Here is a 115,343-nt window from a genome sequence, read left to right on the forward strand (position 1 = left end):
TACAAATACCGCGGCGAGACGATCGAGCACTACCCGGCAAGCCTGAAAGTATTGGGCGAGTGCGAAGCGGTATATGAGGAGCTTCCGGGCTGGTCTGAAGACATTACGGGAGCGAAGACGCTGGAAGATTTGCCGGTTAATACGCGCAACTACTTGAACCGCGTATCCGAGCTGACAGGTATTCCAATCGCGATCTTCTCCGTAGGCCGCAACCGCGAGCAGACGAATCCAGTCGTATCGATCTACGGCGAATAATAGCATATAGCTTTCAACTATAGGATGGTCCCTGCGGGGGCCATCCTATTTGGTTTGCTCTGCCTGCTGCGTTTGAGGAGAGGCTGACGCGTTGCTGGTCTTATGCTGAGAAGCCGGGGTCATTCCTTTGCGCACCCAGGCGGCTACAAGCAACAGGAAGGGCAGGCCAATTCCGCATAAGGCATAGAAGGCAGGAAAGACGAGACTGTCGAACTGGGCAAACTGTGTCGTCTTAATATCCCATACGCTCATGAGCAGCAGCAGCATCCCCACGGGCCATATGAGCGGACGGTAATCAGGCAGCTTGAGCCATTGGGCTAATCCGACTGCGGCGCAATAGTAGCCATACATAATCCGTAAAGCGAAAGCGACGACCCATATCATCATGACAATGGACTCTAGATGCTCAAAAAATTCACTGAAGCTGACAAAGCGGGTAATGACCAAAAACGGATAATGATACATGGAAGCCGCGTCCCCCAGAATGGAGGTGATGCTCCAATTGGTAGCCGCTAGCAGCAGACATAGCAGAATGGGCGAGAGCATGCTCCAGCGCATCAATTTGTCCTGATTATGGACATTTGGAATATAGAAGGTGGCGAAGCAAAAGACGGCGTACCAGAGCTGAAGGGCGCAGCCGCCCCAGAAGGATGGCAGAATGCCATGCTCGAAGATGGGAAGAACCGGCTTCAGGTCAGGAAACAGCGGAACAAAGATGACCACCATCATCAAGATCGGGAACGGGAAGAACAGGACGGGAAGCCGGCATATGACCTCGATTCCGCTATTCACCGCTGCTGCGCAGACGAACACGATGCATACCCCAAGAAAGAGGGGAGGCGTCCGAGGAAAAAAGGAATTGCTCAGAAAATCCGTCATCTGCCGGATTACATAGCCGGTAGTAAATAGAACAAAAAACAGAAAGAGAAAGGAAATGGCCTTGCCGGCTATGCGGCCCAAAATCGCTTCGGCATATTGAATGAGGTTCTGCCCGGGATAAAGGCGGTGCAGTTGGATCATGATCCATAGACAGGCGATGCCGCCAATGAGGCCCCAAAAGGGGGCGATCCACATATCGAGGCCGGCAAAAGAAGCTGCGACGCTTGGCGACGACATGAGGCCGGTACCGCTGGAGGCCAGATACATGAGCAAGCAAAGCTGTGCGGCAGATATGCGGCTTTTCTTTTCCACGGGCAAACACCTCCGGTTTATTGATGGGGGACATTCGGTATAAACGGTTCCAGAACCGTCTTAATGAGCGTGTCCGGGCCTGGCAGGTCAGAGTGAATGGATACCGCTATGGACATCGCCCATACAGCCAGAATTAGAAAAGTAAAGGCGGCTTTGGTCGGGCGATCCGGAATGCGGCGCCATTCCAATACAAAGATGAAGGCAGCTGCAAGTGTTATCAACACGATCCACCTGATGCTCATGGGCCTTCGCCTTCCTTCCTCGACTTCGATAAAGATGTATTTTTACCGATCAAGCCCGTTCTTAGAATGGTCATTTCGGTTTCATACTCGACTTCAATGGCGGGAAATATGGTCTTCCAATTCAGTTTGGCGGTATCGTATTGCTTCGGGTAATGCCGATGATATTCCCTCGCGAACAAGAGAACGTCGGTATTGCTCTTTTGAGCCGTTTGAACGGCACTGCTTATTCTTTTTGTAATGACGCCCTCGAACAGATCTTCCAGCTTCTCTATGTTCTCCAGCTTCGTAACATCCATGGACGATGTGCTTTGCACCAGGTCTCCCTTTGTTGTAACCGTCACTTTCATCCGCCACTTGTTCCCTTGAATAGATGGCGTCAAACGGCAGCGGGTATCGAGAAGCTGAAGGGATACGACACCCGGGTCGTCATCGCCGGGCTTTGCGGTCAGGGTGGCCGTCATGATCTCGTTGCGAAGCCAGAGCAAGCCGCGCGTTTTCTGCTGGTTATACCAGTGATTCAGCTTCAAATCCTGGAAGGAGGCATAGCCGCCTAGATATGGAGTTGGCTTGTTATCACTAGTTTTCATAGACACCCAGGGAATAACGGTTGTATGCACATCGCTTCCTAACTGCACGATTACATCAAGCAATTTAATATCAAGCCCGGATTGGAGCGCCGACATTTCACGAAGCACCTCAGAGCTGTTGCGCTCGATATGCGGTTCCCATTGCAGGATGCTGTCGGCATTTCCTTTGCTAATGTACATATTGGCCCGTTCGCGGGGATGGGGATGGCGGGTCAGGAAATCCATCGGGTCCTGAATGCCATGCTTGGCAAGCTTTTCTCCGAAAACGAATATATCTGCTTGTCCCCAGAAAAACTTGCGCGACAGCAGCTCTTGCAGTTTGGAGGCGGCATCTGCCGTATTCAGTCCGACCGCGCTTTCGAGAAGCGGCTGTTTTCTTTCATTGCTGGGGCTGCCGCCCATCGTAGAGCTTTCGGAAGAGCTGCCGGGATCAAAGATTTGAATCGTAAGCTTGATTTTATTGTCGTCGGTAAGGTCGAAGCCAGCTCCGGTTACGATGGCCAGATCATTCACTTCCACCCGGTCCCAGCAGCCCGTTGTTAAAAGCAGGCATAGTGATGTTGCGAGAGGGATCGATAAGATGCGATACATCTTTCGTATGGCCATGTCGATCATCCTTTTTTTAATCTAGAGTGGTGAGGCCGAACGCGCAGCTTATTCCAGATGGAACCTGTTAAATGCGGCCGTTTGTTGAGCGCCCAACTAGGTGCCCTTACGAGCGTGTCTTTAAATTGCTCAAACTGGATCGGTGAGAGCGGAGACAGATAGGGAACGCCGAAGGACCGGAGCGACAGCATATGAACCACAATGAACACGCCGGCCAGTACGATGCCATACAAGCCTAAGAGGCCCGCGCAAAACATGATCGGGAACCGGATGAGCCGGATAGCCAGTCCAAGCTGGTAATTGGGAATTAAAAAGGAGGCGACTCCGGTGATGGCAACGACCATAATCATCGGCGAAGACACGATACCGGCGGAAATCGCCGCCTGCCCGATAACGAGCGCGCCGACGATGCTCACGGCGGAGCCGACTTGCTTAGGCAGCCGAATGCCGGCTTCGCGCAGCGCCTCGAACGTTACTTCCATTAATAGTGCTTCGAAGAGGGCGGGAAACGGAATTTGCTCACGAGACTTCGAGATCGTCAGCAGCAGAGCGGTCGGAATCATCTCCTGATGAAAGGAGAGAACAGCAACATAGATAGACGGCATCAGGATGGCTATAAAGCTGATGAGCAGCCGCAGCCAGCGGATACCGGTAGCTACGAAGGATCGCTCGTAGTAATCCTCTGACGATTGCATGAGTGTCAGAAGCGTTACTGGCGCAATAAGCGAGAACGGTGAACCGTTGACAAGCAAGGCGATTCGTCCCTCCAGCAGGCTGGAGACGACAACATCGGGCCGCTCCGTCGCTTGCAGCTGCGGAAACAGGGACAGCGGATTGTCTTCAATCCATTCCTCGATGTGATTGCTGTCGACAATGCCGTCTACATCGATATCCTTCAACCGCCGCTCCATCTCTTCAACTAGGTTGGGGTCCGTTACTCCTTCAATATAGGCGATTGCGCATGTCGTCTTCGTATAGCGTCCAATCGAAAGCTTCTTCAGCTTGAAGGCTGGCGTCTGCAGTCTCCGGCGAATCATGGACAGATTCACATGAAGTGTCTCTATGAAGCCTTCTCGCGGTCCGCGCACGACGGTCTCGGCTTGCGGTTCCTCGATGGCACGCATCTGCCAGAAAGGGATTGCGAAGAATGCGCCTACCGCTTGTCCTTCCAGCAGCAGCAAAGGATTGCCGGCGCCGAGCTCGTCAGCAGCTTTTTGTATCGTACGTACGCTTTGTGAAGAAGAGACGGAAATGCGTTGAATGACGGCTTCCCAGCCGAGCTCGCCGTCTGTTCCATCTGTTTTGAGCGGGGCGAGTACATGGCGCTCCAACTCTTTCGTATCGGTAATGCCATCGATATAAACGAGCAACGCAAGAGGGCCATTCCGAATCGTAAATTCATGAAATACAACGTCAGAGGCATTCTCGAACAGCTGACGCAGCACGTCCGTGTTGCTGCGCAGACTGGTTGAGATTGGCCTAGCCAGTAATTCACGCTGCATTTGAAGAATCGATTCCAGCCCTTTGTTGTCGTTCAACTCCTATCCCTCCGCTTCCCGAAACATAGGAGTTAGATTGCGCAGTTATTATCCAAAACATACAATCCATTCCAATAATGTCGCTGCTAAAGGGAATGTATGCTCCTATTGTTGACCATAATGGTTGATAGAGCATAGAAGAGGGTAGGGAAGGGTGAGCGCAATGTGGAAAATGACAGGCTGGCTGGCGAAAACAGTAGCGGCCGGGCTTATCATAAGCTTTCTATCGATTTGGACGACAGGCTATATTGTGAACAGCTATGTCGAAACGTTGCTGAAGCAATACAACCTGCCATTGGAAGTCCAGCCTATGGCGCTATCTGGTGTATGGGGCAAGCTCTGGGGCGCTGAGCCGTCAACTCCCGCCGGCCAGAAGCAGCCTGCCGATAGCGAAGCGATAGATGGCGGGGATGGAGACGGAGACGGTCAAGGGAAAGGCAACGGCGACGCTCCGGTTGCAATCGACGCGTTCGGGAAGCCGGAGTCAGAGACCCCTCCGCTAACCGATATTGGGATTGGCGGCGGCAGCAAAGCAGAAGGCGGAGCTGCAGGTGAAAGCGGGGCGGGCGGGATCAGCACTGGCCAAACCGAAGGAAAGGTAGAGGCGGGCGAGGAACCGCTGGAGGGAACCGAGACAGCCATCACAACTGAGGATTTGAATCAAGTGAAGGATCAAATGAGTGAGACGGATAAGGACGAATTGTTCGGATTATTAATGAGCAAGCTGCCTCAGGATGCATGGCAAACGATCTCCGGGTATATGGAGAATGGCCTTACGGAGCAAGAGCTGACGGCTGTTCAGCAGATTATGGCCCAGCATCTGGATACGGAACAATACGAACGAATGATGAATATTCTGAAAAAATATTAATCATTAACTCTATCAGGAATCCTTGCCCGTGTTAATAGGCTTATGTTAAAGTATTAGGCGAATGATCCGACAGGATTTTCGCCTTTTTTTTACTCTCAAATCTAGGAAGAAAGTGGCAGTACCACTCTCGAAAAGGAGACGATCATGAGCGAGTTTAGGCCTAAAGATCGAATCCGAAAGTCATGGAACGCAACCGTTCAATTCTTTCGGCAAGCTCGACCGCAACAAAAGCAAGGCATGATTCAGCAGCAATCGTCAAGTGAGACAGCGCCATGGTGGCGAACGAAGACGGCAATGATTACGGCAGGAATTGTCGTTATCGCAGCAGCAGCCGGCATCGGCGGAACCCAATATGTACAAGCCAACACCGTTGATTACTATAATGTATATAGAGATGGAACAGTCGTCGGATCGGTAAGCGATCCATCTGAAGTGGAACAATTGATAGCGAAACAAACCGAACAGGTCGAGAACTCCAATCCGGAGCTGCGGATGGTTCTGGACGCAGGCACTATCACTTATACGAGTGAAAGTGCTTTCAAGGCAGTACCGGAGACGGAAGCGACTCTTGGCAAGCTGGCGGGAATGTTCAACTCCCATGCGGTAGGCGTAGAGCTGAAGATTGACGGCAAGACAGTAGGGATCGTGAAGGATCAGGCAACAGCTGACGCCATTCTGACCCGCGTGCAAAGCAAATATGCGCCCCAGCTCGCATCTGCAAAGAAAAAGTCTGGCGAGGTCACAACGCTTTCTTACAGCGGTGCGGCAGCGAAAGCAAGCAGGGAAGACTCTGCTAAAAACGGCGTCGAACTCAAGGCCGTGCAATTTGTAGAAGATGTGAAGACGACAGACGTCTCTATCGATCCAAGCAAGATTGCGAATGCCGATGACCTGTACAAGCAGCTCATTCAAGGCAGTATTCAACCGACAAAGTATACGGTTCAACAAGGCGACTGCATCGGCTGTATTGCGGAGAAGTTTGATATTTCCCCGCAAGTTATCTATGACAACAACCGGTGGATTGAGGAAGACAAGATTAAAGCCGGCGACGTGCTTGATTTGACTGTGCTGCAGCCGGAGATTACCGTTAAGACGATTGAGAATGTCGTGGAGACCGTCAAGATCGAGCCGCAGGTGGAGATTCAGAAGAATGCCAGCATGCGGGCGGGAGAGACGAAGACGATTCGCGAAGGTACGAGCGGACAGAAACGCCTTACATACCGCATTGTGAAGCAGAACGGTTATCTGGTCAGCGAGGAGCTGGTGGATAGCGAGGTGTTGGTTAAAGCTATTCCTTCTATTATCGTTAAGGGTACGAAGGTGATCCTTGGCGAAGGAACGGGCAAATTCGCTGTTCCCGTCAGCAATTGGTCGCTATCGAGCAAATACGGTCAGCGTTGGGGCCGTTCGCATAAAGGCATTGATATAACCGGCAACAAAACGATTAAGGCATCGGATAATGGTGTCGTTACGTTTGTCGGAACGAAGAACGGTTATGGCAATACGGTTATTATTGATCACAAAAACGGCTATGAAACGCTTTACGGGCATTTGAGCTCCTTCGATGTGAAGGTAGGCGACATTGTAGAGAAGGGCGATAAAATCGCTATTATGGGCAGTACCGGCCGTTCGACCGGCGTTCATCTGCACTTCGAAATTCACAAAAACGGAAGCGTACAAAACCCGTTGACGTACTTATAATTAAAATCATCCGGAATACCGCTCAGGCTGGGGCCTGCGGCGGTATTCTTTTTTTTGCCAAATGCTGCAATGAAGGAACTTTAATTGTGAACGCGGGGCGTCCATATGGTAAGATAGAAGCATATTATGAGGACAAGCGACAGGCGGTGTGACGATGCACGGAAAAATTTTGGTGGTCGACGACGAACAGCCGATTGCAGATATATTGAAATTCAACTTGGAGAAGGAAGGCTATGAGGTTATTTGTGCTTTCGACGGCGGCGAGGCGGTTCGGCTCGCGACGTTGGAGACGCCCGACCTGATGCTTCTCGATCTGATGCTTCCCGTGAAGGATGGCATGGATGTGTGCCGCGAGGTGCGCTCAAAGCAGCTGCAAATGCCGATTATTATGCTGACAGCGAAGGATACCGAGATCGACAAAGTGCTCGGTCTGGAGCTGGGCGCGGATGACTATGTGACGAAGCCGTTCAGTACGCGAGAGCTGCTGGCACGGGTGAAAGCGCATTTACGCCGTCAGCAGAAAGCGGCGGAATCAGCGGCAGCTTCCACAGAAGCGGGACAGGCCGGCGATGGCGCTGCCCAAGCGGAGCCGGAGAAGCAGGGCCTCAAGCTGTTCAACCTTTTTATCGATACAGATATGTATGTGGTCTACAAAGACGAAGAGCCGCTCGATCTGACCCATCGGGAGTACGAGCTCGTCTACTATATGGCGCGCAACAGCGGCAAGGTGATGACGCGCGAGCATTTGCTTCAAGCGGTATGGGGCTTCGAGTATTTCGGCGATGTCCGCACAGTGGATGTGACGATCCGCCGCTTGAGAGAGAAGATCGAGGATGATCCGAGCCGTCCGGAGTACATTATGACGCGGCGCGGCCTCGGCTATATGATGCGCAATCCGAAGTCGGGAGGGTTCGGCTGACGATGAACGGCAAGCGGTTTTTTCGCACCATTCAGGTCAAGCTCGTCATCATTTATTTGCTGCTGATTCTGGTTGCGATGCAATTGATCGGCGTCTATTTCATCAGCACGATGAAGACGTCGCTGACGGATAATTTCACGAACAACTTGAAGGAGCAGGCCGATATTCTGTCCAAGCTGGCAGCCCGTAATTTGGCGATGAAGCCGAGCAGCGACAGCGAAGCCAGCAGTGAGAGCGCGGAGGACCTTAGTCTGGTTGTGCGCAATTTGTTCAGTATCAGCGGCACGGAGGTGCAGGTGCTGGACGGCAACGGGCGGGTTGTCGCGACTTCGCTGCAGGTGGCGGAATCGTATATCGGCAAGAAAAATACGTCGCTTGCGGTTAGCCGGGCGCTGCAAGGTATTTCGGACAATGAAGAAGAGGTCATCGACGAGAATGGCGTGCGGAAAAAAATTATCGCACTGCCCGTAACGTACAACGACAATGAACGCGTTGTAGGGGCCGTCTATATGGTTGCGTCCATGGACAGCTTGTATGACACGGTAAACCGGGTCAATCAGATTTTTTTCTCCGGTTTGCTTATCGCTTTGGGCTTAACCGGTTTGCTGGGCATTCTGCTCGCGCATACAATTACGAGCCCGATTCAAGGACTGACACGGCAAGCGACGGCGGTAGCCGAAGGGAAATTTGATTTGCAAGTGCCGGTACTGGGCGATGATGAGATCGGACGTCTTAGTATGGCCTTTAACGATATGACCAAACGGTTGAAAGAAGCCTTGTCAGTCAACGAGGAAGAGAATGAGAAGCTGGGCTCCATTCTATCGAATATGAGCGATGGCGTTATCGCGGCCGATGAGCATGGACAAGTGATCATCTGGAACCGCAGATCTCTGGAAATGCTTGAGGTGCAGAGCTGCGAAGGCTGCAGCTTGTCCGAGCTGCTGGGCTTGACGGATTCTATGCTTCGCGAGCTGCAGCAGGGCAAGCAGCAGACTGTTATTTTGTCGCGTGAGCAGGAGACCGATGAGCCGGAAGGCGTGCTTCGGGCCACATTCACGCCGATTCATCGGCGTGACAAGGGGATTACAGGCACTATTGCGGTTCTGCAAGATATTACGGAGCAGGAAAAGCTGGAGCAGTCGAGACGGCAATTCGTTGCCAACGTATCGCATGAGCTGAGAACGCCGTTAACGACGATTAAGAGCTATGCGGAAGCGCTTGATGACGGCGCGCTCGAGGAGCGTGAGCTGTCCGAGCGGTTCGTTGGCGTCATTCGCAACGAGACGGAACGGATGATTCGTCTCGTAACCGATCTGCTGCATTTGTCGCGGCTGGATTCCAATCAGGCGCCGCTTCGCAGACGGCAGACGAATGTTCATGAAATGCTGGACGAGGTAGCCGACCGTTTCTCCTTCCAATTGCGGCAGAAGTCGATTCGGGCTTCTATCCGGGTGGATCGGAGTCTGAAGACAGCATGGCTGGACCGAGATCAAATTGATCAAGTACTGGATAATTTAATGTCCAATGCGATCAAATATACGCTTGATGGCGGCACGATTGAGCTGGGAGCGCAGAAGCCTGATCCGTCGTCGATTGCAATCAGCGTCAAGGATACGGGTATCGGCATTCCGAAGAAGGATTTGTCACGTATATTCGACCGTTTCTACCGGGTCGATAAAGCCAGATCGCGCAATATGGGCGGCACAGGCCTTGGTCTGTCCATTGCCCGGGAAATTGTAAAAGCGCATGGCGGCACGATCTCGCTCAGCTCGGAACTGAATGAAGGCACCACCGTGACCTTCACGCTCCCGGCACTGCAGCAAGAGGATGGTGAATCCGCATGATTGAGAGAGCGAAGACGACGCTGCTGGTGCTGCTCGTAGGGCTAAGCCTGCTGCAATCCTATCTTTTGGCTTACAGCATGCCAGGTCTAGGCGCGACGGTAAAGACGGAGCAGGACTATATTAATGCAGAACCGCTTGGCGAAGAAGCTTCTGTGGAGGATGTTGTGTTTCCAGAGGAGCTGGTTATTCACTTCGGCGGGGACAAGCACACGGTGCTGTATCCAGGCTCGACGTTCTATGACATGATTCTGAAGGAACGGATTCAAGGCCGTGAGTTTAAAGGGTTTCAGCGCAATCCGGTCAACGTGCTGAATTGGGATGAAGTACGAAGAAATGATATCGGCGTGGAGCTGCGCTTCCATAACGGCATACCCGTCGATCTGCTGAAAAAGCTGTTGAAGGTGCAGGGCGATCTGCTGTTTCTTAATGAGACGATCGACCGGATCTGGATTTTCAAGACGAAGGATACAGAGGATGTACGGACCTTCTTCTTCACTGCTGACGGCGAGAAGGTTTATGAATCGGCGCAAGCGGATTTAACAGTGCGCGACGTTCAGGACTACGTCGGCTTCGGGGAGTATCAGACGAAGTATACGGTGACAGCGGACGGTATCTACTTGCCGGATAAGCCGATGCAATCCGTTGAAATGGTATTTCCTTACGAGGTTTATTCGCCGGATCTGATGCAGCGGAACCTGTTCTTTGATCCCGGCACGACGAAAGCGCTGGAGGACCGGAACGGCTCGCAAATTTTCACCGACGGCAAACGGGGACTGCAGGTGGAGCAGAACGGGAAGTGGATTACGTATACCAACCCGGCAGCATCACAAAGCAAGGATAATTTGCTAGGCGACAATGTATATGCATCCGTCGAGTTCATCAATGAGCATGGCGGGTGGGATGGTGTACACCGCTTCGTGAATGCCAGTCCGGATAAGGACGGCAAAGCAGCTAAAACGATTATGTTCCAACAATATTTAAACAATTATCCGGTTATTGAAACGCGGAATTTCCAATACGGCACAATCCGGCTGACCTTGCAGCAAGGTACGGTGACAGATTATACCCGGTCATTGATTACACTGGCAGACAAAGCGAAGTCCCGGCAGGCGAGATGGCTGCCCGGCGGCGACGACTTGCTTAAAGCTTTGGAGAAATATGAGCGCCGTTCGGAAGCAGTGCGTGTCTTCCCAGCGCTGCAAGCGCAGCCGATGGAGGACAACGAGCTGCGGTTCGTTCCGGTATGGGGCGTGCTGCTCAAGGACGGCACGAATGATGTGCTGCTTCAAGCTTATCCGGCAGGCTACACACCGCCGAAGACGGAGGATGAAACGATGGCTCCGCCGGACGGGAAAGCAGCGGATTCTGCAGGCGGAAAAGAATCGGCCGACGCATCGGTTGATGCTGGTGCGAATGAGAATGCGGTGTCTGGCAAGTCCGGGGGCAGCGGCAAAACGGCAAGTACAGATGGGGGCGGCAGCGCTTTGAATAAGACGGGAACGGCTGCAGGCTTGAATGCGGGCACGATGAAAATCAAGCTTGGGGGCAATGCGGCGCTGCCAAGATAAGCAAGCAGCGTAATAGAAGCGGAAGCGGAGGTGTTGACCGTTGGATTGGGGCAGAGCGAAGAGCGTACTTATTATATCGTTTCTGCTGCTGAATATATTGCTGGGCTATCAGCTCTGGGGTGATATTCGGGAGCAGTTGAACGCAAATAAAAATACGGCGGAGCTGCCGCAGGAGACGGTCGCGATCATGAAGCAGAAGCGGATCGAGCTGGATGCGACGCTGCCGCTGGAGACGCCAAAGCTGCGTGACTTGACCTATTCATTAACGAACGGCGGCCCTGAGGCGCAGAAAGAAGTGAAGCTGGCGCAGCCGGTGGACAGCAAAATTATTTTCTCGCCTTCGGAATTGCAAAAGACGCTGGGCCATATCATTCCGGATCTCGATCAGTACCGGTTCGATATTACAATGAGTACGGACAAGGTATGGATGCTTTACCGGGTCGCGGATAATCGGCCTATGTTCGATGTTAAGCTGGAGTTGTTCTACAGCAATCAGAAAATTACGAGCTACAAGCAGGTGCGCGTTGATGTGCTGGGGCCCGGGGAGACCAAGGAGCAAACGGTGCTTCCGGCATCCAAGGCGGTTGCTCCGTTCATCGAACGCAATCTGCCGGATGGCTCGATTATACGGGATATTCAGCTTGGCTATCATGGTCAAACGTTCGATACCGAGACGCAAGTGTCAGCGCCTTATTGGCGGGTGCTGATGGATGATGGCATCGTTTATTATATCCATGCGATCAGCGGGGAAGTTGCGCAGGATAAAGAGCAGCAGCAGCTAGATAAATAGTGTGATGGAGCAGTAGCGGTAGCGGGTAGGGATCAGCTTTCATGGGGCTGGTTCTGATGCAGGGCAGGGGAGAAAGGACAAGACGGCAAAAATGGGACTTTCGTTTACAGTATTGGGGAGCGGCTCGACGGGCAATGCGACTGTCGTTAGCAGCGGGGATAAAATGGTATTGGTCGACGCAGGGCTAAGCATGAAAAAGATGGACGAGCTGATGCGCGGACAAGGCGTATCCGGCCATCAGATTGATGCATTGTTTGTTACGCACGAGCATTCCGACCATATTAAGGGGCTTGGCGCGTTCGCGCGCAAATATGAGCTTTCGATCTATGCGAATGAGGCAACATGGGGCGGAATGGAACGCCATATCGGGACGATTGCACCGGAGAAACGGGTCATCATGGAGACGGGCGAGAGCTTCACCTTCGGCTCGATGAAGGTACAGTCCTATCCGATTTCGCATGACGCAGCGGAGCCCGTCGGCTATACGTTCGAGTGCGATGGCGAGAAGCTGAGTCTGGCGACGGACCTTGGCTATATGAGCGATAAAGTGAAACGGGAAATCATAGATTCTGATGTACTCGTATTGGAGTCGAACCACGATACGGAAATGCTGCGGATGGGGCGGTATCCTTGGAATATTAAGCGCCGCATTTTAAGCGATGTTGGCCATCTCTCCAATGTAGCGGCCGGAGAAGCGCTTTGCGAGCTGATCACGGACCGGACGAAGCGGGTGTACTTGGCCCATCTCAGTCTGGATCATAATATGATGGATCTGGCGATGCTGACTGTGAATTCGATCTTGGAGAATAACGGCATGTTCTATAAAAAAGAAGAGCATCCGCTCCGCGCGACCTATCATGACCGGCCTACGGCATGGGATGAAGTGAGGCGGAAATAAGCGAATCCAGCTCGGCATCGAGCTGTTCGGCTTTCAGAGCAAGCTCTTCGCGGGTAAGCAATCCTTTGTCGACGAGCAGCTCCAGCATGGCACTGAGGGTCAGAACCGTACGGTAATGCTCGTCCTTCAGATCGGCGACTTTTGCAGCTAACTGCACTTGCTCCCAAGCGGATGGCGAGGCAGATTTGGAACCGGATTTCGATATTTTCATATTGAGAAGATGCTCCTTTCATAGTGAGGAAATAATTGTATAATGAAGTGATTGAATCTATTATTATTTTAGTCATATCTTCCGAAAATATTCCTAGAAAGAAAGATTCATATTCGCATGCGCGAAACGTTTCAAAGAAGCGTATATTTGGGTAAAAGTAAGAAAAGGATTGTTGCTCTGAAATGCGGCTGGGCCGCATAGGTTTATAGTAGCTTGGTGCAGGGTGTATGAATTCGTCCGGGCAGCTGGCAGTAAGAAACATACATACTAGATTGTTGGAAACATTATCGGGTTGCCGGTTTGAAGTCTTTTCGTTAACTTGAGAGTAACGGACAAAATAATATAGCAAGAACGAGAGAAGTCGTCACATTGGCTTATTAGAGATATACAAATAATCTTGATGCCTCGTCCGGCATCGAGAGGAGCGATCAAATGGGATTATTCGATGACGATTTCTATTCCACGAAAGTATCAAGGCGCGCACGTTCTTCCCATCGGAAGGACGATCGGCTTTTTTCCAATAGACGCGGCGGCCGCAACTGGTCGAATGTCCGCATAGCATTTATTTCTTCTTTTACGAGCGCGGTTGCTGCAGTGCTGTTGTTTTCCGTGTTTGTCGGCGGCGGTCATAACGGTGGCGGCACCGGTACAAGCGCAACAGCGGCTGCAACGGTAGCCGCCAGCGATTCGCTGGAGCAGCGGACGATTCAGGCATCGGCAAAGGTGAGGCCGGCGGTTGTCAGCATCGTGAATGAACAGCGTTTCCCTTATGGGTTTGGCTCAGTACCCGAAGATGACGATAACGGCGGAGGCGATGGTGCCACCGATGATTCGAAGGGGAATAAGGGATCAGGTAGCGAAGGAACGCTTCAGGAGGCTGGCGTAGGTTCTGGCGTTATTTTCAAGAAACAGGACGGCAAAGCTTACATTATTACGAACTATCATGTTGTGGTTGGTGCGGAGTCGGTGAAGGCGATTCTCGTGAACGGTGAGCGCAGAGACGCCCGTGTTGTGGGACAGGACCAGATTACCGATCTTGCGGTGCTGGAGATTGATGCGAAGGGCATTGACGCGGTTGCGGAGATCGGTGATTCATCCGGTTTGCATGCTGGGGAGTTTGTCATCGCAATCGGCAATCCGCTTGGACTTGGCGATTCACTGTCGATGGGCATTGTGAGCAAGACGCGGCAAATCGTGCCGGTGTCCTTGAATCAGGATGGCGTCTACGACTGGGAGCAGGAAGTGATCCAAGTGGATGCTTCCATTAACCAAGGCAACAGCGGCGGACCGCTGATTGATCTGAATGGCCGCGTTGTCGGCATTAACAGCATGAAGATCGCAGATATCGGCGTGGAAGGGCTTGGCTTCGCCATCCCGATCAACAATGCGATGCCGATTATCGATAGTCTGATGGCTAAAGGGTACGTGCCTCGTCCGTACTTGGGCGTATATACGATGGATTTGGAGCAATACTTTGCTCAGCAAGGGGCAGCAGGCTCCGAGGGCGGTTCCGGAGATACGGAAGGCGGATCGGATGCAGAAGAGCCGGTGCTTAAGCTGCCGGATGAGATTTTATCGGGCGTTATTGTGCTGGAGGCAGTAGGACCGGCCAAGGATGCCGGACTGAAGTTCAACGATGTCATTACGAAGCTCGACAAGCAGAGTATCGGAAGCACGATGCAGCTGCGCAAATATTTGTACGGCAAGAAAAAGATCGGCGATGAGATCGAAATTACGTACTATCGCGACGGCAAGGTGAAAACCGCGAAGTTCAAGCTGAGCGAGAAGACGAATGAAGATGATTAAGGGTTGAAGCGGGCAGGCTAGTTGTAGAAATTGTGGAAGTTTGCTCAGTGATGCTTATCGGCGTATGTACTCGCTGTATTTGCGGCTCGTTCAGTTCATTGACTGATGCAGTCGGCTGTAATGGAGTATTTATTGCTGTAGTGCAGTGTAATCCCCGTATGGTTAGTTTTGAGTAATCATCAGGTCAAGCCGGGAAGGAAGAACGTATGAACGCGATAGAGAAAAGAATTGAGGAGCTGTACCGCTATAACCCGGATTTGACGCCGCCAGTTGATCTGGATGCGTTCTGGCAGCGGACTTTCCAAGAGGCGGCGATGCGTCCGCTTCACGGGATGAGAGTATTGACGGAGACGCCTTTTCCGGCGGTTGACGTGTATTATGTCACTTATGAAGGTTATGACGACACCCCATTGAAGGGCTGGTATATCGTACCACGGTTTATGGACGGCATGGGACCCTTGCCTTGCGTAGTAGTCTTTCACGGCTATACAGGCGGTAAAGGCTATCCTGAAGAGTATGCAGATTGGGCGCTGCTCGGCATGGCTGTGTTCGCTGTTGATGTTCGCGGCCAAGGCGGCGAAACCGGAAACCGGATGGACAGCGAATATGGCATGACCAAGGGCTGGCTGACGCAGGGGATTTTGGACAAGGACCAGTTCTACTATAGAGCGATTACGGTAGATGCGTTGAAGGCACTGGAATGGGCGGCGGAGCAGCCTGAGATTGATCCATCGCGAATTGCGGTATACGGCGATAGCCAAGGCGGAGGGCTCAGCCTGATGATGGCGGCGCTAAGCAATGTGCCGGCGGCTGTCGTGGCGAACATTCCGAACATGTGCCATATGGATTTTGGCATTTTAAACTCAACCAGCTCGTTGCAGGAAGCGGCTGAATTTGTTCATCGTTCGCCCCAGCATCTGAACGCGGTATTGAAGACGTTGAGTTACTTCGACATGGTGCATCTCGCCGAGATGATCGAAGTGCCGGTGATGATGTCGGTTGGTTTGAAGGATACGGTATGTATGCCGGAGACGATATTTGCGGCGTACAACCGCATCCCGTCGGAGAAGGCGCTCAACATTTATCCGTTCACGGGCCATCAGGTGAGCAGCTATCAGAAGCGGCAAGCGATGGAGTTTTTGAAGAAGCATTTGTGAGGATAGTTGCGTGCGAGCAGCTGTGTGAGCAGTTGCAAGAGCAACTGCAAGAGCAACTGCAAGAGCAACTGCAAGAGCGGCTGCAAGAGCAACTGCAAGAGCAACTACAAGAGCAACTACAAGAGCGGCTGCAAGAGCAACTGCAAGAGCAACTGTAAGAGTAGCTACAAGAGCAACAACTACAAGAGCAGCTGTGAGTGCAATTGTGTGGGGCGCGTCCTGGGGGACGCGCTTTTTTTTGTTGGTTGTTGGCTGGCGGGCGATGTGATGCAGAAGTGGTGTGGATGCGGGATGTAGTAATGATGGGAGATGTGGGCAGGGATACAAGTAGATAAGAGGGGTGGAGATGGAGCAAAATGTAAAAGTACATGTTGTTCGAGGTGAAATGGGCTGTTTGGGGGCCTCAAAATGCAAAAGTGCATTTTGATTGGCGGATTTGGCGGGAAATGAGCTGTATTTGGCCATTTCACCTGCACTTTTGCATTTTGAACGGCAAAAACGGTGATTTGAGGGAGATTGAAATGCATTTTTACATTTCGAGGATGGCGGATGGCAAGGTTGGGGAGCAGAAATGCTGGGAATAGGGCGAGTGGAAGTCTTTTTCCCTTCACAGGCATGTGGAAATTCTGCTATGCTTGGGGTAGATTATTAAACCACGGCTAAGAAAGAGGAATCGACATCATATGTATTGTGTATGCAAACAACATGTAGAGCTGGCTATTGATAAATTTGTGGACGAGTATGAGGATGCGCCTGATATCGTTGACTTGGAAAAAACTGAATTTGCGGACTGGGATCCTCCGCGCAGCTGTGATCTGTGCGAGCAAGGCGCCGAGTTCCTGGTGGTGTAGCCGGGATGCATATTCAGATTGCGGCGGTCGGGAAGCTGAAGGAGAAGTATCTAGTGCTTGGCATCGCGGAATATGCCAAGCGTCTCGGGCCTTACGTGAAGCTCACGCTCACGGAAGTGCCCGATGAGAAGGCGCCGGAGACGATGAGTCCGGCGGAGGAAGCGATTGTGCGCGAGCGAGAGGGAGAGCGGCTTCTGGCGCAGCTGAAGCCGGACGCCCATGTTGTCGCGCTCGCGCTGGATGGCGAGCTCTGGTCCAGCGAGGACCTCGCGACCCAGCTCGATAAGTTAGCCACGTATGGGCGCAGCCACGTGGCTTTTGTCATTGGCGGGAGCAATGGACTGGCTCCCGCCGTGCTTCAGCGCGCCCAGCAGAAGCTCAGCTTCGGGCGCATGACACTGCCGCACCAGCTCATGCGGCTGGTGCTGGTTGAGCAAGTATATAGAGCGGTGAAGATTAATCGGGGGGAACCGTATCACAAATAATGCTAAAAATATAATTTTAAGGTAGTATATTCTTGAATTCGTCTATAGTTATACGCAAGGTCGTTCAAATGGACAGGTCCATTACGCGAAGCGCCATTACGATAAAAAACTGGTCATAACCAAGCCCTCACTGGTATAATTGATACGGCTGCAATCACATGCTATTTAACGTATATTGATACCGAAAGGATGTGAGAAGATGGCTCGTTCGGATTTGCTATTAAAGCTTGTTACTGCAGGATCTAATGGCGACAAAAAGATGTTTGAGCGAACTGTAGAAGCACTTATAGCGGAAGAGAGAAACAAGCAACACCATGTGCTAGCCGACAGATTGGCGGAAGGACTTAGGTCGTCTGCTCCGTCCAAAGAGGTGTCAAGGTTTATGAATGAAGGAATTAGAAATCTCTTTCATGAAGTGGTTCCGAATCGCGAAATAAATGATTTGTTGCTATCAGATAGTGTGCTTCAAGTATGTAATGAACTCATCGAAGAACAACATAGAAGCGATTTACTTCGCGCATATAACCTTGAACCACGGCATCGAGTAATATTAACTGGCCCACCTGGGAACGGAAAGACTTCTTTAGCAGAGGCAATTGCAACTGCTTTAATGGTTCCAATGTTTAGCGTAAGATATGAAGGAATCATTGGGAGTTACTTAGGGGAAACGGCAAACCGACTAAATAAATTATTTGATTATATTCGCTCACAGCGGTGTGTTTTATTCTTTGATGAATTTGATGCGATAGGTAAAGAACGCGGAGATAAACACGAGACAGGTGAGATTAAGCGCGTTGTAAGTTCTCTGTTATTACAAATTGATGACTTACCAAGCCATGTAGTTGTTGTAACAGCAACAAATCATCAGGAACTATTAGATCGAGCTGTATGGAGAAGATTTCAGATTAGAGTGGAGCTGCCTAAGCCACAAAAAGCACAAATTATAAGCTGGTTTGACAGATTACAGAAACGCTACAAAGAGCCAGTTGGTATAACATCTAGGACAGTAAGTGATAAGTTGTATGGGCTAAGTTTTGCTGAACTTGAACAGTTTGAGCTAGACGTACAAAGAAGATATATACTAACACTACCTGCTCCCGATATAAAATCCATCATCCGAGATCGACTTAAACAATGGGAGTTACGTAGTACTCATACTATAGATGACACTCGGGGTGAAGAATAATGGCAGAAAGACCACTACTAATCTTCCCAGCACCAAGCGAAACTGGCAGAGAGAAAAAGGGGAATAATATACCTAGGACTCATTTCCCAGGCGTACAGAGGCAAATTGATCGCATTGAGCCAATTTTCTCAAGGTTGGAAGATGCATTTGATAGTCAGCGAGCACATTTAGCTACGACATTAACAGGTGCAATTCCTGAGCAAGCTATAGTTTTTGAAACAATTGGAACAATAGAAGATTTTATAAATGCTGTAAAGCTGATTGATGGTTTAGAGTGGTTAGCAGAATGGGAACAGAATTTTGATCCAGACGATGATTTCTATATTGTAGACGAAGGCGAGCCCACTGATAAGAAATTAGGGGGACGCCTATTTTTGATTATGTCAGATCAACGGGCAATTACCGAATTGCGATCACTTTGGGAGAGATATAAGAATGGAGATGGTCTCCCACGGGGAAAGGGAAGGTTTAAAGGTTTATTCACACAGTTAAAAAATATACGTCTTTGGGACATTTCAGATCGATTCAGAGGCACTGGGCTTGAACTTGATTGGAAAGATAAGATGGAGCAAGGAGAAGAACGAATTCGATTTGAAGTAGAGCTATGGTTTCGTTCGAGTGCTGATAAACGGCGAGAAGTTGTAAGCGAGATCAGAACACTGCTACAAAACGTTTCAGGCGCGATAATCACTGAGACGGCTATTCAACATATCTCTTATCATGCCCTCTTAATTGAAGCTAGAATTGAAATCTTTCATGATCTAAGCCAAAATAGTAACGTCCAATTACTTCGGGCTGATAGCGTAATGTTTTTCCGCCCAGTAGGTCAAGCAATAATCCAGCTTCCAAATGGCGAGCCTGAATTAGATGGGAGTATAGATAACGAAAGTGTAGAAATTATTCAGGAGCCTATCGTAGCACTATTTGATGGCGTGCCGCTGTCCAATCATATGATGTTGAAAGAACGAATAATCATTGACGACCCTGATGATTTTGAAAGTCGGTATCAAGCGCATGAGCGAATTCATGGTACTACAATGGCATCGTTAATTATTCATGGTGAAATCGATAGAAGCGAGACTTCGTTGAATAGATCGGTATATGTTCACCCAATTCTTACTCCTTTAAGGGGATTTCGTGACACGATACATGAATGTATCCCAGACAACATTCTGCCAGTAGATATTATCCACCGTGCTGTGAGACGAATGTTTGAAGGTGAAGGGGAAATGGGTCCAACAGCTCCTAAAGTGAAAATAATCAATCTCTCAATAGGGGATGCAGCAAGACCTTTTGATTTCTCTGTTAGCCCGTGGGCCAGACTATTGGATTGGTTATCTTATAAATATAGAGTGCTGTTTATCGTCAGCACGGGTAACTATGTAGGTGATATTAATCTAAATATGCCAACCTCCGAGGTAAGGGGGTTAACGGCTGAAGATCTATCGGCAGAAGTTGTTAAATCAATACATAGTACTTCTCATGACAGAAGATTACTGTCCCCATCTGAGGCAATCAATTGTATTACCGTTGGGGCATTGCATGATGATTCATCTACAATTGCGTATTTAGGATTTAGGAAAGAGCTTATTTCACATTTGCCAATGGTAAGTCCTATGAGTCGATTCGGGCTCGGCTATCGGAGATCCATTAAGCCTGAAATTGTTATGAGCGGCGGTCGACAGCTTTATTTAGAGGGTATAGGTAATGAGCATTATAAATTAACTGCAACGCTGATGGCACCTGGTCATAAGGTCGCTTATCCCAAAAAAGAAGGCGATCTTAATTCATTTGCATACACAAGAGGCACGAGTAATGCAGCGGCGCTAGCTACGAGAACAGCGGCAATCATTTACGATTCATTGAAGGAGCAATTTGATACTGAAGGTACTACCTTTGAATTAATAGAAGCAAATGTTGCAGTGTTAATTAAGGCCTTACTAGTGCATGGAGCAAGCTGGAACACGATTTATTCATCGTTAGAGCAGTTGCTGGGTCAGGATCGAAGAGAGAGATTTAAGGATCGTGTTGTTCCAAGATTAGTGGGCTATGGATTAGTGGACGCATACAAGGTATATGAATGTACAGAACAACGAGCCACATTATTTGGAGTAAACACGTTGACGAAAGAAAAAGCACATATCTATTCTGTGCCGCTTCCTCCATCACTCAGTAGTAAAACGATAAAGAGAAGGCTAACCATTACACTGGCGTGGTTCTCTCCAATAAACTCAAATGATCAAAAATACCGACAAGGGCAGCTGTGGTTTGATCCCCCAGCAGAAGAGTTAGCACTAAAAAGAGTCGAAGCTGATTGGACTGCAGTACGTAGAGGGACAGTCCAACATGAAATTCTTGAGGGTGATCGAGCAATGCCGTTTGTTGACGGGGACATGCTTCAAATTAAAGTTAACTGTAGAGAAGAAGCAGGAAAGCTTAACGTGGAAGTTCCCTATGCGCTGGCTGTCTCATTAGAGGTGGCAGAAGGCGTGGAAATTCCAATCTATAATGAGGTTCGTGAAAGAATTCGACCACGCGTTGAAGTTCTTCCAAACAATCATTAATGTGAAGAGGCACCTGAGATGTCGGTGCCTCCAACTTCTTTTTAACAGGGGGATGCGGTAAATGGAGGCGTCCTCCTGTTATAATTCGCCTTTAGAGCGATACGGTGAACCGTATCATAAGTAGGGCGAAATTTAATTAGCAGTACATCTTTAGAAGGATTACAGTCTCTTAGGGTTCGAACTATAATGATTTGAACACAAAGAGAGTTGAACAATGAAAAGTGGAGGTGTGCTTGTGTTAGTTATCGATTTGCTAAGTTCTACAATTCTCAGGAATTGATCTTTAATAGGCTACATGACGCAGTAGCAGTAACGATAGAATAAACTGTAAACCATTGAGAGAGGAGAATAGAGAACAACAATGAATTGGGGACATACGGAGAATAAGAAAGTAGTTTACGGTCGGACGACGTCTTGGATGGTCCGCCTTTTGCTAGCATTGATACTTACGCTTGTGCCGATACTTGCCGCGCTGCCCGCATCGATGGCAGCCGCTGCCGATGCGCCTGACCAAACATCCGGAGCAGGGGATCCGGGGAGCACGTATCGGGCGAACGGACTTGCTCAAAGCTTTACGGCAGGTAAGTCCGGCTATTTGAATCAAATTGACTTGTATATGGCCGATTACGGGAGCTCGGGAATTGTGTTTACGCTCAGTATCTATGCAGGACAAAGCGTGTCCGGAACGGTGCTTGCTTCAGCGACTTTTGGCAGCAGCAATATTCCGTATAATCCGGGAGGCTGGCTGTCCGTTTTGTTCGATCAGCCGGCACAGGTGCAGGCAGGACAGCAGTATACGATGCACTTAACGTCTTCCATCGGTGATACGCCGCAAACAACATGGAAGCTCTATGCGACCGACGTATATGCAGGAGGAAGAGCTTATACGGCTTCCAGTTGGTCTGATTATGACATGGGCTTTACCACTTATGTCGGTGATTCTCCAAGGGATTATACGACTACGCTCGCCGTGTCTCCCGTAACCGGTACATACGGCCAAGCGGTAATGATATCGGCGACGCTGACAACTCCGGAAGGGCCGCTTGCAGGAAAGAGAGTTAATGTCTACCTTGATGGAAGCTCGATAGGATACTTAACGACGAATGCAGCGGGTTATGCTTCAGGTAGCTATTCAATTAGACAAGCTGCGGGCAGCTATGAACTGAAGGTAGCGACAGCAGCTTCGTATCCTTACCCTGCGGCGGATCAGACAACGACGCTTACGGTCAACAAAGCCCCGCTCACTGTAACGCCTAACAATGCGACTAGACCCTATGGAACGTCTAATGGTAATTTCACAATGAGCTTTGGCGGACTGATGGCATGGGACACGGCCTCCTCGCTTGGGCAGCCGGTGTATTCGACTCACGCCGACGCATCCAGCCCAATCGGCAATTATGACCTAACAGCCAGCGGTTTGACATCAACGAAGTACACAATCATCTACTCGCCAGGCACTTTAACTGTGACACAAGCGCCCTTAACCGTCACTGCTGCGGATCAATCACGGGCATATGGGCAAGGCAATCCATCTCTATCCGGTTCGATCACCGGTCTTGTTAATGGAGATGCTATTCTGGCGTCCTACTCGACAGCAGCAGCCGTATTAAGCCCGGTGGGATTATATCCGATCGTTCCGGCCTTATCTGATCCGGGAGGCAAGCTGAGTAACTATCATGTTGTCCTTGAGGAAGGCGAGCTGACGGTTACGAAAGCCTCGCTTCGCGTTGCGACGGATTCGGTATCGCGATGGGTCGGCAAAGCGAATCCGCAGTTAACCGGCAATCTTACAGGCGTTGTTGCCGGCGACTCCATCTCTGCACAGTATGAATCGGCGGCTTCTGTAGTTAGCGCTGAAGGTGTTTATGATATTACTGCACAGCTTCTCGATCCGTTGAACCGTTTATCCAATTATGAGCTCATAACCGACACAGGCAAGCTAACCGTCTATGCCACTCCAAAGCCGGTGTTTGCCGCAGGAGAGACGGCCGGTGCGGTGAAATCGAATGTTGGGCTGCCGGGCACAGATGCTGCAGGCCGTCCGATCCGCTGGACGTCCTCGGACAACAGCTTGCTTGATGCAACAACAGGAGCCGTGCATCGGCCGGCTTACTCGGCGGGCGATTCAGCCGTAACGCTGGAAGCAGAGGTTGATGCGAATCAGACAACCTATAACGTCCAATATCATTTAACGATCATCGCTGCCGATATGACGGACAAAGAGGCAGCAACAAGAGACATGGCGCTGCTTGCGATCGGTTACACAGCCGGAGATGACGAAACGCACGTGCGCAATAGACTGATGCTCCCGGCTGCAGGGACGAACGGCTCTGCCGTTACATGGGCTTCAAGCCGAACGGAGCTGATTAATCCCGCTGACGGTTCGGTATCACGACCATCGTATGGGGCCGGAGACCAAACGGTTACGCTAACGGCTACAGTAACGAAAGGGCTGGAATCGGACAGCCGCCAGTTTCAATTGATTGTTTTAAGGAATAATCCAATTGTTGTGGGGCCTGAACAGCCTAAAGAGCCCGAGCAACCGCAATCGGACTTTTATATCGATTTCATCGCCGAGAATAATAAGAAGGAACGGATTAAACTTACGCAGTCTCAAGTGAAATCCGGATTGATTGAAGTCATTAAGAATACAGAAAAGGGATATTTCGAGTTGAGCGCAGAAACGGCAACCAAACTGCTCCGGTTGAATCCCTCGTTTGCGTTTCAAGTGTTAACGGCCGGCGGTACAATGAGGCTGCCTGTCTCCGAGCTGGCTGCTGCCGCAGATAAGCAATATGCAGGCAAGGACGGCGATAAACTCAACTTTGCGATATATGCTGGAGAGATTGAGGTTGATGCTTCTTTATTGACAGAGCTGAAATCCCGGGGTGCAGAATTATTGTCTGGTCCTGTTCAGTTTAAGATTGTTATGAGCAATGGCGACGGGGCTGAAATTGCCATTATCCAATTAGGCAGCAAAGTAGAAAGACGCATTGCGGTTCCAAATACCGACGCAGATGCAATTGTAACGGTATGGAACGAGCAGCTTCGGCAGCTGCAATATGTTCCAGTCCGATATGAAATTATTGGGGGGAAGCCCTATGCGTTGCTTCCCGTCAGCAGCGACGGCTTGTATGTGAATATTGTTAACCGGAAAGCTTTTACCGATATGCAAGGACACTGGGCGAGATACGAAGCGGAGAAGCTGGCTTCCATGCTCATCTTTGAAGGAAAAGGAGAGGGCATCTTCGATCCGAATGCCCGCTTAACGCGAGCGGAGACAGCAGCGTTGCTGGTTAGGGCGCTAGGCATCCCCGCGGCGGCTCAGTCGGCAGCTTTATCCGATATTACCGGGCAATGGTACGAAAAGTCGGTTTCCTCCGCAGCAGTGGCCGGATTGGTGACCGGATACGAGGACGGAAGCTTCCGCCCGAATGATTTTGTTACAAGGGAAGAACTGGCGGTCATTCTTGCAAGAGCAATTGCATACGATAGCGTCTCCGCCTCCAATACCCTGGAGAATGGTTCGGCGCTGCTGAACGATTCGAGCGAGGTGTCGAAATGGGCTGCCGAGGCAGTGCAGCAAATGCTTGCTTACGGCATCGTTAAAGGCGACCATGCAGGCAATTTTAAGCCGCACGAAACCGCGACTCGTGCTGAAATGGCACTTATGCTGAGCCGTTTGCTCGGCAAGCTTGGATATATGTAAAAAAGTTGCTGGCGCCTGTAATCAACAGTCGCCAGTTTTTTTGCATTCGATTACAACTAATAGTGTTCGTCTACAGTTATATTACGCATGAGATGATTCGGTACCTCGGCTTCCATTATTTTTCCGCAACCGCTTATATGCCATTATTGCGCAAACAGTAACCGAGGTTGTCGGTATAAAATCAGAAAACTTTTCAAATGATGTAACCACTCATTTTTTGACTTCTGGGTTTATTGGAGTATTGGAATGGTGGATTAATAATTCTATGCCCTGCAATGTAAAGGAAACTACGGAGCAACTTATGTTTTTACTAAAACCATACACCAAGCACCTTGAATCACTCTAACCCTAATATCTGGTAAGTGCCTCAACTTAATTAAACGTTATAGCGGCAGCGATATTTGCTCTATTTGAATCGCCTTAGATGTGATGTTTGCAAGACACCATCTCGCTAAAACGATCGATTCAATCCAGGCCATCAAGGAGGTGTTTTGTGAAATATTTTACAAAAGAATGGTATGAATTATGCCAGCGGACAGGGCTTCATTTTGGCATGAGGGTGCACAAGAGCGCCTATGTACGTGACGAAGCACTTTTTTTACGGCTGTATAATAGGAAGGAAAAGGAATTCCTTATTCAGGAGCGTGAGGTATACGACGTCGATCCCCGATTTATGCTGGAGCAGGATGGCAGACAGCTTGTGGCTCTTGATAAATGGCTTTTGGACGGGGATGAGATTAGTGAAGAGCATACAATGGTCTATCACATGTCTTCTGAAGAAAGGGATCGAATACAGCATTTAATTGCTGCTTACGATGTAAGACCTCCTTTTGACGAAGTGAAAAGTAAGGATGTATTCAGAGTGAACCAGGATTGGAGATATAAGGAAGCGTATGATAAACTGCCGGTCGAGCTGTCCTCACGCATTGCAGATATGCGGGTATTTGCGCTGGGCTACAGTACGAGAGAGGTATTGCGCGAGCTGAAGAAACTCAGCAGAGAAAATGAAAAGTGCATGAAGCTGGTCATGGATGAATATCGGCAGGTGCAACAAGCGGAGAACATTCCCGAACATATCCGCAGCCAGTTCCATTTTCACGATTGCAGAGTAACAGAGCTTACGTTCGGTAAGCAGATTGTCATGAGACTGGACACGCAAGGCGGGTTTACAAACAACAATAAGGTCACATTTGATAATGTCAACGAAATCATCAGACAAGACGAGCACATTGTGGGCAGCGACTGGCTTTATAATGAGCTGTATCGTACGGATTGCGGGTATGAAGTTCATATGATTTTTTCGGGCGAAGGGATGCCTGAATTCATTATTCGCTGCGCAGACATTGTTGTAGAACAAGAATAGTAAAGCATGGATCTATGCTACATAAACAGGAGATTTGGCGGAATGACCAAATGAAGCCGGTACAGCGTTTACGGTGTATATTAAAAGCAGCGAATTGCCGCTGCTCTTTTTTTTCTCCGATAGGCCCGTTAAGGTGAACCGTACCACAAGTGACGGCGAAAAATCCGGGTGTTGAGGATATGCGGGAGTGTAAAACGAAAGTGAGATATGAAGAGTTTGAGCTCCTATAGCCTTCGACTGTAGGGTCTTTGCTTTTAGGAAAAATCGACGAATGTTCACCATTTTCCCAAGGATATCAGATGTCCGAATCGTTTGTGCCGTTTCGCAGAAAAATCCGCTATATTTCATGCCGGGAGGTACAGATTAGAGATCTATTAGAGCAGCTTAGCTTCACTCGCGGAAAGCGAAATCTGGGGTATTCCTTTCGCTATGATCAATTTGAGATCGGTCGGAAGAGACTGCCAGCTTTACGCAGTCTCTTTTTTTGCATCTCTTAATCTACTCTTAAACTGAAGCTGATACTATTCGCATAGTGCCCCTATTATGTCTGACGGGCACATTATGATTGTGGAGGACGAAAGCATCAGATCTATTTAAATACTTGAATTATATTAATTGTTATTTTCTATTTATTTAACAAAGGAGAGATAGGAGTGCATAATATTTTGGGAATGGTAAAACAGAAAAAGATATTCACGGTCGTCCTCGCTTTGGCAGTATTCATCAACGTTTATTCGGGCGTCGCTAAAGCTCAGGGTACGGCCACATTGAAGATTTCAGCAAATTCCATGGATTCAACTTTTGGGGAGGATGTAACCTTTAACGTCACTGCACTCGATCCGGTAATCGGTGGAATGACCCCCAGCGGGACAATCACCTTCAGGGATGGTAATCAGGACCTTACGACAGTTGGATTAACTACGGCTGAACCAGTGATTACGACAACGAACTGTGGCTCTGCTTGTCCCGTTATTCAATGGGGGGCATACACCTACCGGGCATACAGTTTTGGGGATAATCGCATTGCGATGAACATTATTACTTACGACGCTTCCGGCAATATTGTTAACCAACTGGAAAAGGCAGGAGCGCGTTATTTATCGAACATTACGATGGATGCTGTTGCTCAGACTTTCACCTTCTGGGGTCAAGATGACATGACGATTACGGTGGGATGGGGAGAGCTCCTAAGCGCCTCGTCCAGCGCCAGCTTTAAGACATCCGCTCTGGCGATCGGTATGCACGCCATTACCGCTGCCTTTCCAGGGGACGACGCTCATGCCGCAAGCGAAGCGACCACTACGTTTACCGTACACCCTAGGTATACCGTGGTGTATAACGGCAACAGCAGCACTGGAGGAGAGGTGCCCGCTAACAGCGGCTCATATAAGGGCATTAAGGTGTCGATTTCTGGAAACAACGGAAATCTGGTGAAGACAGGCTACACTTTCGCAGGCTGGAACACGCAGGCGGATGGACATGGAGTGGATTATAAAGCAGACGCTGAAGGCGTGATCACGTCCGATGTGACGCTGTACGCGAAATGGAGGAAGACTTTAGACGTTGGAACAGGTACTGCAAGTGATCCTTATCAGATTACAACTGGTGAGGAGTTGGATACGGTCAGGAATTATTTGGGTTCGAATCTGTATTTCAAGCTGACGGCAGATATTGATTTGAGCAGCTATGGCCAAGGATGGTTACCGATTGGGGGTTCTAGCGGCCGATTTCAGGGGCATATGGACGGCAATGGACACAAGATCACAGGCTTGACGATTAATAGACCTAATGATAATTTTTCAGGGTTGTTTGGTTATATAGACTATGATGCAAGTGTTTCCAATATGATTCTGGAAAATGTAAATGTTACAGGCAAACAATATGTAGGCGGCTTGGTAGGCCGTATCGATGGCGGTGAGATAAGCAACAGCTATGTATCAGGAAGTGTAACAGGAACAAGCGCCAGTGTAGGCGGTTTGATTGGCTACAATTACTATGGAACGGTTAATAACAGCTTCGCAAAAGCAAATGTAACAGGAAGCAGTACCAATGTAGGCGGTTTGGTTGGAGCCAATTTCGGAGAGATCAGCTACGGCTATGCAGCAGGAAACGTAACAGGAACCGGCACCAATGTAGGCGGCTTGATTGGCACCAACAGCGGAACGATCAGCTACAGCTATGCAGCAGGAAGTGTAACGGGAAGCGGCACCAAAGTAGGCGGTTTGATTGGCAACAATAGTAGTGGAACGATCAGCTACAGCTTCTACGACTCGGGTACAACAGGTCAATCGGATACAGGCAAAGGCGTTGGCCGATCGACCACGGAGATGAAGACGCAAAGCACTTATGCAGATTCAAACTGGGACTTCACAAGCATTTGGGGGATAAGTCCATCGCGCAATAACGGATATCCCTATTTGCAGGCAATACAAAAGTTTGTGACTTATGACGGGAACGGAAACACAGGCGGGAGTGTGCAGACTGACAGCAAGTCGTATTCGCAAGGCGAAACAGTCATCGTTTATAGCAATACGGCAGCTTTACTCAAGACTCACTATACGTTTGCAGGTTGGAATACGCAGGCGGATGGAACCGGAACAGATTATGCTCCAGGTGCTTATTTCAGCATGGGCATGTCCGATGTGACGTTATATGCCAAATGGATATTGACCCCTACATTCAAAGTGACATATAACGGCAACGGCAGTACGGGAGGAAGCGTACCGACGGACAGTGGCTCGTATGAGCAGGGCGATACGGTGTCGGTATCCGGGAACAACGGAAATCTGGTGAAGACTCACTATACGTTTGCAGGCTGGAATACGCAGGCGGATGGAATCGGAACAGATTATGCTTCAGGCGCCTCATTCAGCATGGGCTCGTCCGATGTGACGCTATATGCAAAATGGATATTGAACCCTACATTCACGGTGACATATAGCGGCAACGGCAGTACGGGAGGAAGCGTACCGACCGATAGCGGCTCGTATGAGCAGGGCGTTTCGGTATCGGTATCCGGCAACAACTGGAATCTGGTGAAGACGGGATATACTTTTGCAGGTTGGAATACAGCGGCGGACGGCAGCGGCATTAGCTATACCAGTGGGGCGAATTTGTTTATAGGCACTCAGAATGTTAGCTTGTACGCACAATGGCTGTCAGCGAACACATTATTGTCCGGCTTGTCAACGGATCATGGAACAATTCATTTTTTACCATCTCAGACGAATTATGTTGTACGAGTTGAGAATTCGGTTTCTACTCTTAACCTTTTTCTGAGTAAAGGGGATCCCAACCAAGCTCTAACGGTTACGGGGGCGAATTACAATTCGGTAACGGAAAATGTATATGGCTACAGTGCATCAAGCTTGTTTGTCGGACATAACCCGATTCGGATTACCGTGACGGCGCCAGACGGCTCAAACACGACATACGTGGTCACAATTGCCCGAGAAGGTATCATAGGAGAGCCGATGCAATTAGACCCTTCGGTTCGTACGCTTACGTACCCGGGCGGGCTCGCAATTAAGCTGCCTGACGGACTGGTGATTCCCGAAGGGGCAACATTGACGGTACAAGATTCGAACGCCACGCCCTCCGGGGAGGTTAAACTCGCTAGAGCAGGACAAGTTATGGAATTTCAATTTGAAGGCATGACCATTACTCAACCTGTACAGATTACACTCGGGTATGACGCTAGTTTAGATAGGAGTAAGCTCGCTGTTTATTATTACAACGTGTCTACTGGCAAGTGGGAATATAATCCCTCCCGAGTAACGGACAACGGCATCGAGACGACAGTCAGCCATTTCTCCACACTCGGAGTGCTGGCGGACATGACCGCACCGGACCAGGTAACAATCACATCGGGCGCAAAAACGACAAACTCGATTACACTTCATCTTGCTGCGAACGATGATTCGGGTGTGGCCAAATATATGATTTACCGTGACGGGACGCTCATTGTAGAAACGGCTGAAAGTACGTATGTCGATACCGGGCTTTCTGCTTCGAAGCTGTATATTTATACGGCTAAGGCTGTTGATATGTTGGGAAACATTTCGAATGCCAGCGAAAGCATGTCGGTTGCAACGAACGGTAATGGCGGCTCATACACGCCAACTTCGCCAACGAGTGACCCCAAGGTCACCTCTACAGATGGTCATTTAACGCTTCCCGCAGGCAAAGCGGGAGAGGTTAGCCAAGGCGATGAGATCAAGATCGTCATTCCTGCTAACGCTACAGGCAAAGAGTTAAAATTAACGATCGATAAAGTCTCGGATGTACAGACGTTGATTACAAATAAGGATATTCTGCTTAGCCCGATATTTGAAATTCTAAAAAACTTCGTGGAGAACTTCGACAAATCTGTCACGCTCTCTTTCAAATTTGATCTAAATAGCTTGAAGGGCAATGAGAAGGCGGTCGTCTTCTATTATGACGAAGTGAAGAAGGAATGGGTGAAGGTCGGCGGTACTGTGAGCGGTAATTACATTACCGTAGAGGTTAATCACTTCACCAAATACGCTGTATTTGCGGTAGCCAATGCTGCCCCTCCGACAACGGACGAATTAACGAAAGTGAGCTTCAGCGATATTGCCGCACATTGGGCGGAAGCCAGTATTAAGCAAGCGGTAAGCGCGGGCATCGTTAAGGGCTATCCGGACAATACGTTCAAGCCGGGTCGCACCGTGACGCGCGCGGAATTTGCGGTCATGCTGATGAATGCGCTCAAACCGCAAGGAGATGGAGCGGCGCTGACGTTCACCGACAAGGAGAAGATTGGCTCCTGGGCGCAGAAATCCATTGCGCAGGCAGTGTACGCGGGTATTATTAGTGGTTATGAGGACGGCTCCTTCCACCCGAATGCGGAAATCACTCGTGCAGAAATGGCTGCGATGATTGCAAAGGCCTTGGGCCTGACTGGCGGAACAACTGAGACACCTGGCTTTGCAGATGATAAAGACATTCCGGACTGGGCGAAAGGCGCTGTGGCCACTATAAAAAATCTGGGTATTATTGAAGGCAAAGGCGCGAACCAATTTGCTCCTGGAGATAAAATGACAAGAGCAGAGGCGGTAACGGTGCTCTTAAAAATGCTGGAACAAAAAAGCAAGTAAAGAATCTAGACCAAGGCTGTTTTGAAGTCAAATTCAAAGCAGCCTTGTTTTGTAGAACTGATAACCCGGATTCCCCGCTGCCGAGAGGGATAACCCGGACTGCCTTGGCAATCGACAGCGATGTTGCTCAACTTGGCGGCCAATGCGTCGCGTTGCGTCCTTGCTGATGGTAATACGGTATCAATCATAATGAACCTCCCAGCTATGTGGATTTGAATGCAGAGACAGGTTAAACTGAGGACAACAAGCCTAGGATATGCCAAAGGAGACAAGATCAATATTGTGAGCCAATCGAATAGATTACACATCATAAGGCTTATCCTTGTGCTGCTTACCGCTGGCCTCATTCTTCAAGCTAACCCGGTGCAGGCAAGCTCGCATGAGAATCAAAATCAGGCATCGAGGATCGCTTGGGAAGCCTACTATTTCGGAAATATGACTAAGGGACAGTTGCCTTCCGAATGGCATCCATTCTCCCAGATGGATTCGGATCGGAATGGCGCTCATCCAGGCAACGAGCTTTGGCTAAAAGCTAATCTTTCAAAAAAAGGGATTTCACCGGGGCAGCTTCTGGTTTATTCCTATCTAGTTAAGGATTTTGAGATTGCCTTATTTCTGGACGGCCAGCCTGTCTTCAAGTCAGAGAAGCTCCTACCATCGGGATTTATTTCTTGGAGAATCATTTCGTATGAGAATATAACGGGTCATGAAGATCAAGTACTGGTGGCTCGCATTTCCCCTCATCAAAATTTGGAAGGTTTCGAGGTATGGTCGGGAACCTCATCGTCTTTAGCGCTTAAGCTGCTGCGAACGGAAGCGCCGATGTGGGCTGGGGCAATTGTGCTATCGCTGTTAAGCGCGGTATCTTTACTATTGTATTTTTTTAATCGCAGCCAAACGCTTTTTATTTATTTTGCCGTTTTTTTGGCGAGTTTTGCTATAGATTTAACCGTCATGTGGGGAGGCTGGCAGTTTGCTTTTCGACCAGAAGCTCTATGGGTCTGGGGATCGCTCATTCACTTTAATTGGTATATCGGATATGCCAGCGGGATTTTGATCACGTATGCGATTGTTGGTGGTAAAGGCAGCAAGTGGATTCGTAATCTTGGTTACGCGGTGTTAGTCTATGCCTTTGTTTCGGTTGCGGGTTGGCTGTTGTTCGGTGAACAAGCGCAGCTGCTATTTTATCGGCTTTTTTACGATTATGTTTCGACATGTCTGTTACTTGCATTAATAGTTGTCCTTTTTCTTGCTCTTAAACGACGAAGAAATTCGGAAATCATGGTGTTTGCAATCGGAAATGCCTTTTTTGTTGGAGGGCTTGTACTTGGTCGGGCGGTGAGCGGGCAATTCGGACTCTTTCCTACGACGCGGACCTTGTTGACGTCGCATCACGCGCTTGCCCAGATCAGCTGGACCTTTCTTGGCTTCGGCGGGGTAGTCATCTGTTCCGGGATAATCATGGGCATGCGGCTTATGCGTATGGCACAGTTACGTTCAACGAACAAGGAGCTGGCGAAGGTAAATGGCGAGCTCATAATAGCCAATGAAAAGCTATCCCACATCGATCAGATTCGCAGCAATATGTATTCCGAAGTAAGTCATGAGCTCAACACGCCGATTACAGCAATTAAAGGGTATGTCCAGTTAATGCTGAATGGTACGATTCCGGCGGGAGAAACCCGCTATCTTCAGGTCATTCATGATAAATCGCTGGTGATGGAGCGGATGATCGACGATATGCTGGAAATCGTCCGGCTTGAAAATAAACATATTCAGTTCGAATACGAGCTTGTTCCGTTTGGGGCTTTATTCGCAAGGCTGTGTTCGAAGGTGCAGATGGACATGCTGGAGCAGGGCTTTACCTTCTTCTGGGTTCCGATGCCAGAGCCTTATTGGCCTGATCGATTTACGGCCATTTACGCCGATCCGATGCGCGTGGAGCAAGTGTTTGCTAACTTGCTGTCGAATGCGCGGAAGTTTACAGCTCCGGGAGGTACGATTCGCATCGAGGCGACAATGGAGGAACTCGGGGCTCAGCCTTCCGCCATTACCATTCGGATAATCGACAGTGGGTGCGGGATAGAAGAGGGGGAGCGGGAGTCTATTTTCGAGCGCTATTACCGGGGGAAAGGCGCTAAGACAGGAGCGATTACGGGAACGGGGCTGGGACTGCCGATATGTCGAGAAATTATGAACGCTCATGGCGGCGAGGTCGGACTTGAAGGTTCATCTACTCAAGGAAGCACGTTTTATATCCGTTTTCCGTTGCGTTATGCACATGTAAGGGAGATGGAGCCAGAGGAGACCGCGTAAGGGCCGGAGCCTCCTTTTTTTCATTCTCTTAATCTACTATTAAACTGGTGTAGCGAGGATGTAAATTGTGCTGCGTCATTTTCAGAGGGAATACCACAATAAAAGTCGGATGAAGTCGATATCGGAATGAAAGGTAGGTGCTTAAAATGTCTGACGGGCACATCATGATCGTTGAGGATGAACGGGATATTCGGGAGCTGCTGCGGTTGTGCGTGGAGGGCAGCGGATTTCGCGTGACGACAGCTGGAAGCGTGAGAGAAGCACAAGCTTTACTGGGCAATGAATTGCCAAATCTGGCTCTGCTGGATATTAACCTTCCGGACGGAGACGGGATGAGCCTGTGCGCTGAAATTCGCAACCGTTCGGATATTCCCGTCATTCTAATTACTTGCAGGAAGGAAGGCGGCGATATCGTAGCCGGCTTGGAGGGTGGGGCGAACGATTATATTGTGAAGCCATTCGATGTCGATGTCGTAATCGCACGTATTCGGACACAGTTGCGCAGCTACGCTTATTGGAAGCAGTCAAATTATAAAAATAGATTGCGTAATCAGGAATTGAGCATCGATCTGGATAGCTGCGAAGTGATGGTTGGCGGAGAGACGGTAGGACTATCGGCTAAGGAACGGCAGCTTCTCTTATTTTTGGCCGATCACCCAAATCAAGTGTTCAGCGCAAGCTTGCTATACGACAGAATTTGGGGGCTGGAAGGAACAAGCGAGGAGAACACGGTAAGCGTTCATATTCGCTATTTACGTAAAAAAATCGAGGTCAATCCTTCGGAACCCAAATATATTCAAACGGTTCGCGGCTTTGGCTACAAGTTTTGTTGGGTGGAAGATTACTAATCTGGAGGCAGAGCAGTGAAACCGCCAATTGTCAGTTCAAGGCCTTACCAGTGGATTACGGAGGTGAATAATAATGGACAGCCAATTAGTTGATCCCTACGAGTTACAGTTACGCAAAGCGCTTAACAAAGTACTACCGGATGCCTATGAAAGTCTAAAAACCCTCGACCAAATGCCAAGTGAAATTGGAATGAACTTGCTGGGGGTTCTTGTTAATTATGCTTGTGAGAGTCAGAACATAACTGTAATTACTTTAGCAAGAGATAGTATGAAGAAAATACCACTCAAGTGGTTGACACAATACTATCCTGAAGTTGTTAATAGAAGTATTGATTGGGCGGATGAATGGCAATACATTAGATTACTAGAAGTGACACGAGAGGTAGTTCCAGAATTATTAAAAGTATTTATTGATCGAGGATTATTCTCAGAAAATGATGAAATTCGTGAAACAGCAGAGTATTTTAGGAGCAAGCAGAACTGAAGCTGAATGCATAGTACATTTGAACCATTAGGCTAACACCTGCATCTAGATCACTTAGATAAGGTTTAAAAAAATCAATTCGCTGAACTAACGGGTACGATAGATAAATCAAGTTTGCAAAGGCCGCCGATTTACTTCGGTGGCCTTCAGTACATGTTATGAAGGCTTAATTTTTGCCCTTGTTTCGCTCTAAAAGGTGATAACTATGCGCCGTGACAGCTCCTTTCGTATTTTTCGCCGATAGCCCCGTTAAGCTGAGCCTTATCATAAATAGGGCGAAAAATTTTGTTGTGACAAGAATGCTGTTCTAAATATAGAAGCTTACTCAAAAGCCCTCCATCACTCTGAGGGCTTTTATTATGGTAACGTACATTTAGTTTCGGATATGATTTTCTTTAGGGATTCCTGCGTGTCTATTAGGGCTTGCTTGGCTCTTTCGCGTAAGCCTGGGTGACTGTCGTCGCTATCAATAGCTGTGTTGAGAGCGGGCAACCCCCGATGAAGGGCGGCGCTTCCACTACTTTCGCGTATACGCTCAAATATGCCAGCAGCTTGCCAGAGGCCATTTCTTGTTGACTGACATGGTCAGCATAGCTAAAAGCTTCATTTGCAATTTCGTCTTTACTGGAAAAATGGCGGTAGATGCCGCCTTATTTGATACCTGTCAACTCTGTTGTATCGGATAAGGATGAACCCGAATACCCCTTCAATTGTATTTGTACACGTAGTAAATCAAATGAATTTCCACTCTTGCAAAACAATGCATCTATGTTAATATTAAAGATACCTATCGGTATCTTTTTTTGTGGTGACAAGGGGGGACAAGAGTGAGTGCGACATGGTTTAAGGAATCCAGGCATGCTTGGGTTGGGTTGGGGGCTCTCTGGATTATTGGATTTATTGGTGCATTGACCCGATTTAGCATGGCATTTTTTCAGGTGCAAATATCGGCAGATTTACTGATTAGCAGGGGATTTATTTCAACGGCATGGTCAACGAATTTATTAATAACAGCTATATGCGCGCCCTTGGGAGGTTGGCTTGCCGATCGTTACGGCACAAAGAAGGTGCTTTTTTTAAGTGCAATCATGAGTACTATGGGCACTGGCGTTGTCTTATTAGGGAACGATCCTATCGTCTTTTTTATTGGATATGGCGTTATCTCTGGGTTAGCTGGCATTGGGGCAACGACGAGCTATATATTGATGTTAGAATGGTTTAGGCATCACCGAGCTAAAGCAATGTCACTGTTGGCGAGCGCATCCTCTCTAGGGTTAGCGATTATTACGCCAATTTTCGTATCTGTTGGTTGGCTGACTTGGAAGGATGCCTTTATAGCTTCTTTTGCCCTAGGCATTTTTGTGACATTTCCAGTAATTTGGATGGGAATCAAGAGCCTGCAACAGAAAGATATGGAGAAACCCCAATCGGATCATCCAATAGAAGTTGATGGGCCTGATACGCCCCTTACAATAACTCCATTCTCCAAGAAATTCATTCATCTTCCAATCTTTGTTATGGTCGCAATTGCGCTTTTTACCTGCGGAGTCAATATGGGTTCCATCGAAATGAATTTAGTAGCCATACATCAGCTGGCCGATGTGTCACCAAGCATGATCGCCCTATCCATGAGTATACTTGGCATTATGGAAATTACGGGGGCACTCATTTGCGGCTATTTTCTGGACCGATACAATAAATTAATGCTAATGTCTGTTTTGTATGGCATACGTATAATGGGCTTTGCTTTCCTCTTTATGCACTTGGGAAGTTCACCTATTGTTTTTGCAATAGCGTTCGGAATTACATACTTAAGCGCAGTGCCGGGGGGGATCCTTGTCATCAATGAATTTGCAAACGGAAAAGGAAAACATACCGGGATATTACTATTCTTCCACCAGGGCGGTGGCATTGCGGGTGCATTAATCGGAGGCTTTTCCTTCGATTATTTCCGAAATTATCAGAATTTGATCCTTGTTGACATCATAATATGTATCCTTGTCACGCTGGGATACTTCGTATTATTTATGACACATAGAAGGGGCCTTAGAATTCAGAATAAGAAGAATGCAGTAAGCGGGGCACTTTAACTTAGACAAGCTCTCTACCTAAAAAGGGAAGAGCTTGCCATCGCTTTATGCTGATGCAGGATCTTGTCACGTTAGCTCAAGGGGCAATCATTTAGGTGCCCCTATTTTATTTGAAAAACACCTCGTGGAGTGCGAAATGTTATCTTTGAAAAATCGAATTATGCGATCGCAGTATCTTTAATGAGCGTTACAGTCTTTCGTTAGCTAGGGTCAATCACTTGTTCTCCACACATCTACTCTTCCCTGAAATCCCTCTACAACTTCCTTTGGAATTTCCCTGATCTTGATATCTCCACCTAAGAAAAGCAGCCAATTTGTTATTTCGTTCAATTCATTGGGATGATGAACATTGATAAACGTCTTTAGAATAGCCGTAGTTTGATAAGGATTCGTATATGAAATGGTAATTTTTAAAGGATGGTACTTTTTGAATTGAGCAATCGCCTTGGGACCGAGTTCGAGGACCAGGTTGATTGCTTCTTCCTGTTTCTTTAGTTGTTCTACAATCTTCTTCTTGCTTATTCTTTTTTTCCCCGAGTATGGTTTGACATCGGTGAGATTGTCGACAGGGATAATTCGCCATTTCCCTTCCTCTAGGTCCAAGCCCTCAATTTGCCAAGAGCTTTTTTCACGATATAGGCGCATGAGATAGATGGAATAAATCTTTATTTCTCTTCCTTCTTCGACGGAAACCACTAAGTAGCAGTCTTTAAGAAGGATCTGGATGAGTTGTTCTAACATCGGATGGGGCAGATCGGATAGGTCAAGCAGGTCAGGATTGTGGGGATTGGTCCCTTCGAAGAGCAGGATTTGATTTAACAGAACAAGATCATCTTGCTGGTTTTGAGAGATGAGACCGAGCAATTTTTCCGCTAAAGAGTGGCGGCTCTTGAGGTAAGGGAGCTGCAGATTGCGTGTTGCCATGAAGGCGATAAAAAGAGCTTTAATCTCATTATCGGTAAAGCGGACCGTGGGCAGGACGGAGTTGTTCATCACAAAGTAGCCCCCGTCCCTCCCGACTTCGGCGACCAGAGGCATTCCCATTGCTTCAATTTCCCTGATGTCTCGAATCGCCGTCGAACGGGAGATGTTAAACTCATGCATGATTTCCGAAATGGTAAAATGGGCGCGGTTGTTGATGTACCGCATGATGATGTTAATCCGTTCTACTTTTTTCATCAGGACCTCTAAACAGTATCATATTTTGACATGATTTATCGTTATTATAAACCCATCAAGTAAAAAAACAAGATCAAATGAAAAAAGGAGCTGGGATGATGGCAGCGTCAGACCAGAAGCATCGGTACCAGAAGCACACAGGGAGATCAAGGGAGGAATTGGAATGAGTATAGTTACCGATAATAAAAAGATCGCGAAGATTGAATCCCGTCCTATCGGAAGGACGGCAGCTTATTGGATCGTCACCATCATTCTCGCATTCTCTATTGCATTAAGCGGGATCGGGCAATTGATGCAATACGGCGGCAATGTCGATTTAGTTAATGATATTGGATTCCCTTTATATTTCACGAACATTCTCGGGACTTGGAAATTGCTTGGAGTCATTGCGATCGTCATACCAGGCTTCCCTCGGCTTAAGGAATGGGCTTATAGCGGTATCTTTTTTCTAATGACAGGTGCGGCCTTATCTCATGTGTTCGCCCATGATTATGGGAACGGCGGATTTCATGTTATTCTTCCGCTTATCTATGCTGCGCTTGGCATCGTCTCCTGGGCGCTGCGCCCGAAAAGCCGCAGATTCTAATGGAAGTGAAATCAACGCCAGCCCATTCCTGAGTCCGATAGACTTTGTCTGCCAAAGACACTAAGATTTAGATAGAGAGCTATAGGAGAGAATAATTGGCTATACGCTAAACAGTATCATGTTTTGACATGATTGAGGCTTATGATAAACCTATCAAGTGAATAAACAAATCAATGCATTTTATTCAAAAAAGGAGCTGGGATCATGGCAACGTATACCTTTGAGGAAAAAGACAGCTTTATCGTTCTGGGAATTGGAACGGAACTGAAAAGCGACTACACGGATTATGCCGGTATCAATAAGGAGAAGGAAAGCTTTTGGCGGTCAGTGGAGCAGGATGGTAGGCTTGATGCGTTAAAGGCGATTGCTGCGAACGATTATATTTTTGCCGTGAACGAAGCGGTCAATCACAAGATGATGTATTATGCTGGCGTGATGACTGATTCATCTGTACCGGAAGAGCACAGAGTGATCCAATTTCCTAAGGGACAATACCTCGTGGTTAAAGGGGAGGGAAAGTCGGCAGATGAGCTGAGCAGCATGCTTACTGGGATTGCCTTTGGTCAAGTATTGCCGGCAGCCGATAATTACGCCTATGTTGGCGGGCCCAATGCAACGGTTGAGATGGGGCAGCGAGATAGCCTCGTATACGGGGAAATGTGGATTCCAGTTGTGGAGAAGTAAACGAAATGAGCAGGAGGAATGAGGAAATGTCCACGATCGTTGACTTTAAAAATGTGTCTGTGGTTGGTCTGGAATCTTCGCCGGTAGCAGAAGCGCTAGCAGGTCTTCGCGCGAATGAAGCCCGTTACTTCATGAACAAATACAAGCACGAATTTACGACCGTACCAGCCGGCGAAAGCCAGGAGACGCTTGATTATGTGAAACGGGTTTTGAAAGAAGAACGTGGTATTGAGTTTGCGGCGCAACCGCTGGAAACGTCGCTTTTTCAAGTTGAAAATATCAAATGGGCTTTCGTCTTTTATGAGGACGGTCTAGCGGTCAACGTCTTGTATACGGTGGATGATCCTAAGAAGCGGGCCGTAGGGTTCAAGCTGTCTGAGGGGATGGAGGTACCTAAGGAGCTGGAAGAGAAATTCAAATTTGCAAGACAGAAGTCCAAGCTGGCAGGGACCATCCGAGGTTCGTTCTTCGTGATTAAAGGAGAATATTGAAGCAAGCAAAATTCAATAATATAGTTGGCGGCCCTAGGGCCGCCATTTTTTTTCGCCAATAGACCAGCTCGAAAAATCACATTTACTCAATATCTTGTTGCAAAGGCAGTATAACGGTAATTTTTGTGCCCAATCCTTCTTGACTATGAATGGTTACCCCGTAGTTTTGTCCGTAAGCAAGCTGCACACGCTCATGAACATTTTTGATTCCATACCCTGCTTTCGATTCTGAGGATAACAGTGTTTCTACTTGCTTGGATGACATTCCGCAACCGTCATCTTCGACTTCAAGTATGAGCGCTGGAGCATCAACATGAACGGATTGGTAAACACGGATTGTGATATTCAGGCAGGTATGATTATCATATATAGCGTGATTAATAGCATTTTCCACAAAAGGCTGCAGCAATAATTTTAACGTTTCATGGGTTAACAAGCTTTCGTCAACTTCCCAGTGCTCCATGAAGCTATCATCAAAGCGCATGTGCTGGATGGCAAAATAGTGTTTCGTAAGGGTGATTTCTTTCTCCAGCGTAATATATTGACGTCCCATATTCAGTGATGTTTGATAAAATCTGGCGAGACGATTAACAATTTCACTCACTTCAACATTGCCTTTTTGAATGGCCAGAGATGAAATGCCCGATAGCGTATTATACAGAAAATGCGGATTGATCTGGCTTTGCCATGCATAGAGCTCCGCATCGCGCTTCGCTAGTTCCTTTATATACAGCTTATCAATCATATCTTTGAGCTGTGTGCTCATTTGGTTGAAAGCTGAGCTTAACTGACCAATTTCATCTCTGCTAGGATCAGCGGGCAAGAGGGTGAAATTTCCTAGCTCGACTTGCGCAGCCTGACGGTTTAATTTACGCAGACGGAGTGATAGATATTTGGCAATGACAATGATCATTAAGATGGATAAGACAAGACTGAAAATCGCGATCACAACAATTTGCATAGCGGTCTGACGAGAGGAACGCATGATTTCGTCAATTGGTGTAAGAGAAACGGTTTTCCAGCCATGATACATGGTATTGTACACCAGCAAATTGGAATCTCCGTTTATAGTGACAACCTCTTTATCGGCGGATAATTCGGGGCCGACGGCTTCGCTGAATGACAGGTTTAAAAGCGATTTATCAGTTGCTGAGATGATTTGGTTTTTTTCATTGAGTAAGTAGACGCTTTTGTTTTGCTCTTCTTTCTCAATTAACCTGTAGAGCAGTTCTTCATAGATACCGATCGTCACCATGCCGTAGGGCTGGTTTTGTGTATTAAAGTTGAGCGTACGCCCTAGATAAATAATGTTTTTTCCTTTTTTGTCCTGAACGATGTTGCTGAACATATTGTTCCCGTAGGTTTGTTGTAATTGAGACAGATACTGAAGCGGCAAATTCTCATGGGTGATATGTTTGAGAAACAGACCATCCTCTGGGAGTGTTGTATTGTGTACATAAAGGGTAATGCTGGCCAGGTTATTGTTCGCAGTCATCAAGTTGTATAGAAGGCCATCGATATATCGGTAGGCTTCGAAGATCGAATAGTCATTTGTGTAGTTTTGCGTAAGGTAAGCTTGTAAGGTTTCATTTGTATAAATCATAGATGAAATCTGGTAAAGGTTGTCCAGATGAGCATTGACGTTACTGCTGATTTGCTGGTTGCTGCTATACATATTTTCATAGGTCAATTCCAGCAGCCGTTGCTCTGTTCGATCATAGAAGAAAACCGTAATGAATATAAGAGGGGTGATCGTTACGGTAAGAAACATGAGCAGTAATTTCTGCAGCAAAGACGAATTGTTGAAAAACCTTTTCAATGTCTTCATGTCCGTGATCCCTTTTTCGCATGTGTACGGTATTGGTTAGGGGTGAGCCCTGTACGTTTGAAAAAGACAGCGCCAAAATAGGAGGGGCTGTCATAGCCGACTCGTTTGGCAATCTCCTGCACTCTAATATTGGTTTCCTGCAGCATGAGGCAAGCATTATCCATGCGGATCTGAGTCACATACTCGAGTAATGTTTTTCCGGTAACATCTTTGAATATCGTCCGGAGATAGTTGGGCGAAAGAAAGATGAGTTCAGCCAGCATATCAATCGAAATAACCTGTTCATAGTTTTTTTGTATAATTGTACATACTTCATTGACAATCTCGATATGCCGATCGACCGGAGATGCCTCCAACTCGTCCATTATAAGGCTCAGAATTTGCCGCATATGTGTTTTCATAGATTGCATGCTTTCCATCAGGGAAAGTCGTCCGAAAAACTTGGAATCCTTATTAATGATGTCTTGCAAATGACGGTTATTTGCCGCAACTGCAGATCGTACTGCATCAAAAATGGAAACGCTTTCTACAAACGCTTGACTAATACTTCCGGGCGGCAAACCGCCATCGTAAAAGTCATGGAGCCATTCTTCAACTTGGTCTCTGCGGTTTTGTTTTACGGCGGCAATCAAATGTTCGGTTTTGGGAAATGGTTCCTGACGCAATGCGGGGTGCGTGTTCTCCCAGTTGTCGTTGATCAGTCCTGTGCCGTGAATCGCAACCAGTTGATTGTGTATTTGCAGCATCTTTGGCCATTGTTTTGAAAAGGAGAGCAGTGATTGCGGGTGGTCGGTCAGGAACAGAGATATCCAGCGCTGCGCACTTGCAGACTGATTCCGCCAATGCGTAAACACGGTACGGTCAGATTCCTTTGTGGCGAAAATCCATTGGCCATCTCGCAGTTTGGTCAGTACACCGCGGGAAAAGCTGGGCAACCCGGCGATGAAAAATTCTAATCGTTCTACAGTTGAAAAATCACCGGAAGGCGCATCGAATGCAAGAGGGTGCTCTGCGAGCAGAGTATATTCGTTTATGCTGATAAAAACAAAGTAAAATGTTTGGTTATCCGCAGGAAGATGCAAATGATGGTTATATACAGCAGTAACTTCGTCCGCTAAGCCAGAGAGCAGATTGCCCCCGATTTGAAGAAGTTCACGCAGGTATTCTCCCGACGTTAATAAGGTGGAGTTGAGTCGGTTTTTCTGCTCTTCACAACGTTGACGAACCTTCCTCATAGTGGCAGCCAGTTCTTCATGGTCAATTGGCTTCAGCAAATAGCCGCAGGCACCATGCTGCAGTGCAGCACAAGCATAATCAAATTCATTGTATCCGCTTAGAAAAACAATTTGAATGTTAGGGAATCGAGTATGAACTTGCTTACAGAGTTCAATGCCGTCCATGACAGGCATTTTAACGTCAGTAATGAGTATATCCGGTTGCAGGGATTCCACTTTTTCCAATGCATCTCGTCCGTTGCTGGCAGTGGCAATAACACGGCAGGACATTTTTTCCCAATCTATATAATTAGCAAGAGTGACTAAAGTGAGCCGTTCGTCATCGACTAAAATTATAGTGTACATAGACCCTCCGCGCATGCTTTTGTCCTTTTCTATTGCACTGTAACTCGTAAAGAAATGATATGTCGTTATAGAAAATGCCCTTACTTAGAACAGAGTATAAGTTTGAATGCAGGTTATGTCAATTGCAAGGAATGGAGTGCCGGATGGCGTCCATCTAACTTCAATTCTTATATTTTTTAACCAAAACACTCGCTAATCTGCAAGTTCGTTTTTTTGTTATAGAAATCGGAAAATCGTGATATAGCCATACAATTCAAGATTCCCTATGATGAATTCATGATCATAAATCGGACATGAGGAGGCGGGAGAATGGAATATGAGGTGGATAGAAGCAACGAGAAAGTGCCGTTTCTTAAAAATCCTATAATTAAAAAAATGGTTCGACAGCGATATTTTTATTTGCTTCTCATTCCGGGAATTGTATGGGCCGTATTGTTTGCTTACGCTCCTATGATTGGCTTGTACATGGCATTTGTAGATTATAAGCCGACTTTAGGGGATTTCTGGGGCTCGCTCTTTAAAGCGGACTTTGTGGGATTTCAGTGGTTTGAATACTTCTTTTCCGGACAAGATTTTTGGCTAGTGATGCGCAATACTTTGGTTTCGAGTGTGTTAACGCTGTCCATAGGGTTTATTCTTCCTATTTTTATTGCCATAACGCTGAATGAAGTAAGAATCAACTGGTTTAAACGCACGGTACAAACAGCCTCCTATTTACCCTTTTTCATTTCATGGGTGGTTGCTGCAAGTATTGTTGTTACCTTGTTGTCCGCTGAAGGACCTGTAAATCAACTGCTGATGAAAATTGGAATTGTAGAACAAGGTGTTTTGTTTATGCAGGAAGGCAAGATGTTCTGGATCATTATAGCCCTTTCAAATGCTTGGAAGGATATGGGGTATAACTCCATCATGTATCTGGCTGCCATTGCTTCCATTCCAACGGAGCTATTCGAAGCTGCGAAAGTGGACGGCGCCAATCGATTGAAGCAAATCTGGCATGTTTTGCTGCCAATGCTACGGCCTACCATTATTATTCTGTTGATTCTGAACATCGGCAACTTGATGAATACCGGGTTTGATCAATATTTTTTACTGGGTAATTCATTGAACCGATCCTATTCGGATGTAATTGATACCTATGCGTTCCGTTATGGCATTCAGAATGGCATGTTCTCCTATGCAGCTGCCGTAAGTATGTTCAAATCCGTAATAGCGTTTATTCTGGTCATAACTGTAAACAATATTTCTAAAAAAATGGGTCAAACGCATCTGTTCTAAAAGTTGAGCATGCGGCTGGAGGGAGGAATAAGAAAATGGATAGTAAAGTTGCGCGGCGTGACGAGACAGACGCTGGAAGCAAGTGGTCACCGCGCTATACGTTGGCAACCATTTCAGGAAATACGATCGTGTACGGATTTTTATTGCTGTTGTTCATCGTTACATTTTTTCCGTTCTGGCATATTTTCATTTTGTCCCTGAATGATGCGTCAGACCCGGCTTATGGACAATTCATGCTGTGGCCCTACGATTTCACTCTGGACAGTTACAAAACCGTTTTGAAGGATGCAGAAATTTTAAATTCCATCGTCGTGACGGTCGGCCGAACCGTGATTGGCGTACCTCTTACGCTGGCTTGTGTTTCAATGCTGGCCTATGCACTAAGCAAAAGAGAACTTGTAGGCTGGCGCGGAATTAATTTGTTTTTTGTATTCACGATGTATTTCAGCGGCGGACTGATTCCCACTTACATGGTCGTGCGCAGCTTGAATCTGATCGACAATTTCTGGGTTTTTATCTTCCCAGGGATTATGAGTATATTTTGGATGATATTAGTTCGTACCTACATGGAGGGTTTACCAAAGGAAATGGAGGAAGCGGCACAAATAGAAGGTGCAAATGATATTCAGATTTTTTTGAAAGTCATTATACCTGTGTGTACTCCGGTACTGGCTACGATTACCTTGTTTTCGGCCATTGGTCATTGGAATGCTTGGTATGATTCGTACATTTACACCTATAATCCTGATTTGAAAACATTATCTGCTGTTTTGGTGAAAATCCTAAATCAGTTCCAGACCAATGACATGTTAAGTGCGGCACAGCAGCTGGCCAATGAACAGCGTAAGATGCCGGTATCCAGCGAGAGTATCCGTATGGCCGTTACAATGATAGCTACACTGCCGATCATTCTTATGTATCCATTGCTGCAGAAGTACTTCCTGAAAGGCATGCTTATTGGGGCAGTAAAAGGCTAAGCCCTATCGATCAATTGTGGTTTTGCCCCTATTCCGAATCTGGTATCTGGTTCAGGATAGGATTGAAATATAAATCTCCCTGCATAAGCAGGAGAGAAGCAAGCTGGATGGTTCAAGAATTTCATTTATAGGAGGGGTCCGAATGCGAAAAAGAATGATCATGGCAACGGTACTTGCATGCACGATGCTTTTAAGTGCATGTAGCGGCGGAAACAAGGATGTAAATGAAAGCGTATCCAAAGGGGAGAAAGAAAACAGTACAACGAAGAAGCCGATTACATTAACTTTGTTTGACAAAAATGTGGGTGATCCGTTTACTAACCCTGTTGCGAAAGAAATTACAGAACGTACGGGTGTTTTTATTGAGGTTCAGCAGCCTACCGGTAATCCGGATGAGAAACTGAATTTGATGCTGGTCAGCGGAGATTTGCCTGATATTGCTCTCATTGACAGACGTGAAGCGACCTTGAACAAATACATTGCTGGTGGAGCTTTGATTCCGCTGAATGATTTGATTGAGGAGCACGCTCCGAATATCAAGGCGCGTTATGGTGACGTACTTTCCAAAAGTGTATATGAGGATGGCAAAAATTATTATTTGAACAACTGGTACGGCTTGGATCCAGATCCAAACTGGGCAATCAATATGCGTATGGATATCTTGGAAGAGTTCGGGTATGGTGAGCGCGCATTGAACGGAGATTCCTTTACCCAGGATGAATTTCTGGATTTGCTGAGAAAATTTAAAGCTAAATATCCATCTGTAGACGGAAATCCTTCTATACCCATGACAGTGAACGCAGATCACATGCCTACTATTATTGGTTCATTCAAAGCGATGTATGGGATGAAAACCTATTATGAGCATGATGGCCGTCTCGAGTTTATAGTAAGAGATCCGCGTTATCTGGAAATGATCAAATTCATTAACACGCTTTATATAGAAGGCTTGCTTGACCGTGAATGGGGTATCAATAAAGCCCAAAACTATGAGCAGAAAACGGCCAGCGGACGTGTGTTTGCTACGGCGGGCGGTATCGTGAATGAGGCCAACAGTGCATTCCGCGCCAAACACGGCGAGGATACAAACCAACTGTTCTACGGGTTTAAAGTAACGGCTCCAGGCGTTGATCCGGAAAAAACAACATTTGGCCCTCGCAGTTCCTTGGGCTGGGACGGTGTTGGTATTACAGTAGCGAATGAGCATCCGGTAGAAACGATCAAATTTCTGGACTTCCTGGCAAGTGAAGAAGGTCAGTATTTGCTGATGTGGGGTAAAGAAGGCATGAACTGGAATATGGAGAACGGTGTTCATGTACCGACGCAAGAAGCGTTAGATGCAATTACTGCTGACTGGGCGGAATTCTCGAAAACAACAGGCGCGCGTAAATGGACATGGATGATTCGTAATGGATTGGGCGAAGACGGCACGCCTTATGACTTAATGTTCCGTTATAACAGAGATAATGTGAGTCAACATGCATTGAAATCAATGGCAGGCTCCACTTGGGATACCGCGCTTTATGATGATCTCGGTCCAAAAGGAGGCTCGCCTGACGCATTGAGCGAGCAAAAAATCAAGGATATTATTGACAATAGCTTCTCCACTATGGTGTATGCAAAGTCACAGAATGAAATTGATGGTATGTATGCAAAAATGCTTGCGGAGCTAGAAGCAAATAATGCAAGGAAGATTGAAGATATTTACACAGCTAATTACAAGGTTCGTATGGAATTGTACAATACGGCCGAAAAAAATTAAGCCTGCAGTAATCCAGGAAGTATCGCTATTACGGGGCAGCGCGGAGAAAATGCAGCCTGCCCCGATTTTTTTAATATGGAGTACCAAATATCTAACGAATGGACAGGAGATTGCATCTATGTGGAAACTGTATTCGCCTAATAACGCGGTTTGTCTCACCGTTTTTGAGAATTCCGAGAAGGAATTAGGGTACGCTGTTGAGCGCAATGGCAAAGCAGTAATCGAGCAAAGCAAGCTTGGCTTTGAAAGTGATTTAGAGAATTTCACAAAAGGCTTTCGATTTGTAAAGGAAGCTCGTGCGGTTGTTGATGAGACCTATTCGATACCAGCGGGTAAAAAAGCAGCTTATGAGAATCATGCGAATGAGATGACGTTAGAGTTTGAGTGTGGCGCGTATACGTTTGTACTGTGTGCGCGTGCTTATGATGATGGTGCTGCTTTCCGCTATCAAGTACTGTCTACTGAAGCAAAACCGATGAAAGTAATTCGTGAAGCAACAGACTTTACTTTGGCAGAGGCCTACGATGATTTATGGTTGCAGCATTGGGTAAGCAGCTATGAGGGTACCTATGACCGTACCGGTTGGGAAGACAAAGAAGGCAGAGACTACGGGATGCCAAGCTTGTTCCACGCGGACAATGGCGGCTGGGTCATGCTTACAGAAGCAGAGGTATATAACACGGATGGCAGCTACTGCTCTTGTCATTTGCGTGGAGCCGGAAACCGAACCATGTCTTTGGAATTCGCTCCGGAAGAAATGGGCGGGCCGCTCTCCTGTAAACTGCCGTTCTCCTCTCCTTGGCGCGTCATTGTGGCGACAGACGATTTGAACGAACTCGTTAATACCACAATAAACTATAACTTGAATCCGCCATCTGTAATGGAAGATACAAGCTGGATCAAGCCGGGTCGTTGTTTGTGGGGCTGGTGGGAATATATGAATAGCGCACAGCTCTACACCGAGCAGAAACGGTTTGTGGATTTTGCGGCAGGGGTCGGATTTGAAGGACTGACCGTGGATGCGGACTGGGATATTACTTGGCTGAAAGAGCTGTGCGATTATGCCCATTCGAAAGGGATTGTCGTATGGCTGTGGAGCGCCATGCAGTATATTGACACCCCTGAAAAAGCACAAGAAAAAATTCCGTTGTGGGCAAGCTGCGGGGTAGATGGACTCAAGGTTGATTTCTTCCAGAATGATTCTCAGCACACGATGTGGCAATATGAAATGATTGCAAATTTAATGACGGAACATCGGTTGATGATTAATTTCCATGGCGCGACCAAATGCATGGGCGAAGGACGTACTTGGCCGAATTTCATGACGGCAGAAGGCATTCTGGGGCTCGAGCATTATATGTGGAGCGGTTTGCCCGACGCAGCGCACAACTGTACCGTTCCGTTTACACGCAATGTTGTTGGTCCGATGGATTATACGCCGACCGGGTTTTCGAACAAAAACCGAAACACGACGCTAGGGCATCAAATGGCGCTTTCAGTCGTTTATGAATCAGGCGCTGCGCATATTGCAGCATCCATTTATTATTTGGAGGCATGGAAAGGGACCGATTTTTTACGCCGGATGAAGCCTGTTTACGATGAGGTAAAAGTGCTGTCTGGTTTTCCAGGTCATCATGCAGCCATTATGCGCCGTTCGCAAGGGGATTGGTTGATTGGCTGCATTACAAACGAAGCGATGATATTGCGTCTGACAATGGATTTTCTGCCTGAAGGCGAGTTTGAGGCTGATATTTATGAGGATGATTCCAGCGGCGAATTGATGAAAGTTAAGCGCATCAAAGTGACTTCTGCTGATATCATCGAACTTCCGCTTCTGAAAAGCGGCGGTGCCGGAATTTATATCACAAAAGAAATCTCGGAGCTGCCAAAAGGGATCTGTTCCGGTTACATGAGTGAAGCAAGAACAGAATACTTAGCACTAGCGGGACAAACGCTGCAAGGCAGTGAGCCTGTCGTTTATGAAAATGAACAGGAAGCCGTTTTACTGAATGGCAGTATTGTGTTTTCAGTGAAAACAACGGATACGCCTCAGACAATAAGACTGTTCTATGCGGCACAAGAGCCTTGGACACTGCGCGTAAGTGACGGAATCAGCAGAGTGGAAATGGAAATGCCGCAAAGCGGCTCTAATAAAATATTCCTTACTAAAGATGTAGTATTTCCTTTCGCTGGCGGCGAGAGCGCGTTGTTCTTCGAGCGTATTGCAGGAGCTGTACCCGCTTTGGAAAGATTCCATATTATTGATAACCAACCTCAGAAGGAATTGTATGTTCCTGTTGGAAAAGGCAGCCTGAGTGGTGGCGCAGAATTGGTACTAGATGCAGCAGGCGCGGAGAAGGCTGCTGGTCTTGGTAATGGCGGCGAGCTTAAGTTTGACCGTATTATGGTGCCAAAGGATGGCTATTATTTAATGCGCTTTGACTATTGTGCAGGGGAAAGCAGAGACCTCAGCATAGAGCTTAACGGAGGAGCGCACACGTACAGAACAAATTTACACAACACAGCCGGCTGGGGTTTCCCGCGCTGGGATATCAAGGATCAGCGTGAAATTCGCATCTGGATGCAAGCGGGCAACAATACATTCCGTCTGTATAATGACGAAGGCCGGGCAGCTCATATTTATGGTTTTGCGATTATTGCGGATGAGTAAGAAGGGGCTGTACAGAGTATAGCCTTCAGAGAAAGAAGTACGAAGTCTGTAAAAAGACTTCGTACTTCTTTTGAATTGAAGCTTTATCTTGAAAGCTGAATGGACCCTATCAATCCATTCAATTCCGACTCTAATTCCAATTGAATTTTCTCAACAACCGAAAAATCGGTCGCCGCAACATAGTAGGCTTTGATTTGAGAATCAATGGCCTCCGCTTCAGCTAGATGAGAGGTGGCCTCTTTCATTTTTGCCGAATAGCGTGATTTGATATCGGCTATTTCGGCAGCATAAGCTTCATCTGTTCCAGGAGCTATAGCCCGTGTATACATATCTAGTGTTTCATCCCCGTCCCGGTCTGGAAAGTATTCATGCGGGGCGGTACTGTCGAAGATAGCTGTCCCAAGCTTCGGGAATATCAACATATCAAGACTGTTCGGATCAAAGCCGCAATGGAACACTTGAACTTCGATTCCGTTCTGTTCGGCAGCGGAGGCAAGCTTTTTCAGCAGAGTCGATTTGCCAGATCCCGCCCTTCCTTTGATGAAAATCCGTCTTTCCAGCTGAACGGTCAAGCTTTGAATAAAATCGTATGCTCCCCTCGGAGTCGCAGCTCCGAAAAACAAGTGACGCGGAGCGGTTGGCGTATCGCTTTCATGACCTGGGTATAATTCTTCAATTAAATCCTGCGCAATCTGGTCGGCCTTCGAGAAATCCATGTTCTCGATATAATATTTTTCCCACTCGTCATGAATTTGCAATGCAGTTGCGAACGTCTCATACGTTTTTGAATAGGCGCTCTCGAGCTCAGCTCTAAGATCTTCTATTGTGATGATCTGTTCTGGTAAAAGAAGACTTTTATCAAACGCTTCCTCGAAATCGACATAGACGATTTCACCGGCCCTGCTATCTGAAATCCCCTTACAGACCCGCCCGTCGACAATACCAACCTTCAATTCCGTTAGAATGATGCCATCTAGTTCGTCGGGACGGAGAGGGGAGTGGAAGTGTTGCACATGCAAGCCTCTATCCAGCAGACTATCTGCCAAGCTTTGAATGACTGTCGATTTCCCCGTACCTTGGGGCCCCGTAAGGGAAAATATCTTGTTTAACCCGTCAAATGCGGATTGATACAAGAAATGGGCTCCATGCGCTGTGTTACCGTGAGCAAAATAGTGTGATGAGTTTACTGCCAACCCGATACACTCCTTTGTGCTTATTCTGATTTTCAACTGAATAAGCATGATTGGGATAGATGCCTATTCCTCTGTATATTCCGCATTGTAACAAGTGGTGTTCGTCCTCTCCGATGTTTTTCGCTATTTGTTGGTGGGCTGCAGAAGCGGAAGGCAAACTAACGATTTAAATAAAGCGAGAACAAGGAATAGGCCATCCTACATAAGGATGGTCCTAAAACTTGTCGTTACGTAAAGTTGCATTTTTGCAAGTAAAGATTCAAGTTCATTTCCTATAGATTGCATGAAAATGGAGAGCTTCACAATTAAGCTAGCGGGCAGATTAGTTAAATAGTGAATCTATCACCTGTGTGTATATTAGGTTATAATTGGAAGAATAGGAACTCGGAATTATTTTGTCCTGTGAATCACAAGCTGATAATGATCCAAAGACGAAAAGAGGCAGAGTGATGGAACAAGACCCTCTCGCACAACTTATTATTTGGCATCAAGAAGATGAACATGAAAAAATTGTAGATCGAATTATGGAAATTGCTCAATCAGACAGAGATTATGAGACGGTCAGTTTATTGGCAAGAGCTATGAATAATCTGGAACGTTACGATGAAGTACTTCAACAGCTTTTGACTATTGCAAAACTAGGTCTGCTGCATTGAATGTTACGGATACAATTAAGCCATTTGAATATTTAAAAGACATGTATATTGATGGATGTTTTCATAATTTTCTTGTGGATAAAGTTAAAGCTGAACTAGTTAAAGTGGTTGAAATTTTTGGAACAGGGAAATCAAGATATCGAAGAAATTCAAGCAAAGCATGATTTCGCTATCCATGCAATTAACGATATGGCAGAAGAGTTTGACGAAAATGGTAGTGAAATTAAAACCGTTGCGAGAGAATCGATTGCACAAACGGTTGAAGAGATTTTAGCCTTTTTTGGAATCGATATAGATACAGAAGAAGCCATTCGTGAACGCGATTGGTAATGATAAGGAGACAATACAAAGATGGATAAGGATCTATTGGAACAGCTCACTCTTTGGCATAACAAGAACCAGTATAAGAAAATCATTAACACAATTATTGAAATACCCGAAGCAGACAGGGACTATGATTTAGTTTGCCATTTGGCAAGAGCATTAAATAATCAAAATAATTATAATGAAGCTATCAAATATTTTTTATCTGTGCAAAAGCAAGGCGAGCACGACCCTCTTTGGCATTACCGAATAGGATATGCTTATTATTACCTTAAACAGTATAAGGAAGCGATCGTTGCGTTTGAACAAGCTGTAGCACTAGACCCTGAAGATGCAGATGGCAGGAGATTTTTAGAAATGAGCCGCGACGCCGCTAGTCGTCCAGGAAATGAAACCATTCCTATAGCTAACGTTGAACAGGATGAGGGTTTGTTAGAAGTTAATGAAAAAATAGACCCGTTTGGGCTAGTTATGCATAATAATGGAAGCATATCAATGATACTAAGTGTCGGCAAATATAAGCATGAAATTTTTCAAACACGAGCTGAAGAAGGATTTGAGGGAAATGGCTATGATTGGGGTTCATTAGCAGCCGTGTTTCTTGAAGAAAAAATGCCTCATTTAGTTAATATCGTGCGATTTGACCCTGAAGCTGATATGTTCGCTGCTTATTCAGACAATAGAGAAGCAATACTTAGTTTTGCAATTGCCTTTAAGGAAGCGTGTGAAGATGATTCATTAATAAAAGACTTATTTTCACGAGCAGAATTAGATTAATAAAAGACACCTTATGTTAAAAAACGGCTTCAAAATGCCTTCATATTAACGTGGAGGTGTTCTTTTTTTCTCGCTATGCCATCTTTTTTTAGAACAGCGTAGCCGTTTTCTTGCTGAGGGACTTGAGGGCACCCGAACAGGTGCCCTTCCATTTCGCTCTTTAGATGATACGGAGACAAGTAACGGTGATCAGCATTCGGGAAGTCGGGATACTGCCGTAAGATCTCAACGATGCCGTAAAAATTCGCGTTCATAAATCGAATGAACCCTTTCCAGTACGTTCCGCGCTTGATCTTGAAATTTTAATTCTGCGACTCGGCCTTTCATCAGAAACACACCACTCTTATCGCGATGTTCCCCTAGCGCTCCTTCATACAGCTTGTTGGCTCCGTGTGTAGGCGGAGAAAAAAACAATTTCATTAACACTGTAACCAGTAAAGGCAGACCAGATTTTTTCCCTTTTCTTAACGTATTGTTGCCGCCCGGATCAACACTGCGGATCTTGATGTCGTCCTTAGCAAGCTGCGGCGCGATGGCCTGGGTCCATAGTGAAAGTGCTAGCTTGGAGGTCGCATAAGGACCAATCAGCTTACGGAAGGTTTTGGGGCGCTCTAGTAGTTCAATAGTAAACACTTTCGTCCATTTTTGTGCTGAAGATGAGGTGTTGATTACCGTTTTTAAGTGACCACGTTTTATAGGTTCCATCAATTCCATCAGAATGATATACGGAACGACTGTTAACAACTCATAATGCTGTTCACGTCCTTGTTTGGAATAGCTCAGATCGGGAAAGGACCCGCCAGCATTGTTAAACAAAATATCGATCTGCTGTTCCTTACTCTTGATTTCTTCCAATGCCCGCATCAAGCTGTCGTAATCGGCAAGATCATTCGTTTTATAAATTCGAAGTCTTCCAAGCTTGATTGCGGTTTGGATTCCCTCATCGTCCAACGGAAAGTCAGAACGGTTCAAAGCAATTACTTGAAAGTCCTCTGACAGCAGCTTCCGGATTAATTCCAGCCCGATTCCTGAGTTTGCGCCCGTAATCAATGCGATCGTTTGCTCTTGTCTCTTATTCATTGCACATCTCCTCCAGATCCCGTTATTCCTGTTGATCGTACATAGTCTAGTACTTGGAGTCGACTCCAAGTCAAGGCGGAGGAATACAGATTTTTTCCCTAGAGATAAGAGACTTGACTTAGAGCCAGCACCCAGACGTATAATGCACTAAAATCATCTCTGAAAAGGAGCGGACAGAATGAGGGAAGAGCCGACTTTTACGATAAAGCAAATTGCTAAGCAAATCGGAATTTCCGAAGATACGATCCGGTATTATGAGAAAATCGCGCTATTGCCCCGTGCTGATCGGAAAGATAATGGGCACCGCGTCTATCGGCAGGAGGACATCGATACGATTCGGCTGTTAGCTTGCCTGAAGAAAACGGGGATGCCGCTGGCAGAGATGCAACCTTTTCTAGCAGTCTCTGCTGATGCTGATCCCGCGGATTATCCCGAGCTGGTGGAACACTTACGAAACCATCGGGAAAATATCATCGCCCAAATCGCCTCTTTACAGGAGGTCGTTGATTTTATCGATATGAAGTTGGATGTAGGGAAAATCCGTAGAGACTGCTCCGATGATGTCTCAGAAGCCATGACGGGAGAACCGAACCCCAACGTCTCACCTGTTGAGATGGCTTTTTTTCCGGGATCGGCAGCCAGGGTGCGCAAGTCACCTGCTACCGGCAAGTAAGGTTACAATTGTAAAAGAGCAGGAAATGGAAGGTGTAGGACGATATGAACTTTTCACTAATAGTCACGTTAAGCTGAATCGTATCATAAGTAGGACATAAGAGAATTTTATTATCAATTCGCATTTAAATACTACTTTTCATTCAATTGCATGGAAATTTAATTCCTTAAGAGTTAAAATATATATAAATTTATCTTAACCTAAGGGAGCATTGATTAATGCAACTATCCGATATTGCTTTAGTACAATATTTAAAATCTAAAAGCCCATTATATTATGGTAAAATTCTCGAATTAAAGGAATCTGTTGCAAACTGGTTATCATATATACCTCAGACTTTTCCTCATTATACTAGACATACGGTAGAACACAGTGAAGAAATCGTTTTACAGTTGTCTAAACTGCTTTTTAAAGATAATGAATTTGAACAGCCAATATTACGCCTTTCAAGTGTTGAGGTATTTATTCTTATAGCATCAGCATATCTACACGATTCAGGAATGGTTGTTTCTGATAAAGAAAAGTTGAAAATTATTCAGTCCGAACAATGGGGAATATTTGTGAATGGTAGTGGGAAAAAGAGATGGGATGAAATAGAAGCAACTAGAACAAGCACTTCACTTGAGACAAGCGTTAAAGATTTTATAGCAGATTTACAAACACGATTTTTAATTGCCGAGTATATTCGCAAAAATCACCATATTAGAGCGGTGGACATACTAGTTCAAAATCATAATCTATTAGGGAAGTTCTCGTTTGATGATCCTGCACTATTTAAAACAATTGCCGATGTTTGTGTATCCCATGGATTAAAGCATTTTGAATTAGAAAATAGTGATATTTACCCTGATAGACGGGATATTAGAGGAGAAGAAGTGAATGTAAGATTTTTGGCGATATTGCTTAGAATTGGTGATTTGTTGGATATGACATATGATAGAGCATGTCCACTTTTATTGAATGCTGCATGTCCTTTGCCTGCGGATAGTTTAGCACACTGGACACAATATCAAAGAATCTATCATAGATTAACAGCGTATGACAGGATTGAATTAGTTGCAAAATGTAATACTCAAGATGAGCATCGGTTTCTTCAAGACTGGTGCCAGTGGCTTGTAGAGGAAATTAATAATGCATCAATATTAATGTCTAAAGCCAGCAGACATTCAAGCTGGATCGCACCTGTGGTGACCATTGGAAAAAACAACTCAACTATAAAAGTTGAACCTAGTGGTTCTGCAATGTATATTCCTTCAGAATGGAAATTTGAACTTGATCACGACGCAGTATTTCAAAGATTAATTCTAGATGTTTATAAAAATGAAAAAGAATTTCTAAGAGAGATACTTCAAAATGCTTTTGATGCAACAAGATGCAAGGTTTATGAAGACTTAAAACACGAAGGGAAATCACTTCCTAGTTATCCTAATGAAATAGATGAGGTGATAAGAAATAAATATCCAATTAATATAAAGTTAGAAACATTAAAAGTTGTGAATCCCCTTTCTGGTGAAGAGTATTCAAAACAGCTTTTAGTAGTTGAAGATAACGGAATAGGAATGGATTCAGAAATTATAAAGAGGTATTTTTTGCAAGTCGGCAGATCGTATTATTCTTCTGAGGATTTTCAAAGAAATTATAGTTTCAAACCAATTAGTCAATTTGGAGTCGGTTTTTTGTCTGTATTTGCTGTAAGTGAGAATGTTACAGTCGAGACATACAAAATTCACTCCAAACAAGGTGAAGGAGCTGTAAGATTAACGCTCAGTGGTCCGAAAAATTATCTTCTTACAGAACGAAGTGACAGAAGAATAAGTGGTACGAAAATCGATATATTATTAGATATAGAATTTGGTGAAGATGAATTAATAAGTTTAGTATCCAGTTGGTGCAAGAAGGTCGAATTTCCTATTTATATACACCAATATGGGAAAGAGACACTAATTCAGGCCGAAAACCAGAGAGAGTTACTTAATAATTCCGGAACTCTCTTGGAAGACGTTGAATTTGCAACTTCAGCTTATCCTATTAAAGGTGAAGGAGTTTTCGGTGAGATTTATGTGTTTAGTGTTATTAAAAATAATATTAATAGATGGGATCAGTGGGGGTGGGCAAATTATACCTATACCAAAAGTCATCCACTTGCGGAATTACCTCAAATACCCAATAACCTAATCTGTCTTCATGGAATTGCTTTTGCTGAAAGCGGCTACCCTTCTGGGCCATTTCGATTTCGCATTGACTATCGAGGAAATAGTCATAAACAAAACCTCTCAAGACAACATATGGAACAGAGAGAGAATTATTTAGATGATCCAGTTCTATTTGAAAGATTCATTGAAATAGTAGAGGACCATTTGAAAAATAGCCCTGTGCATAATGCGCCAGATGGCTGGTACTATATTCATTCAATATTAGATCATGCTCCTCAAATTATTTTACATTTTATGGATTATTCATTAATTAGAGTGTATGTTAATGGAGCTGCAAAGGTTATTTCACTTAATGAGTTTGAAAGTCTGGAGGAGTTCGTAACTATCACTGATATTTCTCACAGGTATAATAAATCTCGAGCAAAAACTGATAATATTAATGACTGTGCCCAAGACACTAATCTACCAACATTGTTTGAAGATGACTTGAATATACTTTCAAGATCAATCAGAGTTTTCAACGACAGATATCCTTATAAAGTAGAAAAATTAATAAATGAACGGTATGCTAAAACACACTGGAAAAAGGGTAGAAAGAAAATAATTGAAGGAAAAAATTCTGGGAATTACGGGGAAAATTTTGTTGTTAGTTCATACGTAGATGATGAAATTTTCGGTTTTAGATTAATTGAAAATCGGCAAGGCAATATTGTGATTCTAAATGAAAATAATAAATTGGTAAATTGGATCTTAAGAATACAAGATTTTATTGATAGGGAAAATAATGCACTAGTCACAAGTGCGTTTAATAAATTACTTGAACTTTTGAAAATCCCAATCAGGCTAGGAGGATATGAGTATGAGGAGTTAAGCAATCAATTTGAAAAGTGGAAGGAAATACCTAATTTACCGGATGAGCTAATTCCGCCTCAGATACAAATTTCTAAGTCAATGTTTCTTACAAAACACAGTCTTCTCTAATATTTTTTGCGATGTCATACTGAAGAAGTGGAAGAGGCAGTATCGGAAATATTCGGTGTTCCCAGAGAGACAGCTGATTAAGAGTTTCACAAATGAGACATGTTCAAGGGCCATCCCGCAAGGGATGGCCTAAGTTGCTGGGGGCAACTTCACTGCCTTTATGTCATATGACATTATGACACTGGCGGATTTGACATCAAGAACCCTAGAATACATCTACTACTTAACAAAGGATGTGGGCTCTTTGATGGCCAAAAAAGTCGTCAGCTATTTTCAGAACGGTTATTTTCTGCTGCTTACTTTCGTCACCGGATTGTTTTATTTCAGCTTTTATCTAGTCGCTCTAACATTGGGCTTGAGCCTCTCGTTTACCGTCGCGGGCGTTCCTCTCCTGACTCATGTTCTGCGGACAACCACTGCCTTCCTGCAATTTGAACGCGTACAGACCAAGATCTATACGGACATTACCACTGAGCCTTGCGTGAAGTCTGTCACCCCCGATGTGTCCAACTGGCTTCAGGCGAAAAAGGAGCTGATGAACCAGCGCAACTGGATCGCAATTGGCTGGCTGCTGTTGAAATTTCCGGTAGGGATTTTATGTCTGATGAGTGTTGCCTTGCTCTATGCGGTACCGCTTGTATTGGTTGCGATCCCGTTTCTCTATCCGTTTCTCAACCTTTCCTTTATAAGCGCTTCGGTGGATACGGCTGCCAAAGCCGTGACACTTTCGGCCACAGGGGTCATACTGCTAATGGTGAGCTACAAACTTGCGAACCGTTTGGTACGCTTAATAGGCGGCTATACGCGTTTGATGATTAAGCAGGTGAACCGGTAGATGCCATGCCCGGCTTCGCCTCACAGCTATCATCGGATGGCGGTTTACTGTATAGCCGTTTACTCAATACTAGTTACGTAATGTCATACTGAAGGTTTTTTAGGAGTTGATGGTTTTGTTCGATATGGTCAAGCGATGGTACTGGTACGACTGGTTCATGTTCATCATCCGTCTGTTATGCAGCATTTCTCTTGTGTATACGACCATAGAGCTGCAACAATATTTCACGCTGCCGACTGCAGTCCTTGTGCTGTGGCAGCTGATTGCTTTTTCCGTTCCATGGCTGTGCTTGCAGCTCGATTACAAATACTACCTGATTACTGAAATCGTGATCTCGGGCGGGTTGTGCCTGTATCTGGCTTCATTTTTCCCACAAGCCTACTTCTCATTCCTGCTGTACGCCTTTTTAATTGCTGCTCACAGCGCGAGAAGGGCCTATCTCTGGTCAGCGCCTGTATCCATATTGCTCCTGCCTGCCATGTTTAAGCTGGTTGCAGAGCAGAGTGAATATTGGATTATGGCTGTCCACATCGGACTGGCCTATGTCTTCGGCTTCTCGTTCCATTTACTTGGGCTCAATCATCGTCAAGGCGAAATTATCCGTGAGCAAAATGCCGTGCTGGAGCAATACCTGTCTCAAATCGAGCGTATCACGCTTGCCGAAGAGCGGAATCGGCTGTCCAAAGAGCTTCATGACACCGTCGGTAATGCCTACACTTCACTCATTATGGGTTTGGAAACGCTGCGTCCTGAACTATCTACAAATACAGGAACGGAAAGACTCGATTCTCTATTGAACCTGGCCCGTAAAAATATGGAGGAGGTTAGAGGCTACGTGCATCAAATCGAATCGCCGCATGAGGCGCTCCCGCTGCTTCAGTCTCTGAGGAAGCTGGCGGAGGAGTTTCAGGAGCATGCCAAGGTGACGGTTCGTTTCCATGCCTACGGGGAAGAATATTCGTTAACAAAGCAGGCGAAGACAGCACTCTACCGCTGCCTGCAAGAGTCGTTGACGAATGCGGTGCGTCATGGACACTCGACAGAGATTAAGGTTTCCGTGCAATTCGAGCCCCAACAGACGAGACTGGAAGTTCAAGATAACGGCCGCGGGATGGAGCATGGGAGAGAGGGCTTTGGCCTCAGCGCCATGAAGGAGCGGGCGATGAATTTGCAGGGTCATGTGGCCGTCTATACGGAGCCGGGAGAAGGCACTCTCGTTACTTGTACACTGCCCAGACAAACAGAACTCAAGGATGAAGTCATCCGCCTGTTGGTCGTCGATGACCAGCCTTTTTTTCGTGAAAGCTTGCGGACTTTGCTGGAGGAGCAGCAGGATTTGCAGGTTGTCGGGACGGCAGAGGATGGCCAGCAAGCGATCGAGCTGTGCAGGCAGCTTCAGCCGCAGCTGGTGCTTATGGATTTGGAAATGCCGAATATGGATGGAATCGCCGCATCCCGTGCGATAAAAGAAACGTGGCCCCACATCCGCATTCTGATTCTCACCACGTTCGAGGATACCAAGCAGGCTCTCGAGGCGATGCGAAGCGGGGTGGATGGATACTTATTGAAGTCGATGCAGCCGTTAGAGCTGGCTGAAACGATACGCACCGTCTATCGCGGCGGCACGCTGATCGATCAGGGCATGTCGCATAAATTGTTTGCCCAGCTAGAAGCGGACAATAGCGGGGATGATCCTTCGCCAATCAAAGCGTCATCGGCCTATGAGCTAACGCCGCGGGAGCTTGAAATTTTACAGTTCGTGTCCAAAGGGCTGCGATATAAAAGCATTGCTTCTAAATTGTATTTATCCGATGGTACGGTTCGAAACTATGCGTCATCGGCTTATATGAAGCTAGGGGTCCGCAACCGGGAGGAAGCGGTGCAAAAAGCCAGAGAGGCTGGGCTTCTGGAATAACCCTCATGTTATTTATTATGGTGGCGGATGCCGAACTACGGAGTGATTCTGCCTCGTAGGATCGAACATCCGCCATTTTGATTTTTAAAGGGCGGTTTTTACTTTTTCAGAATTATGGTTTCGACTCATTGTTAATTGGCAAGGTGTAGTAATCAAATGCTAGGTCCAATAAGGCACTCGCTTCCTGCCGCTTCAGCGGCTGCTTGGAACGGAAGTTGATGGAGCCGTCCGAATTGATCCCAGTATCGGGGTCCATGATGCCTTGGGATACAAGGGTTGTAATGGCTTCAACTGCCCAGGCATCCGTCTCTCCACTCAGTGTAACCTTAGCTCCAGGCTCAGCTTGCCTCAGGTTTTGGATCATAACAGCCGCCATCTGTCTGGTAACAGGAGAATGAGGCTGATAATCAGGCAATCCGGACATCATCTGCTTCTTGTTGGGTTCAACCGTATAAGGCATAGTATCCCAGCCATGGGCAAGCAGCAGAAGCTCTGCGAACTCACCCTGAGTCATCAATCCATCCGGATCGAAGAGGGTGGCCGACTTTCCGTCCATAACCCTCAAAGCATGAAGATTTTGAATATATGACGCATACTTGCTGTCCGATGGTACATCAGTGAATGGCGCATCCCTATTTACTTTTTGCGCATAGCCTACGTAGTGCGGAAGTGCCATGTAATAGAAATAGGTGATTTGGCCGGCCTCATTTTTTTGAAAGGCCACTTTATTGCCGGATTCATCCTCAAAGAGTAAAGGGTGAATCATTTGCAGCGTACTCTTGCCTAGATCTCCTGTCTCCATAACCAATTTTCCGTCTGAATAGGAAACGAGGGTCCTTATCGATCCAAGACGCGTGTTTTGGTACAATCCCGTATAGTCCTTGGCCTGCTGCTCACTGATTGTCGAGTAGGATGGCTGTGGTGCCTCGCCTTTTCTCGGATAATAATGATTCATAAATGCCTCATACACATCGAGACTCATCATGGAGTCGTTATTGTAGGACATGTAGAACGCTGTATTTTCCTCCGGCAAAATAACAATCAAGGAAGAATGACCGGTTACATTTCCTCCTTTAATAACGACATGATGACCATTCATCTTCTCTTTGAAGTAGCCTTCGAATCCGATGGTTGTGACAGGGAACTCTTTGTCAGGGAACACCTGATAGGTGTGCATTTGCTCAATGCCCTTGGAGCTTAAAATTTCTTTGCCTTCATACGTTCCTTTGTTCAGATGCATCATGAGGTACTTCACCATGTCATCTGCGTTCGATACCATGCCGCCGCTAGGCCGATCGGTGGGTTTGAATCCCTCCAGAGGGATCAGTTCGCCTTTTGGACCATAATGGGCAGCCATTCTGCTCAGCAGTTCGGGGGTAAACCGCACATTCGTCGAGTTCATGCCTAAAGGTTTGAAAATATTTTCCTCCATATATTGCGCGAAAGACAGGCCCGATACTTCTCCTACCGCGTACCCCGCCAGTGTGAACCCAAAATTATCGTAGGTGTACGCTTCCCCCGGAGGTCTGACAACAGTCGGCATATTCGCTTCGAGAGACTCTTTCATCGGGAAAAATTGATTCACATACTCCGGTTCCGATCCTGAGAGGATATCCGGTTTGTCAAAGCCGCTGGTGTACGTCAGCAGATCGTACATCGTCAGTTTTTTCCCTGTTGTATTGGGTACCTTCATCCCTCCCAGGTATTCCTGGATATCGTGATGCAAATCCATCTTTCCTTTATCGACCAGCTGCATAGCTGCCAATGCTGTGAACTGTTTCGTCACAGAACCAATTTGGAATACGGTGTTGCTGTCTACCGGAATTTTATTTTCCCTGTCGGCATAACCGTAACCCTTGCTTAGCAGCACTTTCCCATTCGATACAACTGCAAAATTAGAACCAACCGTATTATACTTCTTCATCGCTTCCGCAAATATGCCATCTGCAAAGGCTTCCAGTTCCTTTGTATCCCGCGGCCCCTCCAGGCTGGCCTTCTCAGATGCAGCTGGCGCGGGAGCCTTCTTGTTATTGGGTGCGTTCCCTGATCCCATACATGCGGTAATCGTCGTAGCCGTTAATAGCAGAACAGTTAATAGTAGCACTCCGCGATTCGTTTTCGTGCGAATCCATTTCTTCATAAATGATGTCTCCTTGTCCATTCGATTTGCCTCTTAACAATCGGCTGAGCCCAGTATGGCAAAGGAGTTGTCACACCAACAAGTTGCATTTCGTCATCCATGATATCCAGCCGCTTTGAAAGCGTCATGTGACAATTCGGCACTAGGTTTATTGACAAGGGGAGCAGTAAAATTCCTGAAAGGGCGATAAATCATTCAGGATGCCCAAAGCTATTCGAACTGGAGTGTGGACATCATCGCTTTCTTACAAGATATCGTGATCCAATACGGTTATATTGCTATCTTCCTATGCCTTACGCTTGGCATTATTGGTTTGCCTGTGCCTGATGAGATTCTTATGATGATTGTTGGCTATCTTTCTTCCATTGGGCTGCTGTATCTCCCGGCATCCCTTGTGATCAGCGTCCTCGGGGCTATGAGCGGCATGCTGTGCAGTTACACCCTAGGGCGGAAGTTCGGTAAGCCGCTGCTGTGGAAGTATGGGAAATGGGTTAGGCTCACGGCCAATAGGATAGAGAAAACAGAGCACTGGTGCGAGCGTTACGGCCCTTGGGCGATATGCATCGGCTACTATATTCCAGGGCTCCGCCATCTGACTTGTTATCTGGCAGGGATGAGCGCCATGAACCCACGGAAATATATAATCTTCTCAGGCCTGGGAGCCCTGTGCTGGTGTGCGATTTTTATTTCAATTGGGTATTTTCTCGGGGGACATATTGATTTTTCGGAGTATCATGGTTCTATTTGGGGGTTGTTTTCCTCTTGAGAGTACAGGGCTGTAGAAAGCTGGTATTGTAGAAATCGAGCAGGTTGTTAAAGTTTCTGGTCAGATTTCCAGATACGGTTTGGATGTTCAAAAAACAATAAGAAGATAAAAGAACAAGTTTGGCTATACTGCGCATTTAATGGGCTTCTGCCATCTCTCCTAGTGTGAACGCACCTTAACAGAGAGTCTATTTATTGCTGATACCAGAACAAACAATTTATAATAGATTCGAATGCAATTTAATATTTCAATACTTCTTGTTTCATTTGAAAAAAACCATACATAGTCTGGAGATGTTATATGAATATAACTGGTAAAAAGTTTTTGCTTACAGGCGCAACTGGAGTAATAGGAAGTGCAATTGCTCTCCATCTTTCTAAGCTGGGGGCTCAAGTTGTTGTTACGGCAAGAGATGAAAAGAGGCTTCTAGAGTTGGCGGATAGCTTACATGGAACTGGTCACGAGTATTATGCTTGCGATTTAGCTAATTTAGAAGAAATTGGTCCGATGATTTCCCGTTCAGCGGCGATCAGCCCCTTTCATGGGCTTGTGCATTCTGCAGGTGGCGGCACCATCATGCCGCTCCGTTCGCTCAGTGCTTCGATTTTACATCAGCACATGCAGGTAAACTTCTATGCTTTCATCGAGCTTGTCAGACAGATCACGAAGAAAAAGCAGATGCATGAAGGCGGAAGCATCATCGCGATTTCTTCATTTGCAGCCGAGAATGGTGAACCGGCCCAAACTGCATATTCGGCTGCCAAGGCCGCAGTCGATGCTTCTGTAAGAACCCTTTCGTTTGAGCTGGCTCCCAAAAAAATTCGGATTAACAGTATTCGTCCAGGCATGATTCAGTCCAACTCAACTGAAAGCTATGAACGGGACATGGGACAGGAAGGGTTTAAGGCTCTGGTAAACAAACAAATCCTTGGATTGGGACAACCCAGAGACGTTGCAGCTTTGACGACTTTTTTGTTAAGTGATGAATCAAGCTTTATGACAGGAAGATACGTTTATCTGGATGGTGGAAGATTTCTTTAAGCAATGATACATGTTTGCCGACGTTAAGTTGACTTTTTAGGGGCCTCTCATTTATTCGGAAACTCTTCTCATCCCATTCAAGAGGGACTGCATCATAATAAGACGGTTAATACTTTATTCTGAAATACCGATAATACTAAGTAAAGGTATACACAGGAGGCTGCAGTATATTAGCGGTCAAGTCAAATCACCTGTAAAAGAAATGTGGTTACGTTTTACGGGTTGAATGAAAGGTACCAACAAAATACAGACGGGTAAGTGGTGAATGAGATGCACATCCATTTGACGGAATATCTGGATCAGACAGCGAAAATTTCACCCGATAAAATAGCTGTCCTTGATCATGATCAATCCATTGACTTTAAGACGCTAACTGAAAACGCCAAGAAATTGGCCGGTTTGATCGTTCAACATGTAGGTGAGACGATTAACGCCCCGATAGCTGTTTATATGGAAAAAAGCATTGGTAGCGTCGTGTCAAATATCGCTATTTTGTACAGCGGCAACGCTTATATGAATTTGGACACCAAAACTCCTGCCGCGCGCATTCGGAGTATTATCGAGCTGATCCAACCCAAACTTATATTCACCAATGACAAGCATATCGATAAGCTTAAGGGAATTGCGCCAGACGTGCACATCATTAACTTTGATACGCTGGCTAATCAACTGATGGTCCATGACGAGGCCCTGATTTCGGCACGGATACAGCGTTTGATTAGTACCGACCCCAGCTGCATTATTAACACGTCCGGCTCAACCGGCGTCCCCAAGGGAGTCGTTCTTAACCATTTAAGCTTCATCGACTTTACGGAATGGGCCATCGCGACACTGGATATCGGAGATGATGAAATTATAGGAAGCCTTTCTCCGATCGTATTCGATATTTATAGTTTTGAATTGTGCATGCTTATGGCTAAAAGCAGTACGATCGTAATCATACAGGATGGTCTGTCTGCTTTCCCGGTGAAAATATTGAGCCTACTTAAGGAAAAGAACGTAACCTATGTTTTCTGGGTGCCTACCATTATGGTTAATATTGCTAATATGGGGCTGCTTGATCATATTCAGCTGCCCGATCTAAAAACGGTATGGTACGCCGGGGAAGTCTTCCCGACTAAGCAATTGAATGTATGGAGGAAGAAACTGCCGCATACTCGTTTTATTAATCTGTATGGCCCTATCGAGATCACACTGGATTGTACATACTTTATCGTGGATCGTGATTTTCAGGATGATGAGGTTGTTCCGATCGGCTTTCCTTGCCGCAACACCGACGCTTTTATATTAAACGAAGAGAATCGATTGGCCGGCGTTAATGAAGAAGGAGAATTATGCATTCGGGGCGTTTCCCTAGCCATGGGGTATTATAACAATCCGGAGAAGACTGCGGCTGCTTTTGTGCAAAATCCGCTTCAGGCCTCCTATCCGGAGCTCATTTATCGTACAGGCGATATCGTTTTGAAGAATGAACGCGGTGAAATGATTTTCGTAGGTCGAAAAGATACTTTAATCAAGCATTTGGGCTATCGCATCGATCTTGGGGAGGTCGAGCATGTCATCATCAACAGCATGAAGCTGGTTAAAAACGGATGTGCGATATACGATCAAGATCGTAAGGAAATTGTATTCTATTACGAGCCGTCCACGGATATGAAGCCTGTCGACATGCGAAAAGGGATAGCCGAATTTCTGCCCAAGTACATGATTCCGAACAAGTATGTATCTCTGCAGGAACTGCCGCGGAATACAAACGGAAAAATCGATCGTCTCCAACTAAAGCAGCGGCTGAACGATAGCGTTTGACTAACCTTGTGAAGGAAGGAGGAGGGGAGATGGAATTAGAAGAACGAGGACAGGCAGAGAGATTGTTTGCTTTTATTCGTGCTATCAAATCCAACAAGATGCGGACCAATGCTATGTTTACCAAGAAACAGCTTGAAGAACTCGAGCATGCGAGCGGTGCGAGCATAGTAATCGGGCAGGATTCGGCCGTTGTGCTTCTTCCGGACTCCGACTTGTTGAGGGTCTATTACTACGCTCGCGACGAACAGGCCCTGCAGGAGCTTGCTAAGCTAATCCCTTCCACAAATTTGAAGGTTGTTTGTGATATTGTGGCGAAGGAGCCTCAAGGGCTAAGCCTAAGCGAGGAATTGAGTCAATACGGTTTCTTTTGTTATGCGAAGTTTATCCGGATGACTTGCAAAGCGATTCATCGAGATCCCGATATAAACATTTCGGACGTGGAATTTGCGCGGGTCACGGATGCCGAGGAAATACTTGAACTGTTGCATCACGAGTTCGATTCCGTAACTGCACATTTCCCTTCTTTGGCGAAAGTACGTAAAATGATTGAAGACGGAGAAGTTGTTGTTATTCGCCGGGACGGACGCATTGCCGGGCTTACCTCTTTCGATTCCAACAACAAAAAAGTGGCTTGTTTAGGTTATGTGGTCGTACGCGGCGAATACCGGAAGCAGCATTTAGGACATAAGATGTGGCAGTACAAAATTCAAAACAGCCCCCATAATGAACAGTTCTACTTATGGGTGAATGCAAGGTGCCGTGGCCCGATTGCTTATCATGAGCGGAATGGATTCATTCAAGACGGCGCCGTAGATTATATTATGCTGAGGAGTGACAATGATGGATATGATCATGAACATATTACAGGAGATTCGGCCTGAATGCGATTTTGCTTCGAGTAATGATTTTATGAACGACGGTTTGCTGGATTCGTTCGATATGGTATCGCTTGTGACGGAGCTTGAAGAGAAGTACTCTATTTTAATCGATCCGCTTGATATGGTTCCTGAATACTTTTCGAGTGTTTCGGCCATTGCTTCACTGGTTAGAAAAAGTGGCGCCGACGTCCAAAATTAATAATTCGAATGAAAGCGAGCCGAGCATATGAAATTGGAATTTCACAACAAGAAAATATCCGGAATCATGTGTGTACTGCCGGAGTCGGAAGTCTTTTTTGACGATGAAATTAGCAATTATACCTTCCCTGAGGCTCAAACCAAACGTTTGAAATCGGTAATGGGCTTCGAAAAGCATCGAGTCGTCAAGGAAGATACCGCTTCATCCGATCTTTGCATCTACGGCATGGAGCAGCTGCTGCAAACGAAAAAGATCGATAAACAAGATGTTTGCGGCATAATCGTTGTTACCATTACGCCGGATCATTTCGTTCCTCATGTAAGCAACAGGATTCAAAGTCACTTTGGTCTCTCCGAGGACGTACTATGTCTGGATATTCTGCAAGGCTGTAATGGATTTCTTGTCGGATTAATGCAGGCTTTCATGCTGCTCGACTATAATCCGGGTAAGAAAGTGCTAGTCTTTAATACGGATACGCTGAGCAAGAAGGTCTCCAAGCAGGATCGTAACAGCTACCCGTTAATCGGCGACTGTGCCACCATTACGGTTGTCGAGCAGGATGAAGCAGCAAAACCGATCTATTGCAAAATTCAAATGGACGGGACGCAGGGAGACGCATTGATTATTCCAGCAGGCGGATCGCGCATGCCTTGCAGTACGGAAACGGCCCGAATGAAGGACAGCGGGGACGGAAATGTACGGAGTCTAGATAATTTAGTGATGGACGGCACAGCCGTTTTCCAGTTCGTGATGACGAAGGTACCTCCTCTGATTGCCGATACAATTGAATTTGCCGGCATTACACAAGAGGAGATCGATTGGTATATCTTCCACCAGCCCAATATGTTTATGCTGAAGAAGCTGGCTGATAAAATTGGGGCGCCAAGGGATAAGATGTTTATGAATATCGTGCAAAACTTTGGCAATCCGAGCGGGGCCTCTATCCCCCTCGCAGCAGCATTCAATCTGGGTGATCGGCTGACTCAGGAGGATCTTAAATGCTGCCTTAGTGCCTTTGGGAGCGGATTGAGTTATGGTGCTATGATCATGGATCTGGGAAGGCTTGATTTCTGTGAAATTTGTATATCGAATTTCTGATTCTTTCATTTATAGCTCCAGCTTTGAGCCAATTGACTCACGCATGTATGTGATTCATCGAAAAAATGAGGCATTGATTATTGATCCAATTATCGAAGATTCTCTTGATGATTTTTTGGAGCGAAATTCGATCAACCGGGCACAAGTTCTGCTTACGCATGAGCACTACGACCATATTTCCGGGGTGAACCGACTGCGCGAGCTTACCGATTGCAAGGTGCTTTGCTCAGCATCCTGCGGGGAAAGAATTCTCGATCCGCGGAAAAACTTATCCCAATACTTCACGGCGCTATTTGGTCTACAGAACGAAGATGTCCGTCTCAAAGTCAAGGAAATGGATGTGCAGCCCTTCCGCTGTGAGGCAGATCAAACCTTTACAGGAATTCTGGAATTGAATTGGCTCGACCACCGCGTTTCTATTCAGGAAACGCCCGGTCATTCCGTTGGCAGTGTATGCATCCTGATTGATAATCAAATTGTTTTTACGGGAGATAGCTTGACCAACGGAGCCCCTGTTGTGACACGTTTACCAGGCGGAAACCGTCAGGTGTATCGCTCGGTGACACTGCCTTATTTACAGGGATTGCCTCAGGATATAATGGCGTTTCCGGGCCATGGCGATATCGAAGTGCTAGGTAATCTGCTAAAGAGGAGTTAATTCATGCTCTTACAAAATAAGATTTGTTTTATTACCGGCGCAGGAAAAGGAATTGGACGTGCCACGTTGGAAAGATTCGTAGAAGAGGGCGCCCAGCTCATCTATGCGAACGATATCGAAGAAAGTTCTCTCGACTCGTATTGTTCCGAACACGTGCAGGTCGTACCCTTATATTTTGACGTTTCCGATACGGCTCAGGTCAAGCAAGCCTTTTTAAAAATCAAGAAGGAATCAGGGCGGCTGGATGTATTGGTCAATAATGCGGGTATGATGCAGGATGCGCTCATCGGAACGATCAGCCGCTCGTTGATGGAACGACTTTTCGCGGTCAATGTCTTCGGAACGATGGAGCTGCTTCAATTGGCTAGCAAGCTTATGATGACTCAAAAGAGCGGCAGCATCATCAATTTGTCCTCCGTTGTAGGAATCACGGGAAATCCCGGTCAACTCGTTTATTCCGCTACGAAGGGTGCAATCATATCCTTGACAAAAACAGCGGCCAAGGAGCTTGCACCAAAAGGCATTCGCGTAAACGCCATTGCGCCAGGCATGATCGATACGGATATGATGCGTTCGATTGGAGAGAAGCATCTTCAGACCCATCTCGATCATATTCCGCTCGGCAGGCTGGGCGAGCCCAGAGAAATCGCGGACGCATGTGTGTTCTTGGCCAGCAATATGTCCAGTTATATCACGGGACATATTGTTTCGGTAGATGCCAGCGTTTTGGTGTAACAATAAAGTGGAAGGAGGATGAATCATGCTTATCAGTAAGTTCAACAACTTGCAGATTGCTGGCATCGCATGCGCAGCCCCGACGCAGGAGATTACTGCAGAAGAATTATCCGAGAAGTTCGGCAAAGAAATCGTGGAGAAAACAATCAAAATGGTAGGCGTTCAACGTTCCCGCCAATCCGTCAAGAAGCAGCTGTCTTCCGACTTGGGCTATGTGGCCGCAAAAGCAATACTCGATACGAAGCAAATCGATCTCTCCAGTATCGGGGTGCTGCTATACGTAACGCAGACGCCGGATTACAGAGCTCCAGCCACCGCTACAATTTTACATAAACGTCTGGGGCTATCCATCGACTGCGTGGCCATGGATATTAATTTGGGCTGCTCAGGTTTTGTCTATGGTGTACATACGGCATGTTCGCTCTTAAATAGCTTAAATAGCGAGCGTGCATTATGCATTGTGGGCGATACGTCGAGTAAGCTTGGATCGCAAGAAGACCGCGTATCTTCCTTGTTGTTCGGGGATGGAACGGCAGCTGTTCTGATCGAGAAGTCCGAACAGGCCAGCCCTATCGAAATATCTCTGCGCTCTGACGGAAGCCGGTATGATTCAATTTTGATACCGAACGGTGCTTTTCGGGCTATGACGCTGACTTCGGAAGAATTGGCTCTTGGTCACAGAGGATATCCTTACCCAATTATGAAAGGTACGGATGTATTTAACTTTAGCATCACCGATGTTCCCAAGCATATGCATGAATTTTTGCTTAACGTGGATAAATCGATTGTGGATTACGATTGCCTTGCCCTGCACCAGGCCAATCTCTTCATGCTCAAGCAAATTGCCAAACGGATACAGGCAAGCCCCGCACAGCTTCTGATAAGCATCGATCGTTATGGTAATACGAGCGGGGCTTCGATTCCCTTATCCCTTGTTGATCGTTATGGGAACGATAATCACGGTGAGATCCGAGCGCTGATGAGTGGATTCGGAGTGGGGTTATCGTGGGGAGTGATTAGCGCAAACTTGTTGGCTGAAAATATACTGCCCATGATTTATACGGATGAATTCTATGACGACCCCGCCTTGTCTATAGAGGAATAGCATACAAACTATTTGTGGAGGGATATAAGATGGAAATCAGCAGAAAAATGGAATTGCTAGCAGAAGTTCTTGAAGTGGAAGCAGGAGAAATCAGTGTTGATACGGTATTGGACGAGATCGATAGCTGGGATTCCATGGCCAAATTATCGTTGATTGTGATGATGGAAGAGGAATGTAGCAAGCCTCTTGCGGGTGAAACGATTCGCTCATTCAAAACAGTTCAAAATATTCTGGATTATATGGGTTAAGCCTGTATGAAACAAACGCCATTCAATAAATATTTGCCCTATTTCAAAGATCGGTATACCTTTGAGCTTTGTCAGGTCGATCACATTGATGCTGTCGTTGCATTTATCGATACCTATTGGAAGAAGGATCACATTTTTGTAAGATCTCCTGAACTTTTATCATGGCAGCACTATGATCGAGAGAAAAATCGCTACAATTTCGTGATTGCCAAACATAAAGAAACCGGGGAAATCCATGCTATGGTCGGGGTTACGCTGACCAGCCATTTTGATCCCGAAATCGAGGAATCGGTCAGATGGGGCAGCATGTGGAAGATTCGTCCTGACATTGACGAGCCTGGACTTGGCTTGATGGTCGAATGGATGAAGAATGAAGTGGGACGTGCATGCGCTGAAGTCGGATTCGGCGAATCCAAGATCGCGATCGGATTAGCCAAAAAATTAAAAGCAGTGACGGGCATTGCTGATCATTACGTGATCATTAATCCCATGAAAACCACCTTCAGTATCGCTTCAATTGGAGATCATACCGTCTTCTACTCCAGTCAAGCGGCGCCATCGAATAAGGTTCTTTCGAGTCTTTCACTGGAAGAATATCGACAGCTGGAAGGTCCTGTTATCCGGACGATTCCTTCTTACAAATCCAAGCTATATTATGAAAATAGATACCATCACCATCCTGTTTATACGTATCAAGCAACCAGGATTTGTAATACGGTGTCCGATGTCGTAGGCATCCTATTTTGGAGAAAATGTACACAAGAATCCGCTACGTGCATTCGGATTGTAGATTATTTCGGTTTAGCGGATGCATTATGCGGCTGTCTGGAAGGCTTCCTAGAATTGCTTGCGGAGCAGGATGCTGAATACATTGATTTTATTCATGTGGGTATGCCTGGGGAAGTTTTGGAGGCAGGTGGATTCATTAATAGAAGAGATTATCCGTCTATGATCATTCCTAATTTCTTTGAACCTTTCGTGCAGAGAAATATCGATGTTACATACAGTTACGAAAGCACGGATCCGAAATACGTTCCTTTAATATTTAAAGGGGATTCCGATCAGGATCGGCCGAGCTGATAGGCCTCTTCTATGCAGCGATGATCAAAAAATAATGCGAATAGGCTGGTGGCGGTATATAACCGACGCTAGCCTATTGATTATTCATTGGTGGCTAAGGACATTAGGGTTCCAACGTTCCATCTGTTTTAGAATATTGGCATGATCCTCCCGTGGGAATTCATACATGGAATTTAAGCAGTTGTTCATATTAGATCGAAAACCTAATCTAATATTTAAATCTTCTAAAATGCGAATCGTATCTTCGTTGTACGAATTGCAAGGGTGGGATACGGAAACGGGCTTTGTTCCCAAGATTTCATAAAGAATATCGAAGTTTTCTTTGTATTCATTCTTTTGTTCTTCTTTGTTTAATGCCTCGGTTAAAGTCGGATGCGTATGGGTATGCAATCCGATCATATGCCCTCTGTTATGCAGTGTCCGCACGTCATCTTTGTTCATCCATAATAAGCCCATCAATGATTTGGGATTCAATTTATAATCTATCAACATTCGCTCCATCAACAAATTATACCCGAGAGGCTTCAAAACATGATCTCGTAAATAGCGGAACGTTCGATCGTTGTCGGTATAAAAGGAATAATCGCTGAGATATGTCGAAGGAATGAAACCGTTTAGTGCTTCTGTTATTTGGGAACTATATTCGGATTGTTTAATATAGTTAAAGAAAGAATCATAGAAGTGGTCTATATTCTCAAAACACTTGAATCTGAAGTACCTAAACACCTCGATTCGCTCAAGAACTCCTTGAAACGGAGAAGTATATACGAACCAAAAAGCTTTAATATTAAACCGTTCCAGGACAGGGAACGCGATGTCGAACTGGCATTTTAGATTATCGTCAAATGTAATACAAATCTCATTATCGTGTAATTTATGATTTAGAGCTTTGTCGTACCATTCGTCTGCTGATAAAATAACTTTATCCCTTTGCAGGAAATATATCATTTGTTCTAATTTCTCTGCAGATATTGAACCTTGTCCTTTAATATGTATATCATCATGAAAATGGTGGAACATAATTCCATGAGGTTTCATTTAGAATCATCCTTTGGTTTTAATAGAAATATTTATTTAACAGACTTACTAAAAATATAAATCCAGTATAAATAGTCGAATAATACAATAATTAGATTAGATTTAATAAGACTATCACTAGTACATAACTTATATATATATCGGTAAAAGAACAACATTCATAGAGAGGGAAAGAAGATTTATACGAAGAAATGTGATGTAATAACACTCTAAGTAACAAGAGGACAACTATAATAATAACAGTTTCTAAGTCAAAATGCGGCTTGGCAGACCTCTTGAGCGAGAGGCGCACAGAGACAGCTATAGTGAACATTACTGGGTGGAAGCCTTCGATTCCTACATGTCAGGCACCGAACATTCTATTATCGATCCCCGTAGAACGTAGGCAATTGCAGCAGAAATAAAGCCTATCCGGGTAAAAGGTCAAGATGAAAGTAAAAAAACGGATATCCCAAGGGGACAATGTCATTAAGTTAAGGCTTAATGACATTGCCCAAAAGGATACCCGTTTTTTCGGAATACTTATATTAACAGCAACCTACTTGGTACCAGTACACGCCATTATCGTCTGATCTAAAGTATGCTCTTGATGCTGGGCACGCTCCAAAAGAACATTTAAACATATGCTTCACCTCTTTTTATAAAGTCGATGAATCCATTAACAGCAACCGACTTGATACCAGTACGAGCCGCCATTATCTGATTTATACGCTGCTCTCGACAATGGGCAAGAACCAAACGAACATTTATACATTTATGTTTCACCTCCTTTCATAAGGATGATGATTCATTATTGGTACCACTCCGCTTGGGTGCGGAACATGTTTGCATATTCCCCATCTAATTTCATTAATTCTTCATGGCTTCCTTGCTCAACTAGTTGACCATCCTTTAAGACGAGAATCCGGTCAGCTGCCCGGCAAATGCCTAATCGATGCGAAATGAAGAAAGTGGTTTTACCATGAGTTAGCTGAGCGATGTGTTCAAACAGCTGTGCTTCCGCCATCGGATCCAAAGCCGAGGTTGGCTCGTCCAGCATGATAATCTCAGAGTCGCGGAAGAAGGCTCGGCTAATCGCGATCTTTTGCCATTGACCATAGGACAACTCATGCCCGCCATAAAATTTATGTCCCAGCTCGGTATCAAACCCTTCAGACAGTTCATTGAAAAATTCGTCTACACCTGATTTCGCAGCCGCCATTTGCAGCCGGCTCTCCTCTTGCATCCATTCCACATGGCCTAACCCGATATTTTCACGCAAAGTGAGCTGATATTGCGCAAAATCTTGAAAAATAGCGGTTACATGCTCGCGGAATTCTTTCGTATCCATCTGATCCAGCGAAATGCCATTGTAGGATATCGTGCCCGCGGTTGGTTGATAGAGGCCGAGCAAGCATTTGGCAAGGGTGCTTTTTCCGGCACCGTTCTCACCTACGATAGCGATTTTCTCTCCAATACGCACATCGAACGAAATATCGCTCAGGATCGGCCTTCCATTGTTCGGATAACCAAATCCTAGATTTTTCACCGAAATTCCTTGCTCTAAAGAGGCGGGGAAAGGTAATTTAGGCGTACCGTCGGTTTCTTCCTCTTTCATCGCAAGGAATTGGAACAAATCATTTGTATATAAAGCTTGCTCATAGATTCCAGCAATGTAGCTGGCCATAAATTTTAAATTTGACTGAATGGAGAATATGGTCTGAATCAATGCTACAAAACTGGCAATGGTCATCGTTCCTAAAGCAGCCAATTTGAGCAGGAATCCGCTTATCAGCGTCACCATAACCAATAGGAGTCCATTGATGGCAACCTTGAAAATGGACATTTTCCGTTCCAAATCTATTTGCTCTTGACCATTCTGCTGGGTATATTTCCGCCACTGGTTAATGAAATAGTCGGATAACCCAAAGATACGAATCTCCTTGGCCCATTGCCGTTCAGTTAGCAGAGTATTGAAATAGATGGATCTTCTTCGGCCCGGCGTTTGTCTCACAAACTGAGATACCTTAAAGCCGCTTTCTTTGATATCGATGTACAAGGATGGAATAATCAACAACAGAATCCCGAATGCCAAGAGCCAGTGAAATCCCAGCAAAACAACGACGAAGCCGATAATGGTAATCAGGTTTTTAGCAATTTGCAGAAAGGACTGGAAAAATTGCAGCCCTCGGTGCTCCAAGCCCGTTGAAACTCGTTGCAGCAGATCGAAAAATTCATGGTTTTCAAAATGAAGCAGGGAGAGCCGGGCAGATTTCTCCGTAACTTCTTGGCCAAAATGTAGCAAAACGACCAGTTTGATTTTGCTAACTATAAAATCAACATACACTTCCAGCACTAATTGCAATACAAACAGGAGCAGCTGATACAGTAAAATGACGAAAGCAGGTCCTAATTGCGATGATCCTTCTTGAATCACCCGCTCTGTACGATGCACCAATTCGATCGTTACATAGACTTGCAGCACGGGGATGATGGCGGTACTAATCTGGGCAATGCTTAAACAGATCATGTTGAATGGAGTCAGTTTGAACATGATACGAATCATACGGACCATCATCTGCAAGGATAGTCGTGTTTGCTGTACAACATTTTTCAAGGATGCAGACATAAGAGGATTTACCATGCTTTTGCTAAGCGGCTTTCATGTTCCACAGTTGCTGAAGCCATAAGGTTAAGGTCATCTTCCTGATCCAGATTGCTTTTAGAAGCAACGAGCCCTTCTTGGTCAACTGCGTAACCAAACGGGAAAAAGTGAGTTTGAAAAAATTCAGTATCTTGGGGCGTGCATGCAATGACAGGCAGCTTAAGCTGATATTTCTCGACCGTTTGCGTAATTTGTTCTTCCTGATCTGCGAACAGCAAGATATAGATTGGAATGTGCGGATGTTGTTGACGGAATCGGTGCAATTTCGGATACAAAGCTTCACAGGTCCCGCATAATGTCATGGAGAGAATGACCAGTGCATTATTAAAGTGAGGGACAGCTCCATCCAACGTTAACCGGCCGTCATTCGGAAAGGGGATTCCCTTCGGCAGGCCGATGCCATCCAAACCACTTTGTACAGGTGTATCTTGTTTCGGACTGGCCGGTTTTCTTTTTAAAAGATAAACACAAGCTGCAGTTAAGAGGATGACCAGCATCCACAATATGATATACGAAACATAGAATATAGCTGACAAGATAAAGCCTCCTTTAATCCGTTTGCGGGTTTGAAAGAGCACTTATAATGAATTGAACGATCAAATATAGGCCCAATATGCCAGCCCAGGAAAGGAGGTACAGAACTAAATCCTCCCACTTTATAGCTGCTAAGGAAGCGGGGTGATTTGCAATCGTGATGTAACTGTTCATGACGAGTAACACGACAACCCTTAGAATCGTACCCCACCCGAGATATTCGTCCCGCAGCTTCCCAAAGCAGTTGCACTGGATTTGTTCTTTCTTGTATAGGGCCATGAAAATAGCATAGATAAATCCTCCAATTAAGCAGAATGCAAGGATTTCTCCAATCCAAACGGTTGCACTCGATAACAATAAACCGGCGGTCAGGATTTCAAGTAAAGGAACCAGCCAGGCGCCTGCGGAACTGAGCGGCTTGGGTATACCGATGGCTATAAGCGTGTTTTTCATTGAAGAAGGAGAATACAATTTCAGCAGGCCAGTTAGTCCGAAAATCATAGCCAGTCCCATTTGAATAAAGCTTGGAACGCTCATCTCAACCCCCCTGAGTCGCTGTAATGAATGGCTTTTACCAGGCAAGGATGCCTGTCCATTAGTCAATGAGCACCTATGGTTACCCTGGTAGTTTTCTTGTTAATATTGTAATTATTGGAACCTAATCGGCACAATGTCATCCGCTACTCTAGTTACGTGCAGAATTACTATACAAGGTATTTACAAAACCGCAGCTTCAATCATTTACACTGAGAATAGTTATCAATATAATGAAGAAGGAGAATGACCGCAGTTTTGCGGCTGGAGGGAATGATACACTGCGATGAATTTGAATGAACATATTACGCTATGGAACCATGCTTCTATTAAATTAATGGACGTACGCTATGTGCTTCTGGAGCAAGGAGAAGTACTGCGGGAATATTTCCTTCCAGCCAGTGTTTTTCTATATGCCGTTCGCGGCCGTGCAAATATTCGGCTGGATAATGAGACGCATCGTGTGAATGGGGTTCACATACTGCATGGAGGAAAGGGTGCGCGTCTTGATATAACAGCCGAAGAGCGGTTCGAATATTATTTGATCCTGTACAAAGCATCGTTGACATTACCCGCCTCTCAGGAATGGATGCGGTTTATAGCATTGAACAAGCCGTTTCAGCTTCAATATGGTTTCTTACCGCTGTATCCGCTATCCCTGCAGGATAAGGCGAGACATCTATTTGAAGATTGGATGAAGCCGGAACCGTTGGATAAATTCCATGCGAGGATGCTTTTTTACCAATTTGTGCACGAGCTATTATGGCAAATGCAGCGTCAGGGTATCGAGCCTATGCGTCCCGATTTGGCTTCGCAGGCGCTTCGTTTCATGAATGAGCGCTTTATGGAGCCGATAACACTCGATATGCTGGCGGATTTGTTTGATTGCAGTACGAGGAATTTGACCAAGCTGTTCAAAAGCAAAATGAATGAAAGTCCTATTCGTTTGCTCACTCAAATTCGTATGGACAAGGCTGCGCAGCTTTTGACGGAAACAGATGCTCCGCTGCAAGAGATTGCTCAACTGGTTGGCTATCCCGATGCGCATACGTTGAGCCGCAGCTTCAAGAAGCATTATGGCATGCCGCCTGCGGTATTTAGGACGAAGCATCTTCGTGCAGATCCGGTTCTGAAATTGCCAAGTATCCGTTCCCGATCTGCCATTGTGTCAAGCCGCCCTCTTCGTTATATTGATAATGGCTATGAGAATTATTATCAGATAAGCGGAAAGGAAGATTCACGCATGTCCAAAGGAAACCATTCAGGCTTTATGGCTGCGGCTACATTGCTATTATGTTTTACATTATTGTTGTCTGCATGTTCTAGTGGTTCAAGCACAGGAAATATCAGTACCAGCAAGGAAGGAACGAACGTGTCGGGACAGCAGTCTGCGGGACAAGCTTCTGCAAATACGGCCCCGGATGCAACGACTAAAACCTATACAGATAGTCAAGGTACGGTAGTCATTCCTATGAATCCCAAGCATATTGTAGATTTGACAGGCAGTTTTACCGGCAATTTATTAGCGCTTGGCGTTAAACCTGTAGGGGTTCAAGCTGACTTGCTGAAGAATCCTTTCTTGGATGGGATGCTTGACGGAGTCGAATCGGTAGACATTTCATTCTCGCCGGAGAAAATTTTGAGCTGGCAGCCTGATCTTATTATTGTAGTCGCAGCCGCCGAGTTGGAACCGGTCTATAAAGAGCTGGACAAGATTGCTCCGGTGGTCCGGTTGGAATACGGGAAATATTCTTACAAAGACTTGATGCTCGAGTACGGTAAAATTGCAGGTAAGGAGCAGGCTGCTCAGGATTGGTTGAAAAATTGGGATGAGAAAATCAATGAATACAAACCACAAATTACACAAGTCGTAGGCGATAAAACCGTGTCTATCCTTCAACCTTATGCGAGCGGAATTTATGCATTTGGCGATTTTTACGCCAGAGGCGGGGAAATTTTATATAAAGAATTTGGCTTGAAGGCTCCAAAGTTTATTCAGGATGAAATTTTGGCTAAAGGTGAAGGCGTTATTCACTTGTCACTTGAGAGACTGCCGGATTATGCGGGCGATTATATTTTTACGAGCAATTGGGGCTGGGATAATGGCGACCCGGAAGTTGTATACGGCAGCAGTATTTGGAAGAACCTCCCTGCAGTTAAACAAGATCGTGTGTTTTTTATTAACGCTGAAGGCTCTTACTATAATGATGCTGTATCGCTGGAAGCTCAACTGGATTTTATTGTTGAAAGCTTTCTTGGGAAAAAATAAGTGCGATCCTCGGATGAAATGGCGGCCTTTATGGGCCGCTTTTTGTTTTTGCTGATAGTGCCGTTAAATTGAGAGTTTAAATTTTGAAGCGGTTTTGAGCTATTGGGCAGCATGTATCCATACAAAAAAAGGGGATTGTTTTTTCATAAAGAATATAGAATGTTGAAAAGAAAAAGATTAGAAGGTGATGAATATGAATAAAAAAATGACCGAATTTATGATTTGGGCTAAAGAAAACCGTTGGGATATCATCGAAAAATCGGAGTCTCAATTAAACTTGAATAGCAGCATTACATCTAGATATAAAGACATTCCAAGTGAATATTTAGATTTTTTAAGTGCGGTTGAAACGTGTATTACACCAGATGAGAAGACTTGGTTTATTTGCGAGAATGAGTTCAATAATCGCTCAGATCATGCATTTAAATGGAATGAATATGAATTGCTCAGTTTAGAAGCAGCAGTGGATGATGACATATGGAAATCAGAAATATCTGCGTGGTGGGATCATTACCTGCCAATCGTTATGTCCGTTGATGGCGGATATTCTTTCTATGCAATTAGTTTAACAAATGATAGAGGTGCTATTGTACGTGGGTATGAGCCTGAGTTCGAAGAAGTTGAAAAAGTAGCAAGTACCCTTGAAGAGTTTTTTGAGTTATTGATGTCAAATTAAATTCAGTAGAGTATATTTAAGTTTTTTTACTAAGCTGCCCAACCTTTTTCGTTTTCGAAGCAGTATTTAGTTGAGTGCTACCGAAAAGAAGGAGCTTTTAAGTCATGGATAAACAACAAGCTGACCGTGTCATTAAGGATTACATCAAGCCGCTGTATGGATTTGCTTTGAACAAAACGAGCAAGATCGCTGAAGCCGAGGAGCTGGCGGGAAGAATGACGCTGGAGGTATACCAGACGCTTCTCAAAAAGGCGGAGTTTCTTGACTTGAACAGCTACGTCTTCAAGATCGCGCATTATGTGTGGGCGAAATACGTTGGTGAGAAAGTAAAAGCATCCAACCAATTGCGGATAGATGACACAGAGGTGTTGTCCAAGGACGAGGGCTTCGACAGGATCATCCGTCAAGAGACAGCTGGCGCATTGCGGCGGGAAATCGCTTTTTTATCTCACCAGCAACGAGAAATCGTAGTCAAGTACTATTATGGTGGTATGAAAATTAGCGAAATTGCAGCTGCGATGGGGCTATCTGGCGGAACGGTTAAATGGCACCTATTCGAAGCGAAAAAGGAGCTGAAACACAAGATGAACACCATTCGATCAATGGGCAATCTTGGTATCAATCCGATCCGCATGACAAGTTTAGGACATAGCGGATCTCCGGGCAACAAAGGCGATACTGCCGACTTTCTGGCGACGGCGATTAGACAAAACATCGCTTTTTCCGCTTATCACAAGCCGCTAACGATCAAAGAAATTGCTGAGGAACTAGGCATTTCACCTGTATTCATCGAGGATGAAGTCGAAGCTCTTGAGGAATACGGTTTCTTGGATCAACTACCGGGCGCTAAATATCGTACGAATATGTACATTGATGAACCGTCCCAATCAAAAAGTGAGGCATTGCACCGCTTGTACGAAGAGTATGCGGAGATTGCTGTCGAGCATTATTTTAAGTTCTTTTTTCCGATCGCTGAACAATTCAAAGAAACCGGTGTCTATATCCCAGGCGGAGACACCAATCTGCTGTTGTGGAGCCTCATTCCGTATGCTGGAAAAGAGCTGAGTTTCAATGAACTTGTGAAGGTAAGCGATCAAGACGTTTTAGTCAGCCGTAAAGATGGCGGGCATTATGCCGCCTATGCAACGATCAACAGAGAGTTCGATGTAAGCTATGACCGGGAAATCTATTATTTTTGCGGCGATATGAACCGGAATTCCGATGAGCTGTCGTTAAAAGCGTGGCAGACCGATACGTGGTGGTCCGGCAGACAGGGCGGCTGGAGAGACAATCTGAGTTCAGATTTTATCAGCCTCATGCACGTAATTAATGGAGATTTGCCGCAAAACCATACGAACATCGATGCCTATCGGCGTCTACATGACAAGCAGTATCTCCTTCGAACGGAGTCTGGACTTGAAGCCAATATTGTTTATTGTAAAGATAAGCAAACAGGAGAACGTCTGCACACCGCGATTCCACAACCGTCCGAACGAATAAGAGAGGCTGCCGCGAAATTGGATCAGGCTGTCTATCAATTGCAGCTCAATGGCCAGCCCGAACATGCGCATAAATACGTGCGTTACTGGGCTCAGAACAGCATGGCATCCGGAACAATACGCGCTTACGTGCTCAAACATTTGGTTGACTTAGGTATGTTGAAAGTACCTGATCCACACCGGCAAAAAGGTATTTCCACGATTATGTTCATCAATAAAGCTAGCGCGGGGTCGCCGGTGTTAAATGGAGGGTAAAATATTTCAATGCAGGGCACCCATTCGGGTGCCCTTTCTTTTCTCAGTAACGATTTGGAACCATGGAAGTATGTGGATCAGCCTTCTATTGTAGGTTACAATCGGAATATATTGAGTAATGCTATATTTAATAGTTGGCTATGGGTATGTTAGGAGGCTGAAACGTATGACCGTATTGCAAATACAAAGTGAGACCGGGAAAAGCGGTGCTGCATCATCACCAGTGGAACTGGAGTTGATGGCTGGACAGTGTGCGGTGGTGCAGTGTAATTATGAGCATGGCCGCCAGTTCATTCGATCCGTTCTGGGCGAGCCATCTTCGCTTGGGATTCAGGCTTTGTACCGCGGAGAGTGTTTGCAACTGAACCGTTCTGAAATTGTGGAGCGTGTTGGCTGCTATTTTTTAGATGACGGATTATATAATCGAATGAAGGTAGCCGATTATTTGACCTTTTGGGGACGACTATATACGACTCGAGTGCCCGCCAGCGAACTGTTGGCCCTAGTGGGGCTTGAAGGCCATGCCAAGGTATTAATTTCCAGACTGAGTTATTCCGAGAAACGGCTGCTTAACTTGGTGAGAAGTCTCATCCACAATCCTGAGCTTGTCATATGGGAGAACCCGGAGCAAAATCTCGATCTCGAGAGCTGTATTATCCTCAGAAAATTGATCAACACTCTCGTCGATCAAGGCAAGGCGATACTCGTTACATGCTCGACGATGGAGCAGGCCATGTTCCTTTCCGAGCATATTTACAGATTAACGGAGGGAGGACTATACCCGGTTACTACGCAGGATGAACCGGAAGCCTCTGAACAGACTGTGCAAGGGACAGGAGAACTCAATTCAGAAAGCGATCAAAATGTTTCACGTGTAAAGGTAGCCAAGCTGGAAAAGCTGATGATCAAAGCGGACGACAAATTTGTCTTCGTGGACCCGATGGACATTTATTACATTGAAAGCAGCGATGGGCTGTCGCATATCCATACGAACTTAGGCGACCTCACGACAGCATGGACATTGACAGAACTGGAGGACAAGCTTGCCCCTTATCAATTCTACCGCTGCCATCGTTCCTACCTCGTAAACCTTAATCATACATCCGAATTGATTACTTGGACACGCAACAGCTACAGCCTGGTCCTCCGTGACGACAAGAAGTCGATGATCCCGATGTCCAAGAATCGATTCGAAGAAATTAAGAGTATTATGGGGCTGTAACGTCCGCATTTTTAACCCTAATATGACTCCGTTCATCCCCCTGACTGCGCTTTTCAAGGGGGATTTATTGCTCTGTAGCCTTATTCGCGATAATCTTGCCGTGAGCTTGAAAGGGCTACTAAGCAATAGTGGGTGAACGTCATGGAAAGCATCATCGAGGTAGATCATCTTGCGAAAATGTATCAAAAGAAGCAGGCGCTGAAGAATCTAAGCTTTCAAGTGCAGAAAGGAGAAATATTCGGATTTCTCGGCCCCAGCGGCTCTGGAAAGACAACGACGGTGAAAATACTGACTTCTCAGCTGCGATTTACATCCGGAAGGGTAACGGTATTTGGATCAGCTCCGGACCGCAGCCGCAATGCAAATTTTCTCGGTCGAATCGGAATTCTGACAGATAATAGCGGCCTGTATGATCGTCTAAGCGTCTATGACAATTTAGCTCTGTTCTGCCGGTTGTATGGCGTACCTGAAGGGTCAGTTGGCGGCGTGCTGGAAGCCGTCAATCTTTCAACTGACAGGAATACGTTGGTGCATCAGTTGTCCAAGGGGATGAAGCAGAGAGTCACGCTGGCCAGAGCCATTCTTCACCGACCGGAGATTCTATTCCTTGACGAGCCGACCTCTGCGCTCGATCCGGTTAATGTCCTGCAGATTCATGAGACCCTGCGGCAGCTGAACCGGGACGGGACGACGATCTTCTTGACCACGCACAACATGCAGGAGGCGGAGGCGTTATGTGATCGTGTTGCTTTTTTGAACAATGGGGAAATTTCCGCCCTGGATACTCCTTTGCAATTAAGACTGCAGCACGGGGATCAGACCATTACCCTCACAACGCCGAAAGGTCTGGAAATCGTAGGACAGAATGCAGCAGGGGCAACCCGCATTAACGAGCTGATCTGCAGCGGAGAGCTGCTGGCGATTCATTCCAATGAGCCGACGCTCGGTGATATCTTTGTAAAATTGACAGGGAGGGGCCTGGAATGACATTTTCACTAAACCGAATGCTCGCGATCGCCGGGAAGGAGTGGAAGGATTCCGTTAAGAACCCGCAAATTCTTCTCATGGCAGGCATGCCTATTGTGTTCTCCATCTTAATGAAAGGCCAAAATGCACTGTCTGAAGGCAATACCATCGATAGCTTCACTGTGCCCATCATGATTGCAATCGCGGTTGTTGGTGCTTTTGTTCAGGCTCTTATGATTTCAGAGGAAAAGGAAAAGAACACACTGCGTGCACTCATGTTGTCTCCGGCCTCGCCGGTGGAGGTATTGCTGGGTAAAAGCGCTATGACCACCGTGTATACCATTGCTGTCATGATTGTCTGTATGTTTATTACCGGAGTTCCGGCGATAAATATAGGTTACCTGGCTTTATTTATTCTGCTCCTGCTGGTTGTTTTCATGGCTTTGGGCACATCAATTGGCTTGATCTCTCGAACGGCGTCCGAGACGTCCATCGTGGGCCTTCCTATTCTGCTGTTTTTTGTTTTTGGCCCCATTTTTGCGCCGGGGCTGAAGGTCTCCTTCGTTATGGATGTGATTAGCTTCATCCCTTCCTATCACTTCATGCAGGGGCTGTCGGCCATATTTCTAGACGAGGGAATAAAGCAAGTCTGGCTGAGCCTTGGCAACTTGCTCGTATGGGTGATCCTCTCCACATTGTTAGTCTTCTTCATTTACGGCGGCAAACGTTTTGACAAGTAGCCTTACTAACGGACTTTGGAAGGGGAGGAGGCTTCATATGAGCAAGGGGACGAAAAATGTAATCATAGGCGTGATCGTACTCGCCGTCGTATTGATAGTTAGATGGCTTTGGCTCCCTGACGGGATTATGGGCTTGTTGTCCTGAATCGAGTGCTGTATTTGTAGATGATAGCAATGCCGACATACTTGCAGGCAAGCCTGCAGGGATACGTATTCATGGCGTCCGTTAGTTATCTACTTAGTTGAAAACAGAGCATGGTGTTCGCAACACCGATGCTCTATTTTTTTTGTACATATTGATTAAAACAAACCAAATCGTTTTTTGCAGGTGTTCTTACGGCTTGGATCGACAATCAGGTTTATACCAGCTTGATCGAGTTTTTCTAACAAGGCATCTGCGCCATGCTTGAGCTTATAGTTCATCTCTTCATTATAAAGCGGTAATAGGTTGAAGAAATGAACCTCCTTGTCCGGTGATATTGCAAGTGTATAGAATTCATTCGGCGATTCTACTGCAGTGGGGAGGGTAAGCATCATACCCGATAACTTGGTGTTTTTAGCATAGTTCTCAACAGGGTTATTATTGGGGATCGTATGATCGGCATATAGCCATGTGTTGTATTCGTGCGGAAGGCGGGCGAGTGTTTTTAGGCTTCTAATTGGCCAATAATGCTCTTCACTCTTGAAGCTCTCCTCCGATATTTTCCATGAAGCAGGGAGACAAATCATAAGCTCAGCATAACGGAATGCCTCTGCGCCCTCGGGAACAGTCATAGGCAGGTTACTCATTCCGCATGTAACTAATGTCATATAGTCTCTCTCTTTGGTTGGAGGGACGAATAATATATCAAGATGAATAAGGTCGGAGATTATTTCATGATAAACAGATTCAATAGGTCCGATATGCTTCTCAACATGCTCCGAAATAAGATCAATGGAAGCCGTATCACCCTGAGCAGGAGTGAAGGGTTTGTCTGATGCTTGGTGACGATAGATGATACTTCCAGCGGGCGAGCGTTCTTCTGTTTTCATATGGACTCCTTTGGGATTTATGTCATTAATTAAATGATACAATTTTATAATGTTATTGGAAACATTTAGTTTGTTTGAATCGTAGAGTAAGCCAAGCGAAAGTGAAAGAAATTAAAGGTAAATATTTTTCAGCATCGATTATGAGCAAGAATTGATTCAATTACTCATTTTCCCTTTTCCTAACAGTATCTTCAATTAATCGTAATGGAGGAATAATCTCATGCTTATTTTCTTGAGTTTACCGTCATTTTACCTCCCATTCTTATCATGTACCTTATGCGTTCCGCGAGAACGAAATTTTTTAGCGAAAGGTAGATTATGAATGGCGAAAACGGTATCCCTTAGAGAGGTTTTTCCAGGCAATGTTCTGGCTGCAAAGGTCACAACGCCCACGGGCATGGTCCTGCTTCCGGCTGGCGTGAAATTAACGAGAGAGCAATTGGAGAAAATCAGGAAATTCGGAGTTCATACAATAAAGGTAGAATAAATAAGCAGTCAGGACGGTGAAATAGCGATATAAAGGTGGCAAGAGAGAGCGGTATTCCTTTTATGACAAAGGAATGCCGTTTTTTATTTCTATATATTCTTTGTAAAAGGGGGTGAAAGTAACTATATGCACGCCCCGGTTCTTTAAGAAGGATAAGGAAGATTCTTATCCTATTTTTTGCTGGGATTTTACCATCATTTTACCTGGGTCGTTTATTGTATCTACTAAAAAGTACATATGGAGGTTTAATAAAATGAGGTTTTCAGTACAGCGAATATATCGCGTTTTGCTCATTCAGTTAATTGGGATCATGTTTATAGTATCTATCCCGCTGCATCCCGCTCAGGCAGCTCCGGGCTTCGCAGGCGGTGATGGCACTCCCGGCTCTCCGTATTTAATCGAGAATGCCAGCCAATTTAATGAGATCCGTAATAATATTAATGCTTATTATAGGCTAACTCAGGACATTGATCTATCATCATACGCCTCATCGGAAGGAGGGAGGGGCTGGCGGCCGATTGAAGGTTATTTTGCAGGTCAACTGGATGGTGGGGGTCATGGGATTACAGGCTTGTCTATTCATCGGGGCGATGAAAACAATATCGGTTTATTCCAGTATATCAGGGGTAATGTTAGTCATTTGAGTATTGTGCAGGCTGACGTCACAGGCAATGACAATACTGGTATTTTAGCCGGCAGCCTGTATATGGGCACCATAGAAGATGTACATGTCTCTGGACATGTAGAGGGAGGCTCTCATGTTGGAGGCCTGGCCGGAGATGTTCAGCATTCACAGGTGCAGGTATCGGGGGCAGCCGCATCTGTTAAAGGAAATGGCAGCCATGTGGGCGGGTTGATTGGGGCTGTCTCCAACTCGACCAATACCTTCTCCATCACAGACAGCTACGCCGAGGGCAATGTTGAGGGACACGATATGTATACCGGCGGACTAATCGGATTTCTGTTCTCGGGAACGGTGGAACGCAGTTATGCCTCGGGAGATGTTGCAGGGGCTAACGAAACGGGCGGACTGATAGGGACGGCTTATGCTGGAAGCGTCATCCGGGACAGCTTCGCGCTAGGTAAGGTTAGCGGGAATCAGACAGTCGGCGGGTTCACAGGTCATATTTACGAATCTGATATTAGCCAGTCCTACTCCGCAGGTACCGTAACTGGCAACAGCAACGTGGGCGGATTTGCCGGATATACGTACAACTGGACATCCAATCAATTGTATTGGAATACTGATGCCTATGGGTGGGCTTTTGGCTTTAGTGCGAGGAGCATTACTGGAATTTCGGGAATCAACTTGCTCAAAGCTTCTAGCTACGGGGGCTTCGACTTCAGTAGCAAATGGGCAATTGCCGAGGGCAAGAGTTATCCCTATTTGCGCGGTAATGCACCTTTATGGCTGAACAATTTGACTTTAACTCCAAACGCTGGAACGGCGGGTAATATCGCACCTGCCTGGCAGCCTCATATCTACCAGTATGATTTGAGTGTAACCAGCAGCGTAACTTCTCTGACAGCTGTTCCGGCTGTTGCCAATGCAGGAGCAATTGTAGAGGTCTCTGGAATGAATGGACTTACTACAGGAATCAATGCGGCAACAGTCACAATAAAAGATTCTAAGGGAGTACGATCTTCCAAAGTTTACGCTATCCAGATTCATAAACTCGCTTCGTCTAATTTGTCTTCCGACGCCAGCTTGTCAGACTTGCGGATTGACGGAGCTCCAATAGCCGGATTCAGCGGCAATACGCTTTCTTATAGAGCAGTCGTTCCAAACGCAACTACATCTGTGACGATAACGGCAACACCTAATCATCCTGATGCTACCTTTACGGTTACAGGGGGAACTGCTCTCAATCTGGGAGATAACACAGCAACAATCAGAGTGGCAGCATCTGACGGGACAACCCGAACGTATACGCTTACGATTGAACGAAATCGTTTTGCGGGAGGCAACGGGACGGAGGCTTCTCCTTATCTCATCCAGAGTGCCAGCCAGTTTAATGATATCCGTAACGATTATCAGAAAGCTTACCGGCTTATTGCGGATATAGATCTATCCGCTTACGCAACGGCAAATGGCGGCGATGGATGGGAACCGATTTATTTTGAAGGGATTCTGCAAGGCAATGGACATGTAATTAAAGGTCTAAAGATCAATCGACCGGGTGAAAACGTAATAGGCTTATTCCAATATATTTATCTCGGCAGCGTATCCGATTTGAGCATTGTGCAGGCTAACGTAGTTGGAGGGAACGATGTTGGCATCCTTGCGGGGCTTCATAACTCCAACACGATTACAAATGTACGGACATCGGGCTCGGCTGTGGGAAATAATAATGTGGGAGGACTTGTCGGAAGCTTTCATAGCGGAACGATTAAGGCCAGCAGCTCCACTGCAACGGTCACGGGCAGCGGCGAAGCGGTTGGCGGTTTGGTCGGACAGGGTTATTCCACGATTGAAACCAGTTATTCGGAGGGGAATGTACACGGCTTAAGCAAGGTTGGCGGTTTGGTCGGCGAAGCGGTTGGCTCAATGATTTCGAATAGCTTTGCTATAGGGGAAGTAAAAGCGGATACGGCTTCCGCTGGCGGATTAATTGGCCGCAGCAATCAAGGAACTTATACGAATTTATACGCTGCAGGGAAGGTTCAAGGAAGCAGTGCTGTTGGCGGTCTGGTAGGCACTCGGACAAACTCAACCTTCACAAGAGGATATTGGAATACAACGACGACTGGCCAAACCTTGGGAGCGGGCTCAGGTACGGCTACCGGATTGACAGGATATACGACAGCGCAGATGAAATCCAGCAGCAGCTTCAGCGGCTGGGATTTCAGCAGTATCTGGAGCATTGCTTCAACAACGACGCCTTATTTGCGCAGTGCGCCGCTGCCGTTATGGCTTACTAGTCTGACGGTTACGGGTAATACAGGTGCGGCTGGCAGCGTATCCGCATTCGATAATTTATCGCGGACACTTACCGTAGGTGTGGCGGCTGATGTGCAGAGCGTTACCATCTCGGGAACCGCAGTTGATCCTTCAGCTGTTGTGACCGCGAGCGGAGGCGCGAATTTGTCTTCCGGCTCCAATCCGGTCGTCGTAACCGTTAAGGGGGTTGACGGCTACAATAGTCTTGAGTATCGGTTAAACGTAATGCGGGCCGATCCGTCTGTGGGCGGGCTCAGTGATATAACGTTATCTTCCGGTACGCTTAGTCCCGCATTCGCAGAAGCGACGACAGGCTATTCGGTCAGCGTTCCCTATACAACGTCTACACTGGCCGTTATCCCTTCTGTCAGCAATGCCGGGTCCACCGTTAAAATAAACGGTACTGCCGTTACTAGCGGTCAGCCTAGCGGAAATATTGCACTTACAGCAGGTACAAGCACGGTTATTACGATAGAGGTTACTTCTCAGGATGGAACAAATACGAAAAGCTACACACTGACGGTGACAAGAGCTGCCGGCAGTGCAAATGCTAATCTGAGCGCGTTGACGACAACTGGGGGAGCGCTAAGCCCGACATTCTCCGCTGCTACGACATCCTATGCCGCTGCAGGTGTGGCAAATACGACTACCAGCGTTACGGTACGCCCGACAACAGCGGATTCTACGGCGGCAGTGACAGTTAGCGTGAATGGGGGCACTGCTGTATCCGTAACAAGCGGTCAAAACAGCTCGGCGCTTGCCCTTAACGTAGGAGCTAATACGATAGAAATTACGGTAACGGCTCAGGATGGAACGATTAAACGATATTCGATTTCTGTAACGCGTGCCGCAAGTACGGTTACAACATTAAGCGGACTGATGGTATCTTCCGGAGCGCTTAATCCTGCCTTTTCTTCTACTCGTGCTTCCTATACAGCAACGGCGGCGAGCAGTTACGCTAGTGTGACGGTAAAGCCTACGGCAACTTTTGCAGGTGCGACAATTACAGTATCGGTCAACGGAAGTGATCCGGTTGCTGTGATAAGCGGGGCAGATAGCACGGCTTTGCCTTTAGTTACCGGCTCCAATTCGATTGAGATTAAAGTGCTTGCTCAAGATGGTGTTTCATCCCGAACCTATACGATTGCTTTGACAAGAAGCGCGAGCTCAGCAAGTGACTTGACGTCGTTTAGTTTTGAAGGTTTATCGCCTGCAGTAATCGGGACAATTAATGGAACGAATGTTTCGCTGACCGTTCCATACGGAACGAATGTCGGACAGCTGGCGGCGACCTTTGCAAACTCAGCTGCATCTACGGTAACAGTGGGAGGCGTGACGCAGACTAGCGGTGTAACGACTAATAATTTTACATCGCCTGTCTTATACAAGGTAACTGCGGAGAATGGTACAACAACTAAGACCTACACGGTGACGGTTACGATAGCATCGAACACTGAGAACGAGCTGACGTCGTTCAGCTTTGCTGGACTGACGCCTGCAGTAGCGGGTGTGATCAGCGGCAATGATGTGACGCTGACTGTGCCCTACGGAACGGACGTTAGCGCGTTGGTAGCGACGTTTAGCAGTTCGGCAGGTTCAACAGTTAAGGTAGGCAATGCCGCTCAAGTGAGTGAATTGACTGCAAACGACTATATGTCTCCGGTGGTTTACACCGTGACAGCTCAGAATGGAAGTACGCATAATTACAAGGTGACGGTTACGATAGCATCAAACACGGAGAAAGAATTGATGTCATTTAGCTTTGCTGGTCTTACACCTGCAGTGACGGGAGCGATCAGTGGAAATAATGTGACACTGACCGTGCCTTATGGAACGGACGTTAGTGCATTAGTGGCAACGTATAGCAGTTCGGCGGGTTCAACAGTTAAGATAGGCAATTCCGCTCAAGTGAGTGGAGCGACTGCAAATAACTATACGTCTCCGGTAGTTTACACCGTAACGGCGCAGGATGGAAGTGCGCAAGATTACACGGTGAATGTTGTAGTAGCATCGAACACAGCAAAGGAACTGACATCGTTCAGTTTTGCTGGACTGACACCTGCAGTAACAGGAACAATCAACGGCAATAACGTAACACTGACCGTGCCTTATGGAACGGACGTTAGTGCATTAGTGGCAACGTATAGCAGTGCGGCAGGCTCAACAGTGAAGGTAGGAACTGTCGCTCAGACAAGCGGAGTGACCACGAACGACTTCGCGTCACCAGTAATCTATACCGTCATTGCTCAAGATGGTAGCACGAAGAACTACAAGGTGACGGTTACGATAGCATCAAATACAGCAAAGGAACTGACGTCGTTCAGCTTTGCTGAACTGACACCTGTGGTGGTCGGAACTATTAACGGCAACAATGTAGCGCTGACCTTACCATACGGAACAAACGTTAGCGCATTAGTGGCGACGTTTAGCAATTCGGCAGGCTCAACAGTGAAGGTAGGAATTGTCGCTCAGACAAGTGGAGTGACCGCGAACGACTTCGCGTCACCAGTAATCTATACCGTCATTGCTCAAGATGGCAGCACAAAGAGCTATACGGTAACCGTCACGATAGCGGCAAATCCGTCACCTGGCGGCGGTAATGGAGGCAGCGGAGGCACTGGCGGCAGTGGCAGTGATACCGGACCGAAGGATTATGATGAGATCATAATAAAAGCGGGGCAATTCGGAAGCTTCACACGTACTGGCGAAATCAGCCTTTCCATTCCGAGCGGCGCATTTGAACAGGATGTAACATTACAATTGAGAAAGATCACCGACACAACGAAGCTAGTGAATCATGGCGAACGGCTAGTTGGCCCGGTTTACGAAGTGTTGAGAAAATCATCAGGTAATGCCATGAAAAAAATGCTGCTAACACTAAATTTTGATTCTGCCTTAATCAATAAAAACGAGAAGCCCGCTATTTTCTATTACGATGAGCTAAATAAGAAATGGATAGAGCTTGGCGGTATTGTTGAGGGCAATAGTGTTACTGTGGAAACGAATCAGTTCGCCAAGTTTGCTGTGCTGGCCGTTCGTAAAAATTCGGATGGCGGGACAACGTCTCCGCAGTTTACGGACATAGAGGGGCATTGGGCTGCATCTGCAATTATTCAGGCAGCATCGAGAGGCATTACTTCCGGATATTCCGATGGCTCATTCCGGCCTAATGCTCCAATTACAAGAGCGGAATTTGCAGTATTGCTGGTTAAGGCGCTTCATATTCAAGGTGAAGGAGCGCAATTGCAATTCAGTGATAATAAAGCGATTGGGGATTGGGCGAAATATTATATTGCCCTGGCGGTTAAGGAAGGAATTATTAACGGTTACTCGGACGGTACCTTCCGCCCTCAGGGGTTCATTACACGTGCTGAAATGGCAGTCATGCTGGCCAATGTCCAGCATACGAAGCCTGAGACAGCTGCAGTGACAACATTTGCGGACGATGCGGATATTCCGGCTTGGTCCAAGGGAGCAATTAAGGAGATCGCTGAGCAAGGAATCGTACAAGGAAGAGGCGGCAATAAATATGCACCGATGGCTACAGCCTCACGAGCGGAAGCGATTGTAGTTCTTTTAAAGCTAATTCAAAACGGAGATTAGTTACCAACAACCATTAACGACCAATAAATCGTTGATGGTTTTTTTTCTCTTCATAGAGCCAGCGTAGATGGTGAAAAAACTCTGGCAGAGCGTCATGTTTCCGCTTGCACCTTACGTTACGTAATGTTTTACAATAGAGCTACCGGTACATAGCTAGCGCCAAAGAGTGGGGATGGTTGATGAAGAGACATTGGAAGGTTGGAGATCTGGCCAAACTGACGGGGCTTACCGTGCGAACCTTGCGGTTTTATGATCAAATCGGGTTGTTCTCCCCGTCGGGACAAACAGAATCCGGCCACAGGCTGTACAATGAATTGGACTTGTCGAGATTGCAGCAGATCCTATCGCTTAAGGAGCTGGGGTTGCCTCTCGAGGAGATCAAGTCGGTCTTATCGGGCGGGCAAATCAGTCCGCTTGAAATCTTGAGTCTGCAGATCAACCAAATTAATGAACAAATCAAACTGCAGCAGAAACTATTGGAGCAGCTTAGACATGTATCCAAGCTAATGCAGGGCAAGGCAGAGTTATCGGTTGAAGATTTTACGAGCCTTCTGCAAGCGATGAAGATGGAATTTGAGAAACCGGTCATTGAGCGGCAAGCGAGTTGGGAGCGACATTTGGACCTGCTGGGAGACTTTCTTGCCGAGGAGAGCGGGATTCCGAAACATAAGGAGGAAAAACAATGAAAGACCGATTCGTTAAGCATGGAACTTTTGTCGTCGAGCGGACTTATGCCGCTTCGCCGGAGAAGGTTTATCACGCATGGGCTGATCCAATTGCCAAAGCCAAGTGGTTTTCCAAACCAGAAATCTTCGATTTCCAGGTCGGCGGCCGCGAGTACAGCAACGGCGGGCCCCCGGACGGGCCAATCTTCACCTTCGATGCCAGCTACCAGGAGCTTGTTCCAGAGCAGCGTATTGTCTATACGTACACACTGGATTCGGATGGTATACGCATCTCTGTCTCAATCACGACGATCGAGCTTATTAAGGTGGAAGGCGGTACGAAGCTGATCTTCACAGAGCAAGGTGCGTTCTTTGATGGACACGATACGCTAGAAGTCCGGGAACATGGTACAAACATCATGTTGGACCTACTGGGCAAGGTGGTAGATGCAGGAGCATGACTATAGGTGAAAAGGGTTCACGAATACGTTTCACGAGTGCGATTTGAGGCCGGGAGGTACGTGGCTGTTCACCATGCATGGACCAGATGGCGTGGATTATCCTAACCACGATGTCTTTGTTGAGATCGAGCCACAGGAGCGGGTCTTAATAGATCATCTATCCGGCCATAAATTTCGGGTAACGGCTGCCTTTGAGAGACTCGATGGCCGCACTAGGGTCACCTTTCGTCAATTTTTCGAGAATGAAGAGGAGTTCGAACAAGCTAAGCCGATCTGCAAAGAAGCTAATGAACAGCAGCTTGACCGACTTGGCAAGCTGCTGGAGGAATGGGCCTGCTAGCTTTGCAAAAGTGATACCGGCTGTTCTTGAAAGAACGCTGCTTACTTGATAGCACTAATAACTATCGCTGTTCACGTCCCTGTCGGGAATCGGACGGCGATTTTTCCATTTTATTGAATGATTTAGCTTTGTTCAGTAAAATAATAGGAAAATCAGAAGAGGGTGCTCGCGGTGGCCAAATGGGATAATATGCTGTCCATGCTATGGATGCTGCGATCCGGAAAGAAGCTTACTGCCGCACAGATCGCGGACAGTTTGGAGATTAGCGTCCGTACTGTTTATCGGTATATCGACGCATTATGCGCCAGTGGTGTACCCGTCGTTGCAGAATCCGGCCATGATGGAGGCGTACGCATTCTGGAAAGCTTCAAGGAGACGCCACTGTTCTTCAACACCGTAGAGCTGAAGGCGCTTGTAGACGCATTCAAATTTGCACAAGGTGCCGGGTATCCTTATACAGAGGAGCTGGAAAGCGCGCTGAAGAAGGTGGAAAGCGGGCTGCATGAAGAGCAGCGCCATGAGCTGACCCGTCAGACAAGCGGTTTGGATGTAATTGCTCCAGTACTTCCGCCATCCGTCGTTCCGTTGTTAAGGGATCTGGAGCAAGCGGAGAAGGACGGACGAACCGTTCGTATCGCTTATCGCAAAGCGAATGTGGAGCAGGCTGAAGAACGTGAGGTCGATCCGCATGGGTTGGCTTATGACCGAAACCTCTGGTACGCTGTTGCGTTCTGCCATCGTTCACAAGCGGTGCGGACGTTCCGTGTGGACCGCATCACAAGGCTGGAACAGACGGAAGCGTACTTTGAAAAGCCAGAGCGTTTCTCCGCGTCTGCTTATTTCCGTGACCAATCGGAACAGGGTAGAGAATCAGACGGACCACTGATCGTTATTCGCATAGAGGGAGAGCCGGACACACTCAACGCGGTTTGCGGTCATTGGCATCTGAGGCACTATTTGCAGGAAAGAACCGATCGTGAAGCACGGTTTCTGCTGGATATTCCAACGATGGACAAGTATCTGCCTATGTATATGCTGACATTCGGAACGGCCATTCGTATTCTGGAGCCGCTCGAGCTGAAGCATCGAATTCAGGAAATGGCACACGGAATCGCAAAACATTATGAAGCGGATTCCAATCACTGACATCGTTTGTCAGTGAACCTTGTATAAGATGTAGATAAGGCTATAGCAGCCAAACGACAACGTACAAAGGAAAGGTGTGTTTAATCATGCTTCAACAATCCCATCAATTGTATGAATATCATGTTTGGGCGAATGATCAGCTGTTCGCTCACTTAGAACAACTTCCAGAGGCTGTATTTCATGCAGAGGTGACGAGCGTCTTCTCTTCCGTGGCACAAACGTTAGGTCATATCTATAGGTTCGAGCAGCTCTACATGCATGTGCTCGCAGAAGCTCCCAATGAGGAAATTTTTGCGAGGATGCCAGGCTGGACGGAGGAAGCGACAGGGAGGACAGTGGAGGAGATGCGGCAGCTGTTCGCCGATGTCACCGAACAATTCCGTGATTTGCTGAGGCGTACGCCCGACCCGGACAAAGCAATGACCATTCACCATCCGAAGTACGGCAGTCTCGATACTCGTTTTTCCGACATCCTGCAGCATGTAGTCAACCACGGGACGTACCATCGGGGCAATGTGACGGCGATGCTGAGGCAGCAAGGGTATACCGGCGTCCCGACCGATTATATGTTTTATTTGCTGGCACGGCAGGGAAGCCAGTTGCTTTAATAATTGGAACTGTAGGAGCTGTTGCGCTGCGACAAGCTCCTCTCTTGCTTATCGCTAATGCAAGCCATATCCCTCAAGGGTTGCAACAAGTGAAGACGGAAGGTTGATTTCCACTTCATCCTCAGTAAAGCTGCCGCCAGGGATATAAATACCTTTGGAGGACAATCGTTCGATCTGTGCCGCCATTCGAGCTGAAAAATCAGGAGCGAGCAGTTCGGGATTTAGGGCAACAATAAACAGGCCTGCACCAGGCGATTGACTCCCCTCCTCAAAGGATGGAGCATCAAGTGACCAGTTCGCGCCTGTCGTCCCTGCCGCCAGTATTTCGACCATGAGTGCGATATTAGCACCACGAGCACCCCCGAAAGCAAGTAAAGCTCCCTTAATTGCTTCACGTGAATCTATCGTGGTTTGTCCATTCTCATCGATAGCCCAGCCTTCGGGGATCATCTCCCCCCGCTTTGCTGCCTCCCGAATATGGACAAACGCCGTGGCGCTAGATGCTTGGTCGATCACCAAGGGTGGTCTGTTGTCGACAGGCGCGGCGAATGCGAGCGGATTCGTGCCATAGACAGCCTCACTGCTCTGTCCCGCAGCCATTAATGCAGAGCCATTGGTTGCTGCCAGCGCTACTAATCCTTTGTGGGCCAGCCTCCTTACGTAATAGCCTAGCTCTCCAGCCGTATAGCTGTTTTGTAACGAAAATACGGTTACACCATAAGTGCTTGCCCGTATTCGCAATTCTTCGAATGCACGATCAAAACCAAGCTGCGCGATGCCTCCCTGGGCATCGACTTGAATAAGAGCCGGAGCTGGGAAGAAGATCGCAGGCTCTGCTGTGCCATTAATGCGACCATGCAATAAACCTTCCAGATAATCGGGAAGATGAGCAAATCCAACTGAACGCCGACCCGAACATTCCGCAGCGACTGTTGCTTCGGCTAGAGAGATTGCCATCGCTTCACTTGCGCCAGCGGCAACACACACGCGTATAGCGAGCTCCCTTGCACGCTTAAGATCATATCGCATCGGCTATCATCCTGATATTCGACGGAATTAGCCCGAGTCTTTTCCTGTTTACTGCTGCATGACTACCTCTTCGCATTTCATCACGCTCCCTGCTGAATTTCCTTCATAATAAATACATTTTTTATAATTATATCATGGAAATATCGTAGCTCCGATGCGAGTCAATTAAACGAAAAAAGCCTTAACCCCGAAATATAAGGGTTAAGGCTTCCTTTATTCATTAAGCTAGACGCGTCTTAAAGTCCTGATAGCCGAACTCGCGAACGACGCGGCAGTTGCCGTCTTTTTCTTGCACGGCGATGGCGGGCAGCGGCATACCGTTGAAAGTATTGGTTTTAACCATGGTATAGATCGCCATATCACCAAATACTAATCTGTCGCCGTTCTTTAGAGGCTGATCGAAGGAGTAATCTCCGATGACATCGCCCGTCAGGCAGGTTGGACCGCCAAGTCGATACGTATACGGCTTCTCGCCCGGTTCGCCGGAACCGAAGAGCGGCGGACGATACGGCATTTCCAGAACATCTGGCATATGGCATGTAGCCGACGTGTCCACAATCGCAATCTCGATACCGTTCCGATTCATATCCAGGACGGAGGTAACCAGATAGCCCGCATTGAGCGCGACGGCTTCTCCCGGTTCAAGGTAAACCTTGAGGCCGTAATTTTCTTGCATTCTTCGAATACAAGCTTCGAGCCTTGGAATGTCATAGTCTTCTCTTGTAATATGATGACCGCCGCCGAAATTGATCCATTCCATTTGCGGCAGCCATTGCCCGAACTTTTCTACCACAGCATTGAGCGTGGTCTCCAAATCATCCGAGTTCTGTTGGCACAGCGTATGGAAGTGCAGTCCCGAAACGCCCTCAAGCAGTTCTGGCTGGAAGTCTTCCAATCTCACACCAAATCTTGATCCTGGCGAACACGGATCATAGATTTCATGGCCCACTTGCGTCGAGCACTCTGGATTAATGCGGATGCCTATTTTCCGGCCGGCAGCAAGAGCTTTCGCTTTATACTTTTCCAGCTGGGAGAAGGAGTTGAAAATAATATGATCGCAAATAGAAACGATCTCGTCGATCTCATCTTCGCGGTAGGCAGGGGAAAAGACATGATTTTCTTTTCCCATTTCCTCTTGACCCAGTCGCGCTTCGTACAAACCGCTCGCAGTCGTGCCGCTCAAATGTTTTCCAATGAGAGGATACATGGTCGTCATGGAAAAAGCTTTTTGCGCCAAAATAATCTTGGCTCCTGTACGCTCCATAATACCGCTCAAAATGTTTAAGTTTTTCTCGATCAGGGCTTCATCAACTACGTAACAGGGTGTAGGTAGCTCCTCGAACCGCATCTTAGCGAACGAGCTCCGGCTTTTTCGTATCTTCAGGCAATGTATCAACCAGCACTGGATTGAAGTCTTCTACCCAAGGAAGTCCCCATTTGTTCAGCTCTTCCATGAATGGATCTGGATTGAACTCTTCAACATTGTATACACCCGGTTTATTCCATTTGCCAGTCATAACCATCGCTGCACCGATCATGGCAGGAACGCCAGTTGTGTAGGAGATGGCTTGGGAGCCCACTTCTTTATAGCACTCTTGGTGGTCGCAAATATTGTAGACATAGTACGTTTTGTCTTGACCGTCTTTTTTACCTTTGAAAATGCAGCCGATGTTCGTTTTGCCCACTGTACGAGGTCCCAGGGAAGCCGGGTCCGGAAGTACAGCTTTCAGGAATTGAAGCGGAATGATTTGTTTGCCTTCGTATTCGATTGGTTCGATAGAAGTCATGCCTACGTTCTCAAGCGCCTTCAAGTGCATGAGGTAGCTTTGGCCGAACGTCATGAAGAAACGGATCCGTTTCAAGCCAGGAATGTTTTGTGCAAGGGATTCCAGCTCTTCGTGGTAAAGCAGGTACATGTCTTTTTCGCCAACTTCAGCGAAGTCGTACGTACGTTTGATTTCCATCGGCTTCGTTTCGATCCATTCGCCGTTTTCCCAGTAGCGTCCGTTAGCGGATACTTCACGGATGTTGATCTCCGGGTTGAAGTTGGTTGCGAACGGATAGCCGTGGTCGCCGCCGTTGCAATCCAGAATGTCGATATATTCGATTTCGTCAAAATAATGCTTTAGCGCATAAGCCGAGAATACGCCAGTTACGCCTGGGTCAAAGCCGCTGCCGAGCAGAGCTGTGATGCCCGCTTGTTCAAAGCGCTCGCGGTAGTCCCATTGCCATTTGTATTCGAACTTCGCCGTATCTTCCGGCTCGTAGTTTGCTGTATCCATGTAGTTTGTCTTAGTAGCCAAGCAAGCATCCATGATCGTCAGATCCTGATAAGGCAGAGCCAGGTTCATTACGATATCCGGTTTCACTTCGTTGATCAGAGCGATCAGCTCTTCAACATTGTTTGCATCGACTTGTGCAGTCGTAATTTTTGTTTTGCCGCCATCCAATTTAGCTTTCAGCTCATCGCATTTGGACTTTGTACGGCTGGCGATGCAGATTTCCTCAAATACTTCGCTGTTTTGAACGCATTTATGAATTGCTACTGCTGCTACGCCTCCGGCGCCGATGACTAGTGCTTTTCCCATTGTTCAATCTCCTCACCCAAATAAAGTATTTTTTATGCAAAACGGCAACAAAAAAAGCAAGCGAAACACGCCTCATGCGCATCACACTTGCTTTGATATTTAACATATTAGAAGACATGACTGGACAAATTTCTTGCGTGCTCGTCAGTCAGCCATAAAACTCATCGTTTCATGGAGAAGCCTTCAATATTCAAATATCATGTTAGGATCAGAGTCTATATAGCAAATAATTACTTTTACCACTCTTATTGACCGTTTCACAAGTTGACGTGCATATGCACTGGTTGTAAAGTAACCAACTTATAAAATTTGAGCTTTTAACTCAATCAATAAGGCAACGAAAGTTGCCAATCGGCATTTGACCCGGCTGTCCGTATGGCCTTAACTTCATGGTGGAAGTGGTCAAAGATTATCTGCTTGGAAAGATCCTACATGACTGAATATTAGCTTTCCAAAATCATACCTCTGTATAATAGCAGGATAAAGTTTATTGAGCAAGAAAAATTTTTTGGGAAAGGTTATTTTATTTGCGGGTGTCCAAATTGCTGCGTTGTACAAGTGGATGCTCCTATAGTTTACCCGCATTTCAAGCTAGGATTTATGGTAATATTAGTACACGAGATTGCCATTTTTATTGAGTAATGACGCTAAATCCTAGACATTTCCGACAAGTAATTGTTTTGCTGAAACCATATCGACAACAAGGCCGTCAGGAAGTTAATCTGACGGCCTTGCTTCACAGGCAGTTTATGTTTTTTTTGTAAAGATGAGCAGGAGTACGTCCTGTAGAGAGGGGAGAGCGCATGAAAACAATTACAGTGAAACGTCTAACTGAAGCGTTCCAATTGGAAGTACTTGCGGGAGCCGACCGGATGGATCGCGTCATTTCCCGTCCGCGGACGCATAGACCGGGACTTGAGTTTGTAGGGTATTTTGATTTTTTTCCTATGGAGCGGGTACAGGTTCTTGGACGCAAGGAGATTAACTATTTATTGACGCTGACGGTAGAAGAGCGCCTGCTTCATATTGGCAACGTAGTCAAATATCATCCGCCATGCTTTATTGTGACTTCAGGACAGCAGGAGATTCCCTATTTGACGCTGTTCTGCGATCAGGAGGGCATACCGCTGCTGCGAACATCGGAGACAACGACCGAGTTTATTGCCAAGCTGGACGGTTATCTGTTGAAAGCCTTGGCGCCCGAGTTGTCGATTCACGGTGTTTGCGTAAACGTCTCAGGCATAGGCATTCTGCTGCGCGGCAAATCGGGAATTGGCAAGAGTGAAACGGCCCATACCCTTATTAGAAGAGGGCATCGATTTGTTGCGGACGATATCGTGGTGCTCAAGAAGCTTGGCCCTTCGACGCTTCTCGGCACACATAATGTGACGGCGCGTGAATTCCTTGCTTTGCGCAGCGTTGGACTCATAAATGTTGTGCGCCAGTACGGCCGCAGAGCATTCCAAGATGAAACGCGAATTGTACTCGATATCGAGCTTTCTCCTTGGCAGGAAAATGCTCTGAACAATGAGCTTGAGGTCATCCCTCAATTCACAGAGTATCTTGGCGTTCAAATTCCGCATATTGAAATCCAGCTTCAGCCGGGGCGTGATGTAGCTGGCTTAATCGAAGCGGCGGCGAACAACTGGTATCTGAAGCAGCACGGCTACAGTGCCGTTGATGAGTTCATGAAGCGGGTCGAAGACGGCATGCAGCAGTGATATCTTGCAAATGTTAGGAGAACGAGCAATAGGGCGTTCTCCTTTTTGCTGTCCCTCACCACGCTTCCACTAACATGCCTCTTCCCATAGATAGAGAATTTCAATAGACAAATAGAACTCCTTTATTGGGCAGAGCATTTACTTTTGTCCTGTAAAAGAGTAATTTTAAAGCCGAGTTATCAAATGGGAATTATATACTAAACAGCAACCAGGGGGTAAAGCAGAATGAGAAAGGCCATTTTTTCATTATTATTGGCAGTTTTACTGGCAGCAGCAGTGTCCGCTTGCGGTCAGAGCAGTAACGAGGGAAACAAGGACAAGGACGTCAAAAAGGTAGTAGTAGGCACGGGAACGAAGTTCCCGAAGGTGTTTTTCTTGGACGAAAAAGGAGAGCTGACGGGATTTGATGTGGAGCTGCTGAAAGAAATTGACAAACGTTTGCCGCAATATGAGTTCGAATTTAAGACTTCGGATCTGACAAATCTGTTCCTGAGCTTGAAAACAAACAAGATTGATCTGATTGCTCATCAGCTGGAAAAGAATCCAGAGCGGGAGGCGGAGTACCTGTTCAACGAGCTGCCGTACGCTTACTGGAAGAGCAAAATTATTGTGGCCAAGGACAACAATAATCCCATTCAATCATTGGATGATTTGAAAGGCAAAAAAGCCGTTGTAACAGCGAACAGTGCAGCCGCAACGCTGCTGGAAAACTATAATAAAGCGCATGACAATGCGATCGAAATCGTCTATCAGAGCGGTGCGGCCAATGATATGCTCACGCTGGTCACATCCGGCAGAGTGGACTTCTTCATTGCTCCGGACTTTACGCTCGATATTGTCGATCCGCAGCATCAGTTGAAGGCGGTAGGTGAGCCGCTGAGTGCAACTGATATCCAATATGTATTCCGCAAGGATGACCCGGATTCCAAGGTGCTGGCCGATTCGATCGACGGTGTAATAAAGGAACTGCGCGAAGACGGCACGCTAGCGGCATTGAGTGAAAAGTGGCTCAGTTTTGATGCAACCATTCAATAAATTCATCTAGGTGAGAAGGAGTGTTAGCAATGGCAATCAGACTTGGCATATTGGATCAAAGTGTTGTTTTCCCGGGACTGTCTCCTCAAGATACATTGCGTTATACGGTGGAGCTGGCACAGCTTGCAGAACGGCTTGGCTATGAGAGCTTCTGGGTATCCGAGCATCACGGCACCCCATTCAGCGCAGGACCATCTCCGGAGGTGCTGGCAGCTTATCTGCTGGCTAGCACCTCTAAGATTCGGATTGGATCTGGAGGCGTCATGCTGCAGCACTACAGTCCGTATAAGGTAGCAGAGAACTTTAATGTGCTGTCGACGCTGGCGCCAGGCCGAGTTGATCTTGGTGTTGGCCGGGCTCCGGGCGGGATGCCGCTTGCAACGAAGGCACTGCAGTCCGGCAAGGAGCAGCAGACGCTGGAGGATAAGCTTGCGGAGCTGGATGTGTATCTGTATGGTCCGGCGGGTGAAGAGCATCCGCTTGCGGGTCTGCAGGCTGCGCCGCTGCCTTCGGTGCCGGCGGAGGTCTATGTGCTCGGCACCAGTGCAGATAGCGCAGAGCTGGCTGCCAGACTCGGTTATCGCTATGCTTATGCACTGTCCATTCATAACAATCCTGAAGTTGCGGCAGCTGCTTTTGCTGCCTATCGAGCGCAGTTTCAAGCCCTTCGCGGCAGGCAGCCGGAAGCGCTGCTTGGCATAGCGGTTGTCGTAGCACCTACAGACGAGGAGGCTGCAGAGCTGGCTGGAGAAGGCGTCAATGTCCGCATTACTTTTGAAGATGGACAGACGGTGAACGTCACTTCCCTTGAGCAGGCGGAGATATTCGCCAAGCAGGCCGGAAAAGCCTACACGACGGAGGTTAAAAAGTCCTTTGTTGTGCATGGAAGCCCGGCTTCTGTACGCCAGCAGCTGCTGGAGCTGAAAGAGAAGTATCAGGTGGATGGCTTTATCGCAAGCAATCATATTGCAGATGTAGAGAAGAGATTCCGGTCGTTTGAGCTTCTATATGAGGCTGCTTCAAGCATAGAGCCTTATGCTGTTCAAGCGTAAATATTAATAAATGAAGGGTGAGGTGAGCCCAGATGGGAGCACGCAAACAGTTGAAGCTTGGCGCAATGCTTCAAGGCATTAGCGGCAATGTGGGAGCATGGCGTCATCCGGAGGTTCCGGCTAACGCCAGCGTAAGTTTGAAGTTCTATCAGCAGCAGGCGCTTGCGGCTGAACGCAGTAAATTCGACTTTGTGTTTATCGCGGATGGGCTTTATATAACAGAGCAGTCGATCCCTCATTTTCTAAGCCGCTTTGAGCCCATTACGATTCTGTCGGTCTTGGCGGGTGTAACTACGAGGATTGGTCTTGTGGGCACCTTGTCGACGACGTATAGCGAACCGTTTACGGTGGCCAGACAATTTGGCTCACTGGACCTGATCAGCGATGGCAGAGCAGGCTGGAACGTGGTCACTTCGCCGCTTGCAGGCTCTGAGAAAAATCATAATAACCGCAAGCATCCGAGCCATCCGGAGCGCTATGCAATCGCTGAGGAGCACCTCAGCGTGGTTCGCGGTCTGTGGGATTCCTGGGAGGAAGACGCATTCGTGCGCGATAAGGAATCCGGCGTCTTTTTCGACCCAAGCAAGCTGCACCGCTTGAATCACGAAGGGACATATTTCAAGGTGGAAGGGCCTTTGAATATTGAACGGTCCAAGCAAGGGCAGCCGGTGGTCTTTCAGGCGGGCTCCTCGGAGAGCGGCAAGGATCTGGCCGCAAGAAGCGCGGATGCCGTGTTTACAGCACATGGAAGCATCGAGGAGGCTAAGGCATTCTATAAGGATGTGAAGGAACGGGCTGTGACGTATGGGCGTGTGCCGGATGATATCGTTATCGCGCCCGGTATTTCACCGATTATTGGGCGTACGGCGGAGGAAGCAGAGGCCAAGTATCAGGAAGTTGCCAGCCTTGCGAGCATTGAGCAAGCCATTGAGCATCTAGGCCGTTTTTTCGAGCATCATGATTTTAGCCAATATCCGTTGGATGAACCGTTTCCCGATCTTGGCGAGCTTGGCAAGGACAGCTTCCAGAGCACGACAAATCTGATTAAGCGTCGGGCGAAGGAGGGCGGCTTGACGCTGAGACAGCTCGCTCTTGAACTGGCGACGCCGCGTACGCCGTTTATCGGCACGGCTGTACAAGTGGCCGACACGATCGAGCAGTGGCATCGTGAGGAAGCGGCAGACGGCTTTGTCATTCGCGGCATGCTGCCTAGCTTCTTTGATGAGTTTATCGAGCAGGTAGTACCTTTGCTGCAGGAGCGCGGAATTTTCCGTACGGAGTATGAATCGGATACGTTTAGAGGAAATCTTGGCTTGGCTATTCCAGAGAATCGTTATGCGGTTGAGCGCGTATAAGACTTTCATTTTCGATAGCGGGGTGATTATATGGGAAACGAAGGACTAGTGATTCGTGAGACGACGGCTAGTGATCTGCCGGAAATCGAAAGTCTGCTGCTGGATGCCTATGTGCAATATGCGCAGGTTTTGCCTGAGGAGGTATGGCTAGGCTATAGGGAAGATATTTTGCAAAATGCCCGCAACAACGAGGCTTGGCATAAGCTTCTTGCCGTGTACGAGAATAAGGTAGTGGGCAGCGTCTTTTTGTTTGGGCCATCCTTGACGGAATCGGATATCGTGAAACGCCGGGCTGGTGCCCCCTTTGTCCGCTTGCTGGCCGTTCATCCTTCAGCAAGAGGCAAGGGTGTCGCTACAGCGCTTATCCAGCATTGCGCTCGTATAGCCGCAGACCATGGTAAAGACTTTCTGTATCTGAACACATCGGATATGATGTCGGATGCGGTCCGTCTATATGAGAATCTTGGTTTTGAGCGCATTCCGGAACACGAGCGGAATAATTCGGGGATATGGATTAAAAGCTATAAATTGAATTTGCAAACGACGGGGCTGCTTCATGCCTAGTGCATTGCATGCTGAGGGGAGAGCGTTTCAGTCTTAACGGACTGGGGCGTTCTTTTTTTTATCCGGTAGGGAGTGATTTGCGAGGGTTCGGCGAATTTATTTAAATGGCGACTGTAGGGGAGGCCTGCTATACGCGAGTCCTATACAGTCGCCACACATTATTATTGTGGTTGGGTGTACCGATTTGCCGGAATAGGAATACCCAGATTGCCGCGCAGCGTATCGGATTCATATTCCTTGCGGTAAATGCCTCTGGCTTGGAGGAGGGGGACAACGTGATCGACGAAGTCGTCAAGACCGCTTGGTACGGCGGCGCCGACGATAAAACCGTCTGCAGCGTCCTCTTCCAGCCACTGTTCAATAAGGGCAGCAACTCTCTCCGGGGTGCCGATAAAGCCAGGGCGTGGCGTTGCGACGCGGAGAGCGACCTCGCGCAAGGTCAAGCGCTCTTCTTTGGCCTGCCGCTTAATGACTTCATTGCCGCTGCGGATGCTCGGCCAGTTATAAATATCCAGATCCTCGAATAGCGCGTCTGCCGGATACTGAGACAGGTCGTGATGGTTGAAATACCGACCCAAATAATCAAGCGCTTTTTCTACTGTGACCAGATTGGCTATTTCCTGATATTTGCGTTCGGCCTCTTCGGTCGTCTTGCCTACAACAGGACCAATAGCCGGGAAAATTTTGATAGCGTCAGGAGAGCGGCCGAAGCCTGCTGCCCGGGCCTTAATATCGGCATAGAAGGCTTTGGCGTCCTCAATGGATTCGAGACCCGTGAACACGGCATCGGCTTCCCTGGCTGCCAGCCCGCGCCCATCCCCTGATGACCCCGCTTGAAATACGACAGGATGCCCTTGCTTGGAGCGGGATATGTTAAGCGGACCTCTGACGGAGTAGTATTGGCCCTTGTGATTGAGCGTGTGCAGCTTATTGGGGTCAAAAAACTGTCCGCTCTGCTTGTCCCCTACAAACGCATCGTCCTCCCAGGAATCCCATAATCCGCGCACGACATCCAGGTACTCTTGCGCAATCTTATAACGTTCTTCCCGCTCAATGTGATTTTCCTTGCCGAAGTTGGCCGCTGATCCTTCCATATAAGAGGTGACGAGATTCCAGCCCGCACGTCCGCGGCTGATTTGATCCAGTGAGGCGAACTGTCTCGCTACGTTAAAGGGTTCGCTATAAGAGGTTGAGAGCGTGCCGACTAGGCCGATGTGGGAAGTGACGGAGCCAATAGCCGACAGAAGGGTGAGCGGCTCGAAGCGATTAAGGAAATGCGGCAGCGATTTTTCCGTAATGTACAGTCCGTCTGCAATGAAGACAAGGTCAAACTTGCCCTCCTCCGCTTTTAATGCCTGTTTTTTATAGAAATCAATATTTATACTAGCATTAGGCGATACATCGGGATGCTGCCAATCGGTATGGCTGCCGCCCACTCCATGCAATATAGCGCCAAGCTTGAGTTGTTTACGACGGGACATTTGATTTCCTCCGTTTCATCATTGTAATAAAATCCTATAGGATAAGTTGTATTTATAGGCGTGGCAAAAAGCAGCTTATTCTATTAGTCTATCATTGGCTGTTAATCCTCCGTTATAAAGCTTTTCAATGGATACATACAATTTTCTGATCGATCATTTGTGGAACACCCCCTGCAATAGTTGAACGGAATAAGTCGGATGATTCGCAGTAGATCCTGCTACTCTAAGGGAGAAGGGAAGGGAGGTCATTGAGATGAATGTGCTCGAAAATTTGAATAGAGCGTTAGATTACATGGAACAGAATTTAGAGAATGAAGTGGATGAGCAGGAGCTGGCAAGACGTGCTTATTGCTCGGTTTATCATTTTAAAAGAATGTTCGCTTACTTGGCAGGCATTTCGCTTCAAGATTATATTCGCCGCAGACGTTTAACGCTCGCTGCACTTGAATTGCAGAACCGTACTGTGAAAGTAATTGATGTTGCCGTGAAGTATGGCTATCATTCGCCTGATGCTTTTACGCGCGCTTTTCAAAGTCAGCATGGAATGACACCTACAGAAATGAGAGCAACGAATCAGTCGCTCAAAGTATATCCGCCAATGACCTTTCGTCTAACGATTGGAGGAGGCGAACCGATGAAGTTTAGAATCGAGAATAAGGAAGCTTTTCAAGTGATCGGGATAACAAACCGGGTTACACCCATTGAGATGGGGGAGCATCCTGGTGTCGAACAAGTGTGGCGCTCAATAGATCATGACACGTACGCCGAGCTGAAATCACTGAATAACGCGGAACCATTCGGAATGGCTCATGTGAATGTTGGAGAAGGGGCTGGACGTACGAAGGGTGATTACGACTATTATTTGGCCATTGCTTCAACTGAGGCATGCCCCGAAAAGTTCACCCGATTGTACGTGCCGGCTGCGACATGGGTTGTGATCGATGTGAAAGTTCCTTGGGGACCAGAAAAATGGCAGCAAATTTATGGAGAATGGTTTCCCTCGTCTGGATATGAACAGATAGAGGGCCCTACGATACAGGTGGGGCCAGACATTCAAATCGGCGTAGAGAAGCAGATGATGACAGAAGAGGTTGCAGTGGAGTATTGGATACCTGTTAGGAAAGTTCGGTAGATATACCACGAAAATATAGACCAGGGCCATCCGGCAAAGGATGGCCCTTAGACTGTTCTATCGATTCATGCTTGTCGATTGATTTATATACTCCCGCACACTACTCGCTAATCAACGAATAAGGCGAAATCTTGCGTATCCTCCAGGAGATCAGCATCGATACAAGATAAGCTAAGCAAGTCAATGCTATACACGTTATAATGGTCCATGCTGTGGGAGCGGGCAGGTTGGTTTTTACGATACCCGCACCGCGCATAAACAAAGACAATATAGGATTTAAGCTGAAATACCCGCCCAAGCTGCCGAGTAGCGTTCCGATAAGGATAATCGGCGTATAATGAAACGCGGTTTGATTCATCAACTGAAAAGTGGTGAAGCCTAAGGCTTTCTGTAAGCCGAGCTCACGTTTTTTGCGAAGAATCATTGTCTTAATGACCATGTACAGAATCAACAGCACCACCAGTAAAGTGACGGCAAGCATCCCTGCGGCTACAACGGCAAAAATATCGCCAATCTGGCTAAATTGTGTGCGGATTAACTCCTTTGTGTTCACGGCATAGCTAAAAATATTTCCTTCTGCAGCTTTAACGCTTTGGATCAATGCGGTCGCATCCGTTCCAGAGGCAAGATAAACGCAAATTTGGTCAAAAGTGAAATCCGGTTTAATCGTAAGAATACCGTCATAAGTCATCATCATATTGAGGCCGCCGCTGCTCATGCTTTGAATAAATCCGGTAATGATAAACTCTTTTTCCTGCCCGCCCGCATTTACCATAACCGCGTCACCGATTTCCTTGCCGGCCGACACAGCAAAGGTATAGCCAACGGCCACCTCATTGTCATGCTTAGGGTAACGCCCCTCGAACAGCATATTGACTTCACGCTGCTCGAAATCCTTCGTAATAAAGCCGGAAACATCGATATTCTCCGATACCAGTGAAATGTGCTGATAGCCAAACGCCTTGCGTACCTCTGGGCGTTGCTGCAGATTTCGTACAACATTATCGGTACGGCTCCGATCTTTTAGAACAAGTGCGGCATCCGCGTTCTCACCTGCAATCATCGACAGAAAAACATCCGGTTTAACCCCAATATTATAATAAACGGACATTCCTGCGACAGAAGCGAAAGACATCGCCGCAATAATCACGATAACCATAACAGCTTGCTTCTTGCTTTGGACAAGCTGCTTCATCGCCAGAATAAATGGCAAGGGGCCTCGTGTTTGCTCCAGCAAAAGCATATTTCGTTTGAAGCTGTGCGTGTGAAGCCCGCCGCGCAAAGCAATCAGAGGATGGAGCTTGAAAATACGTTTTACCGCCCACAAGGACACCGCCAGCACCAACAAAATGATAAACAACAAGGATTTGAACGCTAGTGCAGCATCCAGACCAGGCTTCCAAATCAATGCCGATTGGGATTCCATAATTGTTGCCAGTATAGGCAGCATAAGCTGTGATACGGCAATGCCAATCAGGCCGCCAGCTAAGGCGATGCTCGAGAATTGCAATACGATAGACAGCATGATCTGACTGTTTTTATAACCAATTGCCTTCAATGCCCCGATGTTCGTCATGCTTTCATCGATATTGTTGACAATGCCGAAGTGAATGACAATCAGACTGACGAACAGCATAATTATTGCAAAGGCTGTAATTAGCATGGCTGTAATAGAGACGGTGGACCGGGCCTCTTTCGCCGCGTTATAACTGAGAGCAAATACAAACGGCGACGATATATTTTTCATTTCCTCGGTATGATAGAATGCTTTCTCATAATCCAGCTGCGCCTGCGTTCCCAACCGGCTTTCTTCCATCCGGACTGTCTGTAAATAGCTTTGGCTGTCTGGAAACTGGGCGGATAATGCTGCGAAGGCTCTATCCGACACATAGAAACGATATAAATCACTCATTAGAGCGCCGAATGTAATTTCTTCGGTGAAACCGGCAATGGTGAAATGAAGCTCTTGGCCGTCAAAGTTTAGCCGGTAGTCATCGCCAAGACGGTAATCGCCAGCCGCCTTCATCATGTATGGCACATAAATGCTATTGTCTTCGAGGGGCAGGGATTCGCCTACCAGCATGAATGGGTTCATTGATGAGCTGCCGTTCGTATTTTGAAAAATAATGGAGGCTACGTTTTTAGAGCCATGCATAAAGTATTCGCCGTAATCCGCTAATACAGCTAGTTTTTCTGTTTCCTTGACGCCAGGGTACCGCTTTAGCCAGTCCAGTTGATCCTCATTGGTATACTCGGCTTTTTGCAGGATGGTGAGGTGGGGGGTATGACGCTGTTCTGCCCGGGTATCGAAAAACTTGTCAAAGTTCAGCAGCAGTACCAAACCTATATTCAGAAACAGAACCGCGATCAGGACAAAGAGGAGCAAGCTGCCCGCTTGACTTTTGTTTTTACGGATGTTAGCAGCGGCCAGCATCGTGATCTTCCTCATCCTACCACCCCATTTCATTCAAAAATGCATTTAGCTTCTCATGCCGTTCCTTATCACCGCTCACATACTTGCCTAGCTGGCATTCGCCGCATATGACACCGTCCCGCAAGTAAATAATGCGGTTGCCGCGCCGCGCGGATTTCAAATCATGGGTGACCATTACAATGCTTTGGCCTTGCTCGTTCACTTCCGTCAGCGTGTCCAGAACGGCTTTGCCAGAGGCAGAATTAAGTGCGCCTGTCGGCTCGTCAGCAAACAGGATTTCAGGGTTGTTGATCAATGCACGTACGATAGCGGCCCGCTGTGCTTCGCCTCCTGATACCTGAGCCGGGAATTTGCGCCACATCGTTTCATCCAGATTTAACCGCAGCAGAAGCTGTTTCGCCCGCTGGACAACCGCCTTATGATTTTTATTGACCAGTAAGCCGCTGGCTATGATGTTGTCCAGAATGCTCATATTGTCCATGAGATAAATTTGCTGGAAAACAAAGCCGCAGTGATTCCGCCGGAATACGGCAAGCTTGTCGTTGGAGAGCTTGGATATTTCCTGATCCCCAAAATAGATTTCACCAAGCGTGGGCTTATCCATGCCGGAGAGCGCGTAGAGAAGTGTCGACTTCCCAGCTCCGGAGGAACCCATAATAACGGTAAAATCTCCACCGGCGATTTGAACGTCTAAATTTTTCAGAACATGCTGCTGGTTTCCGCCAATGGAAAACGTTTTGCACAGCTTCTTCGTCGATAAAATAGCTTTTTGCATGTATGAACCTCCTAAGCAAATCAAAAATGAGACTGTATCCTGTACAGCCTCATTATGTCACGCCCTTTCTTAATGGGTCTTTGCCGGTTCCTTAACCAATTCTTAAATCGGTAACGATATTGGTTTTACTCCGCCAGGCGCAGCATTAATATGACGGTGAAGCCGTCCGTCTGCTTCTTAACGCGGAGCTCGCCTAACATTTTCTCTATCAAATAGCTGCTTATGTACAGCCCAAGTCCGTAACCGCTGATACCGTCTGCATTTTTCCCGCGGTAATATTTGTTGAACAGGAGGGGGAGCTCTTCATAAGGGACACCGTCTCCATAATCGGCAATCTCCAAGACGAGGAAGCCGTCTTCGAAAGCCGTGTTAATCGCAATCGGTGTTCCCGCATACTTATAGGAGTTGCTGATCAGATTGTCGAGCACCTGCTGCAACCGCGATATATCGGCTACAATGACGCAATCCGGAATGTCATAAGGCTTTACCTGGGACTCGTAATCTGCATTTCGGATTAAGTCCGGAAGGGCTGTGCTTGGCATCTCGGCAACCGTCACCGTCAGCTCCTGAAGCTCCTTCATGGTTGCGTGGAACAGGTTGGTTAGCAGAGCCTCGATTTGATCAGCTTTCATTCCAATTGCCTTCAGCTGTTCAGCCGTCCGCTCGCTCCCGGCAGTCACAAGCATAAGCTCAGATACTGCTTTTATAGACGCAAGAGGTGTTTTGATATCGTGGCTTAATGAGGCGACAAGCTCTTTTTTGCTTTGATTGGCTTTCCGTTCACTTTCACGAGCAAGGTGCAGCTGTTCCCGCATCATATCAAAGCTTTCGGTAAACACGCCGAAAATATTGGACCGGTCGATATCTAACGGAACATCAAAATTTCCTGCTGCAATATTGCCTGCAAACTTTTTCATCTTATGAAACGGGCGGATGATCGTATGGTTCAGATAAGCCGTATAGACGAGATAGACGGCTAATAATAGTGTTAGAAAGCTCATGTAGGCGATGATCAAAGTCGTCCGATAGGATTTCCAAGTGGCGGCTGTATCGTTATAAAAGACAGCTTTTCCTACAATTTGACCGTCTTTCTCTATATCGACAAGCGTATCTCTGTTACGGATTGCATGGCTGATGCTCTCATATTGTCCATTCCGGGTCGCGGCGATAAGCTGCCCTTTCGAATCGACAACGGCATAATCTAATTCATAGGGTAATTTCGGTAAGCTTGCTGTATCCTGCACCTGCAGCCAGTTGTCCGAGACTGTTTTGACGATATCATTCACTTGAACAGGGTCCAGTTGTTCACTCGGCGCAGTGCGAAACAGATACACGGGAAAAAGGGCTCCAACGATAAGAAGTGCTAGTGTAAGCACAAGCAGAGGCTTGATCTTCATTGCTTGTCCTCTTCGAATACGTAGCCCGTACCCCATACGGTTTTGATATATCGAGGCTCATTCGGATTTTGTTCAATCTTCTCACGCAGACGACGAATGTGAACGTTTAACGTATTGTCTCCGGCGATGTAATCCTCCCATACCTTTCTGAAAATTTCATCTTTGGACACAATACGATTTTTATTTTCAACCAGATAGGTCAGCAGCTTGTACTCCATAGACTTGAGTGTAATTTCCTGCCCTTGGACGAACACACGTCTTAACTCATAATCGATTTTGATTCCTCCGGAAATGACTGATTTCCCATCCTGAGCTTGATACCGCTTCAGAACAGCTTTTACCTTGGCCAACAGCACAGAGAGCGAATACGGCTTTTTAATATAATCATCTCCGCCAATATTTAAGGCGAGCAGCATGTCGTCGTCGCTTGTGCGGGCGCTAATAAATAGGATGGGCACGCTGATGGTCTCGCGAAGTCTTTTGCATAGGTCAAAGCCCGAGGTGTTGCCTAAGTTGATATCAAGTAGGATGACTTCCGCAGAATTCTCTTGAAAAAAATTGATACAGGTTGTTGAATCGGCGACCCAGGCTGTCTTCACGCCAAATAGATTAAAATACTCGCAGGTGCTTTGGGAGAGAACCTCCTCGTCATCTACAATCAAGCAGTCATATTTCACGCGATGGCTCCTCCAGTCTTTTATCAAGCTACAACTATTGTCATGCCATCTTCATTATTCGATACTGTAAGATGATCTGCAATACCCGGAACGGCTTGGGCTCTAAAAATATAAACAAAAAGAGGGAGGAGCTTAGAAGCTCTTCCCTTGGTTGCCCGAAAAGGTTTGCCGGTCATGCTTTGCGAGTTCAGGCTGCATTGGCTGCAGCAATCAGCGGATCAAAATGTAAAACTACAGGTTGAAGGCCGATTTTTGGGCGATTTATCGTTCAAAATGCAAATGTGCATTTTGATTAGGCGTTATCGAGCCTTTTCAGCTGTTATAGCCGTTTCTAAATGTACTTTTACATTTTGATTGCTGTTTTGGAGCTTTTGAGGCTGAACAACATGCACATTTGCATTTTGTTCCTCATTTCAGGGAGGAAGGCAGAAAGAGGGAGGAGCTTTTCACAAGCTCCTCCCTCTTTCTGCGTTTATTCAGCGCCATAAGGATCGATCGTTTGAATCGTGCCGTCGGCATTATACTTTAGTTCAGTATACTTCACACAGCGCTTGTTGTCGGCGCCGCCGGACAAGGAGCTGTCGTGGTAGAACAAATACCATCTGTCCTGGAATTGGACAATCGAATGGTGGGTCGTCCAGCCAACGACCGGCGTCAGAATCGTTCCTTGGAAAGTGAAAGGTCCGTACGGGTTGTCGCCGATAGCGTAGACGAGCTTATGCGTGCTGCCTGTCGAATACGAGAGATAGTATTTGCCGTTGTACGTATGCATCCACGGCCCTTCGAAATACCGTCTCTCCTCGTCGCCTGCCAAGATAGGCTGGCCGGAAGAATCGACAATCGAAATCTCGTGCGGTGCTTCTTTGAAGGTGAGCATGTCGTCGGACAGCTCGGCCACTCGCGGACCCAAGGCGGGCGCATTGGGAGCAGGCCCTTCAGCATCTGCGATAAATTCGCCGGTTTGCCATTTCTCCAGCTGTCCGCCCCATAGGCCGCCGAAGTACATGTAGGCTCTATCTCCATCAACGAGGACAGCCGGATCGATGCTGAAGCTGCCGGGAATGTAGTCTGGCTGCGGCACGAACGGCCCGGCTGGCGACGAGCTGGTTGCTGCGCCGATCCGGAAGATATGGTCGTGATCACGCGCCGGGAAGAACAGGTAATAGGTGTCGTTCTTATAAGCAGCATCCGGTGCCCACAATTGCTGCTTCGCCCATGGAATATCGCGCAGATGAAGCACTTCGCCGTGGTCAACGCAAGGGGAGTTCTCATCCTCCATCGACAGCACATGGTAGTCCTCCATGTCGTATTGATCGCCATTGTCATTCGATATTTGTTCATGATTAAGGTCATGTGACGGATAAATGTATAGCTTGCCCTCGAATACGTGAGCCGAGGGATCGGCGGTATAAATATGGGTTACAAGCGGTTCGTTGCGCTTAACTGGCTTCTTCAATGTTATACCATCCCCTACTTGAGAAATCGTGTTCACCCTTTATTTTAGCCACTCTTTCTAGTGCTCGACATCCTAATTTGTTTATGAATAATACCAAAATCTTTAGTTGTTTGCCCGTTGTGTGCCCTGCAACAACCATTTGACACTCCAATTTGAATGAGGTACGTTGAACCTAGAACCTACTGAAGCGAGGATTGGGTGCATGTGAGAACGTGGGCGGATCGGATCAACAATTTACGCGAGATTAACACGCTGAGAAATCAAATTTTCGTCGGTTTTACGCTAACTATGATCCTCGTGCTGGTCTTTGCGGGTGCGTTTATTTATGGTGAAGTATCCGTATTGCTCAAGCAAAGTGCGGAAAAACATATCCAGCAGACCGCGATCCAGGCCAACGGCCGATTGGATGT

Annotated in this window: 94 protein-coding genes and 1 pseudogene (2 of these 95 cut by a window edge); 68 read left to right on the plus strand and 27 right to left on the minus strand. The window is 46.7% G+C overall.

Translation table 11 applies throughout. The features are described from left to right. A protein-coding gene (locus tag IEX98_RS14390; RefSeq protein WP_188889910.1) for an adenylosuccinate synthase crosses the window boundary here: on the plus strand, window positions 1–255 show its end. Its footprint begins 1,035 nt before the window's first position; only the last 255 of its 1,290 coding nucleotides appear in the window; the start codon falls outside the window, past its left edge; its stop codon occupies window positions 253–255. Between the two features lie 45 nt (window positions 256–300). Here IEX98_RS14390 and IEX98_RS14395 read toward each other — a convergent pair whose 3' ends face one another. From IEX98_RS14395 to IEX98_RS14410, 4 genes are read right to left on the minus strand one after another with little or no spacing between them, the layout of a single operon-like run. Beyond that, window positions 301–1,446, minus strand: a complete 1,146-nt coding sequence (locus IEX98_RS14395) for a GerAB/ArcD/ProY family transporter (protein ID WP_188889911.1) — start codon at window positions 1,444–1,446, stop codon at window positions 301–303. Window positions 1,447–1,463: 17 nt separating this feature from the next. After that, window positions 1,464–1,688, minus strand: a complete 225-nt coding sequence (locus IEX98_RS14400; protein WP_188889912.1) for a hypothetical protein — start codon at window positions 1,686–1,688, stop codon at window positions 1,464–1,466. Continuing rightward, a complete protein-coding gene (locus IEX98_RS14405) occupies window positions 1,685–2,881 on the minus strand; it encodes a Ger(x)C family spore germination protein (protein WP_188889913.1) in 1,197 nt (398 codons plus the stop codon). The genes IEX98_RS14400 and IEX98_RS14405 overlap by 4 nt, the downstream gene beginning before the upstream one ends. A 5-nt stretch (window positions 2,882–2,886) precedes the next feature. After that, window positions 2,887–4,419 (minus strand): spore germination protein, encoded by a 1,533-nt coding sequence (locus IEX98_RS14410; protein ID WP_229692190.1) that lies wholly within the window; start codon window positions 4,417–4,419, stop codon window positions 2,887–2,889. Window positions 4,420–4,573: 154 nt separating this feature from the next. On the opposite strand from IEX98_RS14410, the gene IEX98_RS14415 reads away from it, so the two are divergent. The 7 genes from IEX98_RS14415 (at window position 4,574) to IEX98_RS14445 (ending at window position 13,010) form a co-directional block, all read left to right on the plus strand. Next, a complete protein-coding gene (locus tag IEX98_RS14415; RefSeq protein ID WP_188889914.1) occupies window positions 4,574–5,290 on the plus strand; it encodes a hypothetical protein in 717 nt (238 codons plus the stop codon). A 144-nt stretch (window positions 5,291–5,434) separates the two neighbouring features. After that, window positions 5,435–6,991 (plus strand): M23 family metallopeptidase, encoded by a 1,557-nt coding sequence (locus tag IEX98_RS14420; RefSeq protein WP_188889915.1) that lies wholly within the window; start codon window positions 5,435–5,437, stop codon window positions 6,989–6,991. 154 nt (window positions 6,992–7,145) lie between these two features. Continuing rightward, complete coding sequence (gene yycF / locus IEX98_RS14425) at window positions 7,146–7,910, plus strand: response regulator YycF (protein ID WP_188889916.1); 765 nt, start codon at window positions 7,146–7,148, stop codon at window positions 7,908–7,910. Window positions 7,911–7,912: 2 nt separating this feature from the next. Beyond that, entirely contained in the window at window positions 7,913–9,754 is a 1,842-nt protein-coding gene (gene walK / locus IEX98_RS14430; protein ID WP_188889917.1) for a cell wall metabolism sensor histidine kinase WalK, read from the plus strand. Further along, window positions 9,751–11,322, plus strand: coding sequence for a YycH family regulatory protein (locus tag IEX98_RS14435; protein ID WP_188889918.1), 1,572 nt, complete (start codon window positions 9,751–9,753; stop codon window positions 11,320–11,322). The genes walK and IEX98_RS14435 overlap by 4 nt, the downstream gene beginning before the upstream one ends. Window positions 11,323–11,362: 40 nt before the next feature. Then, window positions 11,363–12,112, plus strand: a complete 750-nt coding sequence (yycI, locus tag IEX98_RS14440; RefSeq protein ID WP_188889919.1) for a two-component system regulatory protein YycI — start codon at window positions 11,363–11,365, stop codon at window positions 12,110–12,112. A 91-nt stretch (window positions 12,113–12,203) separates the two neighbouring features. After that, the gene (locus tag IEX98_RS14445) at window positions 12,204–13,010 is read left to right on the plus strand and encodes an MBL fold metallo-hydrolase (RefSeq protein WP_188889920.1); all 807 of its coding nucleotides are present in this window, start codon (window positions 12,204–12,206) and stop codon (window positions 13,008–13,010) included. Here IEX98_RS14445 and IEX98_RS14450 read toward each other — a convergent pair. Beyond that, window positions 12,979–13,221 carry a hypothetical protein gene (locus IEX98_RS14450; RefSeq protein ID WP_188889921.1) on the minus strand — a complete coding sequence of 81 codons (243 nt, stop codon included), beginning with the start codon at window positions 13,219–13,221 and terminating at the stop codon, window positions 12,979–12,981. The genes IEX98_RS14445 and IEX98_RS14450 overlap by 32 nt on opposite strands. Before the next feature lie 432 nt (window positions 13,222–13,653). Here IEX98_RS14450 and IEX98_RS14455 point away from each other — a divergent pair, with 432 nt between their 5' ends. From IEX98_RS14455 to IEX98_RS14505, 11 genes and pseudogenes are all read left to right on the plus strand, one after another. Beyond that, window positions 13,654–15,027, plus strand: coding sequence for a S1C family serine protease (locus IEX98_RS14455; RefSeq protein ID WP_188889922.1), 1,374 nt, complete (start codon window positions 13,654–13,656; stop codon window positions 15,025–15,027). A gap of 206 nt (window positions 15,028–15,233) precedes the next feature. Continuing rightward, on the plus strand, window positions 15,234–16,184 hold the full coding sequence (locus IEX98_RS14460; protein WP_188889923.1) for an acetylxylan esterase: 951 nt from the start codon (window positions 15,234–15,236) through the stop codon (window positions 16,182–16,184). Continuing rightward, a complete protein-coding gene (locus IEX98_RS14465; protein WP_188889924.1) occupies window positions 16,181–16,342 on the plus strand; it encodes a hypothetical protein in 162 nt (53 codons plus the stop codon). The genes IEX98_RS14460 and IEX98_RS14465 overlap by 4 nt, the downstream gene beginning before the upstream one ends. A 525-nt stretch (window positions 16,343–16,867) precedes the next feature. Next, entirely contained in the window at window positions 16,868–17,035 is a 168-nt protein-coding gene (locus IEX98_RS14470; protein WP_188889925.1) for a CxxH/CxxC protein, read from the plus strand. A 5-nt stretch (window positions 17,036–17,040) separates the two neighbouring features. Then, window positions 17,041–17,520 carry a 23S rRNA (pseudouridine(1915)-N(3))-methyltransferase RlmH gene (rlmH, locus tag IEX98_RS14475; RefSeq protein WP_188889926.1) on the plus strand — a complete coding sequence of 160 codons (480 nt, stop codon included), beginning with the start codon at window positions 17,041–17,043 and terminating at the stop codon, window positions 17,518–17,520. A gap of 199 nt (window positions 17,521–17,719) precedes the next feature. Further along, window positions 17,720–18,706 (plus strand): AAA family ATPase, encoded by a 987-nt coding sequence (locus IEX98_RS14480; protein ID WP_188889927.1) that lies wholly within the window; start codon window positions 17,720–17,722, stop codon window positions 18,704–18,706. After that, window positions 18,706–21,270, plus strand: coding sequence for a S8 family peptidase (locus IEX98_RS14485; protein WP_188889928.1), 2,565 nt, complete (start codon window positions 18,706–18,708; stop codon window positions 21,268–21,270). The genes IEX98_RS14480 and IEX98_RS14485 overlap by 1 nt, the downstream gene beginning before the upstream one ends. Window positions 21,271–21,631: 361 nt before the next feature. Then, a complete protein-coding gene (locus IEX98_RS14490; protein WP_188889929.1) occupies window positions 21,632–24,979 on the plus strand; it encodes an immunoglobulin-like domain-containing protein in 3,348 nt (1,115 codons plus the stop codon). Window positions 24,980–25,112: 133 nt separating this feature from the next. After that, window positions 25,113–25,325: pseudogene (locus IEX98_RS29545) on the plus strand (TetR-like C-terminal domain-containing protein); the annotation flags it as partial. A 147-nt stretch (window positions 25,326–25,472) separates the two neighbouring features. Beyond that, window positions 25,473–26,342, plus strand: coding sequence for a DUF4085 family protein (locus IEX98_RS14500; protein WP_188889930.1), 870 nt, complete (start codon window positions 25,473–25,475; stop codon window positions 26,340–26,342). A gap of 671 nt (window positions 26,343–27,013) precedes the next feature. Then, the gene (locus tag IEX98_RS14505; protein ID WP_229692219.1) at window positions 27,014–31,462 is read left to right on the plus strand and encodes an S-layer homology domain-containing protein; all 4,449 of its coding nucleotides are present in this window, start codon (window positions 27,014–27,016) and stop codon (window positions 31,460–31,462) included. Window positions 31,463–31,467: 5 nt separating this feature from the next. Here the strand turns inward: IEX98_RS14505 and IEX98_RS14510 are convergent, their stop codons facing one another. Continuing rightward, window positions 31,468–31,650, minus strand: coding sequence for a hypothetical protein (locus IEX98_RS14510; RefSeq protein WP_188889932.1), 183 nt, complete (start codon window positions 31,648–31,650; stop codon window positions 31,468–31,470). A gap of 94 nt (window positions 31,651–31,744) precedes the next feature. Here IEX98_RS14510 and IEX98_RS14515 point away from each other — a divergent pair, with 94 nt between their 5' ends. From IEX98_RS14515 to IEX98_RS14525, 3 genes are all read left to right on the plus strand, one after another. Continuing rightward, window positions 31,745–33,778, plus strand: a complete 2,034-nt coding sequence (locus IEX98_RS14515) for a sensor histidine kinase (RefSeq protein ID WP_188889933.1) — start codon at window positions 31,745–31,747, stop codon at window positions 33,776–33,778. Window positions 33,779–33,924: 146 nt separating this feature from the next. Further along, complete coding sequence (locus IEX98_RS14520) at window positions 33,925–34,626, plus strand: response regulator transcription factor (protein ID WP_188889934.1); 702 nt, start codon at window positions 33,925–33,927, stop codon at window positions 34,624–34,626. A 73-nt stretch (window positions 34,627–34,699) separates the two neighbouring features. Next, window positions 34,700–35,110 (plus strand): hypothetical protein, encoded by a 411-nt coding sequence (locus tag IEX98_RS14525; RefSeq protein WP_188889935.1) that lies wholly within the window; start codon window positions 34,700–34,702, stop codon window positions 35,108–35,110. Between the two features lie 357 nt (window positions 35,111–35,467). Here IEX98_RS14525 and IEX98_RS29550 read toward each other — a convergent pair whose 3' ends face one another. Continuing rightward, on the minus strand, window positions 35,468–35,602 hold the full coding sequence (locus tag IEX98_RS29550; protein ID WP_374705349.1) for a hypothetical protein: 135 nt from the start codon (window positions 35,600–35,602) through the stop codon (window positions 35,468–35,470). Window positions 35,603–35,937: 335 nt separating this feature from the next. On the opposite strand from IEX98_RS29550, the gene IEX98_RS14530 reads away from it, so the two are divergent. Beyond that, a complete protein-coding gene (locus tag IEX98_RS14530) occupies window positions 35,938–37,200 on the plus strand; it encodes an MFS transporter (protein WP_188889936.1) in 1,263 nt (420 codons plus the stop codon). A 210-nt stretch (window positions 37,201–37,410) separates the two neighbouring features. Here the strand turns inward: IEX98_RS14530 and IEX98_RS14535 are convergent, their stop codons facing one another. Further along, entirely contained in the window at window positions 37,411–38,379 is a 969-nt protein-coding gene (locus IEX98_RS14535; RefSeq protein ID WP_188889937.1) for a helix-turn-helix transcriptional regulator, read from the minus strand. Between the two features lie 163 nt (window positions 38,380–38,542). Between IEX98_RS14535 and IEX98_RS14540 the strand changes: the two genes are divergently transcribed. The 3 genes from IEX98_RS14540 (at window position 38,543) to IEX98_RS14550 (ending at window position 40,140) form a co-directional block, all read left to right on the plus strand. Further along, on the plus strand, window positions 38,543–38,965 hold the full coding sequence (locus IEX98_RS14540) for a DoxX family protein (protein WP_188889938.1): 423 nt from the start codon (window positions 38,543–38,545) through the stop codon (window positions 38,963–38,965). A 204-nt stretch (window positions 38,966–39,169) separates the two neighbouring features. After that, a complete protein-coding gene (locus tag IEX98_RS14545) occupies window positions 39,170–39,649 on the plus strand; it encodes a GyrI-like domain-containing protein (protein WP_188889939.1) in 480 nt (159 codons plus the stop codon). 26 nt (window positions 39,650–39,675) lie between these two features. Next, the gene (locus tag IEX98_RS14550; protein WP_188889940.1) at window positions 39,676–40,140 is read left to right on the plus strand and encodes a phage tail protein; all 465 of its coding nucleotides are present in this window, start codon (window positions 39,676–39,678) and stop codon (window positions 40,138–40,140) included. A gap of 82 nt (window positions 40,141–40,222) precedes the next feature. Here the strand turns inward: IEX98_RS14550 and IEX98_RS14555 are convergent, their stop codons facing one another. Next, window positions 40,223–41,968 carry a cache domain-containing sensor histidine kinase gene (locus IEX98_RS14555; protein WP_188889941.1) on the minus strand — a complete coding sequence of 582 codons (1,746 nt, stop codon included), beginning with the start codon at window positions 41,966–41,968 and terminating at the stop codon, window positions 40,223–40,225. Then, window positions 41,965–43,548 (minus strand): response regulator, encoded by a 1,584-nt coding sequence (locus IEX98_RS14560; RefSeq protein ID WP_188889942.1) that lies wholly within the window; start codon window positions 43,546–43,548, stop codon window positions 41,965–41,967. The genes IEX98_RS14555 and IEX98_RS14560 overlap by 4 nt, the downstream gene beginning before the upstream one ends. A 465-nt stretch (window positions 43,549–44,013) precedes the next feature. Here IEX98_RS14560 and IEX98_RS14565 point away from each other — a divergent pair, with 465 nt between their 5' ends. The 4 genes from IEX98_RS14565 to IEX98_RS14580 all read left to right on the plus strand — a co-directional run bounded on the left by IEX98_RS14565 (window position 44,014) and on the right by IEX98_RS14580 (window position 50,236). Then, complete coding sequence (locus IEX98_RS14565; protein WP_229692191.1) at window positions 44,014–44,826, plus strand: ABC transporter permease; 813 nt, start codon at window positions 44,014–44,016, stop codon at window positions 44,824–44,826. A gap of 35 nt (window positions 44,827–44,861) precedes the next feature. After that, on the plus strand, window positions 44,862–45,803 hold the full coding sequence (locus tag IEX98_RS14570) for a carbohydrate ABC transporter permease (protein ID WP_229692192.1): 942 nt from the start codon (window positions 44,862–44,864) through the stop codon (window positions 45,801–45,803). A gap of 142 nt (window positions 45,804–45,945) precedes the next feature. Continuing rightward, complete coding sequence (locus tag IEX98_RS14575; protein WP_188889944.1) at window positions 45,946–47,565, plus strand: extracellular solute-binding protein; 1,620 nt, start codon at window positions 45,946–45,948, stop codon at window positions 47,563–47,565. Window positions 47,566–47,683: 118 nt separating this feature from the next. Next, window positions 47,684–50,236 carry a glycoside hydrolase family 97 catalytic domain-containing protein gene (locus tag IEX98_RS14580; protein WP_188889945.1) on the plus strand — a complete coding sequence of 851 codons (2,553 nt, stop codon included), beginning with the start codon at window positions 47,684–47,686 and terminating at the stop codon, window positions 50,234–50,236. Window positions 50,237–50,319: 83 nt separating this feature from the next. Here the strand turns inward: IEX98_RS14580 and IEX98_RS14585 are convergent, their stop codons facing one another. Then, window positions 50,320–51,429: a PRK06851 family protein gene (locus IEX98_RS14585; protein ID WP_188889946.1), complete on the minus strand. Its 1,110-nt coding sequence runs from the start codon at window positions 51,427–51,429 to the stop codon at window positions 50,320–50,322. 449 nt (window positions 51,430–51,878) lie between these two features. Between IEX98_RS14585 and IEX98_RS14590 the strand changes: the two genes are divergently transcribed. The 3 genes from IEX98_RS14590 to IEX98_RS14600 all read left to right on the plus strand — a co-directional run bounded on the left by IEX98_RS14590 (window position 51,879) and on the right by IEX98_RS14600 (window position 53,186). After that, window positions 51,879–52,085, plus strand: a complete 207-nt coding sequence (locus IEX98_RS14590; RefSeq protein ID WP_188889947.1) for a hypothetical protein — start codon at window positions 51,879–51,881, stop codon at window positions 52,083–52,085. A gap of 117 nt (window positions 52,086–52,202) precedes the next feature. Beyond that, window positions 52,203–52,415 (plus strand): DUF5713 family protein, encoded by a 213-nt coding sequence (locus IEX98_RS14595; protein WP_374705350.1) that lies wholly within the window; start codon window positions 52,203–52,205, stop codon window positions 52,413–52,415. A gap of 21 nt (window positions 52,416–52,436) precedes the next feature. After that, entirely contained in the window at window positions 52,437–53,186 is a 750-nt protein-coding gene (locus IEX98_RS14600) for an Imm51 family immunity protein (protein ID WP_188889948.1), read from the plus strand. Between the two features lie 225 nt (window positions 53,187–53,411). Here the strand turns inward: IEX98_RS14600 and IEX98_RS14605 are convergent, their stop codons facing one another. Further along, window positions 53,412–54,266 (minus strand): SDR family NAD(P)-dependent oxidoreductase, encoded by an 855-nt coding sequence (locus IEX98_RS14605; RefSeq protein WP_188889949.1) that lies wholly within the window; start codon window positions 54,264–54,266, stop codon window positions 53,412–53,414. 178 nt (window positions 54,267–54,444) lie between these two features. On the opposite strand from IEX98_RS14605, the gene IEX98_RS14610 reads away from it, so the two are divergent. The 4 genes from IEX98_RS14610 (at window position 54,445) to IEX98_RS14625 (ending at window position 60,823) form a co-directional block, all read left to right on the plus strand. After that, window positions 54,445–54,939, plus strand: coding sequence for a MerR family transcriptional regulator (locus IEX98_RS14610; protein WP_188889950.1), 495 nt, complete (start codon window positions 54,445–54,447; stop codon window positions 54,937–54,939). 218 nt (window positions 54,940–55,157) lie between these two features. Further along, entirely contained in the window at window positions 55,158–58,073 is a 2,916-nt protein-coding gene (locus tag IEX98_RS14615) for an HD domain-containing protein (RefSeq protein ID WP_188889951.1), read from the plus strand. A 247-nt stretch (window positions 58,074–58,320) separates the two neighbouring features. Further along, on the plus strand, window positions 58,321–58,908 hold the full coding sequence (locus IEX98_RS14620; RefSeq protein WP_188890260.1) for a sensor domain-containing protein: 588 nt from the start codon (window positions 58,321–58,323) through the stop codon (window positions 58,906–58,908). Between the two features lie 124 nt (window positions 58,909–59,032). Next, complete coding sequence (locus IEX98_RS14625) at window positions 59,033–60,823, plus strand: helix-turn-helix transcriptional regulator (RefSeq protein ID WP_188890261.1); 1,791 nt, start codon at window positions 59,033–59,035, stop codon at window positions 60,821–60,823. Window positions 60,824–60,935: 112 nt separating this feature from the next. Here IEX98_RS14625 and IEX98_RS14630 read toward each other — a convergent pair whose 3' ends face one another. Next, window positions 60,936–62,963, minus strand: a complete 2,028-nt coding sequence (locus tag IEX98_RS14630) for a serine hydrolase (RefSeq protein WP_188889952.1) — start codon at window positions 62,961–62,963, stop codon at window positions 60,936–60,938. 235 nt (window positions 62,964–63,198) lie between these two features. On the opposite strand from IEX98_RS14630, the gene IEX98_RS14635 reads away from it, so the two are divergent. The 11 genes from IEX98_RS14635 to IEX98_RS14685 all read left to right on the plus strand — a co-directional run bounded on the left by IEX98_RS14635 (window position 63,199) and on the right by IEX98_RS14685 (window position 72,577). Then, the gene (locus IEX98_RS14635; protein WP_188890262.1) at window positions 63,199–63,729 is read left to right on the plus strand and encodes a DedA family protein; all 531 of its coding nucleotides are present in this window, start codon (window positions 63,199–63,201) and stop codon (window positions 63,727–63,729) included. Window positions 63,730–64,029: 300 nt separating this feature from the next. Further along, window positions 64,030–64,770: an SDR family NAD(P)-dependent oxidoreductase gene (locus IEX98_RS14640; RefSeq protein WP_188889953.1), complete on the plus strand. Its 741-nt coding sequence runs from the start codon at window positions 64,030–64,032 to the stop codon at window positions 64,768–64,770. 270 nt (window positions 64,771–65,040) lie between these two features. After that, entirely contained in the window at window positions 65,041–66,576 is a 1,536-nt protein-coding gene (locus tag IEX98_RS14645) for an amino acid adenylation domain-containing protein (RefSeq protein WP_188889954.1), read from the plus strand. A gap of 29 nt (window positions 66,577–66,605) precedes the next feature. Then, the gene (locus tag IEX98_RS14650; RefSeq protein ID WP_188889955.1) at window positions 66,606–67,457 is read left to right on the plus strand and encodes a GNAT family N-acetyltransferase; all 852 of its coding nucleotides are present in this window, start codon (window positions 66,606–66,608) and stop codon (window positions 67,455–67,457) included. Continuing rightward, window positions 67,429–67,653 carry an acyl carrier protein gene (locus IEX98_RS14655; RefSeq protein ID WP_229692194.1) on the plus strand — a complete coding sequence of 75 codons (225 nt, stop codon included), beginning with the start codon at window positions 67,429–67,431 and terminating at the stop codon, window positions 67,651–67,653. The genes IEX98_RS14650 and IEX98_RS14655 overlap by 29 nt, the downstream gene beginning before the upstream one ends. 27 nt (window positions 67,654–67,680) lie before the next feature. Continuing rightward, window positions 67,681–68,751 carry a 3-oxoacyl-ACP synthase III family protein gene (locus tag IEX98_RS14660; protein WP_188889957.1) on the plus strand — a complete coding sequence of 357 codons (1,071 nt, stop codon included), beginning with the start codon at window positions 67,681–67,683 and terminating at the stop codon, window positions 68,749–68,751. Beyond that, on the plus strand, window positions 68,726–69,409 hold the full coding sequence (locus IEX98_RS14665; RefSeq protein WP_188889958.1) for an MBL fold metallo-hydrolase: 684 nt from the start codon (window positions 68,726–68,728) through the stop codon (window positions 69,407–69,409). Before IEX98_RS14660 ends, IEX98_RS14665 begins: the two co-directional genes overlap by 26 nt. A 3-nt stretch (window positions 69,410–69,412) precedes the next feature. After that, the gene (locus IEX98_RS14670) at window positions 69,413–70,144 is read left to right on the plus strand and encodes an SDR family NAD(P)-dependent oxidoreductase (RefSeq protein ID WP_188889959.1); all 732 of its coding nucleotides are present in this window, start codon (window positions 69,413–69,415) and stop codon (window positions 70,142–70,144) included. Between the two features lie 25 nt (window positions 70,145–70,169). Beyond that, on the plus strand, window positions 70,170–71,249 hold the full coding sequence (locus tag IEX98_RS14675; RefSeq protein WP_188889960.1) for a 3-oxoacyl-ACP synthase III family protein: 1,080 nt from the start codon (window positions 70,170–70,172) through the stop codon (window positions 71,247–71,249). A gap of 29 nt (window positions 71,250–71,278) precedes the next feature. Beyond that, window positions 71,279–71,497 carry an acyl carrier protein gene (locus IEX98_RS14680; RefSeq protein WP_188889961.1) on the plus strand — a complete coding sequence of 73 codons (219 nt, stop codon included), beginning with the start codon at window positions 71,279–71,281 and terminating at the stop codon, window positions 71,495–71,497. A gap of 6 nt (window positions 71,498–71,503) precedes the next feature. Further along, a complete protein-coding gene (locus tag IEX98_RS14685; RefSeq protein WP_188889962.1) occupies window positions 71,504–72,577 on the plus strand; it encodes a hypothetical protein in 1,074 nt (357 codons plus the stop codon). Between the two features lie 84 nt (window positions 72,578–72,661). Here the strand turns inward: IEX98_RS14685 and IEX98_RS14690 are convergent, their stop codons facing one another. The 4 genes from IEX98_RS14690 to IEX98_RS14705 form a co-directional block, all read right to left on the minus strand. After that, a complete protein-coding gene (locus IEX98_RS14690) occupies window positions 72,662–73,615 on the minus strand; it encodes a polysaccharide deacetylase family protein (protein ID WP_188889963.1) in 954 nt (317 codons plus the stop codon). 790 nt (window positions 73,616–74,405) lie between these two features. Further along, the gene (locus IEX98_RS14695; RefSeq protein WP_188889964.1) at window positions 74,406–76,160 is read right to left on the minus strand and encodes an ABC transporter ATP-binding protein; all 1,755 of its coding nucleotides are present in this window, start codon (window positions 76,158–76,160) and stop codon (window positions 74,406–74,408) included. 71 nt (window positions 76,161–76,231) lie between these two features. After that, window positions 76,232–76,795 (minus strand): TlpA family protein disulfide reductase, encoded by a 564-nt coding sequence (locus tag IEX98_RS14700; protein ID WP_188889965.1) that lies wholly within the window; start codon window positions 76,793–76,795, stop codon window positions 76,232–76,234. 13 nt (window positions 76,796–76,808) lie between these two features. Further along, complete coding sequence (locus tag IEX98_RS14705; protein WP_188889966.1) at window positions 76,809–77,330, minus strand: MauE/DoxX family redox-associated membrane protein; 522 nt, start codon at window positions 77,328–77,330, stop codon at window positions 76,809–76,811. Window positions 77,331–77,613: 283 nt separating this feature from the next. Between IEX98_RS14705 and IEX98_RS14710 the strand changes: the two genes are divergently transcribed. The 6 genes from IEX98_RS14710 (at window position 77,614) to IEX98_RS14735 (ending at window position 84,954) form a co-directional block, all read left to right on the plus strand. After that, window positions 77,614–79,596, plus strand: coding sequence for an ABC transporter substrate-binding protein (locus tag IEX98_RS14710; protein WP_188889967.1), 1,983 nt, complete (start codon window positions 77,614–77,616; stop codon window positions 79,594–79,596). 193 nt (window positions 79,597–79,789) lie between these two features. Continuing rightward, complete coding sequence (locus IEX98_RS14715; protein WP_188889968.1) at window positions 79,790–80,272, plus strand: SMI1/KNR4 family protein; 483 nt, start codon at window positions 79,790–79,792, stop codon at window positions 80,270–80,272. A gap of 104 nt (window positions 80,273–80,376) precedes the next feature. Further along, on the plus strand, window positions 80,377–82,026 hold the full coding sequence (locus IEX98_RS14720) for a sigma factor-like helix-turn-helix DNA-binding protein (RefSeq protein WP_188889969.1): 1,650 nt from the start codon (window positions 80,377–80,379) through the stop codon (window positions 82,024–82,026). 166 nt (window positions 82,027–82,192) lie between these two features. Further along, on the plus strand, window positions 82,193–83,248 hold the full coding sequence (locus IEX98_RS14725; RefSeq protein ID WP_188889970.1) for a LytTR family transcriptional regulator DNA-binding domain-containing protein: 1,056 nt from the start codon (window positions 82,193–82,195) through the stop codon (window positions 83,246–83,248). A gap of 141 nt (window positions 83,249–83,389) precedes the next feature. Continuing rightward, the gene (locus IEX98_RS14730) at window positions 83,390–84,235 is read left to right on the plus strand and encodes an ABC transporter ATP-binding protein (RefSeq protein ID WP_188889971.1); all 846 of its coding nucleotides are present in this window, start codon (window positions 83,390–83,392) and stop codon (window positions 84,233–84,235) included. After that, the gene (locus IEX98_RS14735; RefSeq protein ID WP_188889972.1) at window positions 84,232–84,954 is read left to right on the plus strand and encodes an ABC transporter permease; all 723 of its coding nucleotides are present in this window, start codon (window positions 84,232–84,234) and stop codon (window positions 84,952–84,954) included. Before IEX98_RS14730 ends, IEX98_RS14735 begins: the two co-directional genes overlap by 4 nt. Window positions 84,955–85,254: 300 nt before the next feature. On the opposite strand, the gene IEX98_RS14740 is transcribed toward IEX98_RS14735, so the two are convergent. Then, entirely contained in the window at window positions 85,255–85,986 is a 732-nt protein-coding gene (locus IEX98_RS14740) for a suppressor of fused domain protein (RefSeq protein ID WP_188889973.1), read from the minus strand. Window positions 85,987–86,308: 322 nt separating this feature from the next. Between IEX98_RS14740 and IEX98_RS14745 the strand changes: the two genes are divergently transcribed. From IEX98_RS14745 to IEX98_RS14775, 7 genes are all read left to right on the plus strand, one after another. Next, window positions 86,309–86,473 carry a hypothetical protein gene (locus tag IEX98_RS14745; protein WP_188889974.1) on the plus strand — a complete coding sequence of 55 codons (165 nt, stop codon included), beginning with the start codon at window positions 86,309–86,311 and terminating at the stop codon, window positions 86,471–86,473. 253 nt (window positions 86,474–86,726) lie between these two features. Next, window positions 86,727–93,017, plus strand: coding sequence for a cadherin-like beta sandwich domain-containing protein (locus tag IEX98_RS14750; protein ID WP_188889975.1), 6,291 nt, complete (start codon window positions 86,727–86,729; stop codon window positions 93,015–93,017). Window positions 93,018–93,196: 179 nt separating this feature from the next. Beyond that, complete coding sequence (locus tag IEX98_RS14755; protein WP_188889976.1) at window positions 93,197–93,703, plus strand: MerR family transcriptional regulator; 507 nt, start codon at window positions 93,197–93,199, stop codon at window positions 93,701–93,703. Further along, entirely contained in the window at window positions 93,700–94,143 is a 444-nt protein-coding gene (locus IEX98_RS14760; RefSeq protein ID WP_188889977.1) for an SRPBCC family protein, read from the plus strand. The genes IEX98_RS14755 and IEX98_RS14760 overlap by 4 nt, the downstream gene beginning before the upstream one ends. Window positions 94,144–94,216: 73 nt before the next feature. Continuing rightward, window positions 94,217–94,483: an SRPBCC domain-containing protein gene (locus tag IEX98_RS14765; protein WP_229692195.1), complete on the plus strand. Its 267-nt coding sequence runs from the start codon at window positions 94,217–94,219 to the stop codon at window positions 94,481–94,483. 171 nt (window positions 94,484–94,654) lie between these two features. Beyond that, complete coding sequence (locus IEX98_RS14770) at window positions 94,655–95,629, plus strand: helix-turn-helix transcriptional regulator (RefSeq protein WP_188889979.1); 975 nt, start codon at window positions 94,655–94,657, stop codon at window positions 95,627–95,629. A gap of 86 nt (window positions 95,630–95,715) precedes the next feature. Then, window positions 95,716–96,237, plus strand: coding sequence for a DinB family protein (locus IEX98_RS14775; RefSeq protein ID WP_188889980.1), 522 nt, complete (start codon window positions 95,716–95,718; stop codon window positions 96,235–96,237). Window positions 96,238–96,291: 54 nt separating this feature from the next. Here the strand turns inward: IEX98_RS14775 and IEX98_RS14780 are convergent, their stop codons facing one another. From IEX98_RS14780 to IEX98_RS14790, 3 genes are all read right to left on the minus strand, one after another. Beyond that, entirely contained in the window at window positions 96,292–97,266 is a 975-nt protein-coding gene (locus IEX98_RS14780) for an Ldh family oxidoreductase (RefSeq protein WP_188889981.1), read from the minus strand. A 220-nt stretch (window positions 97,267–97,486) separates the two neighbouring features. Continuing rightward, window positions 97,487–98,614, minus strand: coding sequence for a carboxynorspermidine decarboxylase (gene nspC, locus IEX98_RS14785; protein WP_188889982.1), 1,128 nt, complete (start codon window positions 98,612–98,614; stop codon window positions 97,487–97,489). Between the two features lies 1 nt (window position 98,615). After that, window positions 98,616–99,854, minus strand: coding sequence for a saccharopine dehydrogenase family protein (locus IEX98_RS14790; RefSeq protein WP_188889983.1), 1,239 nt, complete (start codon window positions 99,852–99,854; stop codon window positions 98,616–98,618). 803 nt (window positions 99,855–100,657) lie between these two features. Here IEX98_RS14790 and hprK point away from each other — a divergent pair. From hprK to IEX98_RS14815, 5 genes are all read left to right on the plus strand, one after another. Beyond that, on the plus strand, window positions 100,658–101,575 hold the full coding sequence (gene hprK, locus IEX98_RS14795) for an HPr(Ser) kinase/phosphatase (protein WP_188889984.1): 918 nt from the start codon (window positions 100,658–100,660) through the stop codon (window positions 101,573–101,575). 225 nt (window positions 101,576–101,800) lie between these two features. Next, window positions 101,801–102,610: a transporter substrate-binding domain-containing protein gene (locus IEX98_RS14800; RefSeq protein WP_188889985.1), complete on the plus strand. Its 810-nt coding sequence runs from the start codon at window positions 101,801–101,803 to the stop codon at window positions 102,608–102,610. A 29-nt stretch (window positions 102,611–102,639) separates the two neighbouring features. Then, the gene (locus IEX98_RS14805; RefSeq protein WP_188889986.1) at window positions 102,640–103,662 is read left to right on the plus strand and encodes an MsnO8 family LLM class oxidoreductase; all 1,023 of its coding nucleotides are present in this window, start codon (window positions 102,640–102,642) and stop codon (window positions 103,660–103,662) included. 32 nt (window positions 103,663–103,694) lie between these two features. Further along, entirely contained in the window at window positions 103,695–105,017 is a 1,323-nt protein-coding gene (locus IEX98_RS14810; RefSeq protein ID WP_188889987.1) for an LLM class flavin-dependent oxidoreductase, read from the plus strand. Between the two features lie 30 nt (window positions 105,018–105,047). After that, window positions 105,048–105,581, plus strand: coding sequence for a GNAT family N-acetyltransferase (locus IEX98_RS14815; RefSeq protein WP_188889988.1), 534 nt, complete (start codon window positions 105,048–105,050; stop codon window positions 105,579–105,581). Window positions 105,582–105,742: 161 nt separating this feature from the next. Here the strand turns inward: IEX98_RS14815 and IEX98_RS14820 are convergent, their stop codons facing one another. After that, window positions 105,743–107,062 (minus strand): LLM class flavin-dependent oxidoreductase, encoded by a 1,320-nt coding sequence (locus IEX98_RS14820; RefSeq protein WP_188889989.1) that lies wholly within the window; start codon window positions 107,060–107,062, stop codon window positions 105,743–105,745. Window positions 107,063–107,315: 253 nt separating this feature from the next. Between IEX98_RS14820 and IEX98_RS14825 the strand changes: the two genes are divergently transcribed. Next, a complete protein-coding gene (locus IEX98_RS14825; protein WP_188889990.1) occupies window positions 107,316–108,194 on the plus strand; it encodes an AraC family transcriptional regulator in 879 nt (292 codons plus the stop codon). Window positions 108,195–108,294: 100 nt separating this feature from the next. Here IEX98_RS14825 and IEX98_RS14830 read toward each other — a convergent pair whose 3' ends face one another. The 5 genes from IEX98_RS14830 to IEX98_RS14850 all read right to left on the minus strand — a co-directional run bounded on the left by IEX98_RS14830 (window position 108,295) and on the right by IEX98_RS14850 (window position 114,933). After that, window positions 108,295–110,643: an ABC transporter permease gene (locus IEX98_RS14830; protein WP_188889991.1), complete on the minus strand. Its 2,349-nt coding sequence runs from the start codon at window positions 110,641–110,643 to the stop codon at window positions 108,295–108,297. 1 nt (window position 110,644) lies between these two features. Next, window positions 110,645–111,403, minus strand: coding sequence for an ABC transporter ATP-binding protein (locus IEX98_RS14835; RefSeq protein ID WP_188889992.1), 759 nt, complete (start codon window positions 111,401–111,403; stop codon window positions 110,645–110,647). 125 nt (window positions 111,404–111,528) lie between these two features. After that, on the minus strand, window positions 111,529–112,800 hold the full coding sequence (locus IEX98_RS14840; protein ID WP_188889993.1) for a sensor histidine kinase: 1,272 nt from the start codon (window positions 112,798–112,800) through the stop codon (window positions 111,529–111,531). Next, entirely contained in the window at window positions 112,797–113,477 is a 681-nt protein-coding gene (locus IEX98_RS14845) for a response regulator transcription factor (RefSeq protein WP_188889994.1), read from the minus strand. Before IEX98_RS14845 ends, IEX98_RS14840 begins: the two co-directional genes overlap by 4 nt. A 472-nt stretch (window positions 113,478–113,949) precedes the next feature. Then, a complete protein-coding gene (locus tag IEX98_RS14850) occupies window positions 113,950–114,933 on the minus strand; it encodes a glycoside hydrolase family 43 protein (RefSeq protein ID WP_188889995.1) in 984 nt (327 codons plus the stop codon). Between the two features lie 204 nt (window positions 114,934–115,137). Between IEX98_RS14850 and IEX98_RS14855 the strand changes: the two genes are divergently transcribed. Then, a protein-coding gene (locus tag IEX98_RS14855; RefSeq protein WP_308421789.1) for a sensor histidine kinase crosses the window boundary here: on the plus strand, window positions 115,138–115,343 show its 5' end (the start). Its footprint extends 1,603 nt past the window's final position; the window shows 206 of its 1,809 coding nt (coding positions 1–206); the start codon lies at window positions 115,138–115,140; its stop codon lies beyond the right edge, outside the window.

This window comes from Paenibacillus radicis (ex Gao et al. 2016), from assembly GCF_014641555.1.
Taxonomy (GTDB): domain Bacteria; phylum Bacillota; class Bacilli; order Paenibacillales; family Paenibacillaceae; genus Pristimantibacillus; species Pristimantibacillus radicis.

Coding starts and splice junctions, on each gene's coding strand:
- IEX98_RS14545 (WP_188889939.1), top strand. CDS start 39,170: ATGGCAACGTATACCTTTGAGGAAAAAGACAGCTTTATCGTTCTGGGA.
- IEX98_RS14705 (WP_188889966.1), bottom strand. CDS start 77,330: ATGAGCGTTCCAAGCTTTATTCAAATGGGACTGGCTATGATTTTCGGA.
- IEX98_RS14840 (WP_188889993.1), bottom strand. CDS start 112,800: ATGAAGATCAAGCCTCTGCTTGTGCTTACACTAGCACTTCTTATCGTT.
- IEX98_RS14490 (WP_188889929.1), top strand. CDS start 21,632: ATGAATTGGGGACATACGGAGAATAAGAAAGTAGTTTACGGTCGGACG.
- IEX98_RS14580 (WP_188889945.1), top strand. CDS start 47,684: ATGTGGAAACTGTATTCGCCTAATAACGCGGTTTGTCTCACCGTTTTT.
- IEX98_RS14810 (WP_188889987.1), top strand. CDS start 103,695: ATGGGAGCACGCAAACAGTTGAAGCTTGGCGCAATGCTTCAAGGCATT.
- IEX98_RS14805 (WP_188889986.1), top strand. CDS start 102,640: ATGGCAATCAGACTTGGCATATTGGATCAAAGTGTTGTTTTCCCGGGA.
- IEX98_RS14400 (WP_188889912.1), bottom strand. CDS start 1,688: ATGAGCATCAGGTGGATCGTGTTGATAACACTTGCAGCTGCCTTCATC.
- IEX98_RS14435 (WP_188889918.1), top strand. CDS start 9,751: ATGATTGAGAGAGCGAAGACGACGCTGCTGGTGCTGCTCGTAGGGCTA.
- IEX98_RS14740 (WP_188889973.1), bottom strand. CDS start 85,986: ATGAAAACAGAAGAACGCTCGCCCGCTGGAAGTATCATCTATCGTCAC.
- IEX98_RS14590 (WP_188889947.1), top strand. CDS start 51,879: ATGGAACAAGACCCTCTCGCACAACTTATTATTTGGCATCAAGAAGAT.
- IEX98_RS14690 (WP_188889963.1), bottom strand. CDS start 73,615: ATGAAACCTCATGGAATTATGTTCCACCATTTTCATGATGATATACAT.
- IEX98_RS14710 (WP_188889967.1), top strand. CDS start 77,614: ATGAATTTGAATGAACATATTACGCTATGGAACCATGCTTCTATTAAA.
- rlmH (WP_188889926.1), top strand. CDS start 17,041: ATGCATATTCAGATTGCGGCGGTCGGGAAGCTGAAGGAGAAGTATCTA.
- IEX98_RS14750 (WP_188889975.1), top strand. CDS start 86,727: ATGAGGTTTTCAGTACAGCGAATATATCGCGTTTTGCTCATTCAGTTA.
- IEX98_RS14505 (WP_229692219.1), top strand. CDS start 27,014: ATGGTAAAACAGAAAAAGATATTCACGGTCGTCCTCGCTTTGGCAGTA.
- IEX98_RS14695 (WP_188889964.1), bottom strand. CDS start 76,160: ATGATTCGTATCATGTTCAAACTGACTCCATTCAACATGATCTGTTTA.
- IEX98_RS14675 (WP_188889960.1), top strand. CDS start 70,170: ATGCTTATCAGTAAGTTCAACAACTTGCAGATTGCTGGCATCGCATGC.
- IEX98_RS14640 (WP_188889953.1), top strand. CDS start 64,030: ATGAATATAACTGGTAAAAAGTTTTTGCTTACAGGCGCAACTGGAGTA.
- IEX98_RS14765 (WP_229692195.1), top strand. CDS start 94,217: ATGCATGGACCAGATGGCGTGGATTATCCTAACCACGATGTCTTTGTT.
- IEX98_RS14645 (WP_188889954.1), top strand. CDS start 65,041: ATGCACATCCATTTGACGGAATATCTGGATCAGACAGCGAAAATTTCA.
- IEX98_RS14445 (WP_188889920.1), top strand. CDS start 12,204: ATGGGACTTTCGTTTACAGTATTGGGGAGCGGCTCGACGGGCAATGCG.
- IEX98_RS14615 (WP_188889951.1), top strand. CDS start 55,158: ATGCAACTATCCGATATTGCTTTAGTACAATATTTAAAATCTAAAAGC.
- IEX98_RS14450 (WP_188889921.1), bottom strand. CDS start 13,221: ATGAAAATATCGAAATCCGGTTCCAAATCTGCCTCGCCATCCGCTTGG.
- IEX98_RS14725 (WP_188889970.1), top strand. CDS start 82,193: ATGACCGTATTGCAAATACAAAGTGAGACCGGGAAAAGCGGTGCTGCA.
- IEX98_RS14480 (WP_188889927.1), top strand. CDS start 17,720: ATGGCTCGTTCGGATTTGCTATTAAAGCTTGTTACTGCAGGATCTAAT.
- IEX98_RS14455 (WP_188889922.1), top strand. CDS start 13,654: ATGGGATTATTCGATGACGATTTCTATTCCACGAAAGTATCAAGGCGC.
- IEX98_RS14560 (WP_188889942.1), bottom strand. CDS start 43,548: ATGTACACTATAATTTTAGTCGATGACGAACGGCTCACTTTAGTCACT.
- IEX98_RS14510 (WP_188889932.1), bottom strand. CDS start 31,650: ATGATTGATACCGTATTACCATCAGCAAGGACGCAACGCGACGCATTG.
- IEX98_RS14830 (WP_188889991.1), bottom strand. CDS start 110,643: ATGAGGAAGATCACGATGCTGGCCGCTGCTAACATCCGTAAAAACAAA.
- IEX98_RS14605 (WP_188889949.1), bottom strand. CDS start 54,266: ATGAATAAGAGACAAGAGCAAACGATCGCATTGATTACGGGCGCAAAC.
- IEX98_RS14670 (WP_188889959.1), top strand. CDS start 69,413: ATGCTCTTACAAAATAAGATTTGTTTTATTACCGGCGCAGGAAAAGGA.
- IEX98_RS14460 (WP_188889923.1), top strand. CDS start 15,234: ATGAACGCGATAGAGAAAAGAATTGAGGAGCTGTACCGCTATAACCCG.
- IEX98_RS14775 (WP_188889980.1), top strand. CDS start 95,716: ATGCTTCAACAATCCCATCAATTGTATGAATATCATGTTTGGGCGAAT.
- yycF (WP_188889916.1), top strand. CDS start 7,146: ATGCACGGAAAAATTTTGGTGGTCGACGACGAACAGCCGATTGCAGAT.
- IEX98_RS14800 (WP_188889985.1), top strand. CDS start 101,801: ATGAGAAAGGCCATTTTTTCATTATTATTGGCAGTTTTACTGGCAGCA.
- IEX98_RS14715 (WP_188889968.1), top strand. CDS start 79,790: ATGAATAAAAAAATGACCGAATTTATGATTTGGGCTAAAGAAAACCGT.
- IEX98_RS14650 (WP_188889955.1), top strand. CDS start 66,606: ATGGAATTAGAAGAACGAGGACAGGCAGAGAGATTGTTTGCTTTTATT.
- IEX98_RS14565 (WP_229692191.1), top strand. CDS start 44,014: ATGGCATTTGTAGATTATAAGCCGACTTTAGGGGATTTCTGGGGCTCG.
- IEX98_RS14655 (WP_229692194.1), top strand. CDS start 67,429: ATGAACATATTACAGGAGATTCGGCCTGAATGCGATTTTGCTTCGAGT.
- IEX98_RS14790 (WP_188889983.1), bottom strand. CDS start 99,854: ATGGGAAAAGCACTAGTCATCGGCGCCGGAGGCGTAGCAGCAGTAGCA.
- IEX98_RS14520 (WP_188889934.1), top strand. CDS start 33,925: ATGTCTGACGGGCACATCATGATCGTTGAGGATGAACGGGATATTCGG.
- walK (WP_188889917.1), top strand. CDS start 7,913: ATGAACGGCAAGCGGTTTTTTCGCACCATTCAGGTCAAGCTCGTCATC.
- IEX98_RS14820 (WP_188889989.1), bottom strand. CDS start 107,062: ATGTCCCGTCGTAAACAACTCAAGCTTGGCGCTATATTGCATGGAGTG.
- IEX98_RS14420 (WP_188889915.1), top strand. CDS start 5,435: ATGAGCGAGTTTAGGCCTAAAGATCGAATCCGAAAGTCATGGAACGCA.
- IEX98_RS14720 (WP_188889969.1), top strand. CDS start 80,377: ATGGATAAACAACAAGCTGACCGTGTCATTAAGGATTACATCAAGCCG.
- IEX98_RS14825 (WP_188889990.1), top strand. CDS start 107,316: ATGAATGTGCTCGAAAATTTGAATAGAGCGTTAGATTACATGGAACAG.
- IEX98_RS14735 (WP_188889972.1), top strand. CDS start 84,232: ATGACATTTTCACTAAACCGAATGCTCGCGATCGCCGGGAAGGAGTGG.
- IEX98_RS14540 (WP_188889938.1), top strand. CDS start 38,543: ATGAGTATAGTTACCGATAATAAAAAGATCGCGAAGATTGAATCCCGT.
- IEX98_RS14535 (WP_188889937.1), bottom strand. CDS start 38,379: ATGAAAAAAGTAGAACGGATTAACATCATCATGCGGTACATCAACAAC.
- nspC (WP_188889982.1), bottom strand. CDS start 98,614: ATGCGGTTCGAGGAGCTACCTACACCCTGTTACGTAGTTGATGAAGCC.
- hprK (WP_188889984.1), top strand. CDS start 100,658: ATGAAAACAATTACAGTGAAACGTCTAACTGAAGCGTTCCAATTGGAA.
- IEX98_RS14470 (WP_188889925.1), top strand. CDS start 16,868: ATGTATTGTGTATGCAAACAACATGTAGAGCTGGCTATTGATAAATTT.
- IEX98_RS14745 (WP_188889974.1), top strand. CDS start 86,309: ATGGCGAAAACGGTATCCCTTAGAGAGGTTTTTCCAGGCAATGTTCTG.
- IEX98_RS14630 (WP_188889952.1), bottom strand. CDS start 62,963: ATGAAGAAATGGATTCGCACGAAAACGAATCGCGGAGTGCTACTATTA.
- IEX98_RS14610 (WP_188889950.1), top strand. CDS start 54,445: ATGAGGGAAGAGCCGACTTTTACGATAAAGCAAATTGCTAAGCAAATC.
- IEX98_RS14730 (WP_188889971.1), top strand. CDS start 83,390: ATGGAAAGCATCATCGAGGTAGATCATCTTGCGAAAATGTATCAAAAG.
- IEX98_RS14570 (WP_229692192.1), top strand. CDS start 44,862: ATGGATAGTAAAGTTGCGCGGCGTGACGAGACAGACGCTGGAAGCAAG.
- IEX98_RS14550 (WP_188889940.1), top strand. CDS start 39,676: ATGTCCACGATCGTTGACTTTAAAAATGTGTCTGTGGTTGGTCTGGAA.
- IEX98_RS14485 (WP_188889928.1), top strand. CDS start 18,706: ATGGCAGAAAGACCACTACTAATCTTCCCAGCACCAAGCGAAACTGGC.
- IEX98_RS14600 (WP_188889948.1), top strand. CDS start 52,437: ATGGATAAGGATCTATTGGAACAGCTCACTCTTTGGCATAACAAGAAC.
- IEX98_RS14555 (WP_188889941.1), bottom strand. CDS start 41,968: ATGAAGACATTGAAAAGGTTTTTCAACAATTCGTCTTTGCTGCAGAAA.
- IEX98_RS14685 (WP_188889962.1), top strand. CDS start 71,504: ATGAAACAAACGCCATTCAATAAATATTTGCCCTATTTCAAAGATCGG.
- IEX98_RS14625 (WP_188890261.1), top strand. CDS start 59,033: ATGGTCAAGCGATGGTACTGGTACGACTGGTTCATGTTCATCATCCGT.
- IEX98_RS14575 (WP_188889944.1), top strand. CDS start 45,946: ATGCGAAAAAGAATGATCATGGCAACGGTACTTGCATGCACGATGCTT.
- IEX98_RS14680 (WP_188889961.1), top strand. CDS start 71,279: ATGGAAATCAGCAGAAAAATGGAATTGCTAGCAGAAGTTCTTGAAGTG.
- IEX98_RS14525 (WP_188889935.1), top strand. CDS start 34,700: ATGGACAGCCAATTAGTTGATCCCTACGAGTTACAGTTACGCAAAGCG.
- IEX98_RS14755 (WP_188889976.1), top strand. CDS start 93,197: ATGAAGAGACATTGGAAGGTTGGAGATCTGGCCAAACTGACGGGGCTT.
- IEX98_RS14620 (WP_188890260.1), top strand. CDS start 58,321: ATGGCCAAAAAAGTCGTCAGCTATTTTCAGAACGGTTATTTTCTGCTG.
- IEX98_RS14405 (WP_188889913.1), bottom strand. CDS start 2,881: ATGGCCATACGAAAGATGTATCGCATCTTATCGATCCCTCTCGCAACA.
- IEX98_RS14760 (WP_188889977.1), top strand. CDS start 93,700: ATGAAAGACCGATTCGTTAAGCATGGAACTTTTGTCGTCGAGCGGACT.
- IEX98_RS14660 (WP_188889957.1), top strand. CDS start 67,681: ATGAAATTGGAATTTCACAACAAGAAAATATCCGGAATCATGTGTGTA.
- IEX98_RS14780 (WP_188889981.1), bottom strand. CDS start 97,266: ATGCGATATGATCTTAAGCGTGCAAGGGAGCTCGCTATACGCGTGTGT.
- IEX98_RS14835 (WP_188889992.1), bottom strand. CDS start 111,403: ATGCAAAAAGCTATTTTATCGACGAAGAAGCTGTGCAAAACGTTTTCC.
- IEX98_RS14815 (WP_188889988.1), top strand. CDS start 105,048: ATGGGAAACGAAGGACTAGTGATTCGTGAGACGACGGCTAGTGATCTG.